101 protein-coding genes, 1 tRNA gene and 5 pseudogenes (2 of these 107 cut by a window edge) are annotated in these 114232 nt (G+C 69.3%); 62 read left to right on the plus strand and 45 right to left on the minus strand.

Going from position 1 to position 114232, the window contains the following annotated elements:
- The 3 genes from ACIP89_RS20020 to ACIP89_RS20030 form a co-directional block, all read left to right on the plus strand.
- On the plus strand, positions 1 to 235 hold the 3' portion of the coding sequence (locus ACIP89_RS20020; protein ID WP_401924520.1) for a hypothetical protein. The gene continues 437 nt to the left of window position 1, outside the view; only the last 235 of its 672 coding nucleotides appear in the window; its start codon lies off the left edge, out of view; its stop codon occupies positions 233 to 235.
- Positions 236 to 341: 106 nt separating this feature from the next.
- A complete protein-coding gene (locus ACIP89_RS20025; protein WP_401924517.1) occupies positions 342 to 1058 on the plus strand; it encodes a DUF998 domain-containing protein in 717 nt (238 codons plus the stop codon).
- An 11-nt stretch (positions 1059 to 1069) separates the two neighbouring features.
- Positions 1070 to 1297 (plus strand): hypothetical protein, encoded by a 228-nt coding sequence (locus tag ACIP89_RS20030; RefSeq protein ID WP_401924514.1) that lies wholly within the window; start codon positions 1070 to 1072, stop codon positions 1295 to 1297.
- A 103-nt stretch (positions 1298 to 1400) separates the two neighbouring features.
- Here ACIP89_RS20030 and ACIP89_RS20035 read toward each other — a convergent pair whose 3' ends face one another.
- Positions 1401 to 1904 carry a DinB family protein gene (locus ACIP89_RS20035; protein WP_401924512.1) on the minus strand — a complete coding sequence of 168 codons (504 nt, stop codon included), beginning with the start codon at positions 1902 to 1904 and terminating at the stop codon, positions 1401 to 1403.
- A gap of 237 nt (positions 1905 to 2141) precedes the next feature.
- On the opposite strand from ACIP89_RS20035, the gene ACIP89_RS20040 reads away from it, so the two are divergent.
- Entirely contained in the window at positions 2142 to 2912 is a 771-nt protein-coding gene (locus tag ACIP89_RS20040) for a polysaccharide deacetylase family protein (protein ID WP_401926379.1), read from the plus strand.
- A 121-nt stretch (positions 2913 to 3033) separates the two neighbouring features.
- Here the strand turns inward: ACIP89_RS20040 and ACIP89_RS20045 are convergent, their stop codons facing one another.
- Together ACIP89_RS20045 and ACIP89_RS20050 are read right to left on the minus strand one after the other, a co-directional pair.
- Complete coding sequence (locus tag ACIP89_RS20045; RefSeq protein ID WP_402115951.1) at positions 3034 to 3708, minus strand: hypothetical protein; 675 nt, start codon at positions 3706 to 3708, stop codon at positions 3034 to 3036.
- Positions 3705 to 4307, minus strand: coding sequence for an RNA polymerase sigma factor (locus ACIP89_RS20050; RefSeq protein ID WP_402115953.1), 603 nt, complete (start codon positions 4305 to 4307; stop codon positions 3705 to 3707). The genes ACIP89_RS20045 and ACIP89_RS20050 overlap by 4 nt, the downstream gene beginning before the upstream one ends.
- A 225-nt stretch (positions 4308 to 4532) precedes the next feature.
- On the opposite strand from ACIP89_RS20050, the gene ACIP89_RS20055 reads away from it, so the two are divergent.
- Positions 4533 to 5729, plus strand: coding sequence for a serine/threonine-protein kinase (locus tag ACIP89_RS20055; protein WP_401924503.1), 1197 nt, complete (start codon positions 4533 to 4535; stop codon positions 5727 to 5729).
- Positions 5730 to 5828: 99 nt separating this feature from the next.
- On the opposite strand, the gene ACIP89_RS20060 is transcribed toward ACIP89_RS20055, so the two are convergent.
- On the minus strand, positions 5829 to 6449 hold the full coding sequence (locus tag ACIP89_RS20060; protein ID WP_402115955.1) for an antibiotic biosynthesis monooxygenase: 621 nt from the start codon (positions 6447 to 6449) through the stop codon (positions 5829 to 5831).
- A gap of 406 nt (positions 6450 to 6855) precedes the next feature.
- A complete protein-coding gene (locus tag ACIP89_RS20065; protein WP_402115957.1) occupies positions 6856 to 7083 on the minus strand; it encodes a DUF6243 family protein in 228 nt (75 codons plus the stop codon).
- 464 nt (positions 7084 to 7547) lie between these two features.
- Between ACIP89_RS20065 and ACIP89_RS20070 the strand changes: the two genes are divergently transcribed.
- Positions 7548 to 9935: an ATP-binding protein gene (locus tag ACIP89_RS20070; RefSeq protein WP_402115958.1), complete on the plus strand. Its 2388-nt coding sequence runs from the start codon at positions 7548 to 7550 to the stop codon at positions 9933 to 9935.
- Here ACIP89_RS20070 and ACIP89_RS20075 read toward each other — a convergent pair.
- The 3 genes from ACIP89_RS20075 to ACIP89_RS20085 all read right to left on the minus strand — a co-directional run bounded on the left by ACIP89_RS20075 (position 9920) and on the right by ACIP89_RS20085 (position 12724).
- Positions 9920 to 10384 carry a response regulator gene (locus ACIP89_RS20075; protein ID WP_401924494.1) on the minus strand — a complete coding sequence of 155 codons (465 nt, stop codon included), beginning with the start codon at positions 10382 to 10384 and terminating at the stop codon, positions 9920 to 9922. The genes ACIP89_RS20070 and ACIP89_RS20075 overlap by 16 nt on opposite strands.
- A complete protein-coding gene (locus ACIP89_RS20080; RefSeq protein ID WP_402115960.1) occupies positions 10381 to 12075 on the minus strand; it encodes a PP2C family protein-serine/threonine phosphatase in 1695 nt (564 codons plus the stop codon). Before ACIP89_RS20080 ends, ACIP89_RS20075 begins: the two co-directional genes overlap by 4 nt.
- A 253-nt stretch (positions 12076 to 12328) precedes the next feature.
- Entirely contained in the window at positions 12329 to 12724 is a 396-nt protein-coding gene (locus ACIP89_RS20085; RefSeq protein WP_401924485.1) for a winged helix-turn-helix transcriptional regulator, read from the minus strand.
- Between the two features lie 159 nt (positions 12725 to 12883).
- On the opposite strand from ACIP89_RS20085, the gene ACIP89_RS20090 reads away from it, so the two are divergent.
- The gene (locus ACIP89_RS20090) at positions 12884 to 13615 is read left to right on the plus strand and encodes an alpha/beta fold hydrolase (protein WP_402115962.1); all 732 of its coding nucleotides are present in this window, start codon (positions 12884 to 12886) and stop codon (positions 13613 to 13615) included.
- A gap of 97 nt (positions 13616 to 13712) precedes the next feature.
- Here ACIP89_RS20090 and ACIP89_RS20095 read toward each other — a convergent pair whose 3' ends face one another.
- Positions 13713 to 14024 carry an NIPSNAP family protein gene (locus tag ACIP89_RS20095; RefSeq protein WP_401924481.1) on the minus strand — a complete coding sequence of 104 codons (312 nt, stop codon included), beginning with the start codon at positions 14022 to 14024 and terminating at the stop codon, positions 13713 to 13715.
- Positions 14025 to 14238: 214 nt separating this feature from the next.
- On the opposite strand from ACIP89_RS20095, the gene ACIP89_RS20100 reads away from it, so the two are divergent.
- Positions 14239 to 16185, plus strand: a complete 1947-nt coding sequence (locus ACIP89_RS20100) for a YncE family protein (RefSeq protein WP_401924479.1) — start codon at positions 14239 to 14241, stop codon at positions 16183 to 16185.
- Positions 16186 to 16432: 247 nt separating this feature from the next.
- On the opposite strand, the gene ACIP89_RS20105 is transcribed toward ACIP89_RS20100, so the two are convergent.
- Together ACIP89_RS20105 and ACIP89_RS20110 are read right to left on the minus strand one after the other, a co-directional pair.
- Complete coding sequence (locus tag ACIP89_RS20105) at positions 16433 to 16771, minus strand: thioredoxin family protein (protein WP_401924477.1); 339 nt, start codon at positions 16769 to 16771, stop codon at positions 16433 to 16435.
- Positions 16772 to 17048: 277 nt separating this feature from the next.
- A complete protein-coding gene (locus ACIP89_RS20110) occupies positions 17049 to 18188 on the minus strand; it encodes a PucR family transcriptional regulator (RefSeq protein WP_401924474.1) in 1140 nt (379 codons plus the stop codon).
- Between the two features lie 130 nt (positions 18189 to 18318).
- Between ACIP89_RS20110 and ACIP89_RS20115 the strand changes: the two genes are divergently transcribed.
- The 4 genes and pseudogenes from ACIP89_RS20115 to ACIP89_RS20130 form a co-directional block, all read left to right on the plus strand.
- Positions 18319 to 19329, plus strand: a complete 1011-nt coding sequence (locus ACIP89_RS20115; RefSeq protein ID WP_402115963.1) for a ferredoxin reductase — start codon at positions 18319 to 18321, stop codon at positions 19327 to 19329.
- Positions 19330 to 19336: 7 nt separating this feature from the next.
- Positions 19337 to 20455, plus strand: coding sequence for a fatty acid desaturase family protein (locus ACIP89_RS20120; RefSeq protein WP_402115965.1), 1119 nt, complete (start codon positions 19337 to 19339; stop codon positions 20453 to 20455).
- A 394-nt stretch (positions 20456 to 20849) separates the two neighbouring features.
- Positions 20850 to 23249: a PA14 domain-containing protein gene (locus ACIP89_RS20125; RefSeq protein WP_402115967.1), complete on the plus strand. Its 2400-nt coding sequence runs from the start codon at positions 20850 to 20852 to the stop codon at positions 23247 to 23249.
- Positions 23250 to 24069: 820 nt separating this feature from the next.
- Positions 24070 to 24278, plus strand: a pseudogene (locus ACIP89_RS20130) (IS481 family transposase); the annotation flags it as partial.
- Between the two features lie 135 nt (positions 24279 to 24413).
- On the opposite strand, the gene ACIP89_RS20135 reads toward ACIP89_RS20130, so the two are convergent.
- From ACIP89_RS20135 to ACIP89_RS20150, 4 genes are read right to left on the minus strand one after another with little or no spacing between them, the layout of a single operon-like run.
- Positions 24414 to 24635 (minus strand): hypothetical protein, encoded by a 222-nt coding sequence (locus ACIP89_RS20135; RefSeq protein ID WP_401926407.1) that lies wholly within the window; start codon positions 24633 to 24635, stop codon positions 24414 to 24416.
- 47 nt (positions 24636 to 24682) lie between these two features.
- Entirely contained in the window at positions 24683 to 29383 is a 4701-nt protein-coding gene (locus ACIP89_RS20140; RefSeq protein ID WP_402115969.1) for a putative T7SS-secreted protein, read from the minus strand.
- Between the two features lie 3 nt (positions 29384 to 29386).
- On the minus strand, positions 29387 to 30034 hold the full coding sequence (locus ACIP89_RS20145; RefSeq protein WP_401926411.1) for a hypothetical protein: 648 nt from the start codon (positions 30032 to 30034) through the stop codon (positions 29387 to 29389).
- Positions 30031 to 30489: a hypothetical protein gene (locus ACIP89_RS20150; RefSeq protein WP_402115970.1), complete on the minus strand. Its 459-nt coding sequence runs from the start codon at positions 30487 to 30489 to the stop codon at positions 30031 to 30033. Before ACIP89_RS20150 ends, ACIP89_RS20145 begins: the two co-directional genes overlap by 4 nt.
- A gap of 1007 nt (positions 30490 to 31496) precedes the next feature.
- On the opposite strand from ACIP89_RS20150, the gene ACIP89_RS20155 reads away from it, so the two are divergent.
- Positions 31497 to 33020, plus strand: coding sequence for an ATP-binding protein (locus ACIP89_RS20155; RefSeq protein WP_402115972.1), 1524 nt, complete (start codon positions 31497 to 31499; stop codon positions 33018 to 33020).
- Positions 33021 to 33307: 287 nt separating this feature from the next.
- Here ACIP89_RS20155 and ACIP89_RS20160 read toward each other — a convergent pair whose 3' ends face one another.
- The 4 genes and pseudogenes from ACIP89_RS20160 to ACIP89_RS20175 all read right to left on the minus strand — a co-directional run bounded on the left by ACIP89_RS20160 (position 33308) and on the right by ACIP89_RS20175 (position 36927).
- Positions 33308 to 33940: a hypothetical protein gene (locus ACIP89_RS20160; RefSeq protein WP_401926419.1), complete on the minus strand. Its 633-nt coding sequence runs from the start codon at positions 33938 to 33940 to the stop codon at positions 33308 to 33310.
- Positions 33937 to 34374: a hypothetical protein gene (locus ACIP89_RS20165; protein WP_402115974.1), complete on the minus strand. Its 438-nt coding sequence runs from the start codon at positions 34372 to 34374 to the stop codon at positions 33937 to 33939. The genes ACIP89_RS20160 and ACIP89_RS20165 overlap by 4 nt, the downstream gene beginning before the upstream one ends.
- A gap of 691 nt (positions 34375 to 35065) precedes the next feature.
- A pseudogene (locus ACIP89_RS20170) lies at positions 35066 to 35236 on the minus strand (DNA-binding protein); the annotation flags it as partial.
- Positions 35237 to 35847: 611 nt separating this feature from the next.
- Positions 35848 to 36927: a hypothetical protein gene (locus ACIP89_RS20175; RefSeq protein WP_402115976.1), complete on the minus strand. Its 1080-nt coding sequence runs from the start codon at positions 36925 to 36927 to the stop codon at positions 35848 to 35850.
- 766 nt (positions 36928 to 37693) lie between these two features.
- Between ACIP89_RS20175 and ACIP89_RS20180 the strand changes: the two are divergent.
- A pseudogene (locus ACIP89_RS20180) lies at positions 37694 to 37965 on the plus strand (hypothetical protein); the annotation flags it as partial.
- 1084 nt (positions 37966 to 39049) lie between these two features.
- Here ACIP89_RS20180 and ACIP89_RS20185 read toward each other — a convergent pair.
- Positions 39050 to 39857 (minus strand): annotated as a pseudogene (locus tag ACIP89_RS20185) (IS5 family transposase).
- A gap of 188 nt (positions 39858 to 40045) precedes the next feature.
- Between ACIP89_RS20185 and ACIP89_RS20190 the strand changes: the two are divergent.
- Positions 40046 to 42661, plus strand: a complete 2616-nt coding sequence (locus ACIP89_RS20190) for an NB-ARC domain-containing protein (RefSeq protein ID WP_402115978.1) — start codon at positions 40046 to 40048, stop codon at positions 42659 to 42661.
- Positions 42662 to 42930: 269 nt separating this feature from the next.
- Here the strand turns inward: ACIP89_RS20190 and ACIP89_RS20195 are convergent, their stop codons facing one another.
- The 5 genes from ACIP89_RS20195 to ACIP89_RS20215 form a co-directional block, all read right to left on the minus strand.
- Complete coding sequence (locus tag ACIP89_RS20195; RefSeq protein WP_402115979.1) at positions 42931 to 43266, minus strand: MazG-like family protein; 336 nt, start codon at positions 43264 to 43266, stop codon at positions 42931 to 42933.
- Positions 43267 to 43292: 26 nt separating this feature from the next.
- Positions 43293 to 44615, minus strand: coding sequence for a UDP-glucose dehydrogenase family protein (locus ACIP89_RS20200; RefSeq protein ID WP_402115981.1), 1323 nt, complete (start codon positions 44613 to 44615; stop codon positions 43293 to 43295).
- 107 nt (positions 44616 to 44722) lie between these two features.
- Positions 44723 to 45955, minus strand: a complete 1233-nt coding sequence (locus tag ACIP89_RS20205; protein WP_402115982.1) for a hypothetical protein — start codon at positions 45953 to 45955, stop codon at positions 44723 to 44725.
- A gap of 391 nt (positions 45956 to 46346) precedes the next feature.
- Positions 46347 to 46793 (minus strand): hypothetical protein, encoded by a 447-nt coding sequence (locus ACIP89_RS20210; protein ID WP_402115983.1) that lies wholly within the window; start codon positions 46791 to 46793, stop codon positions 46347 to 46349.
- 55 nt (positions 46794 to 46848) lie between these two features.
- Complete coding sequence (locus ACIP89_RS20215) at positions 46849 to 48078, minus strand: helix-turn-helix domain-containing protein (RefSeq protein WP_402115985.1); 1230 nt, start codon at positions 48076 to 48078, stop codon at positions 46849 to 46851.
- Between the two features lie 297 nt (positions 48079 to 48375).
- Here ACIP89_RS20215 and ACIP89_RS20220 point away from each other — a divergent pair, with 297 nt between their 5' ends.
- Positions 48376 to 49233, plus strand: coding sequence for a DUF1932 domain-containing protein (locus tag ACIP89_RS20220; protein ID WP_402115987.1), 858 nt, complete (start codon positions 48376 to 48378; stop codon positions 49231 to 49233).
- Between the two features lie 24 nt (positions 49234 to 49257).
- Here ACIP89_RS20220 and ACIP89_RS20225 read toward each other — a convergent pair whose 3' ends face one another.
- From ACIP89_RS20225 to ACIP89_RS20235, 3 genes are read right to left on the minus strand one after another with little or no spacing between them, the layout of a single operon-like run.
- The gene (locus tag ACIP89_RS20225) at positions 49258 to 50004 is read right to left on the minus strand and encodes an NADP-dependent oxidoreductase (RefSeq protein ID WP_402115988.1); all 747 of its coding nucleotides are present in this window, start codon (positions 50002 to 50004) and stop codon (positions 49258 to 49260) included.
- Positions 50001 to 50462 carry a cupin domain-containing protein gene (locus ACIP89_RS20230; protein WP_024494953.1) on the minus strand — a complete coding sequence of 154 codons (462 nt, stop codon included), beginning with the start codon at positions 50460 to 50462 and terminating at the stop codon, positions 50001 to 50003. The genes ACIP89_RS20225 and ACIP89_RS20230 overlap by 4 nt, the downstream gene beginning before the upstream one ends.
- Before the next feature lie 14 nt (positions 50463 to 50476).
- Positions 50477 to 51430, minus strand: a complete 954-nt coding sequence (locus ACIP89_RS20235) for a helix-turn-helix domain-containing protein (RefSeq protein WP_402115990.1) — start codon at positions 51428 to 51430, stop codon at positions 50477 to 50479.
- Positions 51431 to 52096: 666 nt separating this feature from the next.
- On the opposite strand from ACIP89_RS20235, the gene ACIP89_RS20240 reads away from it, so the two are divergent.
- The 3 genes and pseudogenes from ACIP89_RS20240 (at position 52097) to ACIP89_RS20250 (ending at position 53927) form a co-directional block, all read left to right on the plus strand.
- Positions 52097 to 52741: a hypothetical protein gene (locus ACIP89_RS20240; RefSeq protein ID WP_402115991.1), complete on the plus strand. Its 645-nt coding sequence runs from the start codon at positions 52097 to 52099 to the stop codon at positions 52739 to 52741.
- Positions 52742 to 52772: 31 nt separating this feature from the next.
- A pseudogene (locus tag ACIP89_RS20245) lies at positions 52773 to 52937 on the plus strand (helix-turn-helix domain-containing protein); the annotation flags it as partial.
- A gap of 324 nt (positions 52938 to 53261) precedes the next feature.
- A complete protein-coding gene (locus tag ACIP89_RS20250; protein ID WP_402116158.1) occupies positions 53262 to 53927 on the plus strand; it encodes an ImmA/IrrE family metallo-endopeptidase in 666 nt (221 codons plus the stop codon).
- Positions 53928 to 54668: 741 nt separating this feature from the next.
- On the opposite strand, the gene ACIP89_RS20255 is transcribed toward ACIP89_RS20250, so the two are convergent.
- From ACIP89_RS20255 to ACIP89_RS20265, 3 genes are all read right to left on the minus strand, one after another.
- A complete protein-coding gene (locus ACIP89_RS20255; RefSeq protein ID WP_402115992.1) occupies positions 54669 to 56150 on the minus strand; it encodes a restriction endonuclease in 1482 nt (493 codons plus the stop codon).
- Between the two features lie 551 nt (positions 56151 to 56701).
- Positions 56702 to 57367: a YdcF family protein gene (locus ACIP89_RS20260; protein ID WP_381051234.1), complete on the minus strand. Its 666-nt coding sequence runs from the start codon at positions 57365 to 57367 to the stop codon at positions 56702 to 56704.
- Positions 57364 to 58158, minus strand: coding sequence for a GntR family transcriptional regulator (locus ACIP89_RS20265; protein WP_381051236.1), 795 nt, complete (start codon positions 58156 to 58158; stop codon positions 57364 to 57366). The genes ACIP89_RS20260 and ACIP89_RS20265 overlap by 4 nt, the downstream gene beginning before the upstream one ends.
- A gap of 158 nt (positions 58159 to 58316) precedes the next feature.
- On the opposite strand from ACIP89_RS20265, the gene ACIP89_RS20270 reads away from it, so the two are divergent.
- The 12 genes from ACIP89_RS20270 (at position 58317) to ACIP89_RS20325 (ending at position 65633) form a co-directional block, all read left to right on the plus strand.
- Positions 58317 to 58649, plus strand: coding sequence for a hypothetical protein (locus ACIP89_RS20270; protein ID WP_030701162.1), 333 nt, complete (start codon positions 58317 to 58319; stop codon positions 58647 to 58649).
- A gap of 2 nt (positions 58650 to 58651) precedes the next feature.
- On the plus strand, positions 58652 to 60001 hold the full coding sequence (locus ACIP89_RS20275; RefSeq protein WP_402115993.1) for an FtsK/SpoIIIE domain-containing protein: 1350 nt from the start codon (positions 58652 to 58654) through the stop codon (positions 59999 to 60001).
- Positions 60002 to 60088: 87 nt separating this feature from the next.
- Positions 60089 to 60277 carry a hypothetical protein gene (locus ACIP89_RS20280; RefSeq protein ID WP_402115995.1) on the plus strand — a complete coding sequence of 63 codons (189 nt, stop codon included), beginning with the start codon at positions 60089 to 60091 and terminating at the stop codon, positions 60275 to 60277.
- An 81-nt stretch (positions 60278 to 60358) separates the two neighbouring features.
- Positions 60359 to 61024, plus strand: coding sequence for a DUF2637 domain-containing protein (locus ACIP89_RS20285; protein WP_402115997.1), 666 nt, complete (start codon positions 60359 to 60361; stop codon positions 61022 to 61024).
- Positions 61025 to 61044: 20 nt separating this feature from the next.
- Complete coding sequence (locus ACIP89_RS20290) at positions 61045 to 61233, plus strand: mobile element transfer protein (RefSeq protein WP_030075804.1); 189 nt, start codon at positions 61045 to 61047, stop codon at positions 61231 to 61233.
- Positions 61234 to 61245: 12 nt separating this feature from the next.
- Positions 61246 to 61572, plus strand: coding sequence for a SpdD protein (locus ACIP89_RS20295; RefSeq protein WP_402115998.1), 327 nt, complete (start codon positions 61246 to 61248; stop codon positions 61570 to 61572).
- Between the two features lie 91 nt (positions 61573 to 61663).
- On the plus strand, positions 61664 to 61852 hold the full coding sequence (locus ACIP89_RS20300; protein WP_402116000.1) for a hypothetical protein: 189 nt from the start codon (positions 61664 to 61666) through the stop codon (positions 61850 to 61852).
- 5 nt (positions 61853 to 61857) lie between these two features.
- On the plus strand, positions 61858 to 62058 hold the full coding sequence (locus ACIP89_RS20305; RefSeq protein WP_402116002.1) for a hypothetical protein: 201 nt from the start codon (positions 61858 to 61860) through the stop codon (positions 62056 to 62058).
- Positions 62055 to 62873 (plus strand): phosphoadenosine phosphosulfate reductase, encoded by an 819-nt coding sequence (locus ACIP89_RS20310; protein WP_402116004.1) that lies wholly within the window; start codon positions 62055 to 62057, stop codon positions 62871 to 62873. Before ACIP89_RS20305 ends, ACIP89_RS20310 begins: the two co-directional genes overlap by 4 nt.
- On the plus strand, positions 62870 to 64267 hold the full coding sequence (gene repSA / locus ACIP89_RS20315; protein ID WP_402116006.1) for a replication initiator protein RepSA: 1398 nt from the start codon (positions 62870 to 62872) through the stop codon (positions 64265 to 64267). Before ACIP89_RS20310 ends, repSA begins: the two co-directional genes overlap by 4 nt.
- Before the next feature lie 2 nt (positions 64268 to 64269).
- On the plus strand, positions 64270 to 64470 hold the full coding sequence (locus tag ACIP89_RS20320) for an excisionase family DNA-binding protein (RefSeq protein ID WP_402116008.1): 201 nt from the start codon (positions 64270 to 64272) through the stop codon (positions 64468 to 64470).
- Positions 64470 to 65633, plus strand: a complete 1164-nt coding sequence (locus ACIP89_RS20325) for a tyrosine-type recombinase/integrase (RefSeq protein WP_030701139.1) — start codon at positions 64470 to 64472, stop codon at positions 65631 to 65633. The genes ACIP89_RS20320 and ACIP89_RS20325 overlap by 1 nt, the downstream gene beginning before the upstream one ends.
- Before the next feature lie 51 nt (positions 65634 to 65684).
- On the opposite strand, the gene ACIP89_RS20330 is transcribed toward ACIP89_RS20325, so the two are convergent.
- Positions 65685 to 65758, minus strand: a tRNA-Gly gene (locus tag ACIP89_RS20330).
- A 489-nt stretch (positions 65759 to 66247) separates the two neighbouring features.
- Between ACIP89_RS20330 and dcd the strand changes: the two genes are divergently transcribed.
- Together dcd and ACIP89_RS20340 are read left to right on the plus strand one after the other, a co-directional pair.
- On the plus strand, positions 66248 to 66823 hold the full coding sequence (gene dcd, locus ACIP89_RS20335; protein ID WP_401924455.1) for a dCTP deaminase: 576 nt from the start codon (positions 66248 to 66250) through the stop codon (positions 66821 to 66823).
- A gap of 6 nt (positions 66824 to 66829) precedes the next feature.
- Complete coding sequence (locus ACIP89_RS20340; protein WP_401924452.1) at positions 66830 to 67330, plus strand: phosphoribosyltransferase; 501 nt, start codon at positions 66830 to 66832, stop codon at positions 67328 to 67330.
- Positions 67331 to 67406: 76 nt separating this feature from the next.
- On the opposite strand, the gene ACIP89_RS20345 is transcribed toward ACIP89_RS20340, so the two are convergent.
- The 4 genes from ACIP89_RS20345 to ACIP89_RS20360 all read right to left on the minus strand — a co-directional run bounded on the left by ACIP89_RS20345 (position 67407) and on the right by ACIP89_RS20360 (position 73015).
- On the minus strand, positions 67407 to 68387 hold the full coding sequence (locus tag ACIP89_RS20345) for a Yip1 family protein (protein WP_402116009.1): 981 nt from the start codon (positions 68385 to 68387) through the stop codon (positions 67407 to 67409).
- Between the two features lie 161 nt (positions 68388 to 68548).
- Positions 68549 to 69727: an FG-GAP repeat domain-containing protein gene (locus ACIP89_RS20350; RefSeq protein ID WP_402116011.1), complete on the minus strand. Its 1179-nt coding sequence runs from the start codon at positions 69725 to 69727 to the stop codon at positions 68549 to 68551.
- Between the two features lie 150 nt (positions 69728 to 69877).
- Positions 69878 to 72160, minus strand: a complete 2283-nt coding sequence (locus ACIP89_RS20355) for a (Fe-S)-binding protein (RefSeq protein ID WP_402116012.1) — start codon at positions 72158 to 72160, stop codon at positions 69878 to 69880.
- 114 nt (positions 72161 to 72274) lie between these two features.
- On the minus strand, positions 72275 to 73015 hold the full coding sequence (locus ACIP89_RS20360) for a sugar transferase (RefSeq protein ID WP_402116014.1): 741 nt from the start codon (positions 73013 to 73015) through the stop codon (positions 72275 to 72277).
- A gap of 357 nt (positions 73016 to 73372) precedes the next feature.
- On the opposite strand from ACIP89_RS20360, the gene dnaK reads away from it, so the two are divergent.
- The 4 genes from dnaK to ACIP89_RS20380 all read left to right on the plus strand — a co-directional run bounded on the left by dnaK (position 73373) and on the right by ACIP89_RS20380 (position 77653).
- Positions 73373 to 75232 carry a molecular chaperone DnaK gene (gene dnaK / locus ACIP89_RS20365; protein WP_401924440.1) on the plus strand — a complete coding sequence of 620 codons (1860 nt, stop codon included), beginning with the start codon at positions 73373 to 73375 and terminating at the stop codon, positions 75230 to 75232.
- Complete coding sequence (gene grpE / locus ACIP89_RS20370; RefSeq protein WP_311304660.1) at positions 75229 to 75888, plus strand: nucleotide exchange factor GrpE; 660 nt, start codon at positions 75229 to 75231, stop codon at positions 75886 to 75888. The genes dnaK and grpE overlap by 4 nt, the downstream gene beginning before the upstream one ends.
- A 123-nt stretch (positions 75889 to 76011) precedes the next feature.
- Complete coding sequence (gene dnaJ / locus ACIP89_RS20375) at positions 76012 to 77205, plus strand: molecular chaperone DnaJ (protein ID WP_401924437.1); 1194 nt, start codon at positions 76012 to 76014, stop codon at positions 77203 to 77205.
- Between the two features lies 1 nt (position 77206).
- Positions 77207 to 77653 carry a heat shock protein transcriptional repressor HspR gene (locus ACIP89_RS20380; RefSeq protein ID WP_401924434.1) on the plus strand — a complete coding sequence of 149 codons (447 nt, stop codon included), beginning with the start codon at positions 77207 to 77209 and terminating at the stop codon, positions 77651 to 77653.
- A gap of 47 nt (positions 77654 to 77700) precedes the next feature.
- Here the strand turns inward: ACIP89_RS20380 and ACIP89_RS20385 are convergent, their stop codons facing one another.
- Positions 77701 to 78705: a LuxR C-terminal-related transcriptional regulator gene (locus ACIP89_RS20385; protein WP_401924432.1), complete on the minus strand. Its 1005-nt coding sequence runs from the start codon at positions 78703 to 78705 to the stop codon at positions 77701 to 77703.
- A 92-nt stretch (positions 78706 to 78797) separates the two neighbouring features.
- Positions 78798 to 79772: a helix-turn-helix transcriptional regulator gene (locus tag ACIP89_RS20390; protein ID WP_401924429.1), complete on the minus strand. Its 975-nt coding sequence runs from the start codon at positions 79770 to 79772 to the stop codon at positions 78798 to 78800.
- 163 nt (positions 79773 to 79935) lie between these two features.
- Here ACIP89_RS20390 and ACIP89_RS20395 point away from each other — a divergent pair, with 163 nt between their 5' ends.
- Both ACIP89_RS20395 and ACIP89_RS20400 read left to right on the plus strand, forming a co-directional pair.
- Positions 79936 to 80202 (plus strand): hypothetical protein, encoded by a 267-nt coding sequence (locus tag ACIP89_RS20395; protein WP_401924427.1) that lies wholly within the window; start codon positions 79936 to 79938, stop codon positions 80200 to 80202.
- A complete protein-coding gene (locus tag ACIP89_RS20400; protein WP_018522262.1) occupies positions 80199 to 80519 on the plus strand; it encodes a hypothetical protein in 321 nt (106 codons plus the stop codon). The genes ACIP89_RS20395 and ACIP89_RS20400 overlap by 4 nt, the downstream gene beginning before the upstream one ends.
- Before the next feature lie 128 nt (positions 80520 to 80647).
- On the opposite strand, the gene ACIP89_RS20405 is transcribed toward ACIP89_RS20400, so the two are convergent.
- Positions 80648 to 81052, minus strand: coding sequence for a pyridoxamine 5'-phosphate oxidase family protein (locus ACIP89_RS20405; protein ID WP_401926479.1), 405 nt, complete (start codon positions 81050 to 81052; stop codon positions 80648 to 80650).
- A gap of 204 nt (positions 81053 to 81256) precedes the next feature.
- Between ACIP89_RS20405 and clpB the strand changes: the two genes are divergently transcribed.
- Both clpB and ACIP89_RS20415 read left to right on the plus strand, forming a co-directional pair.
- The gene (gene clpB / locus ACIP89_RS20410; RefSeq protein WP_401924423.1) at positions 81257 to 83851 is read left to right on the plus strand and encodes an ATP-dependent chaperone ClpB; all 2595 of its coding nucleotides are present in this window, start codon (positions 81257 to 81259) and stop codon (positions 83849 to 83851) included.
- Between the two features lie 141 nt (positions 83852 to 83992).
- On the plus strand, positions 83993 to 84553 hold the full coding sequence (locus tag ACIP89_RS20415; protein WP_401924421.1) for a YbjN domain-containing protein: 561 nt from the start codon (positions 83993 to 83995) through the stop codon (positions 84551 to 84553).
- A gap of 273 nt (positions 84554 to 84826) precedes the next feature.
- Here ACIP89_RS20415 and ACIP89_RS20420 read toward each other — a convergent pair whose 3' ends face one another.
- The gene (locus ACIP89_RS20420) at positions 84827 to 86011 is read right to left on the minus strand and encodes a pyridoxal phosphate-dependent aminotransferase (protein WP_402116017.1); all 1185 of its coding nucleotides are present in this window, start codon (positions 86009 to 86011) and stop codon (positions 84827 to 84829) included.
- 136 nt (positions 86012 to 86147) lie between these two features.
- Between ACIP89_RS20420 and ACIP89_RS20425 the strand changes: the two genes are divergently transcribed.
- From ACIP89_RS20425 to ACIP89_RS20500, 16 genes are all read left to right on the plus strand, one after another.
- A complete protein-coding gene (locus ACIP89_RS20425; protein ID WP_401924417.1) occupies positions 86148 to 86468 on the plus strand; it encodes a hypothetical protein in 321 nt (106 codons plus the stop codon).
- A 380-nt stretch (positions 86469 to 86848) separates the two neighbouring features.
- Positions 86849 to 87370 carry a DUF2617 family protein gene (locus ACIP89_RS20430; protein ID WP_401924414.1) on the plus strand — a complete coding sequence of 174 codons (522 nt, stop codon included), beginning with the start codon at positions 86849 to 86851 and terminating at the stop codon, positions 87368 to 87370.
- 84 nt (positions 87371 to 87454) lie between these two features.
- On the plus strand, positions 87455 to 89053 hold the full coding sequence (locus ACIP89_RS20435; protein ID WP_401924412.1) for a polyamine aminopropyltransferase: 1599 nt from the start codon (positions 87455 to 87457) through the stop codon (positions 89051 to 89053).
- Between the two features lie 118 nt (positions 89054 to 89171).
- On the plus strand, positions 89172 to 90329 hold the full coding sequence (locus tag ACIP89_RS20440; RefSeq protein WP_402116160.1) for an SRPBCC domain-containing protein: 1158 nt from the start codon (positions 89172 to 89174) through the stop codon (positions 90327 to 90329).
- A gap of 21 nt (positions 90330 to 90350) precedes the next feature.
- Positions 90351 to 91148, plus strand: coding sequence for an aldose 1-epimerase (locus tag ACIP89_RS20445; protein WP_402116019.1), 798 nt, complete (start codon positions 90351 to 90353; stop codon positions 91146 to 91148).
- A 133-nt stretch (positions 91149 to 91281) separates the two neighbouring features.
- The gene (pyrE, locus tag ACIP89_RS20450; RefSeq protein ID WP_073733510.1) at positions 91282 to 91821 is read left to right on the plus strand and encodes an orotate phosphoribosyltransferase; all 540 of its coding nucleotides are present in this window, start codon (positions 91282 to 91284) and stop codon (positions 91819 to 91821) included.
- Positions 91822 to 92022: 201 nt separating this feature from the next.
- Positions 92023 to 93054: a class II fructose-bisphosphate aldolase gene (fbaA, locus tag ACIP89_RS20455; protein ID WP_024494502.1), complete on the plus strand. Its 1032-nt coding sequence runs from the start codon at positions 92023 to 92025 to the stop codon at positions 93052 to 93054.
- 96 nt (positions 93055 to 93150) lie between these two features.
- On the plus strand, positions 93151 to 94317 hold the full coding sequence (locus ACIP89_RS20460) for a MalY/PatB family protein (protein WP_402116020.1): 1167 nt from the start codon (positions 93151 to 93153) through the stop codon (positions 94315 to 94317).
- Positions 94318 to 94561: 244 nt separating this feature from the next.
- Entirely contained in the window at positions 94562 to 96085 is a 1524-nt protein-coding gene (locus ACIP89_RS20465; RefSeq protein WP_401924404.1) for an MFS transporter, read from the plus strand.
- Positions 96086 to 96161: 76 nt separating this feature from the next.
- Complete coding sequence (locus ACIP89_RS20470; RefSeq protein ID WP_024493879.1) at positions 96162 to 96575, plus strand: DUF3151 domain-containing protein; 414 nt, start codon at positions 96162 to 96164, stop codon at positions 96573 to 96575.
- A 166-nt stretch (positions 96576 to 96741) separates the two neighbouring features.
- Complete coding sequence (locus ACIP89_RS20475) at positions 96742 to 97590, plus strand: tryptophan 2,3-dioxygenase family protein (RefSeq protein WP_401924401.1); 849 nt, start codon at positions 96742 to 96744, stop codon at positions 97588 to 97590.
- Positions 97583 to 98770 (plus strand): kynureninase, encoded by a 1188-nt coding sequence (gene kynU, locus ACIP89_RS20480; RefSeq protein ID WP_401926563.1) that lies wholly within the window; start codon positions 97583 to 97585, stop codon positions 98768 to 98770. Before ACIP89_RS20475 ends, kynU begins: the two co-directional genes overlap by 8 nt.
- Positions 98771 to 99091: 321 nt before the next feature.
- A complete protein-coding gene (locus ACIP89_RS20485) occupies positions 99092 to 99967 on the plus strand; it encodes an alpha/beta hydrolase family protein (protein ID WP_401924396.1) in 876 nt (291 codons plus the stop codon).
- A gap of 256 nt (positions 99968 to 100223) precedes the next feature.
- Positions 100224 to 101474 (plus strand): sensor histidine kinase, encoded by a 1251-nt coding sequence (locus tag ACIP89_RS20490; protein WP_401926773.1) that lies wholly within the window; start codon positions 100224 to 100226, stop codon positions 101472 to 101474.
- Entirely contained in the window at positions 101471 to 102148 is a 678-nt protein-coding gene (locus tag ACIP89_RS20495; protein ID WP_401924393.1) for a response regulator, read from the plus strand. The genes ACIP89_RS20490 and ACIP89_RS20495 overlap by 4 nt, the downstream gene beginning before the upstream one ends.
- A gap of 177 nt (positions 102149 to 102325) precedes the next feature.
- A complete protein-coding gene (locus ACIP89_RS20500) occupies positions 102326 to 103561 on the plus strand; it encodes a cytochrome P450 (RefSeq protein ID WP_402116022.1) in 1236 nt (411 codons plus the stop codon).
- Positions 103562 to 103631: 70 nt separating this feature from the next.
- Here ACIP89_RS20500 and ACIP89_RS20505 read toward each other — a convergent pair whose 3' ends face one another.
- Both ACIP89_RS20505 and ACIP89_RS20510 read right to left on the minus strand, forming a co-directional pair.
- Entirely contained in the window at positions 103632 to 105263 is a 1632-nt protein-coding gene (locus ACIP89_RS20505; protein ID WP_402116023.1) for an ABC transporter permease, read from the minus strand.
- The gene (locus ACIP89_RS20510; RefSeq protein WP_402116025.1) at positions 105260 to 106216 is read right to left on the minus strand and encodes an ATP-binding cassette domain-containing protein; all 957 of its coding nucleotides are present in this window, start codon (positions 106214 to 106216) and stop codon (positions 105260 to 105262) included. The genes ACIP89_RS20505 and ACIP89_RS20510 overlap by 4 nt, the downstream gene beginning before the upstream one ends.
- A 122-nt stretch (positions 106217 to 106338) precedes the next feature.
- On the opposite strand from ACIP89_RS20510, the gene ACIP89_RS20515 reads away from it, so the two are divergent.
- Positions 106339 to 106899, plus strand: a complete 561-nt coding sequence (locus ACIP89_RS20515) for a GbsR/MarR family transcriptional regulator (protein ID WP_402116027.1) — start codon at positions 106339 to 106341, stop codon at positions 106897 to 106899.
- 143 nt (positions 106900 to 107042) lie between these two features.
- Here ACIP89_RS20515 and ACIP89_RS20520 read toward each other — a convergent pair whose 3' ends face one another.
- Entirely contained in the window at positions 107043 to 107900 is an 858-nt protein-coding gene (locus ACIP89_RS20520; protein WP_401924381.1) for a diacylglycerol kinase, read from the minus strand.
- A gap of 186 nt (positions 107901 to 108086) precedes the next feature.
- Between ACIP89_RS20520 and ACIP89_RS20525 the strand changes: the two genes are divergently transcribed.
- Both ACIP89_RS20525 and ACIP89_RS20530 read left to right on the plus strand, forming a co-directional pair.
- The gene (locus ACIP89_RS20525; RefSeq protein WP_402116029.1) at positions 108087 to 109370 is read left to right on the plus strand and encodes an adenylosuccinate synthase; all 1284 of its coding nucleotides are present in this window, start codon (positions 108087 to 108089) and stop codon (positions 109368 to 109370) included.
- 177 nt (positions 109371 to 109547) lie between these two features.
- Complete coding sequence (locus ACIP89_RS20530) at positions 109548 to 109721, plus strand: hypothetical protein (protein ID WP_402116030.1); 174 nt, start codon at positions 109548 to 109550, stop codon at positions 109719 to 109721.
- Between the two features lie 67 nt (positions 109722 to 109788).
- On the opposite strand, the gene ACIP89_RS20535 is transcribed toward ACIP89_RS20530, so the two are convergent.
- On the minus strand, positions 109789 to 111384 hold the full coding sequence (locus tag ACIP89_RS20535) for a substrate-binding domain-containing protein (RefSeq protein ID WP_402116032.1): 1596 nt from the start codon (positions 111382 to 111384) through the stop codon (positions 109789 to 109791).
- Between the two features lie 328 nt (positions 111385 to 111712).
- Between ACIP89_RS20535 and ACIP89_RS20540 the strand changes: the two genes are divergently transcribed.
- Both ACIP89_RS20540 and ACIP89_RS20545 read left to right on the plus strand, forming a co-directional pair.
- Positions 111713 to 112540: a glycoside hydrolase family 19 protein gene (locus tag ACIP89_RS20540; protein WP_402116033.1), complete on the plus strand. Its 828-nt coding sequence runs from the start codon at positions 111713 to 111715 to the stop codon at positions 112538 to 112540.
- Between the two features lie 316 nt (positions 112541 to 112856).
- Positions 112857 to 113747, plus strand: a complete 891-nt coding sequence (locus ACIP89_RS20545) for a glycoside hydrolase family 19 protein (RefSeq protein WP_401926583.1) — start codon at positions 112857 to 112859, stop codon at positions 113745 to 113747.
- Positions 113748 to 113783: 36 nt separating this feature from the next.
- Here ACIP89_RS20545 and ACIP89_RS20550 read toward each other — a convergent pair whose 3' ends face one another.
- Positions 113784 to 114232, minus strand: the 3' end of a protein-coding gene (locus ACIP89_RS20550) for a helix-turn-helix domain-containing protein (protein WP_402116161.1). It continues 1048 nt past the right edge of the window; 449 of the gene's 1497 nt are visible here — the last part of the coding sequence; its start codon lies off the right edge, out of view; it ends in the stop codon at positions 113784 to 113786.

The following is a 114232-nucleotide window of genomic DNA, read 5'->3' on the forward strand; positions in this document are numbered from 1 at the left end:
CTGGTACCGCTCCACGCTCTACAAGGACCGGGCGACGGCCACGGCGGAGATGGACACGGTCATCGAGTTCACGGCCGCAGCCCCCGCCTACCTGAAGAAAGGGGGCTTCGCGCTGAACACCCCGTACACCCAGCACCGCACCGTGAGCCTCGCCAAGCGGGACGGCGGGTGGAAGATCACGGCGATCCGGAAGAGTCCCATGACGAAGGCGGCCCCGCGCCCGGAACCGTCCTGAGCGCGGGCCGCCCTGCGATGTGACTCAGGTCACTCGCGCCGGGTCGATGACTTCGCCGGGTGCCGGCGGTCGTTATAGCGACCACACTCGACGAGGAAGGCCCGTCATGACGCAGACGCTCAACTCTCCGACCATCGCCGCAGGTTCGCGGGAAGCCGCCCGGCCGGTTTCCCGGTGGCCGCTGGCCGGCGCGGTCGCCGCGGGCCCGCTCTTCCTCGGCGCGGGTGTCGCCCAGGGCCTCGCGCGGGAGGGCTTCGGATTCACCCGCAACGCGATCAGCCAGCTCGCCCTCGGCGACCTGGGCTGGATCCAGACCGTGAGCTTCCTGCTCACCGGCGCCCTGCTGCTCACCGGGGCGGTCGGCCTGCGCCGGGTCCTGAGACCCGGGCCGGGCGGCACCTGGGGGCCGGTCCTGATCGCGGTGTTCGGCGCCTCGTTCCTGGCCGCCGCGGCCTTCCGGGCCGACCCGGGGGGCGGCTTCCCCGTCGGCGCGCCCGAGACCGGCACGATGAGCGCGCACGGCGCCGGTCACATGGCCGCCGGGGGAATCGGATACCTTGCGCTGTCGGCCGCGTTCGTCGTCCTGGCCCGTCCGCTCGCGGTCCGTGGCCACCGCGGCTGGGCGCTCGCCTCCCGGATCGCCCCGGTCGTCGTCCTCACCGGCTTCATGGCCTCGGCGGCCTCGGTCCTGGTCTTCACGCTCGGCGCCGGGTTCGGGCTCTGCTGGCTGGCGGCCGTCGCGATCCGGCTGCTCACCGGGGCATCGACGGACGGGCGCGGGGATGTGCCGGGGCGTTCGAGGGGTGAGCGCGCCGGCCGGTAGGCTCGTCCGCCATGCCCCTGCCGATACCCGCTCGGATCACCCCGCGCGGCGCGAGAGCCGCCCTCGTCGTCGCCGCCGTGTTCGCGTCCGGCTGGTACCTGGGGCAACCCGTCCTGCCGGCACGGTGCGAGGCGGCGCCGAGGACCGTGCGGTACAGCGACCACCTGGCGGCCGACACGCTCCCGGACTGCGAGGAGAAGCCGCGCCTGCTGGCCTGGTTCGGTGGAACCCTCCGCTGAGCCGGTAAGGGACACGGGCGGGCTCGGGCCACGGCCAGGCCCCGGCCCCGGCGGGCGGAGAGGCTGTCCGACGGCCCTGTCCGACAGCCGGTCCGCAGCCCCGTCAGTAGATGCCGGTACGTCCGTCGAGCGTCTCGCGGATGATGTCGGCGTGGCCCGCGTGCCGGGCCGTCTCCTCGATCATGTGGTGCAGGACCCAGCGCAGATTGCCGTCGCGGAGATCGCGGCGGGCGCACGGAGCGTCCAGCGGCAGACCCGCGGTGATCTCCCTCGAAACGGCCGCCTGTTCCTCGAAGTACCCCGTCCAGTACGTGACCGTGTCCCGCTCGTCCACACGGAAGTCCTCGTCGAGCCCGCCCTCTTGGGCCGTCTCGGGCCACTCACCTGGCAGCACCCGCCCCGCGACGATGACCTGGAACCACCGGCGCTCCCAGAGCGCCGAGTGCTTGAGCAGACCCATCAGGGACAGCGGACTGACCGTCGGCGTCAGGCGGGCGTCCGCGTCGGACACCCCCTCGATCTTCCGGAGCAGACCGGCGCGCTGCTTGTCGAGGAAGCCGCAGAGGGCGTCCCGCTCGGTGGATATGGAGAACTGATCGGCTGTCATGGCGCCCGAAGCTACCGGACCGGAAGACCGGGCCGGCGGCGGCGGGGCCCGCCGGGTCCGGGCTCGCGGACGGCTTCCGGGGTTCGCGGGCCCCGCGAAGCTGTCGCGGATCGCCTGCGTTTGTCGCCGCCCCCCTGCAGCTTTGTCCGCGGTCCGTAACGGGAGGATCTTGCTGGAGCGTTCGTGTGTCTACTTGGGAGCAGGGCATCGGCGAAGACAACAAAGGGGTGGGCGGACATGGCGAAGCACAAGGGAAGGGGATGGCACGGCAGGCTTCTCGCGGCGGCGCTCGGAGTGACGGCGGTGGCCGCGGCCACCTCGGTGTGGACCGCGCAGGCCGACACCACCGGGGGACGGCAGCCGCAGGCGCGGGTCAGCGCCCCGGCCAACGGGCCCGCCGGCAAGGTCGCGGAGGGCATCGTGCACGCCTCCGACCGCGGTGCCCGGGGCGTCAACATCACCATCGACGACGGACCCGACCCGACCTGGACCCCGCAGGTGCTGCAACTCCTGAAGGAGAGCGGCGTCAAGGCCACGTTCTGCATGGTGGGCACCCAGGCCCAGGCCCACCCCGACCTCGTCAAGGCGGTCGTGGCGGGCGGGCACCGGCTGTGCGACCACACCATCTCGCACGACACCGCCATGGACCACAAGTCCGAGGCCTACCAGTCCCAGCAGATCCTGGACGCCGAGCGCATGATCACCAAGGCGTCCGGCGGTGTCCGGCCGCAGTACTACCGGGCCCCGGGCGGCGCCTTCACCCCGTACAGCCGGCACCTCGCCGCGTCGCGGGGGATGCGGCCGCTGGGCTGGAACGTCGACACCAAGGACTTCGAGCACCCCGGGGTGGCCGCGATCGTCGCCACTGTGAAGAGCGAGATCTCCAACGGGCCGACCATCCTCTTCCACGACGCGGGCGGTGACCGCGCCGAGACCCTCGCCGCGCTGCGCGAGGTGCTGCCCTGGCTCAAGGAGCAGGGGTACACCTTCGGCTTCCCCGTGCGGTAACGGGCGGAACCCGCCCGCGCTCGGCCCCCGGGTCCCGCACCCCGCCGCTTCCCTGAGCCCCGCACGAGTCCGCCCCCGTGCGGGGCTTTCGCCGTCCACGGCGGCACGTCACGCTATTTCCCTAAGCGGCGGGCAGGCATGGGGGCACCTGCCGGGACAGGGTGACCTCCACCATCTGCAGGTCGGGTCCGCTGGACGTGACGACGAAGACCAGATGATTCCCCTCGGGGATCGCGGCGGGGTCGATCACGTGGTAGATCCCGCGGGAGTTCCGCTTCACCTCGTCCTGCGGGAGGATCTTGTCGAGCGCCTTGAGATTGGCGCGGTCGCTGTGGAACGTGGCGTGGCACGAGGCCGAGGGCGTCATGACGGCGGCGGGTACGCCGGCCTTGCGCAGGGTGGACTGGAGCCCGGGGGCGCCCTTGCGGCGGAACAACTGCACGGAGACCGTGCCGCCCGGTCCGGACTTCACGGCGTAGTCGGCGTTGGCGATGTCCAGACGGGCGACCGCGCCGGTGTGCGGCGTCGGAGAAGCGGTGGCAGAGCCTGACCCCTGGGTGGTGGCGGTGGCCTGCGGGGCCGGAGCGGCCTGTGTGGTGTCGTGCGGACCGGACAGCAACGGCAGGGCGGCCACCACCCCGGCAGCGACGGCGGCGAGGCCCGCGGTGAACGCCACCCGGCGGAGCGGAGACGGGGCCCGGACCGGGGCGGGCCGGCCGGTGGGGGCGGGCAGCGTGGCGGCGTGGCCGGCCAGCTCGCGGGCGAGCTCTTCCTTGAAGTGCAGGGGGGCGTTCACTGTGCGGCCTCCATAAGGGCTTCGCGGTGGGCTTCGCGGTGGGCTTCGAGCTGGGCGGGACGGCTGGTGGCGGTGGCGCGCAGCGCCTTGCGGGCGCGGTGCAGCCGCACCCGGGCGGCGGTCACGGTGATGCCGAGCGCCTGGGCCGCCTCGCGGACGGTCAGCCCGTCCAGGGCGACCAGGTCCAGCACCTTGCGCAGCGGTTCCGACAGCGCGGCGTGGGCGGACGCCATGTGCCGGGCGGCGCGGTCGGCGTCGATCCGTGCCTCGATGGCGCCGAGGTCCTGCTCGTCCAGCAGCCGGTGCCCGCGGATCCGGGCCACCGCCCGCTGCTCCCGGAAGCTGCCCTGGAAGTGGGCGTGCAGGACGTTGCGGGATATGCCGTAGAGCCAGGCGACCGGTACGCCGCGCCGCGCGTCGTAGGTGTGCGCGCTCTCCAGGGCGGCCACGAAGATGTCCGCCGTCAGATCGGCGGCGAGGTGGGGGTTGTCGACGCGTCTGGTGACGAAGCCGAGCACAGCGTCGAACTGCTGCTCGTAGAAAGCGGCGAACCCCGCTGGGTCACGTGCGGGTGGTGCTGCCGTACGGTCCGGTGGCACGGAGGGCTCCTCAGGACGGATCGGAATGGCGATCGCTTACACCTCTTCTTGGGAGCGGGGCCGGAAAGCGTTACATCCGTCCTCGGGAGCGGGCCCGGAAAACGCCGCCTCCGCCTTCCGCGGTCACCCCTCCTCGGCGGTTCACGCCACCGCTGCCGGACGCCGTGAGGGACGGGTTGCCCTGAGTCATACTGGGGCGCCGGATTCGGGAGGGGCGTACAGCGTATGAGGTATGGGGCGGACGGTGCGGGCCTGCCGGAACATATCGGCGGGTACGCCGTGGAGCGGGAGTTGGGCGCCGGCGGGATGGGCACCGTCTATCTGGCCCGCTCGCGGGGCGGCCGTGCGGTGGCGGTGAAGGTGGCGCGCCCGGAGCTCGCGTCCGACCCGCACTTCCGGGAGCGGTTCCGCGCCGAGGTCGCGGCCGCGCGCAGCGTGGGCGGCTTCCACACGGCCCCCGTGGTGGACGCGGACCCGGCGGCGGAAGCGCCCTGGCTGGCCACCGCCTACGTACCGGGTCCGACGCTCGCCGGACTGCTCGACGCCGAGGGGCCGATGGACGAGGCGCGGCTGCGGCAGCTGGGCGCGGCTCTCGCCGAGGCGCTGGAGGCGATCCACCGCTGCGGCCTGGTGCACCGCGACCTGAAGCCCGGGAACATCATCATGGCTTCGGACGGTCCGCGGGTCCTGGACTTCGGCATCGCGAGGGCCCTGGAGGCACCGCGCCTGACGGCCACCGGGATGGCCTTCGGCACCCCGGGGTTCCTGGCGCCGGAGCAGGCGCAGGGCCAGGAGGTGGGCCCCGCCGCCGATGTGTTCGCCCTGGGCGCCGTGCTCGTGGCGGCGGCGGGCGGCAGCGCGTTCGGGGCGGGTACGCCGATGGGCATGATGTACCGCTCGGTGCACGAGCAGCCGGACCTGAGCGCCGTGCCGGACGGCCTGCGCCCGGTCGTGGCCTCGTGCCTGGCGAAGATCCCGGGCCAACGGCCTACGCTGGGGCACCTGCTGGACCTGATCGCACCGGCCACCGCACGGTACTCCCCCACGGTGGCCATTCCCCCTCCGCCGTCCCATGCGCCGAGCACCCCGGTCCCGATGTACCAGGCCCCGGCGGGATACGGGTACGGATACGGGGGCGGGGCGCCGCCGGCCGACGACCTCGCGTTCCTGGCGGTCGCGCCGGACAGCGCGCTCATGATCGACGAAATGGGGGTGACGATCGACTTCCGGTTCAGGTCGCTCCAGTTCGGCTGGGACGAGATCAGAACGGTCCAGTACGCGCCCGAGGGCCCCAAGCACCTCAGAGTGGTCGTCCACCTCCACGACGGCACGGCCCACCCGTGCCTGCTCGCCGCCCGCAGGCGGAGCCGTCTCAGGCAGTGGCTCCAGGACCTGCCGATGATCCTGGCGTGCTTCACCTAGGGCCTGTCGGTTCCGAACGAAGGACCCCGGGCCGACGGCCCGTCCGGGTTTCGACGACAGGCCCTCGGGCCTGTCCGGCGGATCAGGGTCGGGCAGGCCCTAGCCCTCCGAGCCGGGAATCCCCTTCAGGTCTCCGGGCTCACGGCGGTCATCCTCGAACGCGTCGTGGAGCGTGTACCTCCGGTGGCCGACGCCACCGGGGGCGGCGGCTTCGTGGGAGGCGGCGTCGGTCCATTCCGCGACGACCACGGCCCGTTCACCGTCCGGTGTCAGGTGGACGTGCGCGGCGAGCAGGCCCGGCGCCGGGGCGAGGGTGGCTTCCAGGCCGTCGCCGTCCACCGCCACCGTGCTGACGACGTACAGGCCGACCGGCTGATCCGCGTCGTGAACCACGCTGCGGGTGAGCCGGGTGCGGGTCAGTCCGGGGCGTTCGATGCCGGGCACGAGCGTGTCGACGCGGCTGACGGTCCCGGCACGGTGGGCGCGGGCCCAGGCGAGGTGGTCCTCGTCGCTGGTCCACTGTGCGTAGAAGAGGAGACCGGTGCCGTCGGTGGAGAGGAAGACGTGCTGTGCCAGGCGCCCCGGGGGTGTCCGGGCTGCCGCCCACTCGGCCGTCATCGTGTCGGCGGCCAGGCGGGAGCGTTCGGCGGTGCCGGTGAGCCACTCGCTGATCAGGGCGGTTCCGGCGGCAGGGCGGACGAGGTCAAGGAAGCGTGTCATGGACGTCGATCCTCAAGGATCAAGTGCACTTGAGGTCAAGGCGCGTACCGGGACGAGCCGTGCGGTCAGGCACGTCCGCCGGGAGGAGTCCGGTCGGCACCCGCCCGACTGCGGGCATCAGTGAGCGGCCTCGTTCCACGACCTCACGAAGGGCCGGGCCGGCCGGGGAGCTGATGGGCGGAGCCGAGCCGCGTGACGGAGACGGCGACCCCGGCCGGCCCCCGCACCGGGAGGCCGACCGGGACGTGGGTGGCTGGACCGGACGCGGGAGGCCGGAGCGGAGCGGGGCCCGGCCACCCGCGTCCGGTAAGGCGGCAGGGCCCGGACCCCGTATGCCGCGGTGCGGGCCCTGCTCCGTGCGGTGTGGGCCCCGCTCCGTGCGCTGCGTCCTCGCTGCGGCGGCGCGTCAGCTCTGTGCGGTGTCGTCGCCCGGCTGCCCGGCGTCCTCGGCCGCGCTCTCGGCTCCGCCGGTCTTCTCGCGCATCTTGCGCACCAGCTCCGCCTTCTGGTCGGCGGCACCCTTGCGGTCGAGGTTGCGGTGCGGGCCGTTGTTCTGCCGTTCGGCGCGGGAGAGCCGCTTGCGCTGGCCGCCGCCCATGCCCACGGGATTGTTGATGTTCTTGCTCACGGTCATGGGTTCTCCCGGAATGGTCTGAAGTGATCTACGGATTCATCGGTGGGGGACGGGCGCGGCGACGCCGGGGGACGTCAGCGGGAGCCCGTCACGCGCTCACTCGTAAATCGGTGTCTGGAAGAAGCTGGCCGTCTGGAAGAACATGCCAAAGACGTTACCCGGTTCCGTCGGCCCCGCACACCAGCTGTTGCCGCCCCGGTCCCGGCCGGGCTTCCGGTGGGCACCCGAGGCAGGTCCAGATGGACGTTACGGGGCTGCGGCGGGCGCGGCGCCGGTGACCGGACCCGCCGTGCGGGCGGTGCCGGCCGAGACCGGGGGCTGATCGCCCGCGGCGGGCTGCTGCCGCCGGGAACGACGACACACGACCGCGGCAGCTCCTCCGGCGCAGGGTGCCGTGGAAGGATCGCGACAAACCGGACACCACCCGAGCAGACCGGTTCGAGAACTCGGCACGGGGAGAAGCGATGTCCTTACCGGAACCGGAGCGCGAGGCCGAAGCGGCGGCCGCCATCGGCTTCGACCTCAGCGAATGCGTCAGCGAGCCCATTCACCGGCTGGGCATGATCCAGTCCCACGGGACCCTGCTCGCGGTGGAGGCCGGTACCGGCACCGTGGACACCGCGGCACTGAACACGCGTCGCCTGCTGGGGATCGCCGCCGAGGAGCTGGTCGGAGGGCCCGTCACGCGGGTGCTGTCCCCCGAGCACTGGGCCGAGGCGCTCCAGATCTGCGCCGAGCACGATGCGGCAAGCCTGGTCCTCCCCGTCTCCATCGATGTGGCGGGCGTCCCCCGGATGTTCGACGTGACCGCGCACCGGCACGGGGATCTGGTCGTTCTGGAGTGTGAGTGGCGGGCCGTCGCGGCGCCGCGCTTCTCGCACTTCTACCAGGGGGTCCGGCGAGCTCTGACGCGTCTGAGGTCCTCGACGACAGCAGTCGAGTGCTGCCGGGCGGCCACCCGTGAGATCCGGGCACTGACCGGCTTCGACCGCGTGGTGGCCTACCGCTTCGACGGGGAGAACGGGCCGGGAGAGGTGGTCGCCGAGGACACCGCCGAGGGCTGCGAGCCCTGGCTCGGACTCTGGTTCCCCGCAAGCGACATCCCGCCCCAGGCGAGGCGGCTCTACCGGGACAACTGGATCCGGTTGATCGCCGACGTGGACGACACCAGCGTGGGCCTGCACCCTCCCCTCCGCGCCGGTTCGGGCCTGCCGCTGGACCTGTCGAACTCCGTGCTGCGCACGGTGTCCGGCTTCCACCTGGAGTACCTGCGGAACATCGGTGTGAAGTCGTCGATGTCGGTGAGCGTCCTCCGGGAAGGCGAACTCTGGGGACTGATCGCCTGCCACGGCTACGCCGCCGTCACCGTGCCCCCGGAGATGCGGGCGGCGTGCGAGTTCTTCGGCGTGGCCTTCTCCCTCCAACTCGCGGTCATCGAGGAACGGGAGCGGGCCGAGGCGCACACCGCCTCGCGCGGGCGCCTCGACCGGATCGTCTCCCGGGTCACCTCGGACCTGGAGGACTCACTCCTGGCGGGTGACGACGTCTTCAGAGATCTGCTGGACGCCGACGGCGCGGTGCTCTGTCGCGGTGGCCGCACCACGATCAGCGGGATGAGCGTTCCCTCCGCCCTGCTGGAGACCCTTCGGGCACGCGCGGAAGGGCCGGCCCCCGGCACGGTCTGGAGCACGGACCGCCTCTCGGAGGAGCCGGACCATCCCGGCGGTCTGCCGGAAGACGGCCCGGCAGGGGCCCTGATGGTGACGCTGAGCCGCTCGGGCGACTTCCTCGCCTGGTTCCGCAAGGCCCGTCCGACCGCCCGTCAATGGGCCACCGACCCCTCCAGGCCCGTCCGGGTCGGGCCGCGCGGCGAACGGCTCACCCCGCGCGGCTCGGGTGCCGTATTCCGCGCGGTGGTACGCGGACAGTGCCTGCCCTGGACGCCCACCGACCGCGCCACCGCACACGAACTCTGGCGCACGCTGACCGGACTCGTACTCCGGCACGAGGCGGAGCTGGCGGCGTTGAACGAACAGCTGCGCATCACCAACTCCGACCTCGACTCATTCGCCCACGTGGCGGCGCACGACCTCAAGGAACCGCTACGAGGCATCTCCAACGCCGCGGCCTTCGTCATCGAGGACGCCGGGGCGGAGCTCGACGCGACCACCGTCCGCCGACTGCACACCATGCGGCGGCTGGCCGGCCGGATGGACGACCTGCTCGACTCGCTGCTGCACTTCGCCCGACTGGGCCGAGGGGGTCTCCACCGCACCCGTGTCCCACTGGACCGGGTCCTGGACTCCGCGCTCGACGTGGCCGGCGAACGCCTGGCCGAAGCCCACGTGCGGGTCATCAGACATGACCTGCCCGAGGTGTACGCCGACGAGAACCGGCTCTACGAAGTGCTCGTCAACCTCCTGGTGAACGCGGCCAAGTACGCCGCCGACCAGGGGGATCGCACGGTCGAGGTCCTGGTCGACACGCTCGTCCCACCGACCGGCGGTCCGCCGCGGCGGACCGTCATGGTCCGGGACAACGGCATCGGCATCCCGTCCGACCGGCATGAGGAGGTCTTCGAGCTCTTCCACAGACTGCACGGGCAGGGCGAGCGCGGGGGCGGCACCGGTGTGGGACTCGCGATCGTCAGACGGATCGTCGAGCGCCACGGCGGCGAGCTGTGGCTCGACAGCGAACCGGGCCGCGGGACCACCGTCTTCTTCACTCTGGGCGAGGAGGCAGAGGGACAGGAACGAGAAGGCGAGGACGGAAGAGGTCGGGCGGGAAGAGGTCAGGACGGAAGGGGCCAGGACGGAAGGGATCGGGACGGAAGGGATCAGGCGGGAGGCTGAGCGGCGGGGCCCTCGTCCCCGCCCTTCGCCTTTCTCTGCCAGTAGTCGACGGCCCCCTTCAGCACCGCGCGGAAGAGTTCGAAGTTGACCGGCTTGTAGATGTAGCTGTCGGCACCCGCCGCATAGGTCGTGTCCACCTCGTCCGGCCCGGTGGACGAGGTGAAGGCGACCACGGCCACGCCGTCCAGTTCGGGCCGGGAGCGGATCGACCGCAGCACCTCGGCTCCGCTGGGGCCGGGCAGCTTCAGGTCCAGCAGGACGAGCCCCGGCCGGCGGTCGGCTTCCAGCAACCGTTCGACGAAACCCGTCCCCCGGTCGGTGAAGTCCAGTGCCAGACCCGGATGGGTACGGCGGAGCGCCCGCGCGATGGCCTCGGCGTCCTCCGGCGAATCCTCGACCACCCAGACGAGGTCGTGATCGATCCTCCGTTCCCCGGCGGCGCCGCTCATCCGGTGGCCTCCGCCCGTGCGACGAGCACAGCGATGTCGTCGGCGCCCGTCGCCCGGAACTCCACGACGGCCTCAGCCAGCCGTCCGGCGAACCCCCGGGCCTCACCGGCACCCTGGGCACCCTGCCGCGCCACCTCGTTCCGCAGGCGCGATTCGAAGAACGTCCCGTCGGCCGCTCTCGCCTCGGTCACTCCGTCGGTGAACATCACCAGCGCGTCGCCCGGCTTCAGGTGGACAGACCCGGACCCGTACTCGATGTCCGGCAGCACGCCCAGCAGGTCCCCGTGGGCGACGAGCTCCGCCACGGTGCCGTCCGCACGCCGCAGCAGAGGCGCCGGATGCCCGGCACTCCAGTAGCGCACACGAAACCCCTCTCCGTCCGGTACCAGTACCGCTACGAGCGCCGTCACGAAGCGGGACGTGCTCTCCCTGACCAGGGCCTGGTTCAGCCGTTCCAGCGCGTGCTCGGGCGTGCTGCCGTCCTCGAAGAGGGCGCGCAGGGTGTGGCGGGCCAGCCCCGTCAGCGCCGCCGCCTCTGCCCCGCGACCGCAGACGTCGCCGATGAGGAGGGTCACCCCACCCCGCGCCCCCGGGACGGCGTCGTAGAAGTCACCGCCCACATCGAGCGAGACGTCACCCACTTCGTACGCGGAACTCAGCGTGAGTCCCGGAATCCGCGGCAGTTCGCTCGGGAGCAGATGCCGCTGGAGGGAGACCACGTGGCGGCGCCGCTGTTCGTACAGGGTGCTGCTGTCGATGGCCAACGCGGCCCGGTCGGCCAGATCCGCGAGGAACCGCGACGCCCCCTCGGCCACGATCACCCGGTGGTAGAGAAACGTCAGGGTGCCCAGAACCCGGCCCCGGGCGCTGAGCGGGTTCACACTGATCGCCCGCACGGCCCGCCCCGCCCCGGACGAGGCGGGCCCGAAGGGTCCCCCGCGCAGCTCCTCACCCCTGAGCGCCAGTGCCTGCCCGCTGCCGAGCACCCGCTGCAGCGCCTCCGTCAGCCAGGGGTCCTCGGCCGCGACCTTGCCGAGCCACTGCTGCTCACCGGCGTCCATGTGCGCGAAGGACACGGGCTTCAGTCCCTCGGGAAGACACAGGTGCAGGACGCACCCCTCGGCGATGGCGGGAACGGCCGTGCGGGCCACCCGCCGCACGGTGCTCTTCACGTCGAGGCTCGAATCCATCTGCAACGACGCCTCCGCCAGGAAGGCGTCACTCACCTGGCGCACCTCGTCGGCCCGCCGCGCCAGGATGCGCCTGTCCGAGACCATGGCGACCTCGGCCACCTGCTTCAACCGGGTCCGCAGCGTCGCATCGATGGTGTCCCTGCCCGCGGTGCCGACCATGAACGAGGCCCAGCCGCCCTGCCCCAGCGGTACCGCACACGCGGCGAAGCTCCGCGCGCCGGCCGCCGCCAGCACCCGGGCATGCGGCATGGCGGCGTCCAGCTCCGACACTTCGTGAACCGTGACCGCCGGATCACCGTCCGGAGCCGCGGTGGCGCCGGATTCGCCGTAGGCGCATTCGATAGGCCGTTCGATTTCTACGAGTGATGCGGTCGGCTCCGCCAGGGTGACGCTGCGCAGATAGTGCAGCACCCCGCCGCTCCAGTGGGTACCCACGACGGCCAGTACGCCGGGCATACGGAGCAGCATGTCGTAGAGGGCATCGGCCAGAGCCGTCACGTCCTGCGCCGTTTCGGCGACGCGCCAGAGCTCGTGCAGACGGCCTGACCACCATCCGTCATCCGCCTGACGTGCAGCTCTGCCCTCGTGCTGCTCCACCGCTGATCCGCCGTCCCGTATCACCACTGTCGGCCCCGGCCCGTCTTGGGAAACGCTATGCCACCCCACGGCCGAGCGCCTCCAGACGGGGTCTCGACGGGCTTCGCGAGAGACGGGAGGGGCGCAGGGCCGTGGAGCAGGGGAGGGGACGGGGTCAGGCGGGCGGGGTGTCGGGGCGGGTGTCGTACGCGGTGCGGGCGGCGTCGATGTGCGTCAGGTGCGCGATGCTCCACTCCAGCAGGGGCGCGGTGGCTTCGCGGAGGGTCCGGCCCATCGGAGTGAGTTCGTAACTGACGTGCGGTGGCATGACGTTGCGGACGGTCCGTGTGAGGATCCCGTCGCGTTCCAGGCCGCGCAGGGTGACGGTGAGCATGCGCTGGCTGATCCCGTCGACGGCCCGCTTGAGTTCGGTGAAACGGCGTGGCCCCTGGCTGAGATTGCGCACGATCAGCAGCGACCACTTGTCGCCGACGATGCCGAGCACTTCACGGGCCTTGCACGGGTCCTCCGCCTGGGCCGCCCGCGACTCACCGCCCTCTGTGCCGCTCATGGTTACCTCCAGAGAACCGGGGCACCTCAATGTGCCTTATTGATCGGGATGCGGCAGATGCAGCACGATGATTACGGTTCCTAAAGAGTACCGAGGCGCAAACAGGAACCGTAACGCTCCCGTGCCTCCACGCTCCGAAGAGTAAGAAGATCTCCCCTCATGGCAACTTTTCTGCTGGTACACGGTGCCTGGCACAACGGTCGGTGCTGGGAGCGGGTGGTCCCGCTGCTGGAGTCGGCCGGGCACCGCGTGTTCGCGCCCTCGCTGACCGGCTACGGCGACAAGGCACACCTGCTCGGCCCCGAGGTGGGGCTCGACACGCACGTCGAAGACGTCCTGAAGCTGATCCACGAGGAGGACCTGACCGAGGTGGTGCTCGTGGGTCACAGCTACGCGGGGCTGGTCATCTCGTCCGTCGCCAACGAGGCGCCGGAACGGATCGCGCACCTGGTGTACCTGGACGCGATGGTCCCGGAACACGGCGAGACCGCCGTCGACGTACAGCCCATGAGCCAGAACCTGATCGACCTGGCCGCCGAGTCCGACAACGGCTGGCGCATCCCGCCGCTGCCCGAGATGGCTCCGCCCCTCGGACTGTTCGGGGTCACCGACCCGGCGGACGTCGCATGGCTGCGTGCGATGCTCTCCGACCAGCCGGTGGACTGCCTGCGGCAACCGGCCCGGCTGGACAACCCCGCCCTGGTCGCGGTTCCGCGTACGCACATCCACTGCGTCGGCGCGGAGCCGGAAGGCATCGTGCGGCGGCCCGTCCCCGCGACACAGCCCAACGGCTCCCCGGCACGAATACGGGAACTGCGGACCGGACACGACTGCATGATCACCATGCCGTCGGCCCTGAGCGAACTGCTGCTGGAATCCACTCGTCGTTAGCGTCCGGACCGTGACCCGGATCGGCACCCGCGAACCCGCAGCAATAGCTGTCATCGCAGCACTGGGCCCAGCTGCTCGGGGCACCGCACGCCTCTCCCTAGGACAGGCCGTCCAGCGGCCTGAGGAACCGGCGCTCGTAGCGCTTGATGCAGCGGGTCTCGCGAGCGAGGTCGAACGCTTGCTGACACTCCGAGTCGGTCATGCTGTCCGAGCGGTACCGCTCGTACGCGGCCAGACTGGGAAAGGAGAACAGGGCGTAGGCGATGTCGCTGTCGCCCTCGCTCGGCAGGAAGTAGCCATGGTGCGTTCCGCCGAACCGGTTGACGAGCCGGACCCAGCGGCGGCCGTACTCCTCGAAGTCCTCAAGCTTGTCGGCGTCGATCTCGTACTTCAGGTGAATGGTGATCATGCTTGCATGATGCCGTGTCATGGAAGGGCGCCCGTGCGGCCGGAGCCGGTCGCACGGAGATCCAACTCCCCCCTCAATTGTCACTTTCATGTCATACGCTGCCCGATAGCAGCCGCGCACCCCGCGTCACCGTGCTCCGCGGACACATCCGGGTGCTGCGCGGTGCTGTCAACTCCCGGTCATCCACCGGGTTTCTCGTGGGGGTAAAACTACTGTGCGCACGCGCAGCATCTCGACCGCGACAGCGCTCGCGGTCTTCTTCAGCTCAGTGGTACTGGGTGTCGCCGCGGCCGGTCCCGCGTCGGCGGTCACCGCGACCATCGGCTCGCCGGCGGGCATCGTCGTCGACGGCGTCGGACAACGGGTCTTCGTCGGTGACGACTCGAACGGCAGGATCATCGCCGCCGACTACAACGGCAGGCTTCTCGACTCGGTGAAGGGCATCGACGGGGTCTTCGACCTGGCTCTCTCCGACGACGGCACCACCCTGTACGCGGCAGCGCGGGTCAGCCACGAGATCGTGGCCCTCGACGCGGCCACCCTCGACGTCAAGGCCCGGTACCCCGTGGCCGCCAGTGTCGGCCCGCTGCACGTCGAATTCACGGGGGGCAAGGCCTGGTTCACCTACGAAGGCCAGTTGGACGGTCACGGCAACCTGGGCTCGGTCGACCCGGCGGTGGACCCGGCCGGCGGGACGGATCCGGTGACGCTCGGACAGCTCCCCCGGGATTCCGGAGTCGGGAGTGGGCCGTTCATCGACTCCGACCCGTCCGCACCCGGACTGCTGGCCGTAGGCGCGACCGACTTCTCCGACATGACCAAGGACCTGATGGCGGTCGTGGACGTCTCCGGCGCCACGCCCCAGGTGACCGCCTGGCACAACGGCGACTACTCGCTGAACTACGTCAGCGACATCGACCTCGTGCCCGGTTCCTCACAGGTGTTGATCGACGGCACGGACCGGCATGCCTACGCAGACGGGAAGTTCACCGCTGCCGGCGCCTACCCGGCCGGGCAGCGCGCGGACATCGCTCCGAACGGTCTGGTCGCCCAGATCAGCGACGCGAACGTGTCGGTCTACCGGCCCGGCGCGACCAAGCCGATCCGCACGTACGCCGCCGATGCCAACACCCTCGCCTGGGCCCCGGACGCCTCCCGGATCTTCGCGCTCGTGAGCTCGCCCGGGGGCGACACCCTCAAGGCGCTCACCGACCCGACGCTCAACGTCCCGAGCCTGACGGTGAACGCACCGTCGACCGCCGCACGCGGCAGCAAGCTCACCGTGACCGGGAAGCTGTCGGCGACGGTGCCGCTGCCGAGTGGCGCCAGACTGCAGTTCACCCGCACCGACCTGGAGAGCCCCAAGGGCAAGTCGCTGCCCGCTGTCACGCTGAAGGCAGACGGCTCGTACACCGTCACGGACACGCCGCCGGCCGGCGGCACGGTCACGTACAAGGTCGCCTACGCGGGCGACGCCACGCACACGGCGGTCAGCGCGTCCGACAAGGTCACGGTTCCCCTCACGAAGCCGACGCTGACCCTGAACAAGAACGGCAACGTCTACAACCACGGCACCGATGTCTCCTTTACCGCGCACCTCGGCTCGACGTACAAGAACCGCACGGTCGAGATCTGGGCGAACCCTTTCGGCGGCGACAAGCCCAACAAGCTGCTGAAGACCGGGAAGGTCAACTCCAGCGGCAACATCTCCGCGACGGTGGACATGACGCGGGACACGGAAGTGACCGCGGTCTTCAAGGGGGACACCCGCATCGCGCCCAGGACGGTCAAGTCCACGGCATACGCCCGGGTCAAGGTCTCCACCGCCGTTTCCAGGCACTACAAGACGGCCAAGATCGGCTCGACGTCGTACTACTGGTTCCACAAGAACACCGAGCCACTGCTCACTACGACCATGTCCTACTACAAGGGGCGTAAGCAACGTTTCGACTTTCAGGTCAACTCGGGCGGAAAGTGGTATTCCGGCGACTCGGAGTACTTCGCGCTCGGCACGAACGGAAAGTCGGCCGTACGCCTCAGCGCGCCGGGGAGGTCCGGAATCAAGGCGCGGATGCGGTCGGTGTACGTCAACGGGTCGTCCGGCGACACCGTGAACTCCACGACGTATGGCTCCTGGAAGTACCTGTACTTCTCCAACTAGGCCGCTCCGTCCGGACCGCTTCACGAATCCGATGTCTTGTGAAGGGCCCTACCGCTCGCGGTAGGGCCCTTCGAGGTGCGCCGCACGGCGCGCCACGAGCCGCCGAGTCAGCAGGCCCCGCCGAGACGGGCCGCAATCGGGAACCGGCAGGTTGCGCTGCTCGAAGGTTCGGTTGAAGAGGCTGCCAACCGCCCGCGTCCGCTTCGAACGCGACGAGAAGCGGCGGTCCGGGCGCCGCGGCGGCCGCTCAGAGGTGACCGTCCAGGAACTCCCGTACCTCGTCGATGGTCATGGGCCCCGTGCTGTGCGCCACCGCCGCTCCCTCCTTCAGCAGGAGGCAGGACGGAGCTCCGGTGATCCCGTACCGCTCGGTTGCCGCCGGGCAACGCGTGATGTCGGTGCGGACGACCGTCAGGCGGCCCGTGCAGGCGGCGGCGACGTCGCCCAGGACGACATCCATCACCCGACAGGGCTCGATTGCCTTGGGCCATGCCCCGGTGAAGTACGCGAGGACCGGAACCTCGCTTCTCCCGAGGATGAAATCGAACTCCGCGTCCTCACGAGGCCGGTGAACCAGCTTTGTCATGGGAGCTCCTGACCTCACGTCTCGTACTCCATCCCATCATCCCTCGCGCGGTGTGCCAGTCCGGCCCCGGCCGGTCGTCCGGTCGGCTGCCGGGCGGGGGATACGGGCCGTCGCAGGACGGCGGTGGCCCTGGAGTGAGCGGCCCGGCCCCTTGTCGCGACGGCCGGAAGCCGTTTTCCGGGGTCATAGCGGCTTGGCACCGGGAACGAGCACGATTTCTGGACGGTCGCGGACGCGGCGGTAGACGGGTGACGCGTGACGCGTGACGCGTGACGCGTCAGCGGACCCGGAGACCGACCGCCAGCGTCAGTTCAAGGACCCGGTGTGGTGATGCGAGATCGGGAAACAGCTCCCGCAGTTGCGACATCCGGTATCGAACCGTCTGGGGATGGACGAACAAGGCCGCCGCGACCTCGTCCCGCCTGCCCTGGTGCAGCAGCCACGCTCGCAACGTCTCCTCCAGCCGTCGCGCGGTTGCGGCAGGCAGGGTCCGCAACGGTGCGAGGGCTCGGGCGCGCAGGTCCGCGAACGCGTCCTCGTCGGCGCTGAGCACCAGGTCGGGCAGGTGGTCCTCGGTGTCGCGAATGTCAGAGGAAAGGGAGCGCGCGCGTAGGGCCCGTGCGTACGAGGCGGACGCGTGGGTCCACGGCCGGGCCGGGCCGACCACGGCGGCGCGGCCGGTCAGCTGCCGTAGGAGACGTGATCGGTCGGCATCGGGGACGAGGAGCACACCGGTGGCATCCGGCAAATCGTCGAGGACGAGGGTGCTCGGGTCGAGTGTCCGGTAGGCAGGCCGGGCCTGGGCGGCGGGCAGCAGGACGGCGGTCAGCGAAACCGGGGGCTGCCACCTGGCCCGTTGGCCGGAGGCCAGCAGCACGTCCGGGCTCGCGCCGGCGAGGAGGTCGCGGGCCAGGTGTTCCAGGTGGCGCTCGTGGGCTCTGCCCCGGGCGGCCAGTTCGTCGGCGTGGCCCGCCGCGCTCGCGGCGGAGAGCTCGTCGATGTAGGCGAAGGTCAGCTCGGCGAACTTGGCGACCTCGGCGGCGGGCAGACCTGCGGGGACGGCACCCGCTGCCAGACATCGCCAGGCGACCCGGGCACCGACGCGGTAGGCACTGAGCAGGGCATCCATCGAACGGCCGTCGCGCACCTCGCCGCGGCCCAGCTCGTAGGCGGCGTCCCCGGCGTCGCCGCCCGTGGCTTTCCCGCTCGCAAGGTCCAGGTAGTGCGCCAGGGCGGTGCGGACGGCTCTGCGGATGGTGGCGCCCATGCGGCCCGACAAGGCATGGGCGTAGGGAGGAACCTCGTCGATGATCGCCTGGACGACTTCGTCGGCGGTGGTCTTCAGCGCGGCCCGGAGGGCGGTGACCGTCGTCTCACCCAGGCTCAGTTCGCTGGCCCGCCGGATCGCATAGCTCATTTTTGTTCCCTGCGAACAATTCAGTCGACCAGATTTACGTCCTGTGGTCAGGACTTTACGCCTGGAGGCGCAGCAAGCTGGAGTCATGACGAGTGGAGCCCTCCGCAGTAGGGCGTGGAAACTGTTGGAGATGGTCACGACGCCGCTGCTGCCGTCGGACTACCTCGACCTGGTCAGCCCGCTGCGTGCGGGCGCTGACCTGTGTGGGCGCATCGAGGCCGTGCACTCCGAGACCGATAACGCCGCGACTGTCGTGATCAGGCCGGGGCGGGGCTGGCGCGGCCACACAGCCGGCCAGTACGTGAGGATCGGAGTCGACGTCGACGGAGTGCGCCTGTGGCGTGCCTACTCCATCACCTCGCCGGCAAACCGCCGGGACGGCCGTGTCACGATCACCGTGAAGGCGATCCCGGACGGAAAGGTCAGCAACCACCTGGTCCGCAGGGCGAAACCGGGCACGCTGATCCAGCTCGACCAGCCGGCCGGTGACTTCGTCCTGCCGCAGACCAAGCCCGCCAAGGTGCTCTACCTGACGGCCGGCAGCGGCATCACCCCCGTGATGGGCATGCTGCGCGACATCGAACTCGACGACGTCGTCATGGTCCACTGCGCGCCACAGCCCCAGGACGTGATCTTCCGCAAGGAACTGCACGGTCTGGTCGCGGACAAGAAGCTTCGGCTCACCGAGGTGCACACCGACACGGACGGCAAGCTCGACATCGCCCGTCTCCAGGAACTCGTGCCCGACTGGGCCCAGCGCGAGACCTGGGCCTGCGGGCCCGCAGGTCTGCTCGACGCCGCGGAAGAGCACTGGACCGAAGCGGGCGTCCAGGAACGCCTGCACACCGAACGGTTCCGCCCCGGCATCGTCGTCGCCGGCGAGGGCGGCGAGATCACGTTCAGCGCCACCGGCAAGACCATCGAGGCGGACGGCGCCACGCCGTTGCTCGACATCGGCGAGGAGGTCGGCGTGCTCATGCCCTCCGGGTGCCGTATGGGCATCTGCTTCGGCTGCGTCACGCCGCTCAAGGCCGGCGCCGTCCGCGACCTGCGCACCGGCGAGATCACCGAGGCCGAGCCGGGCGTCCTCATCCAGACCTGCGTGTCCGCCGCGGCGGGCCCCTGCGACATCGAACGGTAGGAACACCTTGACCGCCATCGACCCCACCGCCCACCTGACCGCGGAGCAGATCGAGGAACTGGGCCGCGAGCTGGACGCGATCCGCGACGAGGTGATCGCCGGCCGCGGTGAGAAGGACGCCGCCTACATCCGTAAGGTCATCTCGGTACAGCGCAGGCTCGAACTGGTCAGCAGGGGTGTGCTGCTGTTCTCGATCTTCCCGCCCGCGTGGGTGCTCGGCACCGCCGGGCTGTCCGTGGCGAAGATCATGGACAACATGGAGATCGGCCACAACGTCCTGCACGGTCAGTGGGACTGGATGCGAGACCCGAAGATCCACTCCACCACCTGGGAGTGGGACCACGTCTCGCCGTCCGATCAGTGGAAGCACTCGCACAACGAGCTGCACCACACGTACACCAACGTGATCGGCAAGGACAACGACCTCGGCTACGGCATCATGCGCGTCGACGAGGACCAGAAGTGGCACCCCTTCCACCTCGGCCAGCCGCTGTGGAACTTCCTCAACGCCTGTTTCTTCGAGTACGGCATCGCGGCGTACGACCTGGAGCTCGGCAAGAACCTCACCGAGCGCCGCCGCAAGAACCCGGAGTTCCGCGCGCGGGCCAAGGCCGTGGGCCGTAAGATCCGCAAGCAGGTGCTCAAGGACTACGTGATCCACCCGTTGCTGTCGGGCCCCTCGTTCCTCACCACACTCACCGCCACGTTCACCGCGAACCTGGTCCGCAACATCTGGACCCATTCAGTGATCATGTGCGGGCACTTCCCCGAGGGCGTACAGGTCTTCGAACGCCAGTCGATCACGGGCGAGACACGCGGCCAGTGGTACCTGCGCCAGATGATGGGCTCGGCGAACATCAGCGGCAGCAAGGCCATGCACTTCATGACCGGCAACCTGTCGCACCAGATCGAGCACCACCTGTTCCCGGACCTGCCGAGCAACCGGTACGCCGAGGTCGCGGTGAAGGTGCGCGCGCTGTTCGAGAAGTACGAGCTGGAGTACATCACCGGCCCGCTGCCCAAGCAGGTGTTCTCCGCGTGGCACAAGGTCTTCCGGCTCGCGCTGCCGAACAAGCAGCCCAAGGCCGGAACGCCGGACCGTGAGCAGGACCTCATCGCCGCCTGACTCCCCGGCCGCACCCCAAGCCCTTGACGACGTCACTGCTGCGACACGACGGCCTGCTCGGCCAGCGGAGTTTCTCCGCTGTCCGGGTCCTAGGTCCTACAGCTTGGTGAGCGCACGCCGGACAGCAACTGAGTGGGGGGGACGGCGCGGCAGGGCCGATTCTGAGCTGATGTACCCCGTCAGGCGGGGTGTATGGCGACGGTCTCTGGGAACCGCACCTGACCGCTGTTGTCCGCTCCGCCGGGCACGGTGGGGGCACGGGAGTCGCTACGGAGACCGTGCCCCGGCGTCTGAGCTGCTACGGCTGGGGCTCGTACAACCAACCGGCCCTCTGATCCGTCTTGTTCGGCGACGTCTGACCGACATCGGCCGCCGAACGGGACTGAAGGACTTGATGAACCCAGCCAGACGCACGACCGCCACCGCCTTGGTTCTGGCCGCGGCAGGCGGAGTGCTCTACGCCACCGCCGTACCCGCCTCCGCGGCGGTGAACTGCGCTTCCCCCGTCTTCAAACGGCAGTTCTTCGCGAACACCACGTTCTCGGGCACGCCGAAGAAGACGGACTGCGATTCCGCGATCGACCAGAACTGGGGCAAGGGAGCACCCGTCTCCGGCGTGCCGTCCGACAACTTCGGCGTGCGCTGGTCGGTGACGCGCGACTTCGGCTCCGGTGGCCCCTTCGCGTTCACGGCCTCCGCCCAGGACGGAATGCGCGTCTACCTCGATGGCGTCCGGAAGATCAGCGTGTGGAAGAACGTCTCCGCCACCGCCAAGAAGACGGTCAACGTGACGATCCCCGCGGGCAAGCACACGATCCGCTTCGACTTCGTCAACTGGACGGGTTCCGCGAACGTCGGGTTCGCCTATACGCCGCGCACCTCCGCCGCCTACGACAAGGCCAAGCCCCTCACCCCGACGGGCACGGCCGTCTCGTACAACCCCGCCACCGGCGCGGCCAAGCTCACCTGGGCCAGGAGCAAGGAGATGGACCTGGCGAATTACCGGGTCTACCGGCGGCTGAAGGGCGCGCCGTACGGCAAGCAGCTCGCGACGACCACCGCCACGTCGTACACCGACAGCGCGCTGCCCAGGACCGGCGCGGCCTACTACTACGAGGTGCGGGCCGTAGACAAGGCGGGCAACGTATCCGGCGGCAGCTCCGACAAGCTCGTCACCACCGTCGACAGGACGCCGCCCGCCGCGCCCTTCGTCGAATGGGATGCCTGCCCGGCCGACCAGCCCTACGCGGCACCGGAGCTGGTCACCACCGCGAAGAACGCCGCCGACATCGCCCGGTACGAGATGCAGCGGCTCGACGCGACCACGAAGCGCTGGAGCACCGTCTACTCCGGCACCAAGGGCGCGATCTGCGACACCGGCTACCGGGCCGACGGCAGCAAGGTCACCTACCGGGGGCGGGCCCGGGACGCCGCCGGGAACTGGTCGGCGTACTCGGCTGCCACGACGTTCACCACCCCCGACCTGACCCCGCCCGCCGCCGTCACGGGGCTCCGCGCCGAGTACCGGTCGGGCGTTCCGCATCTGGTGTGGTCGCCCGTCACCGGGGCCGCCTCGTACCAGGTCCTCCAGTACGACCCGGCGACCGGCGGCTACGCCGACGCTCTTCCCGGGGGGAGCCCCAGCACCCGGACCGACGTGGTGCCGCGCCAGTCGGCCGCCGTCGCCGACAGCTACCGGTACGCGGTGCGCTCGCTGGACGCCAAGGGCAACCCTGCCGCGCCGGTGGAGATCACTCTGAAGTTGGCCGACCGTCCGGAGGCGATCCCCGCGTTCAAGACCACGGCCGACAGGTTCGACGAGGGTGTGATGGTCGAGTGGAGCAGCGTCGATCCGTGGACCGTCGACGAGCGGCCTCTTCCCACGTACAAGATCATCCGGACCGACACCGCGACCGGCGAGACCGACATCGTGGACCGGTGCAAGCCGAACAGCTCGGTGGACCAGCCGCTGGATGACCCGGACACGTACTGGACCTGGGCGGACGACGACGCTCCTCTGTCCGCCCGCAAACAGGTCAACGGCGTCTGCTGGGACGTCCAGGGCAAGTCGGAGACGACGTACGAGTACCGAGTCGTGACGACCGACCGGTACGGACATGTGTCGCAGGCCGGCCCGCCCGCCACGGAGACCACCCCGGACACCCAGCGTCCCGCCGAGGTCCAGGACCTGACCGCGGAACGAGTCCCGCTCGGCGTCCGGCTGACCTGGACGCCGCCCGCCGACACCGATGTCTCCGGCTACCGCGCGTGGCAGGGCGTCACCGACCCGGACAGCGGTGAGACGGTCTGGAAGGACAACTGCTGGACCGGTAGCTCCCTGACCAGGACCGAAATCCTCTGCCCGACAGTGCCGGACGGCGCCACCCACGTCTACAAGGTGGCCGCGGTGGACGACTACCGCGACGATCCACTTGGCGCCCTCCACCCCGCCGAGGTCTCGGCCACCCTGCCCGACACCCGGCCGCCGGGCTGGACGGAGACCGAGGTCCGTGAGGGCCAGTACCCGGATCTGTACGTCGGCTGCTCCGAAAGCTCCGGACTCGGGGACTGTTCCCGGTTCGCGAGCTACCGCGTGGAGCGCTGGGACCCCGTCACTGCCGCCTACGTCGCCCTGTCGGAGGGCACGATGGGAGACACCGCGTTCTTCATGGACACCACGGTGCACGAGGACCGGCTCGGCCTGTACTACTACCGCGTCATACGGCTCGACGCCTCGGGCGCCGAGGCCGTGACCCGATCGACGGCGTACGGCATCTGGAACTCCTGGCTCTGACCGGACGTGGGAGGGGGCCGAAGGGTTCCTCGGCCCCCTCCCTGTGCTGGGCGACGAGCGGTTCGACCGGCCGCAGGCTCGGACCCGGGCGCGTGCTGGGTCCCCTGCATCGATGACTTCCGGGCCGCTGCTGTATCGGCACCGCCACCGTCCGCCTTTCTCCCCGGGAATGCCGGCGCTTGCTCGGCAGCGTTGCCCTTGCGGTGGTGAGGGCCTTCGGCTCCACCGCGACCGCCGGCGGTGACGACGGATGGGCCGAGGCGGTCATCCCGGTTGAGGGCACCGAGCACGCCTGCTGCGAGTCGCTGAGGCTCGGGGGGCGTTGCACGGGCCGAACTCCGCCAGGCCGTGGCCGCCACCGCGGCGATACCTGCCCGAGCCCACGAGCCCAAGGGGGCAGGTGGTGCGCGATGCCGAGGAAAGCCTTGGCAACGACGAACCCCGAGGTCCATGACCTCGGGGTTCGTGAGAGCGCGGGTGACGGGGATCGAACTCGCGCTCTGAGCTTGGGAATCCCCCGGCGCGCGGGCCTCAATGGCATCTGAACTGCGGGAACAGGATGACGCTTCCCGGACCCGAGCCTCGTATCGTCACCAGTGATGACCGCTTTTACCATTCCTGCTGGCACGTTGTGACACGATCACCGCCTGTGCGGCCCTTGGGACCACTGGCCTGGCGGGTGACGTCGGAATCAGGCCCGGTATCGGCTACGTAGATCGCCGGTGATCCGCGACATGAGCGCGGCCGGGTGCCGGTCCGCGACCGGAAGCTTCATCTGGGCTCGCCAGCGGTCAGTCCGGTCTCCATCTCCACGATCTCCGGCGGCCTCGCCCATGTCGACGTCAAAAAACTGGGCCGGATACCCGACGGCGGCGGCCACAAGATGCACGGCCGCGAAGCCGGCCGGCCGATCCGCGATATGGGTTTCGACTACCTCCACTCCGCGGTCGACGAGCACCCCGCCTGGCCTACACCGAGATCCACGCCGACGAAAAGGTCGCGGCCTGCGCAGCACTCCTGACCCGGGCCTGTCGAAGAGGGCGGACTGGCTCGGTCCGCCCTCTTCGCATTCAGCACGGAGGGAGGCGGCCACTTTGGAGTCAGCGGAGATGTGGGTCTGTAGTACTACTTGTGTCCAGCTGGGCGCTCATGGTCGATGCTGTCTCAGGATTCATTCCAGACGACTTCCCAATGCGCTTCGGTGAAGAACTCTCCCAGGTCTTCGCGGTTCTCCACCCAGTAATCCCCGCACCCATGGAGAAATTCCGGGTCCTCGGCAAGGAGGATCAAATAGCTGGGTGGATCGTCAGGAAGTTCGTCGATCCTGACAAACTTTTCGAGTTCATCGCCTGCTGTAATCCTGCCGACCTTGCCAATCCTGATCATTTTGCGCTCTCCGGGGATTCTTTCTTGTGTGGCGGTGAAGTCGAACTTTACTCGATCAGGGGAACGTGGTTGTTGACCGCTGCCTTTTTGGCGCCGGACTCAGGGAAAATCTCAAAGTGCACATGTGGAACGTCAGGCCAGTGTTTACCCTGTATGGAATCAGGATCCATGCGGAACTGTCGTAGTCCGTCCTCGCTGCGGAACACGCCGCGGTTCACACCCTTTTCCACGTAGCCATCACCCAAAAACCTGTGAGCGGCGTCCAGGGCCTCGTCGGCCGTCATCGGGTGCTCGCTCACGATGCTTCCGTCGCCCATACGACTACGTGTCTCGTCGACCGCGGGATGTTCGGGCGGACAGCCCCCTGTCGGGGCCAGCCCCAGGGGGTCGGACCAGGTATGTGGGTTGTGAACGTACGTCGACGGGTTGGGTGCCGGCGCCAGGCCCAGCGGGTCCGGTGTCAGGTAGCGGGCGGTCTCGGGGTCGTAATGGCGGTGGTGGTTGTGATGGAGGCCGGTTTCGGGGTCGTAGTACTGGCCGGGGAAACGGAGCGGTGTGTACGCGGTGCTGTTTCTGGCCCAAGTGGTGGTGCCCCAGAGAGTGGTGCGGGTGTGCCAGACCAGGGAGCCGGATTCGTCGACGAGTTCGGTGGGTGCACCGATCAGGTTGGTGACGATGGCGAAGAAGCGTTCATCCACTGTGCGTTGGGAGGAATCGGGGGAGAGGGTCCGTTCGGTCTGCGCGAGAGGGCGGAGCCCTTGGTGGTCCCAGGTGAGGACGATGGGCCGGGGCAGCTGGGTCGCGGTGGTGGTCTGTTCGCAGAGAGTGGTGCCGTCCCACGTGAAGCGCGTCTCCTCGACCACGGTTCGGTGGTCGTCGCCGAGGCGCTCCTTGGAGATCCGGCGGCCGAGCGGGTCGTAGCGGTACCGCCACCGGGTGCCGTCCGGGGTGATGACGGCGGTCATGCGGTCTTCCGCGTCCCACGCGTAGCGCCAGGTGTCGGGCTTACGGGAGAGCCTGGTCTTCTGACGCAGGGTGATGCGGCCGGCGTCGTCGTGCTCGTACCGCGTGGTCCCCGCACGGGTGATGGTGGTTCCGGTGTACGAACGGGAGCCGGTGGCGTCGTGTCCCGGGTGGAAGGAAGGCCATGTGGCGGTGGTCTGGTTGCCGACAGCGTCGTAGGCGTATGACTCGTTCCAGTTGGTTGCTGTGACGCGGGTGACGCGGCCGGCGTCGTCCAGGTCGAAGCGGTGGGTCCCGCTCAGGCTGTCGTCCAGACCGGTCAGATACCCGTCGACGCGGTAAGTATAGGCGCGGGTGTTCAGCATGTTGCGGTTGCCGCCGACGAGTTGCTGGGTGCTGAGGCGGCCCGCCGCGTCCCAGGTGGAGGCCAGGGTGAGGGCGTCACCGAAGGAACGCTCTCGTTCCCGACCTGCAGAGTCGTGGGCGAAGGTGATGCGCCTCTCACCGGCGGTCAGTTCAGTGGGCCGGCCCGCCGCGTCGTACCTGTAGGTGGAGCGCCGGCCGGTGGGGGTGACGCGGCGAGTACGTCGGCCCAGTGCGTCGTACGCGTACGTGGTGGCTCGGCCGTCCGCGAGTTCTGTCTTTACGCGCCCGGCCTGGTCGTACTGGTAGATCAGCTCGGTGTCCGGGCCGTTCGCCTGCACCAGTCGTCCTGCGGGGTCGTACGCGAATGTGGTCACCCGGCCGACGGTGTCCTTGCGGACCAGGCGGCCGAGGGCGTCGTGTGTGTAGGAGACGGTCTCGCCGAGTGGGTTGGCGGAGGCGGTCATCCTCCCTGCCGCATCGACGGTGTACCCCGCGGTGCGCCCGTCGAAGTCGGTCTCGGACACAAGTCGGCCAGCCTGATCGTAAGCGTAGGACCAAGTGAGACCCTGCGGGTCGGTGACCCGAGTGAGGCGCAAGTTCGCGTCGTGCGTGAACTCGTAGCGGGTTCCGTCGGGATCGGTTCGGGCAGCCAGAAGGTCGAAGTGGGTGTATTCGAAACGACTCGTTCCGCCGATGGGATCGGTATGGGTGAGTCGGTTGCCCTCGCCGTCGTAGGTCCATGACTCCGTGCCGTCGTCCGGACCGGTGCGCTCCGAGAGTTCGCCGTCCAGGGACCAGCGGAGGAGGGTGACCGCTCCCAATGGGTCGGTAGCGCGTATGGGACGGCCCAGCGGGTCCCGGTCGTATCGGGTGGTGCCACCGAGCGGGTCGGTGATCTCCACAGGCAACCCGGCGGGGTCACAGCGGACCTCGGTCACGTTCCCCAGCGCGTCGGTGACCGAGGTGACCCGGCCTATCGCGTCGTAGCTGTAGCGGGTGGTGCTGCCGCCGGGATCGGTGACCGCCGTGCGATTGCCTCGGTCGTCGAACTCCTGCAGGCGCCGGACGCCGTCAGGCTCCACGAGCTCGGTCACGAGACCCAGTCGGTTCCGCGAGACGCGGAGGCGGGTGCCGTCCGCCTGTGTGATCCCGGATACTCTGCTCTCCTCGTCGTAGGAGAACGTCGTGGTGTGTCCCAGTGCGTCGGTGTGGGTCAGACGGTTCCCGTAGGCGTCGAAGGTGTCGCGGGTGGTGTTGTCCAATGGGTCGGTGATGGCCAGGACCCGGCATCTGCCGTCGACGAGATGACGGATGGAGCGGCCGTCGGCGGTGGTGAGGATAGTGGTCCTGTTGCCCGTGGACGGGTCGGGTTCGGTGTATGCCAGGGTGAGCTGGAAGTGGCCCGCCTCGCCGCCCTCCGCGACGACGCGGTCCCGGTCGTCGTAGGCGTAGCTGTATCGGCTGTCGTTGGAATCGATCCACGCTGTCACCCTGCGGCGCTCGTCGTAGACGAAGGTGAGGGTGGCGCCGGATGGTTTGGTGACGGTGGTGAGGTTGCCGTCGGTGTAGCCGAAGGTGCGCAGGGGAAGAGTCGCACTCGGGCCGGAGGGTGTGAGCCCGTTCTCGCCGGTCGTGGGGGCGAGCAGCGCCATGCTCGTAATGAGTCCGTCTGCCAGCGACAGCTCCAGGTGGTAGCCGGCGGAGTGGACCAGTGCCTGGGGTGTGCCGTCGTCGGTGCGGTCGACGGTGATGGTGTTGTTGTTGCGGTCGCTGATCTCGCCGAGCCAGGCGTTACCGTCTTCGCCGGGTTCTGTTCCGGGCGGGGCGTCGAAGTGGCGGGTGAGGCCGGTGTCGGGGTCGGTGAGCGTGTAGTCGCCGTATGCGTCGCGTTCCAGGGTGCTGCGTGAGGTGCCGGTGTCGGGGCGGGTCGGAAGGCCGGGGACGGGGTGGGGGTAGGTGATGAGGCGGCCGTCGTCGGTGATGTGGATGACGCCGTTGGCGTCGATTTCCAGGTGTTCGTCGACGGTGGAGGACCAGGAGGGACCGAAGAAGCGGCCTGCGGTGTAGCCGGATTCGACGCGGCGGGTGAAGGCGAGCGGGAGGACGCCGGGCAGGACGATATCGGTCTGGGGTAGGAACATGCGGCCGGAGGCGAGGTCGACCGGGTCGGTGCCGCCTGTGGGGCGTTCCGCATCGGGACGGTTGTGGGTGCCTTCCGGGGCGTCGTCCACCAGGCGGCGGGTCTTGCCCGCGTCCTTGGCAAGGTCTGCGAGTTCCTTCGCGGTCCGGGCTCCCTTGACCGCGGCTCCGCCACCTCCGGTAGCGGCGGTGAGGACCAGGTCGGGGACGAGGCGGCCGAGTCCTTCGGCCGGGTCCTTCATGAACTCGGTGACCATCTGCTTGCCGGCGCCCCAGGGGTCGTTGGCGACCTGGACGAGACCGGCGGCGGTGTTGTTCAGCGAGAGGGCGTACTCGGCCGGGTGGGTGAGGTTGTACGGGTCCATCGGGTTGACGCTGCGCACGAAGTTGAGCATCCCGGCTGTGCCCTTGGCGACCCCGCCGACGAAGTGGGTGCCCGCCAGGTTGAACTCGGAGACTCCGTCCACGGCCTGCTCGGCGTAGGTGGGTTTCTTCGGCGCGGCGTCCCGGGCGGCAGCCACCAGAGTGCGCGCAGTCTCGCCAGCGGTGTTGCGCTGTTTGCGGGCCTCGGTGAGGAGTTGCTGCGCCTCTTCCATCCGGGCTTTGCCGGGGTCCTTGAATTCGCCGGGCCGAGGAGGCAACGTGGCTGGGTCGCGTTTGTCGGAGGGAAGGCCGTTGTACGTGTCGACGGCCTTGTTGTAAGCGTCGCACCGGTCCTTGTGGGCGTCCATGGCCTCCTCGGACGCCTTGGTGCCCGACTTCCACTGCTCGATCGCCAGCTGGGCCTGGCCCTGTGCCCATTGGACCGTCCCGGCGAACGACTCCAGGGCGCCTGCGGCCTTCTCGAATGCGTCGGCGGCTTTGAACCACTTCGGCGGCTCGATGGATACGGAGTCCCGGAAGGCGTCCGCCGTCCTGCCCTTGAGCGAGGAGGCGTCCAGCCCTTTGAGCCCGCCGCCGACCTGGTCGAACGCGCCCTGCATTGCCTTGAGGTGGGTCGCGGAGGAGCGGAGTCCGGAGGGACTTCCGTAGATCAGCTTCGTCTTGTCCTCGGTCTGCCCGAGGTCCATCTCGTCGACCTCGGCGCCCATCCGGTTCGCCACTGAACGCGACTGTTCGCGCACCCAGTCCGCGCCGGAGTCCCAGCCCACGTCCTCCAGCCGGTCGGCCGTCCAGTCGCCGGCGTCCTCGACCCGGTCACCGACCCACTTGGTCCCGTCCTCGACCGCGTCCTCGATGACGTCCGGAGTGAGGTCGCTGACGATATCCCCGATGCCCATGGATCAGTTCCCCCCGTTGCCTTGCTGCTGTTGGCCGGCGCGTTCCTCGGGCGAGGGGCCGAACGCCTCGTCCACGCCCCGGTCGAAGGTTTCCTGGTCGACCCCGAGGAAGCGGTTCATCAGCTCGCTCTGCCGGCCTCCGTTCCCCTCGGTCAGCAGTGCCCTACCGGTGTCCTTCCAGGTCTGGTCTGCTTCGCTCCTAGCCCGCTCGTACGACTCCAGGCTGTAGTCGGGGCTGAGGTAGTCCGGAGTGAACACATCGCCCCAGCCCTGCTTGATCACCTCGTCCTCGGACGCGTTCGGATTGCCGACACCGGCGTTGACCACGACCTTCAGCGTGCCCTTGATGTACTGGTCCTCCTCCCACAGCACCCCGGCGGACAGCCCCAACTCCGCCGCGATCGTGTTGGCGTCCTGGACCAGCGCCCGCACCCCCCACTCCCACCGCTCGCAGAAGTCCTCGAAATCCACCGACAACCCGTAGTAGCCGACCGCCATACCGGTCATCGACAGGCCCGACAGCCCCTTGCCCAGGACCGCTCCGGTACCGGTGCCGACCTCCTTCAGCTCGGCCACCGCCGCCCGCAGACCGCTGGTGATCTTCTCGACGCTCCCCGGATCTACGTTGAGATCCCCCGTGCCGCCACTCATCGCTCCCGCCCCCCGCCGTGTTCCGAAACGACCTCCGGGCCTTCGGCGGCTTCCCTGCCGACGGCGACCGTGTCCGGCACGATGCCCACCACCGGCGGAAAGAACATCGACCCGTCCGCATCGGCGATATTCATGGCGACCCCGGCCGGCACCTCCATCGCCGGAATGATCTCGTCCAGCAGCCGTGCGCCCCGCAGCTCAGCGAACTCCCACGACCGCCCGGCCGCCCCGGCATCGCGGAGAGAGCCCCGCGTCTGTGCGAACCGGGCCAGCGCCGCCTCGTCGGTAAACCCGCAGACCCAGCGGACCCCGCCGAACTTCGCCGTCCACAGCCCACCACCCTCCAACGGCACCAGCACCAATGCCCGCCGAAATTCACCCAGCATCGCCCGCGGATCACCGCCACCGACCCGCTGCTCCGCTATCCGCTCCGACAGCGCTGTCACCTCAGCCACGGATCCCCCGTTCCTAGCCGCCGATCCTCCCGGGCAGCGTAGGACGGCACCCACGGCACGAACCGGCAGCTCCGTCTGCTGTGACCGATTCCGGTCGGTAGAGGACGTGGAATGGCTTGGAGCGCGGGGCACACCCGGTGGGTGGCGGGCGGCTCTCGCACGGGCAGCACCCGTTGGGTGGCACTCAGAAGCTGGTGAGACACCGGGGAGACCTCGTGCGGTCCGGACAACAAACAAGGCCCTGGTCTTCGACCAGGGCCTTCATCATGGAGCGGGTGACGAGAATCGAACTCGCGCTCTGAGCTTGGGAATCAGCGGTCCTTGAACGGCTGTAGCGGCTCCGGCCTGCATGTTTGGCTGGAGCGGTCGAGGGTGGTGTGGTCTCTCGGCGCCATGCTTGACCGCTGTTGTCCGCTCCGAAGGGCGCGGATGGGGCACGAGGGTGATCGATGCCGCCGTGCCGTGGGTGGGAGAGTGTCACCACGCTGGATCAGGCGCTTGCCGTCGTGCGATTTCATCCCTGGTGATCTGTCGCAGGGCAATTCGGTTGGCCGTCATCGATTTGGATCCGCAGTACTGGCGGTCGGCGGACTGCGTCTCATCGCGGGCTTCGAAGCCGCCCCGGCAGTCGCCGCTCAAGGTGGAACCGGCTACGGACAAGTTGATCAGCCAGGGCGCGCATTTCCTGGGCCTGACGAAGAAGGACCTGGTCGCGGAGGCGGTACGGGTATACCTGGACCAGAAGCGTGAGGATTTGCGCGAGGGCATGGCGGAAGCGCGACGGCTCTGGCTTGCGTTAATCAGCCTGTGTGCTGCCAACGGTGCCGTCGTCGTGTTCACGGCTCACCGGGAGTTGGGGGAGGGGCGGAGGCTTCACTGGCGGCCGGGGGTGCGGCATTCGTCGGCATCGGGACCCTTGGCTTGGCTGCGCGAGTGTTCCTCTCAAGTTGAGCGCGCTCTCTTAGGAGTACACTCCTTAGGAGTTCATTCCTAAGGAGTCTCTGCCCGTGTCCGGTTCCGCGCGCTCGGCTAAACCCGCCCACGTCTTCGATCGGAGCCCCGAGTGGGACCGCCTTGCGGCCTTCGCCAGCCATTCGCTGCCGCATGCCATGCTCGGGATCGTCAGCGGCAGGCGGCGGATGGGCAAGACCTACTTGCTGCGCGCGTTGGTGGAGCGGCAGGGGGGCTTCTACTTCGGAGCCACTGCGGCGACGGAGGCAGAATCCCTGCGACAGTTCGCCGCGGCCCTCGCCGATCACGTGGGGTCGCCGGTTCCGTTCGCCTTTGCCACCTGGGATGACGCGATTTCCTACCTGTTCGGGTTGGCCTCGCCGCGAGATTCTCAGGCACCTCTGCTTGCCGTTATCGATGAATTTCCATACCTGGCGAAAACTGCTCCGGAGCTTCCGTCCCTGATCCAGAGGGAGGTCGACCGGTTTCAGATTGAGGAGAGCCGGATGAGGCTTCTTCTGTGCGGGTCGGCGATGTCCGTCATGGGCGGACTGCTGGCGAGTACCGCACCCCTGCGGGGGCGGGCTCAACTGGAGCTCGTGGTTCGGCCCTTCGGGTACCGGGCGGCCGCTGAATTTTGGGGGGTCGCCGACGATCCCGCGCTCGCGGCCCGTCTTCATGCGGTGGTCGGCGGAACACCTGCGTACCGCCGGCAGTTCCTCGCGGACGACGTCCCGGCCGGGCTGGAAGAGTTTGACGACTGGATCTGCCGTACGGTCCTCTCGCCCTTCAGCCCCCTCTTCCGGGAAGCCCGGTATCTGCTTGCTGAGGAAGCGGACATCAGGGACACGGCCTTGTACCACTCGGTCCTTGCCGCAGTGGCCCAGGGGAATGCCACACGGGGCGGGATCGCGGGATACATCGGCCGTAAGTCTGTGGACATCTCGCACCCCCTCCACGTCCTGGAGGACAGTCACCTTCTGGTAAGGGAAGCGGACATCTTCCGAGCCGGGAAGTCCGAGTACAGAATCACTGAGCCGCTGATCAATTTTTACGAGGCGGTGATGCGACCCGCCTGGGCGCGACTGGAAAGCGGGCAGGCTCGAGAGGTGTGGGCGCAGTCTGCGGGACGTTTCGCGGCGCAGGTGGCCGGGCCGCACTTCGAGACGGTGTGTCGTGAGTACGTACTCGGTCCAGGCAGGGCTCTGCTTCGCTCGTCGTTGGGGGAGGTGGGCAGCGGCGTGGTGACAGACCCCGCGGCGCGGCGGCAGACGCAGATCGACGTGGCCGTGGTGGAACCTGGGTCCGGGGGCAGGAAGCAAGCGGTCCACCTGCTCGGCGAGGCGAAATGGGGCACCGTCATGGGGCTGAGTCACCTGGAGCGGCTGGCTCGGGCGAGAGAAGTCCTTACCGCGCGAGGCATGGACACCAGCCGATGTCAGCTCGCCTGCTTCAGCGCAGCCGGCTTCAGCGACTCGTTGCGAAGTGAGGCGTCGCGTGGCGCACGAGGTGAAGATGGCGTGCTGCTCATCGGTCTCGACGAACTCTATGGTGGGGCGTTCCGGGCATCGCTCCACTGACCGGGCATTGGGCACGGATCGGGCACGCGGTGCCTGATCCGTGCCCAAGTTGATCAGCCAGGGCGCGCATTTCCTGGGCCTGACGAAGAAGGACCTGGTCGCGGAGGCGGTCCGGGTCTACCTGGACACGTTGTGGCACGGCCTCCTGTACGGGTGACCGCTCGGACGACGCTGCCCGGTCCGGGCTGCGTGGCCGATGATGATTGCCAAGTGAGCACCATCAGAATGCGGCTGCTCGGATGCAGTAGGCCGGCTCTCGGGGCGCCCTGGTGCGGTGTGTCCAGTCGTTACCACGTGGTCAGGTCGACTACGTGGACGCAGTGGGGGTCGGATGCGTCTGTCACCCAGCGTTCCTCTTCGCCGATGAGCGAGGGCAGGGCGGCCAGCAGGGCGGTCAACGCGCCGGTGAGCTGTACGTCGGCCGCGATCAGGCCGTCGGCCTTCTCGACTGCGAGGTAGAGACGCATGGTGTCCTGGCCGGTGAAGAGGAACCCGCAGAGTGCTGGGCTGGGCGGGGTCTCGACGAACGGCCAGGCCAGTGTGCGCAGCACGCGCAGCGCTTGATCCGTACTGGTCGCGTCGGCGTGTTCGAGGACGGTGGTGTCCACCGGGACCAGGGGTATGCCCATCACGGTCGCGTCCGTGTGGGGGAGAGGGCCGGATGTGAGCGTGCGTGTCCAGCCAAGTACCAGTGGGGCGGTCACCGGCTCCTCGTCCTCGTCCGACAACGGGACTTCATAGGCGACCAGTTCGTGTGGCGCCACAGTGTCGGCGGCTCCGGTCACGACCCGAACCGCATCCTGCGCCGGCAGCACACCGCGCAGGAAGATCCCCCCGGCAAGGGGCACCGCTGTGTAGTCGAGGAGGAAGCGCGTGATGTATGCGTGTTGCTCGACCGTTTCCCCGGCGGGGTCGTTCACTCGTTGATCCAGTCCGGGCACCTGTTCATGCCCTTGCAGTAGGCCGTGATGACACCGATCTTCTTGCCCCTACCCGCGTCGTACTCACCATCGGACGTGCGGCGGGCGTGTTGCACGATGACCACGATCGTGACCGGCTTGGTCTGGTTGCGGGCGACCCCGTAGTACTCGAGTCTGCCTCCGTTCTTCTTGTCGACCCTCCCGGCCAGAGCTGCGTCGACCACCCGGCACCTCTTGATGTTGTGTTTGCCGGAGAAGTGGTTCCAGCCGAGATCGGCGTTGCCGTAACGCGTAGGGATCACCCGTCCCTCGGGGTCGGTCTCCTCGCACTTCACGCTCTTGTTCCAGCGCGGCGCCGCTGACACCTCGCCCACGGGGGCGCCTGCGATGCAGGCGCTCGCGACAACTGCGGTGAGAATCTTGATCATCTTCATGACCGGACCGTGCCACCCCCACCGCACGGCATAGTCCTTCCCCACGGACAGAAGCGTTTCTCTTCCCCTGGAAATGAGGTTTGATGGACAGCCGAGTGAACATGTCCGGGTCCGTCACCGTGTCATCAGCTGCCTGGCGATGCTGACGGACAGGTCATCAAGGGCGGCAGTGGTTGGTACCCCTCGGACACCGAGACCCGGACGCGGGACCGCGCCAGAAGTGTCCCGACTGTCGGGTTCCGGCACGGCGCGGCGCGGCATAGCGAGGAGAGTGACGTGCGTGAGAGGCGTCTGTCCGTCCCGGAAGTGGCTGAGCTCCTGGGTATGGCCGAGCGCTTCCCCCGGCGGCTTGTGGAGGCCTTTGAGCCGCCGAAAGAGGGGCAAGGTGGTGCGTGGGTGGTGCGCGATGCTTTGACCGGTCTAGACAACAAGAAAGGCCCCGGTCATTGACCAGGGCCTTCATCGTGGAGCGGGTGACGAGAATCGAACTCGCGCTCTGAGCTTGGGAATCAGCGGTGCTTGAGCCTTCGGACCGGCTATGACCTGCGCATTCCTGCGGGGAAGCTGGCGTCGCCATGGTCTCTGGAGGCTGTACCTGACCGCTGTTGTCCGCTCTGCTGGGCACGGATGGGGCACGGCAGGGCGATACAGCGGACCCTGCCAGGGCGCGTGCTCGGGGTGGGCCGGTGTGTCAGAGAGCGATGATGCGGACCTGGTTGCCGCAGAGTTTGGTCATGTCGTCGCTGTCGGAGGTCAGGAGGGCGGCGGGTTTCGGCTGGCGGAGGGCGACCTCGGCGACTGTGGCGTCGATGGCGTACTTGTGCCCGTGCAGTCCGGCACCTTTGAGGAGTTCCGCTGCTGCGGTTGTCATGCGAAAAACGCGCTTCTGGGGCGGTGCCGATCTCCCTGGCTGCCCCGCCTGCGGGGACGAGAGACTACTGGTGTCGAGCTCGACTGGGCACGGCTGGCGCCGACGTCGGGCAGCGAAGTCAGGAGAGGGTGGGCCTCCGGCAGAGTGGTGATCTGAGCTTCGAGGGCTGTAGGACGCCAGTATCCGGCCCAGGGGCACTCAGGTCTGCTCCGACCATGAGACCCTGACCTGCTGCTAACCGCCGCGAAACACCCGCTCGAGCAGGACCGAGCGAACACTGGCAGCGCGAGCTTCCGGGGCCTTGGCGCCCGCGCAGGTCGCCCGCCCGAGGAGCTCCGCAAGGGGCCAGCCGCGTACAGGACCCCCCGACCGGCAACACATGCCGCGACTGCGGGTTGGACACTTAAGGGAGGCTCCCACTGCTTCGCGTCGAGCCGAGCGCCGGGGAATGTTGATGGTCGGCACGGCTATCAATCCGGCAGGCACCCCAGTCGCGGTCCTCGTGTGTCGTCACTACGGCGTCCGGAGACAGCCCGGGCGACAGCAGAAGCCTCGGGCCGCCGACCTGAGGCTTCTGCGTGAATTACCTTACGTGCGTCGGTCTAGGGCAACATGTCTGCTTCTCCCGAATCTTTCATGGGGAAGCGAAAGAGGTGGTTCGGGCCTGGCTTCTTGAGGGTCGGTACACCGTAGTTGCCAAAGGCTTTCGCAATAACACGCTGCTGGCCGGTGCATGTGTTGTTCCATGCCGTCGCGAAAAGGTGCATGACCTGGATAGCCGATTGAATACCCCTCACCGGCGACCGATTCCCCTTATCGGTCATTTCTCCGCCGAGAAAGTAGTTGCGCAGTACCAGTCCCGGGTCGCGTCGTTGGAAATTCTCCCCGGTGCCCAGCTGCGCGTACCACTGGTCCGGGACCTCGGAAGATCCGCACGCCTGAGTCGCCAGATAGTGAACGAGAGTGGTCGCACGTGCCGACGCGCGCGGGATCGGCTTTCCCCGCTTCACCGAGTGTCGGATATTCGGGTGACGGTCCAGCACCGCCTTGAGCTGGTCATCTGACACCGGATGCCGGTTCTTCCACTTCTCGATCGGGTGGTTTTCCCACATCCAGAGCAGGCGCAGAGCAGCGGACAGGTTGAATGCGTCCTTCTCGCCGGCGGCTGCGAACGTATACGAGCTGCTGCGCATTTTCCCACGGTCGACCACATTGAAGGTGTCGCCCTCGATGCCGCGCGCCACGCTGTAGCGCAGCGTGATCCCCACAATCACCTGAGCGGCCAGCCTGTGCTGTCCGTCGTACAGCATCCCCTGCTGGTCGCTCGCCAGCCCCTGATGGGTGGTTCGCCACTCCTTGCGGCGCATGGCACCTGCCCATTCCTCGACCTTGCGGTCCTCCATGGTGCGCTGGTACCACGGGATTCGGAGCAGCAGCTCGCACGCATCCATGGGAGAGACGTCCTCGAATGACAAGGAGGGGGCGCCGGACCAGAGACGGGGTGTGGGGTGCCAATTCATTTTGTTGAGCTTGTGCGTGAATTCCAAATACTGAGTGCCGGTCACGACCTCGGGCACGAAAAAGGATTTCGTTGAGCTTTCCGCTCGGATTTCCCACTGGTCGCCATGTCGGCTCATTGAGAATCCCGGACATGAGCAGACGGTTTCCACGAATCTGGCCATGCTGTACAGGGGTGCGACGGGTTCTTCGTTAGAACTACTTTGTGGAGTGGTCATTGCGCCCTTCCCTAGGAGTTTCGCAAGATAGATGGTCACTCTCCTCGGCGCGGTGGGTCAAGCAATTTGATGAGCCCGTGGCTGGGGAAATAGGGAATGGGCGATTTGGTGTAAAATTATTATCGAAAATCGATTGAACTTTCGATCTCCGGGCCGGTTTCGCCGAGCCACTTCGTTGGTGGCTGATGTCATCGCGGATAGAGGCCTGGATCCGGTGCTGCCGGATCTGAGCGGCGTGCTGCCGTGCCGGACTTGACCGCGGATCGACACCAGCGCCTCGGACGCCGGACCTTGCTGGGGGAGAACTGGCGCGACGGCGCGCGGAGGAGGGCACGGGTGGTGCGCTAGAGGCCGACCTGAGCGTTCGTCGGAGGGGCGATGGTGGGGCGCCATGAGCGTGCTTCGGGCTTGGAGACGTGGATCCCGCACCGGTACGCCTTGCCTTGCAGAAGCACGGTGTGTGGTGTGGTCTGTCTCTGCGAGCCTGAACCTAAGGATCCGTCTACGGTCGCTCAGCGGCAGGCGGTCGAGCCGCTGCATCCGCGCTGAGATCCGCGACGAGTGGACCAGCCGCTGCGGTTCTTGTGCCGCGCTTGTCTTCGATCCGGTGGTGTACGCATATGGGCGGCGGCGCGCCTGGCGGTATGTGCCGCATGATCGGGTATCACCTGCGGGCGCGAAGGAATGGGAGGTCTCGCGTTTCTTCACGCTCGATCGCTCAGACCTCTGGGCCAAATTTCGCCCGACGAAAGTCAGTCTGCACGGGGTGAGCGCTGCGGTGGCCTTCGGTGACGCCGGGCTTGCCCTGGAGGCCGCGCGCCCCTCATGTGACGGCACATTCGCCCCCTCCCCGAACGACGGGCTGCTCTCTGGGGCGAGACGGCACGCGCTTACAGCCAGCAGGGTCGGCTCGACCAGAGGTACGGGGCGCTCCGCATTGCCGAGAGTTGCGCGGCGCGGGACGTTCACCGCCCGGCCAGCAGGTCATGAAGCCTTTCTCTACGTCGTCTTGTGCGGGTCGGGCATTTGCCGGTGATGTCGGCTGATCCGTGCAGCCCCGGACGCAGGTTGGGGTGTGGGTGTCGTCGCGACACCCCGCAGTGACTGAGTTTCATCGACGTGGAGCCGTCGAGGCGCTGACCAGCTACCCGATCCGTTCCCGTGGCGCTCTCCCAGTGCTCCGCAGCCCCTTCCGGCCCCGGGCGCTATTGCCCAGGCGACGTTCAACACGACCAACAAGTGGGGCGGCCGGCATCTCCGACATTCTCGCGCTCGGGCTCTTCTGTGAGTCCTACGGTCCCGGCGCCCCGACTGCTGCTCTGCCCTACGCGAACTCCGCCCAGGCCGCCAACCTTGCCTACGCCGAGAGTCTGCGGAAACTGCGCACGATGGGCATCTTGATCGGCTCCTACGAACCCCACTGCCCGAAGGCGGGAGGCGGGGTAAGCCGATTTCACTGGGAGGAAGCACCTGACCTGCTCACCCCCCAAGGTGGCAGCGCAGGCCGTGATTCGTGTCGTTGACAACAAGGAAGCCCCGAGCCGTTGGCTGGGGGCTTTTCGTGGAGCGGGTGACGAGAATCGAACTCGCGCTCTGAGCTTGGGAATCAACGGTTCCTAGGCATCCGAAGAGACCCTGACCTGCGAGTTTTCGTAGCGCAGCTTGAATGGCCGCGGTCCATAGAAGCTGTGTCTGACCGTTGCTGTCCGCTCTGCTGGGCACGGATGGGGCACGAGGCTGGCAACAAACGGACTTGCAAGGGTGCGTGCCGGGCCTCGGCCTGGTGGGCTCAGGGCGAGACACCGATGCTGCTGCAGTCCACACCCGAGTGTGTAGCCGAGGGTGCAGCCTGGGGGAGTGCTTGCAGTGCAGCACTCCCCCAGGCTGAGCCCTGGAAGACCCGCATAAAGTCGCCGGCCCCTCGCCAGTTGGGGATCTCACCCACGACGGTGGGCGCTCACGATGCAGCACCGCTTGCGATCACCTCAACGGCTCTCGGCGAACCTGAGCTCCTCGTCCGGACCGATCGGCACAATCAGCTGTCTACTACTTAGAGCTCGTAACACGATCATGGTCGGGTTTTCTTGAGTCGTCGGTAGCAGATGAGGCCGCAGGCGAGGGAGATGAAGGCGTCGTGGAGTTCGGTGCGGCGTTCCCAGCGGACGGCGAGGCGTTTGAAGTGGTGGAGCAGGGCGAACGTCTGCTCGACGACGTATCGCAGCTTGCCGATGCCTTTGATGTTCGGCGATCCCTTGCGGGAGATGACGGGCAGGATTCGTCGGCGGCGGAGCTCGTCGCGGTGGGCGTTGGAGTCGTAGCCCTTGTCGCCGAGCAGGGCCTCTGGTCGTCGGCGGGGCTGGCCAGGGCGGCCTGCGATGGGTGGGATGCCGTCGACTAGGGCGAGGGTCTGGGTGACGTCGTTGACGCTGGCCGCGGTCGTGATGACCTTGAGCGGGGTGCCGCGTCCGTCGCAGATCAGGTGGTGTTTGCTGCCCGTCTTCCGCCGGTCGACCGGCGACGGGCCGGTGTCGGCGCCCCCCTTTTCGCGCGGATGTGGGAACCGTCCACACACGCACGCGACCAGTCGAGTTCGCCAGCCGCATTCAGCTCGGCGAGCATGACCCGATGCAACTGGTCGAAGACTCCCGCCTCCTGCCACCGGCCAGCCGGCGCCAGCAGGTCTGTCCCGAGCCGAACCCGAGCTCCAGGGGCAGGAGTTGCCAGGCCATGTTGTTGTCGAGGACGAACAGGATGCCCTGGAGGCAGAGCCGGTCCGACACCGGCCTCGGCCCCGGAGACCGCTCCGGCCACGGCGGCAGCAACGGCTCGACCAGAGCCCACAACTCATCGTCCACGATCCACGGTCGAGTACCCACACCGTCACGAACAGCCGAATCGTCATACCGGTTACGCCCCACCAGCCAACGTCAACAAGATCGTGTTACGAGCTCTTAGCACAGAGACTCCCTGCCCATAGAATGAGGACCCATCAGGCGTCCGGGGGGCCACGGTCGGTGGGCTTAGTCCCATGTCAGGTCAAGGACGCGGCGAAGCAGGGGGATCAATGAGCAAAACGGCGTTTCTTCCCGTCAACCGCATGCTCGAGCGAGCAAACCTAGCGCGGCAAGAGTCGGACACCGCATACTTCTTCGATCTCCTCTACCTGGGCGAAATGCTCGTGAAGGTGCTCGCTGTGGAGCTGCTTGCCGCGCTTCAGACGGATCGTGAGCGTCACCGCTATGCAGCCGTCTCAGAGCTAGTCAGGGCAGACAGCATAGGGAAATGGGCCGAGCTACTAGACCAACTGGCCTCCGGCCCGGCCAGCCAGCACTTGGTGCCTGCCGGTCGAGATTCGCAGCGTGCGATCACTATCGCCTTCGGTCCGGAAAGCGAGAGTTGGCAGCGTAGAGCAGTCGACGCCCTTAACGCTGTCTGCGTCTGTTTGGACGCAAGCTACGAGGACATGTCTGGGAAGAAGGTGAGCTTCCGCAGATGGGCCCACGACTTCAGCTGGCTACGTAACCGAACTCGCGGGCATGGAGCGCCCCGCGGGGCGGCTCTTTCTACCATCTGTCCTCAACTGGCGGAATCACTTAATGCGGTCATTGAAAATGCGCCAGCTTTTAGTCGCTCGTGGGTTCACCTCCGGCGAAATCTGTCTGGCAGGTATCGGATAAGCCCATTTGGCGATGGCCAGGATGGCTTCGCTTATCTTGCGCGTGAAAGTGAGCACAGTCTTCCCGACGGAACGTACGTTGACCTTGATGGCCCACGAGCCAGTGAGCTGCTCTTCACAGACCCTGATCTTACAGATTTTTTCTTGCCTAACGGAAACTTCCGGAATGGCAAGTACGAGACTCTCTCCTACATCAGTGACGAGAGGCGCCCCGGAGATGGGGTACCGTACCTCCTCCCCGTTGAAGCTCAGCCGCGTAGCGAGACTGCAGCGCAGCCAGACATGGCATATGTGGGAAACCTATTTAGCAATATGCCGCCTCTTCCCGAGCACTATGTGCAACGCGCCGAACTTGAGCAGCAACTCACTGAACGGCTTTGCGACGACCGCTACCCAGTAATCACCCTGCAAGGCCGGGGAGGCGTAGGAAAGACCTCGCTCGCCCTGGAAGTGCTGCATAAAGTATCTCGAATGAATGAATTCTTTGGAATTGTTTGGTTCAGTGCCAGGGATATTGACCTGCTACCTGAGGGGCCCAAAATAGTGCGCCCTGATGTCCTTTCCACAGAAGACATCGCCATGGACTTCTCCCAACTGATGGCTAACCCATTGGCGCGTAAGTCGAAGGAGGCGCGGACTTATTTTGCTGATTGCCTCTCTGGTAGTGCTGACGAGGGGCCGTTTGTATTTGTCTTTGATAACTTCGAGACCGTGCGAGAGCAAGCTGAGCTATACCAGTTCGTTAGTAATTCAGTAAGGTTGCCAAATAAGGTACTCATCACCACCCGTACGCGCGAGTTTAAGGCCGATTATCCCATCGAGGTCGGCGGTATGCGCCGCCCGGAATACTCCGAACTAGTCGCAGCTATTGCGGTCAGGCTTGGCATCTCTCATCTAATCGATGCAAATTATGAGGAGGCGCTTTTTCTAGAGTCGGACGGGCATCCTTACATCACGAAGGTGCTGCTGGGTGAGGTGGCCGAAGAGGGGCGCAGGATTGCCGTAAAGAGGGTTATAGCAGCCAAGGACGCTATGCTCGATGCACTCTTCGAGCGCTCCTTCGCCTCACTTTCTTCCGCAGCCCAGAGGGTCTTTCTCACGCTCTGTGGTTGGCGCTCGCTGGTTCCCCGTCTCGGACTTGAGGCCGTGCTGCTGCGGCCGGAAAATGATCGCTTTGATGTGGAAGGCGCCATAAGTGATCTGGAAAAACGATCGCTGGTTGAAGTGGTGTCATCGCAGGGGACGGGAGGTGAGGAGTTTCTCTCAGTGCCGCTTGCCGCTTCGATCTTCGGAAAGAAGAAGCTTGTGACGAGTCCAGCCAGGATTGCTGTCAACTCCGATCTCAAGCTAATCCAAGGATTCGGCCCAACGACTGACGCTGCTCATGGACTGGCCTCACGCATCGATCGACTAGCCAGGTCGGCAGCGAAGCAGATGGAACTCGGGAAGGATATCAGTCAAGAGCTCGCGGTAATCGAGTACATGGCGACGGGCTACCCCAAAGCATGGCTAACTTTGGCCGAATTCCAACGCAATCAGATGTCTGATAATTCTAAGGCAATTCTTTCGGTCAACCGTTTTCTGGAGAATTTCCCAGATGATCAATACGGTTGGGGCCTGCTTATAACGCTTTACCGTGCCACTGATGACCCGTTGGCCGAGATGAACGCTCGGCTGCGGCTTGCAGAACTTGCCGAACCGCCATTCCATGATCTTAGTTCCGCTGCTTCCCGACTCAACGGACTGCTGAGTCGAAGAGAGCTCGTGGTAGAGGCCGACGAGCGGCGGCACATAGTACGGAGATTGCGTGAGCTTCTCGAAGATAGGCACACCGAAGGCGACGCCACCGACCTATCCCGCCTTGCTTGGCTGTGCATGCACGATGAGAAGGATACCGATGCTGCTGACCGGTGGGTGACTGAAGGGCTAAGGCGAGAGCCCGCTAACGAGCACTGCTTGCGTTTGAAGCGCCGCCTCGCGAGTAACGGTTCTGAGATGGCATAACAGGCTGCTCGGTACGAGTCTTGGTTTCCCCTGCAGGCCTGATGCGGCCTTTCCGCTGTTGCCTTCCACTTAGCTGCGGAAGGCCGGATCCCCACTTCTGATTCTGGTGCGGATGTCTTGTCTAGGATTTCAGTGCGAGGCACCCGAATAGCCGGAGGTGCCATCTCTACCAGCTCGATCACTTGTCCCCGGGGCTGTGGTGGCACGTGATCCCACGGTCCTTCAGCCGCACGCAACAGGTGCGGCTGAAGGACCGTGGCCGGAAGTTGTCAGGCAGACGCAGGTGTGGCGGTCTCGCGGCCCCTACGCGTCCGGCGGTGGAAGATCTCGTCGAAGGTGGCGCGGGCGTCGGTGGGGTTGATGTAGTGCATGGCCAGGAGGGCGGCGATGACGGCGCCGACCAGGTCGTTCTGGACCTCGGACCAGGTGTGGTCGTCGCCGCAGGTGGTGAGGCCCTTCAGGCCGTGGAGGGCGTGCATGGCCTCGCCGGCCTCCTCGGCGACCTTGCCGACCTGGAGGCTCTTGAGCTCCTCGTCGGGCAGGTGAGCGCCGGCCGCTCGGCAGACGGCGGAGAGCTTCTCGATGTTGTCCCACAGGGTGTCCACGTCGGACCTCCGATCGATGGGTTCGGCTATTCCTGTGCGGGGCGACCGAGCTGGCGTACGGTCCATCCGGCCATGCGCCAGGCATCGGCGTCGATGAGGTTGCGGAGGTCGACGAGGACCTGGTCCGCGACCAGTGGGGAGAGGGCCTTGGGGTCGGCCTCGCGGAAGTGGGGCCATTCGGTGGCCAGGACGATCAACTCTGCTGCCGCGAGTGAGCCTTCGAGGTCTTCGCAGTAGTCGAGTTCGGGGTGGCGGCGCAGTGCTGTGGGCACGGCGTGCGGGTCGTGGACGGTGACGGTCGCGCCGCGCTGGTGCATGAGCGCGGCGATCGCCAGGGCCGGGGATTCGCGGACGTCGTCGGTTCCGGCCTTGAAGGAGGCGCCCCAGACGGTGATGCGTACGCCGTCGACGGGTCGGCCGAGCGTCTGCTCGATGAGCCTCAGCGCGGCGGCGGGTCGGGACTCGTTGACCCCCTCCGCCGCCCGCAGCATGGTCGCTGCCTCGTTGGCACCCAAGGTACGGGCTGAGGCGGTGAAGGCGCGGACGTCCTTCGGGAGGCAGCCGCCGCCGTAGCCGGGGCCGGCGTTCAGGCCGCCGCGGCCGATGCGGGGGTCCAGGCCGATGGCTTCGGTGAGTTGCTGGACGTCGGCTCCGGCGGCGGTGCACATGTCGGCGACGCCGTTGATGAAGGAGATCTTCATGCCGAGGTAGGCGTTGGCAGCGCCCTTGATGAGTTCGGCGGTGGCGGGGTCGGTCACGAACAGCGGGATGCCGTTCGCCAAGAGGGGCGCGTAGACCTCGCGTACCGCGTCCTCGGCGCGGGCAGAGGGGACGCCCACGACGATGCGGTCTGGGCGCAGGGTGTCGTCGATGGCGTGGCCCTCACGCAGGAACTCGGGGTTCCAGACGACCTCCACGTCCTCACCGGCCGGAGAGAGGCGGGCGAGGAGAGCGCCGAGGTCGCGGGAGGTGCCGACGGTGACCGTGGACTTGCCGATGACGACCGTGGGGCGGGTCAGGTGCGGGGCGAGGGCGCGGGCGGCGCCGAAGACCTGTCCGGTGTCGTAGCTCCGTCCGTCCGCGTCGATCGGCGTGCCCACGGCGAGGAAGTGGATGTCGGCGAACTCGGCTGCCTCGGCGAGGCTGGTGGTGAACCGCAGCCGTCCAGTGTCGGTGTGGGTGCTGAGGAGTTCGGGCAGGCCGTCCTCGTAGATGGGGCACTCGCCGGCGTTGAGGCGGTCGATCTTCGCCTGGTCCAGGTCCACGCCGATGACCTCGTGGCCGATCTCGGCCATGGCAGCCGCGTGGGGGATGCCCAGGTGACCACAGCCGATGACGGATACGCGCATGGGTCGACGCTCCTTTCCTTGTCCCTCGCCCGCCCAGGGGAGTCCGGGCCGGCCGGGTGCGTCACGCTAGCGCCAACACCCGGCGCGGCCCTCTTCGTGCAGGTGGATCAACCAGCTTGCTGTTTGAGTAGGTTGACGAGGGCGGGCAGCGCCTCGGCGGCAGTTGCCCGGCACACCAGGTCGCCGTCCTGGGGGCCTTCCAGCGGATACGGCATGAACTGACCGTCACGCCAGAAGCCCTCCGGGTCCAGGTAGACGACCTGCATGCCGCGAGCGCGGGCGCGTGCCTGGACCTTGCGTCGGTCGGCGTGCAGGCCGACGACGAGGAGGGCCTTGGCGCCGTCCACCCACTCGACGTCGGGTACGGCCTGGTCGTAGCGGCGCATGAAGCACTCGTCGAGCCCGGCCCGCGCGGCGAGCACGTCGAAGTTGTTGGTGATGACCGGACCGACGAGGTGCCCGGCGTCCTTCAGTTCCTTCAGTGCCCACATGGCTGGGGTCGGCTCGGCCAGGAAGCAGGCACGGAACATCTCCACGAATTCTGCCGTCTTCTCCTCCGGCTCCGTCAGCACCTCATGGAGGAGTGTGTCCGCTGTCGGGGAGAGGGTGAAGCGGTGCTCCCGCGGCTCGTGGCCTTGGCGGTCGGTGACCCGGTAGATCTCGTGGAGCCGGTGCAGGGGCGGGATGCCCGCCTCGACCGACGTACCGCATCCGATCTCCACCTGGAACGGTCGCAGGTTCGTGAGGATGGACAGGTCCGGCACGCGTGTCGGCGTGCCGTGACGGTCCTTGAACCGGATTCCGGTGGAGAGCACGTTCCACGGCAGTTGCCGGACAGCGGGCGGCGGCGCGTAGGACACGGAGGAGATCTGCACGTCCAGGCTCCGGTAGCCGGTAGGGAGGGTGCGGCCCGCAGCGGCGTCCTGGGGGTGGATGTCGTGCTCGGTGATCCGGCACTTCAGATCCCGTCGGGTCCATAAGAATCCCCCGGGTACCTCCTTCCAGCCGCCAGTGGCGAGCGAATCCCACAGGGCGTCGTGGTGTGCGTCGATCTCGTCGGCCGGGGCGGATGCGGAGTGATAGAGGTACAGGTCGGTCAAGCCGATGGCCGGCGCAGCCGTGGTGGGCACCAGGCCGTACCGGTAGCGGTAGTGGATGATCCGCCGCCGTGCGTCGTCGGAGGCCGCCCAGCCGGACTGGCCGGCGGTGGCCTTCTCCTGGGTGCGGCGCCAGATGCCTTCCTCGATGTAGCGGGGGCGGTCGGCGTCGCCGAAGTACGTCTTCCAGACCTGCTGCTGGTCGGGGACGAGCTGGTCGATGACGATGTACGGGATGTCCATGATCCCTCCCTGGGGAATCACGCGTGGATGTTCCAGATGGCTGACGAGGTGCAGGCCGTCCCGCCCCGGGCAGCCGAAGCCGCGCTGAGCGGGGCGGTTCTTCAGCCCCGCTCGACAAGAGAGCAGCGTGGGACGCTCCGGCGGTCGAGCGCGGGCAGACGGCGTCGGTATCGGGAGCGGCCTCAGTGGTCGGAGGGCAGGCTCGCGTCCGGTGGGACGGCGATGGGCCGATGGCCAGCTCCTTCAAGGAGCGGGCCGGCGTGCTCACGCAGTGCCCAGGCCGGGCCGACCAGGCCGACGACGGCCAGGAACGTGAACGCGATTCGGCCTCCGTGGTCGGACCGTGCGGTTCTGGACGCGGCGTTTCGGGCATGGCGGCGCCGAGCCCCGGTCACGAGGTGCCGCCGAGGGTGTGTTCGTGGGCGACGAGGAGGCGGCTGGTCTGCGCGTACAACCGCTCCAGCTCAGCAGAGGTGAGGATGAGCGCGCCGTCGAGGGTCGAGCCGTCATCGAAGTGGAACTCGACGGGGACCGACCCTTGCCGGGCCCTCGGGTCGTAGACCGCGTCCCGGCCGGCCAGCAGCGTGGCGTGGGTGGCCTTCACCGGCACGGGCCCGAGCGTCGTCCCGTCGGCGGGCGCGGACCACTGGGTCCCGCCCCCGGGCGGGCGCAGGTGGTAGGTCGTGGCGGAGCCCTCACCGGGGAGAGCGACCACGACCCCCACACGGTCCTCGCGGGCGCTGTCGGTGGCGAGGTCGCCAAGCCGGGGAACGAAGGGAGCTGCGGTACTTAACCCGGATTCCTGCGAGGGAAGGTGGGGAGAACGTCGTCGCGTCATGCCCTGAAGCTAGGGACAGGACAACCCTCGAATATGAGCCGGAGGAATACGACCCTTATCCGTCCAGGTGGAAGCGGTCGGACATGCGCCGCAGCTTCTCCCGTGTGGCTGCTCGTTCCGCGTAGACGATGCTGCGGAGCGTCGAACGGGCGATGGGGTGATTCCGTACGAGCTGGGGCGCGATCCGCTCGGCTGTCTCCAACTCGGCCAGGGCCTTGCCCCGGTTCCCGTCCCACAGCCAGGCGCGCGCGACGTCCATGTGGTGGTGTCCCTGACGGGAGTTGGGCAGCGAACCCACCAGTCCCGGGCTGGTACGGCGGTTTATCTCCAGCGCCTTGCCCTGTTTGCCCATCTCCAGGGCCACGCTGATCGCGTGGATCTGCACGTTCCCGGCGGAGAACGTCAGCGAATGCCGGTCGTAGACCGGGGCCCCGACATACGCGTCCATGCGCTCGGCAGCAGCCTTCGCGTGTCCGATCCGGTCCTCGGCCTCCGAGGCGCGGCCGGCTCGGGCGGCGGAGACCGCAGCCCGTAGCTGCAGCGTGCCCCAGGCTCGCACGGCCAGCGGCTCGCCACGGTCGTACTCCTGCTCCACCGAGGTGATCGCCTTGTCCGAGAGCGTCAGAGCGTCGGCCCAGTCAGCCGTTGCCCACATGTCCCAGACCCTCATCCAGTCGGCGACGGCAGGCAGCACCGGATCTCCCGACAACCTGGCGGACCACGCGGCGCGCTCGCAGGCCATGGCGACCAGTTCGGGGTGCCCGAGGGAGTGGGCGGCGGTGTGCGCGAACTTGCAGCACACGCCGTAGATGGCGTACGCCTCCTCCCGCTCGTGCCCCTCCGACTCCTCCGCCAGGGCGCGCGCCTCGCGGAACAGGTCCGGGAGAACGCGGAGAATCGCCACGTTCGAAGCGGTGTCCCGCAAGCGGTGCAGCCGGGTCACCTCACGCCACAGCTGTGAGGCGGGCCGCGGCGCCCCGTCGAAGACGGGGACGAGGTCGTAGCGGCGCAGCTCGCGCAAGATCGACGAGGCGGCAACCTGCCACTGGTTGTCGGCTGGGGAGCTGCTGTACGGGCGCCCGATCAGGTCGTTCGGATGGACGTGCAGCTCCGCGGCCACCTGGTTGAGCAGCCCGACCCGGTCCAGCTCGATCAGGCCACGTTCCATCTTCGACACCCAGCCCTGCGACTTCCCCAGGGCTGTCGCCAGGTCGGCCTGCGGCATGCCCAACCGCAGCCTCGCCCTGCGGACGCGCTTGCCAATCTCCTCGGCTTCCTCCAGCATCAGGACACCTCCCGGCCGCCGGACGATCCAGCGCGATCGCCGGTCTGTCCGTACAGAGTTCGTCTCCAGCACGGTACCCACGACGCGGCTTGCGCGTGAGTCCCCCTGTCGGGACAGGGGTGCCACAGCCGCGTTGCCTGCTTCGCCATGAAGTGCCGACACGAGGCAAGGGGACTTGTGCCCTATCGGCCGCCGGCCCGTCCGAGCCAGGTGCCCGGTCCTCCGCCGTTGCTGCTCCACGACAGCGGATCATGTTGATGAGGAACACACCACGTCGCATTTCGCCGGAGGCAGCCAGTGACCGTCGTGACCGTCTTGCACCCGGGATCCATGGGCGCGGCGGTCACCGCCGAGCTTGTCACCGGCGGCCACGACGTGGTGTGGGTTTCCAAGGGCCGCAGCGAGAACACGTGGCGACGCGCGAGGGAGGCCGGAGCCATGGCCTGCGACTCCCTTGCGGAAGCGCTGTCCCGTAGCGCGGTCGTTCTCTCGGTCTGCCCACCGCAGGCGGCGGAGGACGTGGCAGCGGCCGTGGCTGCGCACGCCTTCGCGGGGGCGTACGTCGATGTCAATGCCATCAGTCCCCAGCGCGTACAGCGCATCGCGGAGGAGATCCGCCCCGGCTCCGAGGTCGTCGACGGCGCAGTCTTCGGTCCGCCGCCAGGTGAAGGGCGTACGGCACGGCTCTACCTCGCAGGGGCCGGCTCCGCAGTCGACCTGGTGGAGCCGCTGTTCACGGACTCTTCGTTGGATGTGCGCCGGGCAGGCGAGGCCATCGGTTCCGCTTCCGCCCTGAAGATGGCCTTCGCCAGTTACCAGAAGGCCGCTCGTACTCTCGCGGGGGTCTCCCACGCGCTCGCACACGCCCATGGAGTCGGCGACCAGCTCACGGCTGAAGCCGAGATCATGGTCTCTGCGATCCTCTCCGATCCGGGGTACCTGCCGAGTGTGGCTGCCAGGGCCTGGCGCTGGGCGCCCGAGATGGAAGAGGTCGCCGATACTCTCCGGGCGGCCGACCTGCCCGCGGACATGGCCGAGGCCACGGCTCGGGCCCTTTCGTTCTGGGAGCAGGACAAGGACCAGTACGACTTGCCGGTCGCGCAGGTCCTCTCTCAGCTCCGGTCGGGAAGAACTGCTTGCCCCCGCTCCCGCTGAGAGTGTCCGCCCCGGGCTGATCACCTACGCCGAGACTGAGAGGCAGCGGCGGGTGATCATTTTGGCCGGGGTTGGGACGATGTCGACGATGGTTCCGCCGGGCTTCAGCAGCGTTCGGGCCGCGGCGAAGGGAAGCATGCCGGGCGTGTCGAGGACGAGATCGAACCGTTCCGCGAGGGCGGCCGGGTCGAAGCCGAAACCCACGACCGGCTCGACGCCGAGCTCGTGGGCCTCGTCAGCCGCAGGGTTGCGGCAACTGCCGGCGACCGAGGCTCCCCGCGCCCGGGCAAACTGGACGGCGGCCCGGCCCACCCCGCCCAGGCACCCGTTGACGAAGACCGCCTGCCCGGGACGGACCTCCGCCGTGGCCTGGTAGGCGGTCACGCCCACGGTCGGCAGCGCGGCGGCCTGCTCGTACGAAAGGTCCACCGGTTTGAGCAGGACCGCCTTCTCCGGGACCGTCACCATCTCGGCGAACGCCCCCGCCTGCCGGAAACGAGCCCCGCCGAGTACCGCGTCGCCGGCCTTCAAGCGGGTGACGCCGGCGCCGACCGCCTCGACGACTCCGGCGAAGTCGTGCCCCATCGCCCGGGGAAAGGAGCGACCGGTCATCAACTTCATCTCGCCGTTGCGCATTTTCCAGTCCAGCGCGTTGGAAGCCGCCGCTCGGACGCGGACGAGAACCTCATCCGGACCCGGGCGTGGTGGCTCGAACTCAGCGAGCCGCATCACCTCCGGGCCGCCGTAGCGGTCGTATTGAAGGCGCTTCACGAGGCGTATTCGTTCGAGATCTCGGTGGCGTAGTTCTTCCAGAGCGGTTGCATGGTCTCGGCGTTGACCGGCTGCCCGGAATCGATCATGGCCTTGAAGTCGCGGAAGTACTGCACATACAGGTCCGGCGTGAAGGTGTTCAGCATGACCGCGTTCTCGTCGCCGACGTTGGCGAACGTGTGCGGCGCCCCGGTCGGCACGATGACCCAGGTGCCCGGCCCGGCGTCGTATTGGTCCTCGCCGACGGTGAACCGGAAAGTTCCCGCCAGCACGTAGAAGCCCTCGTCATGCTGGGCGTGACGATGCTGCAACGGGCTCGGGGTGCCCGGCGGAATGGTGACCTCGGCGAACCCCAGCCGGTGGTCGGTGTGCTCGCCGTTCTCCAGGATGCGGATCTGCTGCGCCCCGCTGCCGAGGATCTCGCCCTCACCGGGGCGGACGATGTTTACCTTCGCCACGACTTCTCCTCTTGCTATTGCCTGCCTTGGTCACCACCATCCTTGTCCGGGCCGGCTGTGCGCGTCTTGGTCGTCTGTGCACGGTTGCTGGTTACCAGTGCACGGGCGTTGTAGCCGTACGTCGCCTTGAAGAGCTTGCTGAAATGGGTGGGATCGGAGAATCCCCACCGGGCGGCCACGGCGGTGACCGTACGTCCGCTTCCGGTCAGCTCGGCCCGGCAGCGCTCCAGGCGGCGACGGCGGACCAGGGCCGCGACGGTGAGCGGCTGGTCCTCGAAGAGCTTGTGCAGCCGGCGTACGGATATGTTGTGGGTGGCGGCGATGCCGCGCGGGGACAGATCGGGATCGGCCAGCCGGGTCTCGATGTAGCCGGCGATCCGGCTCCGCAGCCACTCGTCGGGGGCCGGTTGTTCGTCGCCGAGCCGGGCCTCCAGGGCGACCGCGATCAGCTCGACGATGGCCGCCGCCGACCGCAGCGCCTCCGCCTCGCGGAACTCGGTCACCGACCACGCCGACTCCCGGGCCAGCACGGAGACGAGCGCGCCCGGGCCGTGGCTGCCGTCGATGCGTACGCCGATGAGCCGGTCGATCTGCGCGGGCCGGATCCGAAGCTCCCGGCGCGGAACCAGGATGGTGACGTGCGCCGCGGCGGTGCTCTCGAACCGGAGCGTACGCGTGGGATCGAGCAGTACCAGGTCGGTCGGCCCGAGTTCGGCGTCGCCGCGCCCTTGCTCGATCCGCGTCCGGCCCCGGGCCATCACCTTGACCGCCAGGTTCTCGCCGTCGGTGGCGTCGCGCTCCCGCCCGATGCAGGCGCTCTCGGGCGTGTCGAGGGAGACCAGCCGCAGCGGCCCGAGGTCACGGGTGGCGATCCCGCCCCGGAAGCCGGCCCCGGCCAGCTTGTTGATCAGCGGCGGAAACCCGCTGGCGGCCAGCTCGTCCTGGAACGACTCAAGGTTGCCGATCACCGGTCAATGATAACGGCGACACTTCTGCTCAGGCACCTGTTCGGCGGGGGGTTACAGCGGCGCCGGTCCGCATCTGCTCTACCAGGCTCTGGTGCACGCGGTGGACGGCTCAGTCGCGCCGGCGACCGACGGCCGAACGGTGAGCGCAGCACCGATATCGGAATCGGTGGTAACCGCCGCGATGGACTTCGAGATGTGTTCATGCTCGTTGGCGATCAACTGGAGTCCGCTGGTGGACGGGGCTGTGACGGCCAGCCTGCCGACACCCATAACCGCCGACCGGGTACCGGGTTGCGAAGCCCCGTCGTCTTGAGCGCCGGCCGGTAACGTCTGGTGAGGACCACCGCAGTCACCGCCGCAAAGAACGCGGCAGCGAGGATCGCGCGTGGTTTTCGTGATCGCATGAATGAGTACTGACGCGTTCAGCTGCGCTCTGCACTGCCCGCCGTGTTCGCGCTAGTCGCCCTGGCCTTCGTGCCCGTGCTCGGTTGGTCGTGCAAGTCTCGAGGGTTGCCGGAGGTGGCCCACTGAGCCTCCTCTGCTGCCGACCCATGAACCGCAGGGGGCGCGCATCGGCGCAAGCGATTGACCAGCTCGGCTTCTTGATTTTCTACCTCATTTGAGGGAGGATTTCCGGAAATCACTCTCTGTTGTCAGGGGCTGGGCATGGCAGTCGTGCACGTTGAGGATTCTCGTGGTCGGGACCGGCTCGCCGAGCTGGGACTCTCAGTCGAAACGATCGAACAGGTTCTGCGGCGTGCCGAGGCGGAGCGCAACTTCTGTACTCCGCTTGACCCCGTCTCCTTGCCCGGCAACATCTTCTGGGGACGGACGGTTCGTTTTCTGCGTGAGGCGTACATCCCTCATGGATGGCGCAGCGTGAGCCCCAGCAATGTGTCGCTCCTGCTCTCCCCGGCGGGAGACTTCGCTGTCACGGCGTCCAGCGGTAGTAAGGGCGCGGGCTACGCCGGACTCATGCCGTCCACGCGCTACTCGAAGGGCTCTGCTGTCATTCGCAGAGTGGAGACCAACCGGCAGCTCATGCTCCCCGACTACGAGGTCGAGCCGGCCCCGCAGGAGGTGGGCGACGGCATCCCCACGTGGTTTCTGCTGTACCAGCACGTGAACACCCTGACTGGGACAAGGCTGTACTACGAGCTGTCGCTGCCGAATGACACGGGCAGTCGTGGCAAGATCGACAGCTGGCACGAGCGGATCGTCTTCCCCTACCTGGACTTCGAGGGCTTCAAGCCGTTCCCGAACGATGAAGACGAGGGTGGCATCGACATCCCCATCGAACGCTTGGGCTGACAGGTCCCGTCCCCAACCCATTGGCACTTCCATGACCACCGCTTCTCGGCTCGTCCTGGCGCGTAAACGCCGCGGGCTTACCGTCACCCGCCTCGCTCAGCTGACCGGACTCACAGCCCGACGGTTGTCGGACTTTGAGAACGGCCGGGCGCACCCCAGTGCGCCTTCCCTCTCAGCCGTGGCCGAGGCGCTGGAGTTCCCGGAAACGTTCTTCAGCGCCGAGGAGGTCGCCGACCTGCCTGTTGAGTCGGTGAGCTTCAGGGCGCTGAGTAAAATGACCGCTTCACAGAGGGACATTGCTCTCAGTAGTGGCCGGCTGGCCCGGGTTTTGCACGATTGGATTGCTACCCGGTTTCGGCTCCCGACACCGGCTCTACCGTCCCTCACGTCTTTCAGTCGTCTAGGGGATGGGCGGCAGGGTCCTTTTCCCGGGGAGGCTGACTCTTCGGACTGTCCGGCCGAGCGTGCTGCTGAACTCGTACGTGCGCGTTGGGGGTTGGGCGTCGCCCCTATCCCGAACATGGTCCATCTGCTGGAGGCGCATGGGGTTCGTGTCTTCTCGTTGTCCCGTGACTGCCCGGAGGTCGACGCCTTCTCCTTCTGGGACCGGGGTGTTCCCTTCGTGCTGCTCGGCACAGAGAAGACCGCCGAACGAGGGCGATTCGATGCTGCCCACGAACTGGGCCACCTGGTCCTGCACGGCGAGGAGCAGGTTCCCCATGGCCCGGAAGCCGAAGGTGAGGCCCATCGCTTCGCAGCCGCCCTACTCATGCCGGCCGCAGACGTACTCGCCCACACGCCCCGTAACCCCAGCACAAATTGGATCCTTCAGGCGAAGCGGCGCTGGAAAGTCGCGGCCATGGCGCTGGCCCACCGCCTGCACGAACTGGGCCTCACCACTGAGTGGCAGTACCGCACCCACTGCGTGGATCTTGGACGATTGGGGTATCGCAAGGCGGAACCCCAGAGTGGACTCGCCCGTGAGACCTCGCAGGTGCTGGGGAAGGTCTTCGCGGCGCTGCGGGCCGAGGGCACGCCACAGGCCGATGTGGCACGGGACCTTCAGCTGCGGGCTGCAGATCTCAGCGACCTCATCTTCGGTCTCGTTGTAACCGCACAAAATGGCGGGCGCAGTCCCCTTGGTCCGGGGACCGCCGGGCGCCCGCAGTTGTCCGTGGTGCGATGACGCGCACTCGGCGGTCGTGATGAAACCCAGTCATCGCTATAGGTGATGCAGGCCACGCGAACTGGATCCCGCCATGCGAGACGCGTTGCTGCCGCATCCTCTGAGGTGGTGCGGCAGCAGGTGCCCACCAGCGAGTTTCGAGGAGTTGGGGCACGCGGAGGGCACGACACTCGACAAGAGGTCTAGACAACAAGAAAGGCCCCGGTCATTGACCAGGGCCTTCATCATGGAGCGGGTGACGAGAATCGAACTCGCGCTCTGAGCTTGGGAATCAACGCCTCCTCGGTCCGCCCTGCTCCGCTGACCTGCGGAGATGGGCGTCAAGGTGATCTCACGGGCTCATCCTGGCACCTGTGGTTGACCGTGGTTCACCGCCTCGCCGGGCACGGATCGGGCACGGCTGCCTTCTGATCCGTAGCTCGATCCAGATCAGCGGTGACGGTCATACCAGTCGCTAGGGCGTCTCGGAGAGACGGTGACGGGCGGAGGCAACTGTTGGGGTTGCGTCACGCCACCGCTGTATCTAAAGGGCCTGTTCCAACGCATACCCAGGTGTGGATACCGCGTGCCTTGTACCTGTCAGCCACAATGCCTTCACGGGCAGTGGTTCCGCTATGGCAAGCGCTGAGCGCTCCCAACATGTCCACCGTCGACACTCGTGAATCGACCAAACGAGGGCATTGGCGTGTGGGCCCGACGATGTTCTGGAGGGAGTCGAGAGAATTAATTAGCTGATCCAGTTCAGGAGGGAGAATCGACAGGAACAACTACATCCGTGTACCTCAATGCAATATCAGGGTTTTTGCGAAGGCGATCTTCAATTTCGGCCCGCCCCCACCAATCAGTGAAATAACCCATTCTCTTACGCAGATTGAGCAGGTGATCGGCTGCGGTTACTCCGACCTCTCCCGATGCGACTAGGAGGTAGCCGTCTGCCTCGTTATCTTCGAGGATATCCCGTAGATCTGGAATCTTCGACTTCCCGACCGACGCTTTGAGGGCCTTGCATTGCACCACTACTCGCCGACGCTTAGTCAGCTTCCTGGCGAGCTCCTCGGTTACGCCATACTCCTGGATTGGAGTCACCCAATCCGCAATATGATCTCGCCCTCCGTCCCCTTCGTTTGGGCCACCTATAGACCGAACCGTCGATACTCCGGGTTCGCGTTGGAGTATTTCCTGAACAAGGTTTTGAAACCGGCCGCCGTTGATTGCGTCTGACCAGGTAAATCTCTGGACGGGAAATAGGAAGGCGGATTCATTCTGGTGTCGCATAAACACGCGCTCTCTTTCCGCGTCAAATTCGCGACGCCCCGCTCCCGTGCCTACAGCTACAACCAGCGCCCCTCGTACGAAAATTAGCACATTCTCCAAAGCTATGAATGTTCCTTCTTCCGATGTTGTCGCTTCCGTCAATTTGCTCGCGATTCCGACCAGGCGGGCCGACCGCTCACTTGAAGCATAGTTGGAAAGGGGGCCACGGAGGATGAGGTCTCCAGTAACCCCTGGCAGGCGCTGCTTTTTCTCAGGTGACATTTTCGCCAAATAAAGAAAAGCGTCAGCAAGCTGCGCACACTCAAAGACGGATATCTCTTCGTGGGCGCACCTGTAATAGAGCCACTGAGGAGTGGACCGCGCGGAATATGTGTCTTCTGCCTCGTTTGCGGACTCCCCTAGGGCGCGAGCAACTCGAACTGCCCATTCTTGCAGCTCCGCCATTTCTTCTGTGAAGGGATCTTGCGAGTCATCATCGTGAGGGGGATGCATAGGAAGCAAGAGATGTATAAAGCGCTCGGTCAGCCACAAAGCCTCAATAAGCTTCTCAATCTCAACTAGATCGCCCGAATCCGTTGAATAATACCCACCGCTGGGCTGCGCTATAGCTATAAAGCGCGCAAAAATTTCCGCCTCGCGGGTTTCAATGGCTGGATGGGGGACATCCAACAAGGCGCAGGAATTGATGCCTGTCTCTGCAAGAAAAGACGCAGCAATCAAGGAAAATGCGTCGTGGAGATCGGAGCGTTCTCCAGGCCAATCCCAGGATGAAGTTCGCAAATAGAGGGCGGCGTAAAGCTTGTGGTCTTCTACCTGTTCAAGATGCAGTTGTATCGGCGAGCCTGGAAGATTGATTGAAATTTGCTGGCTCTCTTGAGAGACCGAAAAGCCAAATTTCCGCGCCTTGTTGAGCATTTGTTCGAGCATCGGCCCCCCTGTGCTGCCCATGGCATCGCTGCCTCTTCGCCTTACTGTTTTGCTGAGCTATAGGGCACGATACCGAAATACGGCCTTCGTTGGGAGGCGCACGAGACAGCTGCACTTCTATCTGCCTACCCCTAGCCCGGCTCCCATCCCGTCCGCCTTCGACCCACACGTCGTGGAGCGGTCGTGGTTCAGGGCGTCAAGGTGGAGCGCGCCACTGTACGAACGACCTTGACGCCCTGGGCCGCGACTGCTCGGCTCTGCCTGGGTCGAAGGTGGACGGGATGGGAGCCCCCGCGACGCTCGCCCCGCTCCGGCCGGCACCCGCGAACGGTGCCCCGTCCATCCCGGAGTCTGAGCGCCCCCGCCGGAGGCATCCTCTTGAAGTCGCGGGCTTGGTTCTCGACTCATGCCCCACGGGCCTACACAGCGGGCGCGCGTCGGCGCAGCGCGGGCGGAGCGGGCCGAAGGCAGGAGCGGCGCCCGGAGCGGAGCCGGGAAGCGCGCCCGGCGGAGCGGAGCGCAGCCGGGTGCCTTGATGAGGTAGAGAAACCTGTAACAGCTCTCAGGCTCGGTCAAGCAGAGGGTGAATCCGTCGCGAGGAGTCGGCTGGTGAACCCGGCTTGGCGGAGGCGCTGGTACGCCTCGGATACGTCGGCAGGTACGGGCTGGCGGATCATGAATCCCTGATCCGGGTAGATCATCAATCGTTGCAGTGCGCCGACGAGCATGTCGATCACCAGACGTGCGTCACCGATCGAGTTCACGTACTCGTCCAGCGTCATTGGTGTCGAAGCGCTGACGATCTCCACTTGGGGCCATAGTTTGCGGGCTGTGGCGTATGCCCGTCGCTCCTCGTACGGCTTACTGATCAGGAGTACGGAGGCCACCTCAACGCCCTCCTTCTCCAACACATCCCGCGCGAAGCGAATGTTCTCACCCGTGTTGCGCGCCCTGGGCTCCACAAGAACAGCAGAACCAGGCACCCCCAATTCGAGTGCCCGCTCCCGGTAGTGGACAGCTTCGCCCCGGGGCATCCGTTCCTTGGTCGTCGGGCTCGTGGCCCCGGTGAAGAGGAGAAGCGGTGCCAGCCCGCGCTTGTAGAGGTCTACCGACGTGTCGGCTACTCCGAGGTCATGGCTGCCGAGCCCGATGGCAACGGAGCAGGGCTGAAGGGCGTGGCCCATCTGGTGATAGCTCCAGATGCGCCGGGCGTCTTCCCAATCCTGCGTGGTGATCACTGAGGGGTTTCCTTCTCCGTCGCCGAGTCGGGCACCTGAAACTTGTACTCCCAGGCGAAGCGCGATGCCGCGTGTACCCCGATGGCGAACTCCACCACCGTGCCATCGGCCGTGTACGTCGTCCGGTGCAACTCGACGACGGGTTCCCCTGGGGGAAGTTGGAGGAGCTTCGATTCGTCGGCCGTGGCCGTCCGAGCGAAGATCTGCTCCTTCATGTGGTCGATCTCGTAACCGGCGTCATAGAGCACCCGGAACCCTCCACCTCGGCCGGCCGGTCCAGGAGTCGGGTCAACGAGGCGGGTTCCTTCGACATGCTCGGGCCGGTAATAGCTGGTCAAGCAGTGGGTGGGCTGCTGGCCCTCCTTCACAAGTCGGGCCCGCGCATACACCTCGGCCCCTGCGGGCAGCCCATGTGCTTCGGATGCGGCGAGGGGAGCCTCAACGAGGCTGACCGTCTGCGTCTGCTCGTTCCGGCGGTAGGCGCGACCACTCGCTACGCGGTCCGCAATGAACGCCACTTCGTCGCCATCGCGCCATTTGGCCTTGTCGTATCGGTCGATACCGAGCCGCTTGAGCGGAACCCGCTGGCGTACGACCGTGCCATGCCCTCGGGATGATGTGACCAGGCCTTCGGCTTCCAGGGCCTTGTAGGCGGCGTGGACCGTGGACTTGGAGCCCTTGCCGGCGTCGACCAGCTCCCGAATATGCGGGAGCTGCTCGCCCGGACGGTATTCACCTGCCTTGATCTGGTCGGCCAGCTTGTCTGCCAGCTCGCGCCACTTAGGCGTCATCCCGAACTCCTCTCGTCGGAGCCAAGTCAAACACAGTCCCAGGACTGTTGACAGTCCCGAGACTGCGGTCCATAGTCTTGCTTAGCGGTTCGCAGTCCTAGGACAGTGAACGTCGAGGGTCCTCTTTGGGCTGCTCCACACGATTCAGGGAGTATCAGATGCCGTCCTTCAAGATCGACACTTCGACCGCTGTCGTGTTCGTGGCGACGCCTCCGACGCCGAAGCTCGTGAGCAAGCAGACCGGTGAGATCGCGATCGACCGGGAGACCGGTGCCCCGCTCGCGACGGTGGGCCTGCTGGTCGCGGACGAGGGTGAGGGCAACCTCTACCAGGTGACCGTGCCCAACACGGGCGTCCCGGAGAACCTGGCCCCCGGCACCCCGGTCACGGTCGTCGGCCTCAAGGCCCGGGACTGGGAGAACACGTTCAACGGCCAGACCCGGCACGGGATCAGCTTCCGCGCGGTCGCCGTGACCCCGCTGGGGGCCTGATCATGTCGGACCTGTCCACGGTGATCGAGGTGGCGGGGGCCTTATCGGCCGCCGGCGGCCTCGGCTACGCGAAGGCCCGCTCTCCTCGGGTGTTCTGGTCGCTGGTCGGTGCCCCGGTCGCACGGGTCCGGTTCTCGGTGACGTACCGGGCGACGATGGATGTGTGCGGGCTGACGGTCCAGCCGTCCCGCCTGCGGGCGTTCATGGTCCGCAACGTGGCCCGCCAGGAAGTCCAGCCCGTGCCCCCGCAGGTCCGCCGGGTCCGCTACTCCTCGACCGGGATGCGGGCGACGCTTCGCCTCCCGGCCGGTCTGGAGCCTGCCGACGTGTCTGCCGCCTCCGAGCGGCTCCGCCACGCTTGGGGCGTCCACTCCGTCCACGTGGTGGAGGTGAAGCCGGGGTTCGTGGAACTGCGGATGACCGGCTACGACGTGCTGCGCCGCGTGAAGATGCCCCGCCGGCTCCCGCGCAACACGACCGCCGGTCCGCTGGTCGTGCCGGTCGCCTTGCGGGAGGACGGTACGGCGTTCGTCCGGGACTACCAGAAGGTCCCGCACGCCCTGACGGTCGGTGCGAACCAGTCGGGCAAGTCGATGTATCAGCGCAACCTTATCTCCGGCCTGGCCAAGCTCCCGGTCGGCCTGGTCGGGATCGACTGCAAGCGGGGTGTGGAACAGCGCGGCTACGCGCCCCGCCTCTCCGCCTTGGCGATCACCCCGGACGAGGCTGACGGCCTGCTGGAAGCCCTCGTGGGGGAGATGGAGGAGCGCTTCGACCTCCTCAGCTCTCATGGCGTCTCGGACCTGTGGGGCCTGCCCGCGAAGGTCCGCCCGGTGCCGCTGGTCGTTCTGGTGGACGAGGTCGCGGAGCTGTTCCTCGTCGCTGTGAAGAAGGACGAGGAGCGGCGGGACCGGATGGTGATGCGGATGATCCGGCTCGCGCAGATGGCCCGTGCGGTCGGGATCTTCCTGGAGGTGTGCGGGCAGCGTTTCGGCTCCGACCTCGGCAAGGGCGCGACCGCACTGCGTGCTCAGCTCACCGGGCGTGTGGTGCACCGGGTCAACGACAAGCAGACCGCCGAGATGGCGCTCGGGGACATCGCCCCCGAAGCGGTCTTCGCCGCGACCACCATCCCGCCGGACCGTCCCGGTGTCGCGGTGGCCGGTGACTCCTCCGGCGGCTGGTCCCGCATCCGCACCCCCGCCATGACCCCCGCCCAAGCCGTGGCCGTCTGCCACGAGTTCGCGCACCTCACCCCGCATCTCGCCGCTCTGGCACCCTTCCGGCCGGCCGTCTCCGCCGCCCCGGCCCCGGGCTCACCGGTCCTCAAGCCTCACCCGGCAACCGGCTAACTCCCTTGCCTGCAAGTCCAGTTGGCGTGACTGCTTCGCGCCAGGTCCTTACCCCGCCCATGCCCGGAACCGGAAGGAACCACCGCCATGGCCACCCGTCGGACCACCACCAAGCCCCCGAAGAACATCTCGCCCGCCCCGGCCGTGTGCTCGCCGTGCAACGGGTCCGGGATGGTCGCCGCCACGGTCCGCGTCGGACGCAAGCGCCGCCCGGTCGGCCAGCAGGACGGCCTCTGCCTCAACTGCCTCGGCTCCGGCCTCGCCCCGGACGCCTGACAGTCCCTCCCCGCTCCGGTGCCCGGCGGCGGCCCGTTCCCCGCCCGGCACCGGCCCACCCCTTGAAAGGAGGTGAATCCCGTGCCTCGCATCCGCATTGACGCCGTACTCGTTCAGGCCGTGATCGCCGGTGCCCTGTCCTTCGCGCACCTGCATGACCTGGCCGAAGCGGCCGGGCAGGACGGCTGGAAAGCCTGGGCCTACCCCATCAGCGTCGATCTCCTGCTGGTCGTGGCCTGGCGTCGCATGCGCACCACCGCCGACAACCGCGCCGCCTGGGCCTGGTTCATCATCGCTCTGGCCGCGTCGCTCGGCGCGAACGTCGCCACCGCAGGACTCCTCGACCTGGGCGACGTTCCGGCCTGGCTGCGCATCCTCGTTGCTGGCTGGCCCGCCCTCGCCTTCCTCGGCGGCACCCTCCTCGTCCACGCCCCCACCAACGCGCCCAGCGAAGCGGACCCCGCGCCGGCTGCCGCACCGCCGGCTGCTCCGGCCGCCGAACCGGTCCCGGACGTGACCGTGGAGCGGGCCCCCGAACTTCCTCCCGCGCCTGCCCCTGAGGAAGCCGCCGCGTCTCCGGTGTCCGCTCCGGCCGCGGCGGTTCCTCCGGCCCTTCTGGATCACGCCCGGAAGCTCGCCGACTCCCACCAGGCCACCACCGGCAGCCGGATTGACTCCGCCACCCTGCGCGCCCGCCTCGGCGTCCCCGCACCCCTCGCAGACGCCATCACCAATCAACTCGCCTAATCCATACGGAGGTTCATGTCATGGCGCGTCCGAACCGCTTCACGAACGTGCTCCGCGTCGGACCCGTTCAGGTCGGCACCCACCACGACGGCCGCGGCCGGACCAAGCACACCGCCGCCTGCACCGCCCCCGGCTGCAACTTCTCCGCCGACTACCTCAACCGCTCCGCCGCCGAACTCGCGGCCCGCACCCACCGCTGCAACCCCTGAGAAGGAGGAACCGTGTTCACCCCGAAGATCCCGCCTTCGGACACCGCCCCTACCCCGGGCACGTCCCTCGTCCAGCCGCTGACAGGCATCACCCACACCCTGGCCTGCACCTGCCACACCACCGCCCCGACGCCCATCCCGGCTGCTCCGGTCTCCCGGCCGGCCGTCCAGCTCACCCCGGGATCGCTCCTCGTCGCCGCCGCGGGCGGGACCGCCATGGTCCTCGTCGTCGGCACGGTCCTGGTCTCGATGCTCCTCGCGACCGCGATCACCGCCGCGTCCGTCGCGATCTGCGCCGTGGTGCTGCGCTCGCTGCTCAACCGCCCGAACAACCGCTGACAGCCCCCGGGGCGGCCTCAACCGCCAAGTTTCCGCCGCCCCGGGCGCCCACCACTTCCAGATCCAACGGACCCGAAAGGGAGATCCCATCATGCCCCAGCACACCCTGCCCCGGCCGATCTGCGGCCACTGCGACGGCTTCCCCACCGTCACCATCACCACCGGCCAGACCACCCCCGACGGGCAGCGCCAGACCATCACCGCCCACTGCCCCGCCTGCCACGGCACCGGCCACACCACCCCCGCCCGCGCCCGCGCCCACACCCGGATCGGGGCCTGAGCGCCATGGCCAACCTGACCCCCACCCCGGACCGCCCCGGCCTCCACGTCAGCAAGCCCTCCCCGAATGCCCCCGCCACCGGCTCGGCTGTCTGCCACTGCGGAGCCAAGGCCACCGCCACGGGCGACAGCCAGGTCAAGGCCCTGGTCGAGGGCTACACCGCGAACCACGGCCCCGCCCACAACCGGACGGAGGCCCGGCGATGACCAGCACGCAGAGCTCGTTGCGGGCCTTCAGCTTCGGTGGTGGCTGGCAATCGATGGCCGCCCTCGTCCTCGCCGCACAGGGCCGCCTCGACTTCGACACCTTCCTGTTCGCCAACGTCGGCAGCGACAGCGAGAACCCCGACACCATCGCCTACGTCCGCGACTACGCCCAGCCCTTCGCCGCCGCCCACAACCTGAAGCTCATCGAGCTGGAACGCCACCTTCGCGGCGGTGAGACCGAGACGATCCGCCAGCGCATCATCAACAGCAACGGCAGCCGCCAGACGATCCCCGTCTTCCTCTCCAACGGCAAACCCGGCACCCGCTCCTGCACCTACGACTTCAAGATCCTCGTCACCGGAAAGTGGCTCAAGGCCAACGGGGCAACACCCCAGAACCCCGCGACCGTCGCTATGGGCATCAGCCTGGATGAGATCGGCCGCGCCAACGCAGGCAAGGCCATGCCGTACGAGCGGCTGACCTACCCGCTGCTGGACTTGAAGATCCGGCGGGCGGACTGCCCGCGCATCATCCGCACGGCCGGACTGCCCGTGCCCCCGAAGTCCTCCTGCGACTTCTGCCCCATGCGCAAGATCCCCGAATGGCAGGCCATGCGGGAGAAGAACCCCGCCCGGTTCGAGCGGGCCTGCCAGGTCGAAGAGACCATCAACCACCACCTCGCCACCAAGGGCAAGCGCCCCGTCTACCTCACCCGCACCGGACGGCCCCTGCGCCAGCTCTTCAAGGGCGGCGACCAGCTCCCCCTGTTCGACACCGACAACGAGGGCTGCGACAACGGGTGGTGCACCACATGACCCACACCGCCACCACGGCGGGCCTGGACCCGACCACCCTGGGCGACCTGCTCCGGGTGGTCGGGTCTCCCGGCTTCGACCGCCTCACCGAACAACTCCGCCGCACCGGCGGCTGCTCCCAGCCCATCCACCTCACGGGCGCCACCAAGACCGTCGACCGCACCACGGGCACGGTCCTGCACCACTACTCGACCGACACCGAGCCCGGCGGCCGGTTACGGATCGCCTGCGGCAACCGCCGCGCCTCCCGCTGCCCCGCCTGCGCCTGGACCTACGCAGGCGACACCTACCACCTCATCCGCGCCGGACTCACCGGCGACCCCGACAAAGGCACCCCCACCACGATCCGGGACCACCCACGGGTCTTCGCCACCCTCACGGCCCCCTCGTTCGGCCCGGTCCACAACCGGCCCGGCAACCGCACCTGCCGCTGCGGGGTTCGGCACCCGGAGGACGCGCCGGAGCTGGGCACGCCGCTGAACCCGGACACGTACGACTATGCGGGGGCGGTGCTGTGGAACAACCACGCCTCCGACCTCTGGCGCTACTTCACGATCTACCTCCGCCGCGAAATCGCCCGCCGCGCCGGACTCACCCAGAAAGCCGCCCGCGAACAGTCCAAGGTCTCCTTCGGCAAGGTCGCGGAGTACCAGAAGCGCGGGGCCGTCCACTTCCACGCGGTCATCCGCTTCGACGGACCTGACGGCCCGGACACCCCGCCCCCGGCCTGGGCCACCCACGACCTTCTCGAAGACGCGATCCGCGCCGCTGCCGCCCGGGTTGAGGTCCTCGTGCCGGCCGTTCCGGAAGCTGGGATCACCCAGGGGTGGACGTTGCGGTGGGGCACACAGCTCGACGTGCAGCCCATCGGCGCGTTCGGCAACGGCGAAGACCTCACCGAACAGGCCGTCGCCTCCTACGTCGCCAAGTACGCCACCAAGGCAGCTGAGACGACCGGCACCGTGGACCACCGTGTCGGCAACAAGGAAGCGCTCGTCCTCCTCGACGTGCCCGAGCACCCCCGGCGGCTGATCGAGGCGTGCTTGGACCTGCACCACGCCTACCCGGAACGCAAGCTCCGCGACTGGGCCCACATGCTCGGCTTCCGCGGCCACTTCTCCACCAAATCCCGCGCCTACTCCACCACCCTCGGGGCCCTCCGACAGGTTCGCGCCGACTACCGCGCCGCCGAACAACGAGCCGCCCTCGGCCTCCCCGACCCCGACGACCACCCAGAAGCCACCACGCTCACCCTCGCGCACTGGGCCTACGCCGGAAACGGCCACACCCCCGGCGAATCCTGGCTCGCCGCCAACATCCACCGCGACATCCAACACAACCGCGAAACCGCCCGCGAACACCGCGCAGAACTCGAAGAGACAGGGGAATGCTGATCATGACGAACAAGCTGCTGACTGTTGAGCAGGTTGCCGAACTGCTCGGTACGACCGCTCGGTTCCCGCGCCGTTTGATCGCGGAAAGGCGCATTGAGTACGTGAAGGTGGGCCGACACGTCCGGATCGCGGAGCACGTGGTGGAGGCGTTCGTGGCCGCCCACACGGTCACGTCCGCGCGTCGTCTGCGGGGTGTCGCCTGATGGCGGGCAAGAAGCGGCAGTTCGGCCGTGTGCGCAAGCTCCCCTCGGGGCGGTATCAGGCTCGCTATCTGGGGCCGGACGGCATCGACCGCCCGGCGCCCGAGACGTTTCGGACCAAGAGGGATGCTGACGACTGGCTTGCCGACCGGCAGAGCGAGGTTCGGTCAGGAGACTGGCGCGACCCTGACGCCGGCAAGGTGAACTTTGGTGAGTACGCCCTTCGGTGGGTGGAGGAGCGTGGCCTCGCAGCGACGACGGACGAGCTGTATCGCCGCCTGCTCCGGCTGCACCTCCTGCCGACCTTCGAGGCAGTCGACCTCGACAAGATCACGCCGCCCGGCGTCCGGACCTGGCGCACCGAGAGGCTGAAGGTGACTGAGGCGCCGACAACGGTGGCCAAGTCGTACCGGCTCCTCAAGGCGATCATGGAGACCGCCGTGGACGACGAGCTGATCCGTCGCAATCCGTGCCGGATCAAGGGTGCGGGCAAGGAATCCGCGGAGGAGCGCCCGACGGCCACCGTCCCGCAGGTCGATGCCCTGGCCGACGCGATGGGTCCCCGGTGGCGGCTGATGGTCTATATCGCCGCGTACGGACCGGCCCGGCCCGAGGAACAGGCGGCGATGCGTCGGCCGGACGTGGACCTGGAGAACGTCGGGGTCTGGGTCCGTACGGCTGAACCTGAGCTGACCACGGGCCGTCGCGCTCCGGGGGACACGAAGTCGGCGGCCGGTCGGCGCTTCCTCGTGCTGCCGGCGTTCATGGCGACCGATCTGGAGCGCCATCTCGACTGGTACGCCGAGAAGACGCCGGACGGGTTGCTGTTCGTGGGGGAGAGGGGCAAGCCGTTCCGCCGCTCCACCTTCGGCCGGAAGTGGCGTAAGGCGCGGGCCACGGTCGGCTTGCCGGAGAACTTCCGCTTCTACGACCTCCGGCACACGGGGCACACCCTTTCGACCCGGTCCGGGGCGACCCTCAAGGACACGATGGTGCGGGCTGGCCAGTCCACCGAGCGGGCCGCGTTGATCTATCAGCACTCCGACACCGAGCGGCAGAAGGAGGTGGCCGACGGCATCGACGCTCACGTGCGCGCCGCACGGCTCCGGGCACAGGAGGAGCAGGCCAAGCAGCGATCGGGCACGGAACGGGCACGCGACACCTAGACAGGTCCAGACAACAAACAAGGCCCGGGTCGATGACCTGGGCCTTAGTCGTGGAGCGGGTGACGAGAATCGAACTCGCGCTCTGAGCTTGGGAAGCTCATGTTCTACCATTAAACTACACCCGCGTAACGCACTGGCTGACCAGCGACGCATCGTCCCACACTGTACCCCATGGCGGGCCCCTCGATGTGCGTGCCCCGGTGGTGGGTGGGGTGGGAGTGGATCGTGGTGCGGGGTGGATGCGGGTGGGTGGGGCGGGAGTTGGGGGCGTAGCGTGGGTTGCCGGAGTGCCGCGTGGAGTGGCGTCCCGTTCATCCCCTAATGTGGCTTTCTCGTCCACGGCTTGATGGGGAAGGGACTTGATGGAGTCCATGGAGCGCACCGTCGTCCGCTGTGCCGAAGGGCACGTTTTCGCTACCGCCTCGTTCCCGATGCAGCAGCTCGGGTCCGGGCGGATCGGTCCCGGGCGGCTTATCCGCTGTCCTCGTTGCGCCCGGTTGCGGCATGCCGTGCCGGTGGGGTTCGAGGAGCGGTAGGGCTTCCGGGAACGTGGTGACAGGCGCGCGGGGCGGCCCGATGTGGGTGGGTCCGCGCGTTCTGCGTATCCTCGGTGGGTGCTTCTCTCAGACAAGGACATCCGGGCCGAGATCGACGCCGGACGCGTACGTATTGATCCGTTCGATACGTCGATGGTGCAGCCGTCGAGCATCGATGTGCGGCTCGACCGCTACTTCCGGGTGTTCGAGAACCACCGCTATCCGCATATCGATCCCGCGATCGAGCAGGTCGATCTGACCCGTACCGTCGAGCCGGACGGGGACGAGGCGTTCATCCTGCACCCCGGTGAGTTCGTGCTCGCCTCGACGTACGAGGTCATCTCGCTGCCCGACGATCTCGCGTCGCGGCTGGAGGGCAAGAGTTCGCTCGGCCGGCTCGGGCTGGTGACGCATTCGACGGCCGGGTTCATCGATCCGGGGTTCTCCGGGCACGTGACGCTGGAGCTGTCGAATCTGGCGACGCTGCCGATCAAGCTCTGGCCGGGGATGAAGATCGGCCAGCTGTGCATGTTCCGGCTGACCTCTCCTTCGGAGTTCCCGTACGGCTCCGAGCGGTACGGGTCGCGGTATCAGGGGCAGCGCGGTCCCACCGCGTCGCGGTCCTTTATGAACTTCCACCGGACGCAGGTGTGACGCCGGGTGAGTGATGACGCGCGGGAGAATCTGACGTACGACGGTTTCGGGCATGCCGTGCGGGAGCTGGCGCAGGCCGTCGCCGATGACGGGTACGAGCCGGATGTGGTGCTGAGCATCGCGCGGGGCGGGGTCTTCGTCGCCGGCGGGCTGGCGTACGCGCTGGACTGCAAGAACATCCACCTGGTGAACGTGGAGTTCTATACCGGGGTGGGCACCACACTCGACATGCCCGTCATGCTGGCGCCCGTGCCCAACGCCATCGACTTCTCGGACAAGAAGGTCCTGATCGCCGACGACGTCGCCGATACCGGGAAGACGCTGAAGCTGGTGCGTGACTTCTGCATCGATCATGTCGCCGAGGTGCGGTCCGCCGTGATCTACGAGAAGTCGCACTCGCTCGTGAAGTGCGAGTACGTGTGGAAGAAGACCGATCGCTGGATCAACTTCCCCTGGAGCGTGGAGAAGCCCGTCGTGCGGCGCGGCGGGCAGGTGCTCGACGCCTGAGCGGCGCGGGACGCGGGAAGCGGGACACGTGGAAAGACCCCCGGGGCCTCAGGCTCCGGGGGTCTTCTCGGCTCGGTCAGATCGTGCCCAGCTTGAGGATCGACACCAGCGCGATCAGCTGGATCGCGCCGGCGCCCAGCGCCTTCGGCCACGGCAGGTCGTGGGACTTGCTCACCATCGAGGTGAGCAGGGCCGCCGCCGCCAGCCAGGTCAGCCAGCCGAGGATCTGGACCAGGGAGTTCTCGCCGCCCAGGAACAGCGCGAAGATCAGGCGCGGGGCGTCCGTGATCGACATGATCAGCATGGAGAGGCCCACCGTCGGCTGCCAGGCGCCGTCGCCGCCCAGCTGGCGGGCGAGCGAGTGGGTGACCGCGCCGAGCACCAGGCCGCCGATCACGAAGCCGACACCCGTGATGATGACGTAGGGGATGGCGTTGCCGACCGGGGCGTTGATCGTGTCGTCGCGGGCCTGGTCGAAGCCGAAGAGCGCCAGCAGGCCGTAGAGGAACGTGACGATGAGCGCCGGGCCCCAGACGGGGTAGTCGCGCATCTGCCAGAACGTCGCGGCGGGGCGTGTCACGATGCCGGTCAGCAGCTGCTTCCAGTGCAGGCGCGGGCCCGCAGGCTGGACGGGGGCCTGGCCGGCGCGGTAGGTGTTCCCGTCGCCGTAGGGGTCCTCGTCGATGCTGAAGGCCTGCGTGTGGCCCGGGTTGTTCGCGTACGGGTCGCCGCCCTGGTGCGGGTGCTGGGGGTGCTGCGGCTGGGGGTACGGGTCGGCGAAGTACTCCGGCTCGTCCGGTCCGCCGCCGCCCTGGTACCCGCCGCCGGCCTGGTACCCGCCACCGGGGTGGTGGCCGCCGTTGTTCCGGCCGCCTCCGTCGTAGCCGCCCTGGTAGCCGCCGCCGTTGGGCGGGGCGCCGTTTCCTCCCGTCGGCGGCCATTGCTGCTGTCCGTACGGCGGCGGTGCCTGATTGCCGTACGGCTGCTGCCGCGGTTGCTGCTGCGCTTGCTGCGGGGTGCGGTTGTCCCGGCCGCGTCCGATCCTGAATCCAGCCACGTAATCGAACGTACCTGGTCCGTCCGGGGTGGGTGGGAGGGGCGGGGGAACTGGGCCGCCTTTGACGCTCAGCTGTGACATCCCCTAAGGGAACCCTGGGGGGTTGTCCGCAGTGGACGGGCAGTGGACGGGCAGTGGCGGGGGAGGGCGCGCGGTGGTGGTCAGCCCGCGTTGAACAGCGCGCTGGTGAACGTGATCAGCGGGCGGTCCGGGGTGGCCGCCGGGTACAGGGCGATCAGGTCGGCCGTCTCGCCGCGGTGGGTGCGCACCACCGTGTCCGGCTTCCGGTCGCCGTCGAAGTCCGCGTAGCGCGTCAGCAGGGTCGTTTCCGCTCGGGACGGGGCGCCGGCCCCCGGGTTCCCGCGCAGGGGCGCGGCCGGGAGCTCTCCGGCCGGGGCCCCGAAGCGGTACGGGCCGCCAGGCCGGCCCGGTCCGTCCGGGCTGCCGAGCAGCAGGGTGCCCTTGGCCGCCGTACCGGGCTCGTGGGTGCGGGCGGCGTACACCAGGTCGTCGTAGCCGTCCCCGTTCACGTCCGCCCGGGGCTCGGGCGCGGACAGCGCTGGGCCGGCCCCCGGGATGGTGGCCCCGGCCTCGTGCGGGCGGTCGTCACGGGTGAAGGGGCCGCGCAGGAAGCTGAGCCGGTCCGCGCTCGCCGTCACGGCCAGGTCGGGCTTCCCGTCCCCGTCGAAGTCGCCGCAGACCGGGTGGCCGGGCCACTCGTCGCCGGAGCGGGCCCGGTCCGGGATGCGGAGCGCGACCGCCCTGCCGGTGAGGCCCGCGGGGGAGCCGAAGAGGATCTGCAGCGGTACGGGCGGGCGTCCGATGCCGTCGTACGGAGGGTCGGTGGACACGACCAGATCGGTGAAGCCGTCCCGGTCCAGGTCGCAGGAGGCCTCCGCGTCGAACGCCGAGGGGAGGGTGTCGCCGATCTTGGCGGCGTTGGTGTGCGCGCTCAGCGACTGGCGTACCGAAGGGTCCAGGCCCCGGGAGGCGGAGCCGTACACGATGCCGATGCCCGCGTCGTCGCCGTGGGCATCGGCCGCGGGCTTCACCAGGTGGTCGAGGACGAGGTCGCGGTGGCCGTCGCCGTTGAAGTCGTCGGGGGTGCGGCTGCCGCCGCCGCGCGGGACCGGGTGGCGCTGTGCGCCGGCGAGCCCGGACAGCGCGGCGGGCGGGGCGTCGCCGTTCTTGCCCGGTCCGGAGGGGGCCGGGGAGCCGGAGGGGGCGGAGGGGGCCGGGGAGCCGGAGGGGGCCGGGGAGCCCGCGCAGGCCGCCAGCAGGAGGGCGCAGGCGCAGCCGGCCGCGGCCGTGGCCGTCGCCCTCGCGACTCGTATCCGCACTGGAGTGGTCTCCGCCCTCGTTCGTTCCGGGTACCTCGATGCCCGGTGGCCGCACCACACGACGCGCCACCGGGCCGGGAAGGCGGAAGCGGCCGGTCCTGCCCCCGAGGCAGGTCCGGCCGCTTCCGCGACGCCGTGGGGCGTCGCCGGCTACTTCACCGGCTCCGGCTCCGGCGCGTCCGCCGTTTCCGGCTCGCCCGCCGGGTCGGCGGGGGTCTTGACGGAGTCGAGCAGCAGCTGCGAGACGTCGACCACCTGGACCGACTCCTTCGCCGTGCCGTCGTTCTTCTTGCCGTTGACCGAGTCGGTCAGCATGACCAGGCAGAACGGGCAGGCGGTGGAGACGATGTCCGGATTGAGGGAGAGGGCCTCGTCGACGCGCTCGTTGTTGACGCGCTTGCCGATCCGCTCCTCCATCCACATCCGGGCACCGCCGGCGCCGCAGCAGAAGCCGCGCTCCTTGTGGCGGTGCATCTCCTCGTTCCGCAGGCCCGGGACCTTCGCGATGATCTCGCGCGGGGGCGTGTAGATCTTGTTGTGACGGCCCAGGTAGCAGGGGTCGTGGTACGTGATCAGGCCCTCGACCGGCGTCACCGGGATCAGCTTGCCCTCGTCCACCAGGTGCTGGAGCAGCTGCGTGTGGTGGATGACCTCGTACTCGCCGCCGAGCTGCGGGTACTCGTTCGCGATGGTGTTGAAGCAGTGCGGGCAGGTCGCGACGATCTTCTTGGAGGCCTTGGCCTTCCTGGTCGAGTCGTCCACGCCTCCGTCCTCGTCGAGGGACTCGCCGAAGGCCATGTTCAGCATCGCCACGTTCTCCTGGCCGAGCTGCTGGAACAGCGGCTCGTTGCCCAGGCGGCGGGCCGAGTCACCCGTGCACTTCTCGTCGCCGCCCATGATCGCGAACTTGACGCCCGCGATGTGCAGCAGCTCCGCGAAGGCCTTCGTGGTCTTCTTGGCGCGGTCCTCCAGGGCGCCGGCGCAGCCGACCCAGTAGAGGTAGTCGACCTCGGTGAGGTCCTCGACGTCCTTGCCGACGATCGGGACCTCGAAGTCGACCTCCTTGGTCCACTCGACGCGCTGCTTCTTGGCGAGCCCCCAGGGGTTGCCCTTCTTCTCCAGGTTCTTGAGCATCGTGCCCGCCTCGGACGGGAACGCGGACTCGATCATCACCTGGTAGCGGCGCATGTCGACGATGTGGTCGATGTGCTCGATGTCGACCGGGCACTGTTCCACGCAGGCACCGCAGGTGGTGCAGGACCACAGGACGTCCGGGTCGATGACGCCGTTCTCCTCGACGGTGCCGATCAGCGGGCGCTCGGCCTCCGCGAGGGCGGCGGCGGGGACGTCCTTGAGCTGTTCCTCCGTCGCCTTCTCGTTGCCCTCCATGTCCTTGCCGCCTCCGGCCAGCAGGTACGGGGCCTTGGCGTGCGCGTGGTCGCGCAGGGACATGACCAGGAGCTTGGGGGAGAGCGGCTTGCCGGTGTTCCAGGCGGGGCACTGCGACTGGCAGCGGCCGCACTCCGTGCACGTGGAGAAGTCGAGGATGCCCTTCCAGGAGAACTGCTCGACCTGGGAGACACCGAAGGTGTCGTCCTCGCCCGGGTCCTCCCAGTCGATCGGCTTGCCGCCCGACGTCATCGGCTGCAGCGCGCCGAGCGCGACCTCGCCGTCGGCCTCGCGCTTGAACCAGATGTTCGGGAAGGCGAGGAAGCGGTGCCAGGCGACACCCATGTTGGTGTTGAGCGACACCGTGATCATCCAGATCAGCGAGACGCCGATCTTGATCATCGCGGTGAGGTAGATGAGGTTCTGCAGCGTGCCGAGCGCGAGTCCCTTGAAGGCGAGGACCAGCGGGTACGAGACGAAGTACGCCGCCTCGTAGCCGCCGACGTGGTGGATCGCGCCTTCGAGACCGCGCAGGGTCAGGATCGCCAGGCCGATGACGAGGATGACGTACTCGACGAAGTACGCCTGCCAGGCCTTCGAGCCCGCGAACCGCGACTTGCGGCCGGCCCGGGAGGGCAGGTTCAGCAGCCGGATGGCGATCAGCACGAGAATGCCGACCGTCGTCATCAGGCCGATGAACTCGATGTACAGCTCGAACGGCAGCCAATCACCGATGACCGGCAGGACCCAGTCCGCCTTGAAGAGCTGTCCGTACGCCTGGAGCAGCGTCGGCGGCAGGGTCAGGAAGCCGATGGCGACGAACCAGTGCGCGAAGCCGACGATCCCCCACCGGTTCATCCGGGTGTGGCCGAGGAACTCCTTGACCAGGGTGATCGTGCGCTGTTTCGGGTTGTCCGTGCGACTGCCGGCCGGGACCGGCTGTCCGAGCGTGACGAACCGGTAGATCTGCGCGACGGCTCGGGCGATGAGCGCAACGCCGACCACGGTCAGCACCAGCGACACGATGATCGCGGCGAGTTGCATTGGGGGCTCCTCGGGCCTGCGAGGGTGGGATTCAGCGGTGATCGCTGATTACTCAGATGTTACTCAGATGCTTACTAAGCAGTAACTTAATCAGTCTGTGCTGACACTATCCACTTATTCCGCCGCGCTGTAGTTGGGCAGGCGGTGATCTGTGTCGCTCAGGCATACCTGGCCGCGCCGGGTGAGTCCGCGGACCGCCCGGCGCAGCGGACCGTGTACGGCCTCGGCCAGGATCGCCAGGTCCAGGGCGGTCCCCCGGTGCTCGGCGTAGTGCCGGTCGAGGAGGTCCGCCTCGTCCCACGGCATCGTGGAGTGGCGGCGTACCTGCGCCAGGCCGGTCAGTCCGGGCTTCAGTTCCCGCCGCCAGTCTCTCGCACCGGCGGCCGTGCCCCGTCCGTCGCCCGGCGCGAGTGGCTCGGGGCCGACCAGGGAGAGCTCGCCCCGTACGACGTGCGGCAGCCGCGAGAGCACGTCGAGCCCCAGCCGCCGGGTGCGCAGTGACCGCAGCACGAAGGGCCTGCCCGCCGGTCCGGTGCGGGGGGAGCGGTCCAGTACGCCGCCGGGGTGCCGCCGTGCGGCGAGGGCGAGGGCGGCCGCCGCGAGGGCGGGGGCGGCCAGCAGCAGGAGGGCCGAGCCGAGGAGCAGGTCCAGGGTGCGTTTGGTGGTGGGGCGCGGCGGGGCAAGGGCTCTCAGGGCGGCGAGGGCCGTGCGGGCGCGCGTCGCGCGGGACGGTCGCGGTGGCTGCCAGGGGCGCCGGGCGGGCCCCTGGCGGCGGTTCCATCCCTGCCGCTGCCCCCGCGCCCGCCGTCGGCTCCGCGGCGGCGTCCGCCGCCGTCCCGGCCTCTGCGCCTGCATCGTTCGCACCTGCCTGGTGTCGCTGTCCGGTGTCGGATTCCTGGGGTAGCCGGTTGCCGGTTTTGTGCGGATCACGGCATTTTGTGACAGAACGATCCCATGGCGCGATGATGGTGGGGGGTGTGTGGCTCGCGAGCCGGGCAGGTGTCGCCGGGGAGTGGCTCGGATTCGTCCCGTGTGGCGCGTATGCGGCGTCCGCCCGATGTGTGTCCGCCGTCACAAAGGTGGATAATTCGCTGGTGGCGCGAGGTGCGTGCACGATAGTTGAGTCGAGTCGACTCAGGTCTGTTGACTCCGAGGGTGATGTCATGCATCCTTGAGCCAGATCCACTCAAGTAGTCAGTTGGAGGAATTGAAATGGCACGTGCGGTCGGCATCGACCTGGGCACGACTAACTCCGTCGTCAGCGTTCTCGAAGGCGGCGAGCCCACCGTCATCACCAACGCCGAAGGCGCCAGGACCACGCCGTCCGTCGTCGCCTTCGCGAAGAACGGCGAGGTTCTGGTCGGCGAGGTCGCCAAGCGCCAGGCAGTGACGAACGTCGACAGGACCATCCGCTCCGTCAAGCGCCACATGGGCACTGACTGGAAGATCGACCTGGACGGCAAGAGCTTCAACCCGCAGCAGATGAGCGCCTTCATCCTGCAGAAGCTGAAGCGTGACGCCGAGTCGTACCTGGGCGAGAAGGTCGCCGACGCGGTGATCACCGTCCCGGCGTACTTCAACGACTCCGAGCGTCAGGCGACGAAGGAGGCCGGCGAGATCGCGGGCCTGAACGTCCTGCGCATCGTCAACGAGCCGACGGCCGCCGCGCTGGCGTACGGGCTCGACAAGGACGACCAGACGATCCTCGTCTTCGACCTCGGTGGCGGCACCTTCGACGTGTCCCTCCTGGAGATCGGTGACGGCGTCGTCGAGGTGAAGGCCACCAACGGTGACAACAACCTCGGTGGTGACGACTGGGACCAGCGCGTCGTCGACTACCTGGTGAAGCAGTTCGCCAACGGGCACGGCGTGGACCTGTCCAAGGACAAGATGGCTCTCCAGCGTCTCCGCGAGGCCGCGGAGAAGGCGAAGATCGAGCTGTCGTCCTCGACGGAGACCACGATCAACCTGCCGTACATCACGGCGTCGGCCGAGGGCCCGCTGCACCTGGACGAGAAGCTCACGCGCTCGCAGTTCCAGCAGCTCACCGCGGACCTCCTGGACCGCTGCAAGAACCCGTTCCACAACGTCATCAAGGACGCGGGCATCCAGCTCTCCGAGATCGACCACGTCGTTCTCGTCGGCGGCTCGACCCGTATGCCGGCCGTCGCCGAGCTCGTCAAGGAGCTCACGGGCGGCCAGGACGCCAACAAGGGTGTGAACCCGGACGAGGTCGTCGCCATCGGCGCCTCGCTCCAGGCCGGTGTCCTCAAGGGCGAGGTCAAGGACGTCCTGCTCCTCGACGTGACCCCGCTGTCCCTCGGTATCGAGACCAAGGGAGGGATCATGACGAAGCTCATCGAGCGCAACACCACGATCCCGACCAAGCGTTCCGAGATCTTCACGACGGCCGAGGACAACCAGCCGTCCGTGCAGATCCAGGTCTACCAGGGCGAGCGCGAGATCGCGGCGTACAACAAGAAGCTCGGAATGTTCGAGCTGACCGGTCTGCCGCCGGCCCCGCGCGGCGTGCCGCAGATCGAGGTCGCCTTCGACATCGACGCCAACGGCATCATGCACGTCGCTGCCAAGGACCTCGGCACCGGCAAGGAGCAGAAGATGACCGTCACCGGTGGCTCCTCGCTGCCGAAGGACGAGGTCAACCGGATGCGTGAAGAGGCCGAGCAGTACGCGGACGAGGACCACCGCCGCCGCGAGGCCGCCGAGTCGCGCAACCAGGGCGAGCAGCTCGTCTACCAGACGGAGAAGTTCCTCAAGGACAACGAGGACAAGGTCCCCGGCGACGTGAAGACGGAGGTGGAGACCGCGCTCACCGAGCTGAAGGAGAAGCTCAAGGGCGAGGACACCGCCGAGATCCGTACCGCCACCGAGAAGGTCGCGGCCGTCTCCCAGAAGCTGGGCCAGGCGATGTACGCCAACGCCCAGGCCGAGGGCGGCCCGCAGGCCGATGGCCAGCCGGGTGCCGAGCAGGCCCAGGCCGACGGCCAGGACGATGTCGTCGACGCCGAGATCGTCGACGACGAGAAGGACACCAAGGGCGGTGCGGCGTGACCGAGGAGACTCCGGGCTTCGAGGAGAAGCCCGACGTCCCCTCCGGCGCCACCCCTGAAGACGCCGGGACGGAGGCCGCCACCCCCTCTTCCGAGGAGGCGGCGGCCCCCGCCGGGGACGCGAACGAGACAGCCGGTCTGACGGCACAGCTGGACCAGGTCCGCACGGCGCTCTCCGAGCGCACCGCAGACCTCCAGCGGCTCCAGGCCGAGTACCAGAACTACCGTCGCCGCGTGGAGCGGGACCGGGTCACGGTCAAGGAGATCGCGGTCGCGGGTCTCCTGTCCGAGCTGCTGCCCGTGCTCGACGACGTCGGCCGGGCCCGGGAGCACGGCGAGCTGCTGGGCGGGTTCAAGTCGGTGGCCGAATCGCTGGAGACGGTCGTCGCCAAGCTCGGCCTGCAGCAGTTCGGCAAGGAGGGCGAGCCCTTCGACCCGACGATCCACGAGGCCCTGATGCACTCGTACGCGCCGGACGTCACCGAGACGACCTGCGTGGCGATCCTGCAGCCCGGCTACCGGATCGGCGAGCGCACCATCCGTCCCGCACGGGTGGCGGTGGCCGAACCCCAGCCGGGGGCGACGCCCGCGGCCGCGAAGGACGCGAAAGAAGAGCAGGCAGCCGACGAGGAGAGCGGTGGCGGCGAGGAGGTCTGACATTCCGTCCGACCACCTGGCAGCACACCGCCCGGCCACCGGGCCTCGCGTACGGATCACGCCGCACACCGGCCCGATCCGTACGCGAGGCCCCGGGCCGGTCGTCCGGAAGGAGGGACGTCGATGAGTACGAAGGACTTCGTCGAGAAGGACTACTACAAGGTTCTCGGCGTCCCGAAGGACGCCACGGACGCCGAGATCAAGAAGGCGTACCGGAAGCTCGCCCGCGAGTTCCACCCGGACGCCAACAAGGGTGACAACAAGGCGGAGGAGCGCTTCAAGGAGATCTCCGAGGCCAACGACATCCTCGGTGACACCAAGAAGCGCAAGGAGTACGACGAGGCCCGCGCCCTCTTCGGCAACGGCGGCTTCCGCCCCGGACCCGGCAGCGGTGGCGGCAACTTCAACTTCGACCTGGGCGACCTCTTCGGAGGCACCCCGGGCGGCGGCCAGGGCGGCGGAGCCGGCGGCTTCGGCGGCGGTGGCGGCGGCCTGGGCGACGTGTTCGGCGGCCTCTTCAACCGGGGCGGCGGCGCCGGCACCCGGGTGCAGCCGCGCCGCGGCCAGGACATCGAGTCCGAGGTGACGCTCAGTTTCACCGAGGCGGTCGACGGGGCCACGGTCCCGCTCCGGATGTCCAGCCAGGCGCCCTGCAAGGCGTGCTCCGGCACCGGCGACAAGAACGGCACCCCCAGGGTCTGCCCCACCTGCGTCGGCACCGGACAGGTCTCGCGCGGCACCGGCGGCGGGTTCTCGCTCACCGATCCCTGCGTGGACTGCAAGGGCCGGGGCCTCATCGCCCAGGACCCCTGCGACGTCTGCAAGGGCAGCGGCCGGGCGAAGTCGTCCCGCACCATGCAGGTGCGGATCCCGGCGGGCGTCTCCGACGGCCAGCGGATCCGGCTGCGCGGCAAGGGCAGTCCGGGCGAGCGCGGCGGACCGGCCGGTGACCTCTACGTCATCGTCCACGTCGACGCCCACCCGGTCTTCGGCCGCAAGGGCGACAACCTCACGGTCACCGTGCCCGTCACCTTCACGGAGGCGGCGCTCGGCGGCGAGGTGAAGGTGCCCACCCTCGGCGGCCCCCCGGTCACCCTGAAGCTGCCGGCCGGCACGCCCAACGGGCGTACCATGCGCGCCCGGGGCAAGGGCGCGGTGCGCAAGGACGGCAGCCGCGGCGACCTGCTGGTCACCGTGGAGGTGGTGGTCCCCCAGGACCTGGGCACGGACGCCCGGGACGCCCTGGAGGCCTATCGCAAGGCCACCGCGGACCAGGACCCGCGGGCGGAGCTGTTCCAGGCAGCGAAGGGAGCTTGAGGTGGACGGCCGTCGGCGTAATCCGTACCAGCTGACCGATGAGTCCCCGGTGTACGTGATCTCGATCGCGGCCCAGCTCTCGGGGCTGCATCCCCAGACGCTGCGCCAGTACGACCGCCTCGGCCTGGTCTCGCCCGACCGCACGGCCGGGCGCGGCAGGCGCTACTCGGCCCGCGACATCGAGCTGCTGCGCACCGTGCAGCAGCTGTCGCAGGACGAGGGCATCAACCTGGCCGGCATCAAACGCATCATCGAGCTGGAGAACCAGGTCGCCGCGCTCCAGCAGCGGATCGCCGAGCTGTCGGCGGCCGTGGACGGCGCGGATGCGGCGCTCCAGCAGCGCGAGGCCCAGGTGCACGCCTCCTACCGGCGCGATCTGGTGCCGTACCAGGACGTGCAGCACACCAGCGCACTGGTGGTCTGGCGTCCCAAGCGGCCCAAGGGCTGAGCGGCCCGAGGACTGAGCGGGCCGGACCCCCCGCGGCGCGGAGCCCGTCACCCCGGATCGGCCGGGGTGGCGGGCTCCTGTGCCGTCCCGGCGATACCCGAGCGGACGAGCAGGGCGCCGAGCTGGGTCCGGCTGGTGGCGTTGAGCGTGTGCATGAGCTTGGAGACGTGGGCGCGGCAGGTGCGGACGCTGATGCCGAGCTTTCCGGCCACGACCTGGTCGGCGTGGCCCTCGACCAGGAGGCGGGCGACGCTGAGCTGGACAGCGGTGACCGAGGCGCCGGCCGGAGCGGGCGGCAGCGGCTCCGTGAGCGGGATGGCCTGCGCCCACAGGACCTCGTACATCTGGATCAGATAGCGGACCAGCGCGGGGTGACGGATCTCCAGCGCGACATCGCGGGCGGCGTTGGCGGGGATGAAGGCCACGGTGTGGTCGAAGACGAGCAGCCGCTCGACCGTCTGCTCCAGGGTGCGGATCTGGAGGAGGCCCGGCGGCATCTGCTTCAGATAGGCCTTGAAGGTCTGGTTGTAGCGGACGGGGTGCTGGTAGATGTGCCGGAGCGGGGTGCCCCGCTCCAGGGTGAGCCGGGCCCGCGACAGGGCCCTCTGGAGCTGGTCGGGCGGCCGGGTGCTGCCCGGCTGAAGCGTCCGGATCTCCTCCGTGGCGCTCTCCGTCGCGTTCTGGACGGCGGCGTCGATCAGGGGCAGGCCTTCGAGGACGGTGATGGCGAGGTTGGGGTCCGTACTGGCCACGGTTGTCAGTGGTGCCAGCGAGTCGGCCAGCGCGGCCGAGAGGCTGATGCGTTCGTGGATCTCCCGGACGACGGGCTGCAGCAGGTGAGCCAGGGCGGCGGACGGCGGCACGGGACGTACCCAGGCCTCGTCCTGCGGGTCGGGGTGGACCAGTGCCAGCTCGGTGAGACAGGGCGCCGGCTCGATGGCGGTCCGGGGTATCCGTCCCGCGCTCAGGGCCTCGGTGTAGATCCCGACCGCCGTGTCGCACAGCGCACGGTCCTTGTGGGCGTGCGCCGGTGTGTCCTCATCCCTGCCCATTCGTGTCCCCCCATTTTCGGCAGTGCAGCAAGATGACGGTGGTGGCAGCGTAGTTCGCGGGCCACTGTGGGTTTTGCGGGGGAGCCGGCCGGTCAGGAGTCCTGATCGAGGATTCCTGACTGGGCGATCAGGTAACCGAGCTGGGCACGGCTCGTGCTTCCCAGCACGGCGGACAGCTTGGCGACATGGGCGCGGCAGGTGCGGACGTTCATGCCGAGCCGGCGGGCTATCGCCTCGTCGACGTGCCCCTCGATCAGCAGCGTGGCGATGGCGCGCTGGACGCCCGTGATGCCGTCGCGGGCCGGGTCGTACGGAGCCGCCTCGTCCAACGGGACGGCTCGGCGCCAGAGTTGTTCGAAGACCTTCGTCAGATAGGCGACCAGTGCGGGGTGACGGAGTTCCAGGGCGACGGGCAGGTCGTCCTGGACCGGGATGAAGGCTACGGTCTCGTCGCAGATGATGAGGCGCTCGATGAGCTCTTCGAGCGTGCGGATCTCCATCCGGGCGCCCGCCATGAGGTCGACGTAGGCGAACGTGCGCTGGCTGTGCCGGACCGTGTGCTGGTAGAGGGTGCGGACGCTGATGCCGGAATCTATGAGAGGTTTGCTGCGGGTCAGGGCCTCGCTGAGAACCTCCTCGCTGCGTCTGCCCCCGGGCTGGACGGTCAGCACTTCCGTCCGGCTCTCGGCGATGGCCAGGTCGAGCGCTCCGTTGATCCGGTCGATGCCCTCCAGCACCGTGATCGCATGCGTGGGCGCGGGGCTCTGGGCGCTGATGGCCAGGAACGGTTCGAAGGCTTCGGTCAGCTCGACGGAGGTCCGCCTGCGATCCTGGATCTCGCGTTCCAGCGGGTAGAGGCGCTGGGCCAGAGCGGCCGAAGGCGGAACCGGGCGAAGCCACGAGGCGTCGTCCGGATCGGGCAGCAGGAGACCGAGTTCGACGAGGCAGGGTGCGGGCCTGACCTCGGCGCGGGCCAGACGGCCCACACTGAGCGCGGCCGCATACAGCCTGGCGCCTTCGGTGCACAGGTTCGTGACCGCGTGAGTATGTGTCGGTTTGGTGTCCATTATAGGCAAAACTCCACCCCCCAGGGTCCTGAACATTCAGGAACATGATGCATCGCTCCTGTGGCATTGACGCGTCCGAATGAGCCATCGTCTCTGAAGAGCGGGGGAGAGGATCCAACAGGTGAGGACGAAGCCGACTATGTACAAGAGAATGCTTCGGTCAGTGCTTGGCACTGCGTTCGCGGCTGCCGCACTGCTGCTCGTGGCGCATGGCTCTACTTCGGACGTTGGCTGGGGCAATGCGCAGGCAGGCGCTGTCGTCGACCATTACCAGGGCGATGTCGGCTGGGGCTATGTGGCGCCCGCTGCCTCCGGTGACCTTCACCAGTCCGACGTGGGCTGGGGCAATGTGGCGCCCGCTGCCTCCGGCGACTTTCACCAGTCCGACGTTGGCTGGGGGAATTCCGTGGAGAACAGGGCAGACTTGTGACCACCCCACCGGACGACCGGACCTTCAGGCGCGAAATGGCAACGGCCTACCGGTCAGGGTGGCATTTCATCGACCTCGTCACGGCACTCCCCCACCGTGGTGATTCGTTGATGGTCACTCTGTTCGGTGACCCGGTCGTCGTCGCTCGTGAGGACGACGGGGAGGTCCGCGCCTACCGCTGTCTCCGCAAGCCGCGCGGGGCGCCGCAGCCGGTGCGCTGCGCCATTCGGTACGACATGATTTTTGTGAACCTCGCACAGCGTGACCACCAGCTGTTCGAGCCTGAAGCCATCTCCGCCACCCCCCGCAGTGCCTGAGCGATCCCCCGTCGTTCCACGTCGCTCAGACACTCCCCCACACAACGGCGTCACCGTGACCTGAACACGGTGACGCCGTTGTGCTGTGCCCGTCCGGCGGAACGTCCGGTGGGAGGGGAGCGCCCCGGTCAGCCGCGGCCGAGCGCCCGGTCCAGGGTGATCTCGATGGCGACGCGGTCCGGGTTGGGCTTCGGTGCGCGCCCGTAGCGGGCCGTCTTGCGGCGTACCGCGTCCTCGACCCTGTCCTGCTCCGTGCGCACCCTGGCGACGCCCTCCAGGGTCGCCCAGCGGCGCCCTTCCGCCTGGCAGACCGCGACCCGTGCGCCGTCCGGTCCCGCGGCCAGGATGTTGGCGACCTTGCGGCTGTGCCTGCCGGTGATGATGCGGGCGAGACCGGCCTCGGGGTCGTACGTCACGCACACCGGGACCACGTGCGGGGTGCCGTCGGGGCGGAGCGTCGTCAGGGTGCAGACGTGCGGCTCGCGCCAGAAGGCGAGGTACTCGGGGCCGGGGTTGCGTAGGTCGACTGCCATGGGGCCAGCGTAGGCAGCCCGGCGGCGCTCCGCGGTGGCGGGCGGGCCGGCCGGCCGGTTCACTCGGAGATGAGGCGCGCGGCAGTACGTAGCGGTGCGGTAGTGGACCGCTTTCCGCCTTGAGTGGAATAGACTCAACTTTGTACACGTTGTTCGTGTCAGAATTGAGTACGGGCCAGTCGTCGCAAGGAGGAGAGAGGGCACGTGGACGCCGAGCTGACCAACAGGAGCCGGGACGCCATCAACGCGGCCACCAACAGGGCCGTGAAGGACGGGCACCCCGATCTGACCCCGGGGCATCTGCTGCTCGCGCTGCTCGCGGGGGAGGACAACGAGAACCTCGTCGATCTGCTGGCCGCCGTCGAGGCGGACCAGATCGCCGTTCGCACCGAGACGGAGCGGTTGCTGGCCGCACTGCCCAGCGTGACCGGGTCGACCGTCGCACCCCCGCAGCCCAACCGCGAGCTGCTCGCGGTGATCTCCGACGCGGCGCAGCGGGCCAAGGAGCTGGGCGACGACTTCATCTCCACCGAGCACCTGCTGATCGGCATCGCGGCCAAGGGCGGGCGCGCCGGTGAGATCCTCGACGGGCAGGGGGCCAGTGCGAAGAAGCTGCTGGACGCGTTCGAGAAGAGCAGGGGAGGGCGCAGGGTGACCACAGCCGACCCGGAGGGCCAGTACAAGGCCCTGGAGAAATTCGGTACGGACTTCACCGCGGCCGCCCGCGAGGGCAAGCTCGACCCGGTCATCGGCCGGGACCAGGAGATCCGCCGTGTCGTCCAGGTGCTCTCGCGCCGCACCAAGAACAACCCCGTGCTCATCGGTGAGCCCGGCGTCGGCAAGACCGCCGTCGTCGAGGGGCTCGCCCAGCGCATCGTCAAGGGCGACGTCCCGGAGTCCCTCAAGAACAAGCGGCTCGTCTCGCTGGACCTCGGCGCGATGGTCGCGGGCGCGAAGTACCGCGGCGAGTTCGAGGAGCGGCTGAAGACCGTCCTCTCCGAGATCAAGGAGAGCGACGGCCAGATCATCACGTTCATCGACGAGCTGCACACCGTCGTCGGTGCCGGTGCGGGCGGCGACTCCGCCATGGACGCGGGCAACATGCTCAAGCCCATGCTGGCCCGCGGCGAGCTGCGGATGGTCGGCGCCACCACGCTCGACGAGTACCGCGAGCGGATCGAGAAGGACCCGGCGCTGGAGCGCCGCTTCCAGCAGGTGCTGGTGGCGGAGCCGTCCGTCGAGGACACCATCGCGATCCTGCGCGGGCTCAAGGGCCGCTACGAGGCCCACCACAAGGTGCAGATCGCGGACTCCTCGCTGGTCGCGGCCGCGACCCTGTCCGACCGCTACATCACCTCGCGCTTCCTTCCCGACAAGGCCATCGACCTCGTCGACGAGGCGGCCTCCCGGCTGCGCATGGAGATCGACTCCTCGCCGGTCGAGATCGACGAACTCCAGCGCGCCGTCGACCGGTTGCACATGGAGGAGCTGGCCCTCAAGAACGAGGCCGACGCCGCTTCCAAGCAGCGCCTGGAGAAGCTCCGCCGCGACCTCGCCGACAAGGAGGAGGAGCTGCGCGGCCTCAACGCCCGCTGGGAGAAGGAGAAGCAGGGCCTCAACCGGGTCGGTGAGCTGAAGGAACGCCTCGACGATCTGCGCGGACAGGCCGAACGCGCCCAGCGCGACGGCGACTTCGACAGCGCGTCCAAGCTGCTGTACGGCGAGATCCCGGGTCTTGAAAGAGAGTTGGCCGAGGCCGCGGAGGCCGAGCAGGAGGCCGCGAAGGAGCCCAAGGAGACGCTGGTCAAGGAGGAGGTCGGCCCGGACGACATCGCTGATGTCGTCGGCGCCTGGACCGGCATCCCGGCCGGCCGGCTGCTGGAGGGCGAGACCCAGAAGCTGCTGCGCATGGAGGAGGAGCTGGGCAGGCGCCTCATCGGGCAGACGGAGGCCGTGCAGGCCGTCTCGGACGCGGTACGCCGCACCCGGGCCGGAATCGCGGACCCCGACCGGCCCACCGGCTCCTTCCTCTTCCTCGGTCCGACCGGCGTCGGCAAGACGGAGCTGGCCAAGGCCCTCGCGGACTTCCTCTTCGACGACGAGCGGGCCATGGTCCGCATCGACATGAGCGAGTACAGCGAGAAGCACAGCGTGGCGCGGCTGGTCGGCGCCCCGCCCGGCTACGTCGGCTACGAGGAGGGCGGCCAGCTCACCGAGGCGGTCCGCCGCCGCCCGTACAGCGTCGTCCTGCTGGACGAGGTGGAGAAGGCCCACCCCGAGGTCTTCGACATCCTGCTCCAGGTCCTGGACGACGGGCGGCTCACCGACGGACAGGGCCGGACGGTGGATTTCCGCAACACCATCCTGATCCTGACCTCCAACCTCGGCAGCCAGTACCTGGTCGACCCGCTGACCAAGCCCGAGGAGAAGAAGGAGCAGGTCATGAACGTCGTACGGGCGTCGTTCAAGCCGGAATTCCTCAACCGGCTCGACGACCTCGTGGTCTTCTCCGCACTGTCCGGCGACGAGCTGGCCCATATCGCGGGGCTCCAGATCGACCGCCTCGCCAAGCGGCTGGCGGACCGCCGGCTCACCCTCGACGTGACCCCGGCCGCCCTGGCCTGGCTGGCGCAGGAGGGCAACGACCCGGCCTACGGTGCCCGGCCGCTGCGCCGGCTCATCCAGACGGCGATCGGCGACCGGCTCGCGAAGGAGATCCTCTCGGGCGAGGTCACGGACGGCGACACGGTCCTGGTGGACCGGGACGGTGACGGTCTGGCCGTCGGCGCGGCGACCTGACCGGAGCGTCTGCGAGGCGACCGGCGGCCCCGGTCCGCACCGGCTGGATATCAGCTCGTGGCGGATCGGGGCCGATCTGGCTTGCCATGCCCCGCCCGGCATGGGAGAGGATGGCAGCCAACCGCACGAAGGGAAATTACGGTGAGCATCGATCCGTCCTCGATTCCTAACTTCGGGGGCCAGCCCGAACCGCAGGCGGCAGGACCGGAGGGCCCCGTCGTCCCTGACCAGGACCTCGTCAAGCAGCTCCTGGAGCAGATGGAGCTGAAGTTCGTCGTCGACGACGAGGGCGACCTCGCGGCGCCGTGGGAGGACTTCCGCACGTACTTCATGTTCCGTGGTGAAGGCGAGCAGCAGGTCTTCTCGGTCCGTACGTTCTACGACCGCCCGCACGACACGGACCAGCGCCCGGTCCTGCTCGACGCGATCGACGACTGGAACCGCCGCACCCTGTGGCCCAAGGTCTACACGCACACGCACGAGCCCGAGGAGGGCGCCGAGGACACCACCACCTCGGTCCGCCTGATCGGTGAGGCGCAGATGCTCATCGGCACCGGCGTCAGCCTGGAGCACTTCGTCTCCTCGACGGTCAGCTGGGTGCGGGCCTCGATCGAGTTCGACAAGTGGCTCCTTGAGCGCCTCGGCCTGGCCCCGGCCGAGGAGAAGGCGGAAGGCGCGGAGCAGGACGCTCCCGAGGCCTGAGCCTCACCCCGTCGCACGAGAGCCCGGTGCGGGCACGGTCCGACCGGACCGTCTCCGCACCGGGCTCGAAGAGGTTCGGGCTTTCGCTGCCGGGCTTCTTGGAGCGCTGCCGGACGCCGCGGAACCGGGGGCGGGAGGGGCTGTGCACCGCGCGATGCACGCCTCCCCGCGGCATCCCGAGGACACCGAGTGAACCGTGGTCGCTCCGGGAGCGGGGCTTGAGCAGGTCCCGCACCCCGAAGGGAACCGGCGGCGCTCTTTTCGCGCCCCCTGTCAGACCGCCAATCGCTTGAGGCGGGTGACCGCCTCTTCCAACACATCCTTCCGCTTGCAGAACGCGAAGCGGACGAACGGCGCGCCCTGTTCCCGGTGGTCGTAGAAGACCGCGTTCGGCACGGCCACCACCCCGCACCGCTCCGGCAGTGACCGGCAGAACGCGAAGCCGTCCCCGGTGCCGTCCAGCGGGCGGATGTCGGTGGTGACGAAGTACGTGCCGGCCGGGCGGTAGACCCGGAAACCGGCCTCGGCGAGTCCGCCGCTCAGCAGGTCCCGCTTGGCCCGCAGGTCCGCGCGCAGCGTGTCGAAGTAGCTGTCGGGCAGCCGCAGCGCCTCGGCCACCGCGTACTGGAACGGGCCTGCGGAGACGTACGTCAGGAACTGCTTCGCGGAGCGGACCGCCGTCACCAGCTCGGGGCTCGCCGTGATCCAGCCGACCTTCCAGCCGGTGAACGAGAACGTCTTGCCCGCCGAGCTGATGGTGACCGTCCGCTCGCGCATGCCGGGGAACGAGGCGAGCGGCAGGTGCTCACCCTCGAACACGAGGTGCTCGTAGACCTCGTCGGTGACGACGAGGAGGTCGCGCTCGCACGCCAGGGCGGCGATCGCGGACAGCTCCTCGCGGGTCAGGACGGTGCCGGTGGGGTTGTGCGGGGTGTTGAGCAGCAGCAGCCGGGTGCGGGGGGTGACGGCGGCGCGCAGCTCGTCGAGGTCGAGCCGGTAGCTGCCGGTCGAGGGCTCCGGGTGCAGGGTGACGGGGACGCGGGTGGCGCCGGCCATGGCGATGCAGGCGGCGTAGGAGTCGTAGTACGGCTCCAGTGCGATGACCTCGTCGCCGGGCTCCAGGAGGGCCAGCATCGAGGCCGCGATGGCCTCGGTGGCGCCCGCGGTGACCAGCACCTCGGTGTCGGGGTCGTACGCCAGGGCGTAGCGGCGCAGCTGGTGCTCGGTGATCGCGGCGCGCAGTTCGGGGACCCCGGGCCCCGGCGGGTACTGGTTGCCGTGGCCGGCGCGCAGGGCGCGGACGGCGGCCTCGCGGACCTCCTCCGGTCCGTCGGTGTCCGGGAACCCCTGGCCGAGGTTGATGGCGCCGGTGCGTACGGCCAGCGCGGACATCTCCGCGAAGATCGTCGTGCCGAACTCGGCGAGGCGGCGGTTGAGCAGCGGTCGTCCCTGTGTCATGACCGCCATCCTGCGCGGAAGCTCTGGAGTTGCTCAAGTCTGCTTTGGCCGAACGGGGGCGAGGGCATCCCCCCTGCACGCAGGAACCGGTGAGAAGCGGGGGACTCGCTTCGGGGGACGGAAGGACGTGAGGTCGGTGAAGCTGGCAATCGGTGCGGTGCTCGTGCTCGTGGTCATGGCGGTGGCGATTCTCGTCGCGTCGATGGCGGACGCGGCGAAGCGCAACAAGCCACTGGCCGGGTCCAAGCGCCGCGGTGGTGCGGCCGGTGGGGCTTCGGCGGGCGGCAGTTGGTGGGCGGGCGGCGGCGGTGGCTCGTCGTGCGGCAGCGGCAGCGGTCACTCGGGGGGCCACTCGGGCGGCGGTCACTCCGGTGGGCACTCCTGCGGCGGCGGCCACTCGTGCGGTGGTGGTTCGTCGTGCGGTGGTGGCGGGGGCGGATGCGGCGGAGGCAGCTGACACGGGGCGGTCGGTACGCGACCGGGCGGAGCGGACGAGAGCCCGGTAGCGGTGGAGGTGTCCGGCGGGAGCGCAGGGGCGGTGCGGGCTTCTCAGGAGGCCGCGCGAGCCCCTGAGTCCCGCCGGACACCTTTTTGCTGGGCCGTGCGGCGAGTCGCCGTTGAACACGTGAACCGGAAGGCCCCCGAGGGGATGGAAACCACGTCAAGTTGGGTAAAAACACTGCGAGTGCGGCTTAGTTCGTGATTCCCTCAGTGGAGAGAACTTTCAGCCCTCGGACCCCAGTTGGACCTGATCGGGCGCTTCCCACCTCCCACGTGCATCCCGCTCGGGGGCGCCCCCCTGTCCATGTGTCCATGTGTGTTTTGCGGAGCCGACCCATGCTCACGACCCTCCATACGGCCTATTCCGACACCCGTGCCGCCGATCTGGCCTGGGCGCTGGGGCGTGAACCGCTCCCGGCGCTCGCCGTGCTCGATCTCCATCTCGCCGGTGCCCAACTCCAGTTGCGCCTGCTCGGCGCCTCTCATCAGGTCCTCCTGGAGGAGGACAGCGGCACCTGTTCAGAAACCGTCGCCTGTATGCCGGGGAGCAGCACCCCGCTGCCCCTCGGCGTCTCCAAGCGGCTCGGGGACTGGGAGTACGAGTTCGCGGCCCGGGTGGAGACGCTCGGCGCGGGTTCGTTCGCGGGGCGCGCGCAGGAGCTCCTGGCGCTCGTCTCCGACCATCCCCACGGACTGGCCGGGACGTTCCCCGGCAGCCCGCACGCCTTCACCGCCATGCTCGCCCAGCGGACCGAGGGGCAGGTGCGGTGGCGGACCTGGCACGCGTACCCGCAGGAGGGGCAGTTGGTGGTGACGCGTACCCGGGTGGGTGTGCGGATGCCGGCGGCTGTGCTGTGACGGGGGCCAACTCCGGTGCGGCGAAGCCACTTACACCCTTGTGGGTGACAAGCGGCGACGTTCCAGTGACGTAGCGTTCGCGGCATGATCGACCAGCAGGTGTCGCTGCGAGGGGGCGCGGCGCGGCTTCCCGTACGGCCGAGGACCGGCCGGTACCTCGTGCTGGCCGCGGTCTTCGTCTGCGCCGCGTGCGGTCTGGTGTACGAGCTCGAACTGGTCGCGCTCGCTTCCTATCTGATCGGTGACTCCGTCACCCAGGCGTCCGTCGTGCTCTCCGTGATGGTGTTCGCCATGGGCATCGGTTCGTTGCTCGCGAAACGTTTATGCAGCCGGGCCGCGGTCGGCTTCGGGCTGATCGAGGCGGCGCTCGCCCTGGTCGGCGGCTCCTCCGCGCTGGTGCTCTACGCGACGTTCGCCTGGATCGGGGAGTCGAGGTTCGCCCTGGTCGGCTTCTCGCTGGCGATCGGGGTGCTGATCGGTGCGGAGATCCCGCTGCTGATGACGCTGATCCAGCGCGTCGACCGGCAGGACGCGGGCGGGGCCGTCGCCGATCTGTTCGCCGCGGACTACGTGGGGGCGCTGGTCGGCGGGCTGGCGTTCCCGTTCCTGCTGCTGCCGATGCTCGGACAGCTCACCGGGGCGCTGCTCACCGGCGCGGTCAACGCGGCGGCGGGCGGGGCGCTGGTGATGTGGGTGTTCCGGCGGGATCTCAGCTGCCGGTCCCGGTGGCTGCTCATCGTCGCCAACGTGATGGTGATCGCCCTGCTGGCCACGGTCGCGGTGCTGGCCGACGACTTCGAGCGGGCGGCGAGGCGGGCGGTGTACGGGGACCGGGTGCGGGTCGCGATGCAGACCGACGTCCAGGAGGTGGTGCTGACCGGTGCGGGCCGCAGCTCCCTGGACCTCTACCTGGACGGGCGGCTGCGGGTCAGCTCGCGCGACGAGTACCGGTACCACGAGGCGCTGGTGCACCCGGCGATGAACGGGCCGCACGCGCGGGTGCTGATCCTGGGCGGCGGCGACGGTCTGGCGGCCCGCGAGGTGCTGCGTTACCCGGGGGTGCGGAGCGTCACGCTGGTGGAGCTGGACCCGGCCGTCACCCGGTTGGCCCGTACGGACCGGGCGCTCTCCGCGCTGAACGCGCACGCCTACCGGGACCCCCGGCTGAGGACGGTGGCCGGGGACGCGTTCAGCTGGCTGCGGGCGGCGCACGGCCGCTATGACGCGGTGATCTCCGACCTGCCGGACCCGGGGATCTCGGCCAGTACGAAGCTCTACTCGGCGGAGTTCTACGGACTGGTCTCCGAGGCCCTCGCGCCGGGCGGCCGGCTGGTGGTGCACGGCGGTCCGCCGGTCGGCCGGCCGCACACGTACTGGACGGTCGAGGCGTCGATGAGGGCGGCGGGGCTGCGTACCCGCCCCTACCGGATCGGCTGCCGGGCCGCCGGTTTCGCCTCGGGCCCCGACCGCGCGGCGGGCGGCGGCACCGAGGTGCACGGCTGGGGGTTCGTGCTGGCCGGGCTGGGTCGGGCCCCGGCGCTCGGCCTGGACCCGGAGGCGCCTCGGCTGAGGTCCCTGACGGAACCGGCGCTCCAGGAGGCGGGGCGGCAGGCGGAGTCCGGCCGGCTGCCGGGGATGGCGCCCTCGACCCTGGTGCACCCGAGGTACTGGGACGAACCGTGAGCGGGGGCCTGGGCGCAGGTTGCTCCTTACCGGGACGGGTCCGGGCGGGGTTCCGGCGGGGGTGAAGCGCTGACGGGACGGCCGGGGCTGAGTAGGCTCGGTTTCCATGGAGCATGAGGTGTTCGTTCCGGTGCCGGTCCCCGTTCTGCGGCGGACCCTGGGCGATCCTGCCCGGGTCGCGCGCTGTGTGCCGGGCCTTCAGCAGGACGCCGACGCGCCCGCGGGCCCGCTGGCCGGCCGGCTCAAGGTGCGGGTCGGCGGCCACACCATCACCTACCGGGGCACGCTGCGGATCAGCGCGCCGGCGGACGGCCCGGCGGGGGACGCCGCGTACGGCGTCTCCGTGACGGGCGAGGGCGTGGAGGCGCGCGGTACCGGCTCGGTGAAGCTGGTCCTGGCCGTCCGGCTGGCCGAACGGGGCGGCGGCACGGCGATCACGTTCGAGGGCACGGTGAGCGGCGACGGCCGCCTGGTGGAGCTGGACGCGGCAGCAGCGCTCGCCGCCGCCCACCGCCTGCTGGACCGGTTCGCGCAGCAGCTGGTGACCGAGGCGCTCGCCGCGCACGGGGCCGGCGAGGAAGGCTCTGGGGGCTCTGGGGGCTCGGGAGGCTCGGGGGCCGAGCCCGGTGGCGTCTCCGTGGCTGCCGGTGAGCGGTCGGGTTCGGACGGCTTTGAGGGTGGCCGTGAGGACGGTTCCGAGGGTGGCCGCGAGGACGGTTCTGAGGGTGGCCGTGAGGACGGTTCCGAGGACGGTTCCGAGGGCGACGCCGTGGCCGGTGTCGGTGAGCGGTCCGGTTCGGACGGCTCCGGGGACGGTTCCGAGGGCGATGCCGTGGCCGGTGCCGATGAGCGGTCTGTCGGGGACGCGGTGGAGAAGGCCATCGAGGAGGCTGCCGAGGAGGCGGACGACACCGGTGTCGGGGAGGCCCCGACCCGGCATGACGCCGCCGCCGACGAGGCGCCCGCCGGTGATCCGTCGCTGGACGGGGCCTCGGTCTTCGACGCTCCGGTGCCGCCGTCCTCGATGGACCCGGTGGCCGGTATCGAGTTCACCGTTCCGGACGGGCCCCCGGCCGAGGCCGCCCATGCCCGGCGCACCATGATCGGGCGCAGCGCCGAGGAGGTCGACCACGCCCCGCCGCGCGGCCGGTACGCACCTGTTCCGGCGCCCGGCTCCGCCGGTGCGGGCGCCACGCTGCGCTGGGTGGCCCCGGCCGCCGCGCTCGCCCTGGCCTCGGCCGTGGTGGTGGGCCGGGCGCTGCGGCGCCGGAGGTAGCCGCGCCAGTAGTGTCGTCGTGTGAGCAGCAGCGAGAAGGACGTCCGGCTGTCCGCCGGCGACGCAGAGTTGACCGTGAGCCCCGCCAACGGCTGCCGTATCAGCAGCCTGCGGATCGGTGGCACCGAACTGTTGCGGCAGGGGGAGCGGTACGGCTGCTTCCCGATGGTGCCGTGGTGCGGGCGCATGGAGAACGGCCGGTTCCGCAACGGCGGTGTGCTGCACCGGATGCCGCTGACCGCCCCGCCGCACGCCATTCACGGCACGGGCCGTGACACGGCCTGGCAGACGGACCGGGAGACCGGGACGGAGGCCTCGTTCCACTACGACCTGGCGGAGCCGTGGCCGTACCCGGGCCGGGTGACGCAGACCTTCGAACTGTCCGAGGACTCCGTCACGCTGGCGTTCGGCATCGAGACCTACGGGGACTCCTTCCCGGCGCAGGCCGGCTGGCACCCCTGGTTCCGGCGAAGCCTCGGCGGCGGAGAGGACGTCCGGATCGCCTTCGACGCGGCCTGGCAGGAGGAGCGGGGCGAGAACCATCTGCCGACCGGCCGCCGCATCCCGCCGCTGGAGGGCCCGTGGGACGACGCCTTCGGGATGCCCGACGGCGTCGATGTGACCCTTACCTGGCCGCAGCAGCTGGAGCTGACGGTGAAGAGCCGGGCCGAGTGGGTGGTGGTCTACGACGAGCAGGCCGAGGCGGTCTGCGTGGAGCCGCAGTCCGGCCCGCCGAACGGGCTGAACACCGCGCCCCGCTACGTCACCCCGATCGATCCGCTGGAGATCGCGACGACATGGAGCTGGCGCAGGCTCTGAGTCCGGGCCGATGATCCGTGCCGACGATCCGGGCCGACGACGGCCCGGTGCGGGTACGGCGGCCGGTGCCGGTGCCGAGCCGGTGCGGGCGCCGGGCACGGGCCGCTGGGCCGGGCGCCTTATCCTCGTAGCCATGACAGACGTACGCGCTGAGCTGCTGCAGCAGATCAAGGACAAGGCCGTCGTTCACGGCAAGGTGACGCTCTCCTCCGGCCTGGAGGCCGACTGGTACATCGACCTGCGCCGCATCACCCTGGACGGCAAGGCTGCTCCGATGGTCGGCCAGGTCATGCTCGACGCGACCGCGGAGCTGGACTACGACTGCGTGGGCGGGCTGACGTTGGGCGCCGATCCGGTCGCCACCTCGATGCTGCACGCCTCCGCCGCCCGCGGCCAGGAGCTGGACGCGTTCGTCGTCCGCAAGGCGCAGAAGGCCCACGGGATGCAGCGCCGCATCGAGGGTGCCGAGGTCAAGGGCCGGCGCTGCCTGGTCGTCGAGGACACCTCGACGACGGGCGGCTCGCCGCTGACCGCTGTCGAGGCGGTGCGCGAGGCGGGCGGCGAGGTCGTCGCCGTCGCCGTGATCGTGGAGCGGGGCGCTGCTCCGGCCGTCGCCGAGGCGGGTCTCCCGTATGTCCACGTGTACTCGGTCGCGGACCTGGACCTCTCCTGACCTGCGGTTTCTTATGAGGGTGGGCCGTTTCACGTGAAACAGCCCGCCCTTGTCGTATGTCCGCGGAGGGCGGCTCCGAATGCTGGGGGAGTGCGCCGGGTGGAGCCGGACCAAGAGTCTGGGAAGATGGGGGCGACGATGACGTCGCCCCCAGGTCAGGGAACCAGCAACGCACACCCGCACATCCCAAGGAGCGGACAGATGCCCATCGCAACCCCCGAGGTCTACGCCGAGATGCTCGACCGGGCGAAGGCAGGCAAGTTCGCCTACCCGGCCATCAACGTGACCTCGACCCAGACCCTGCACGCTGCGCTGCGCGGTTTCGCGGAGGCCGAGAGCGACGGCATCATCCAGATGTCCACCGGTGGGGCGGAGTTCCTGGGCGGCCAGTACAACAAGGACATGGTCACGGGCGCCGTCGCCCTGGCCGAGTTCGCGCACATCGTCGCCGCCAAGTACGACATCACCGTCGCGCTGCACACCGACCACTGCCCCAAGGACAAGCTGGACACGTACGTCCGTCCGCTGATCGAGGTCTCCGCGGAGCGCGTCGCCAAGGGTCTGAACCCGCTGTTCCAGTCGCACATGTGGGACGGTTCGGCCGAGACGCTGGCCGACAACCTCGCCATCGGCCAGGAGCTGCTTGCCAAGGCCGCCGCCGCCAAGATCATCCTTGAGGTCGAGATCACCCCGACCGGCGGTGAGGAGGACGGCGTCACGCACGAGATCAACGACGAGCTGTACACGACCGTCGACGACGCGCTGCGCACCGCTGAGGCCCTCGGCCTGGGCGAGAAGGGCCGCTACCTGCTGGCCGCGTCCTTCGGCAACGTCCACGGCGTCTACAAGCCGGGCAACGTCGTGCTCCGCCCCGAGCTCCTGAAGGACCTCCAGGTCGGCGTCTCCGCCAAGTACGGCAAGCCGGCCGGCAGCCAGCCGTTCGACTTTGTCTTCCACGGCGGCTCCGGCTCCACCGCCGAGGAGATCGCCACCGCGCTGGAGAACGGCGTCGTGAAGATGAACCTCGACACCGACACCCAGTACGCCTTCACCCGCCCGGTCGCGGACCACATGTTCCGCAACTACGACGGCGTGCTGAAGGTCGACGGCGAGGTCGGCAACAAGAAGACCTACGACCCGCGCACCTGGGGCAAGGCCGCCGAGGCGGGCATGGCCAAGCGCGTCACGGAGGCCTGCGCCAACCTCCGGTCCACCGGTACCAAGCTGAAGTAGTCCCGGAAAGCTGTGTGCGTGGGCCCGGCATCCCTTGGGGTGCCGGGCCCACGGCATGTCCGCACCCGGCAGGAAAGACGATCCGAGGGAACCGCTGTGAGCACGTCCTACGACTTCGACACCGTCATCGACCGCCGCGGCACCTGGTGTGTCCAGTGGGACGGGGTGGCGGACCGGTTCGGGGTGGACGGGCTGCTGCCGTTCACCATCTCGGACATGGACTTCGCGACGGCCCCCGAGGTACTGGCCGCCCTGCGGAACCGCCTCGACCACGGCGTGTTCGGATACACCGACTGGGACCACGAGGACTTCAGGTCCGCGATCGCCCACTGGTACGAGACCCGGTACGGCACCACGATCGACACCGGCCGGTTGGTGTACGGGCCGTCCGTGCTCAGCCAGCTGTCGCAGCTGCTCCAGATGTGGACGGCGGAGGGAGAGGGCGTCGTCGTCCACACCCCCACGTACGACGGTTTCCGCAAGGCCATCACCGGGCTCGGGCGGGAGCTGCGCGGGGTGCCGCTGGGGGACCCGGAAGCGCTGGAGCGGGAGCTGGCCCGCGCGGACAGCAAGGTCCTGCTGGTCTGCTCGCCGCACAACCCCAGCGGGCGGGTGTGGACGGAGGCCGAGCTCGCGGAGATGGGCTCGCTCGCCGCCCGGCACGGGGTCGCGGTGATCAGCGACGAGATCCACGCGGACTTCGTGCACGGCGGGCGGCGGCACGTGCCGTGGACACGGGTGGCGGGCGACGGGCGCTGGGCCCTCATCACCTCGGCGTCGAAGTCGTTCAACTTTCCCGCGCTGACGGGCTCCTACGGGCTTATCGGCCGGCCGGACGACCGGACGGAGTTCCTGCGCCGGATGGAGACCGCGGAGGGGCTCGCCTCCCCGGCGGTGCTCTCGCTGACCGCGCACATCGCCGCGTACCGGGAGGGCGGGGACTGGCTGGACGCCGTCCGCGCGTACGTCACCGGGAACCTGGAGTTCGTCGCGGAACGCCTGAACGCGGCCTTCCCCGAGCTGGAGTGGGAGCCGCCGCAGGCCGGCTACCTGGCCTGGATCGACTTGCGGAAGGCGGGTGTCGAGGACGAGGCGGCGCTCCAGCGGGTGCTGATCGACCGGGAGCGGGTCGCCGTGATGCCGGGGAGTGTGTACGGGGCGGAGGGCTTCGTGCGGCTCAACGTGGGGTGCGCGCGGAGCAAGGTGGAGGCGGGGGTGGCTGCGCTGATCCGGGGCGTGGAGGCCGTGCGGGGCGCCGCGTAGCGGCTGGCGCGGCTTGCGCGGGGGCGTTCCGGGGGTGCGGCTTGCGCGGTGGCGTCCCGGGGTGCGGCTTGCGCGGGGCGTTCCGGGGGTGCTGCCACCGGACCGGACCCCGCTCCTCGATCGCCGGAGGAGCTTGATTCTGCCCGGCCGCCGCCCGCAGCTGCCGGCATCGGCAGGGCATCGACAGGGCATCGGCAGGGTCTTCCGGGTGGCCCTTCGGCTCCGTGGCGTCGATGCTGGGGCCATGGTCGAGAGAGCTGCTGATACCGGTGGCATCCGTGTCACTTCGTCCGCCGGGCGCTGGGTTGTTCTCACGACCGTGCTCGGGTCGAGCATGGCCATGCTCGACTCCACCGTCATCAATGTCGCCCTGCCCCGGATCGGTGAGGACCTCGGCACCGACCTGGCCGCACTCCAGTGGACCGTCAACGCGTACATGCTGACGCTCGCCGGGCTGATCCTGCTCGGCGGGGCGCTCGGGGACCGGTACGGGCGGCGGCGGGTCTTCGTCGTCGGGGTCGTGTGGTTCGCCCTCGCCTCGCTGCTCTGCGGCATCGCGCCCAACGCCTTCGTGCTCATCGCCGCCCGCGCCCTCCAGGGGGTCGGCGGGGCGCTCCTCACCCCCGGCTCGCTGGCCCTGATCCAGGCGAGCTTCCACCCGGACGACCGGGCCCGCGCGGTCGGGCTGTGGTCCGGGTTCGGCGGGGTCGGGGCCGCTGTCGGGCCGTTCGTGGGCGGCTGGCTCGTCGACGGGCCCGGCTGGCGGTGGGTGTTCCTGCTCAACCTGCCGCTCGCCGCCGTCTGCGTGCCCATCGCGCTGCGCCACGTACCGGAGTCCAGCGACCCGTACGCCCGTGGGCGCTTCGACGTCCTCGGGGCGGCGCTCGGCGCGCTCTCCCTCGCGCTGGTGACGTACGCGCTGATCGAGGCGCCGGGGGCGGGCGCCTCCCCGGCGGTGATCGGGTCCGCGGTGGGCGGGGTGCTGCTCGGCGTCGTGTTCGTCCAGGTCGAGCGGCGGCGCGCGCACCCCATGCTGCCGCCGTCGGTGTTCGCGTCCCGGCAGTTCACCACCGTCAACATCGTCACCCTCTGCGTGTACGCGGCGCTCGGCGGCTACTTCTTCCTCTCCGCGATCCAGCTCCAGGTCGTGGCCGGGTACTCGGCGCTCGGCGCGGGCACCGCGCTGCTGCCGACGACCGTCCTGATGCTGCTGTTCTCCGCCAGGTCGGGCGAGCTGGGCCAGCGCATCGGCCCCCGCATCCCGCTCACCGCCGGCCCGCTGATCGCCGCCACCGGCATGCTGCTGATGCTGCGCGTGGGGCCGGGCTCCAACACCGTCTCCGGTTACTTCACCGACGTCCTCCCGGCCGTCGCCGTGCTCGGCCTCGGGCTGGTCACCGTGGTGGCCCCGCTCACCGCGACCGTCCTGGCCTCCGTGGACACCGGCCGGGCCGGTCTCGCCAGCGGGATCAACAACGCGGCGGCCCGTGCCGCCGGGCTGATCGCGGTGGCCGCGCTGCCACTGCTCGCCGGGATGGGGCCGGAGGCCTACCGGGACGCCGGGGAGTTCGCCACGACCTTCCGGCGCGCCATGCCGATGTGCGCCGGGCTGCTGGTGGTGGGCGCCGCGATCGCCTGGTCGACCGTCCGCACGCCCCACGCGGCCGTACAGGACACCGCACGCCCCGAGTGCACCATGAGCTGCGGCGTCGCCGCGCCGCCGCTGGAACCGGCCCCCGAGACGGCCCGCCGGGTGGACGACGTCTGAGCGGCTGCCGGGTGCCGTGCGCCCCGGTGCCCGCTGTTCGCGCACCGGCGGCGCCGGTGCCAGGCACACTTGGACCATGTCGATCCACGAGAACCTGCTCGGGGGCCCCGCCCCGACCCACCTGCCCGACGAACCGGGACCGCGCGAACTGCTCGCCGCGGACGTCGCTCCCGCCGAGGTCGCCGCGAAGTACCCGACCTCCTCCCTGGCCTGGGCTCAGCTCGCCGACGAGGCGTTCGAGGGCGGCCGGGTCATCGAGTCGTACGCGTACGCCCGTACCGGCTACCACCGCGGCCTGGACGCACTGCGCCGGGCCGGCTGGAAGGGCCACGGCCCCGTCCCGTTCGAGCACGAGCCGAACCGAGGGTTCCTGCGCGCCCTGCACGCTCTGGCGCGCGCCGCGCAGGCGATCGGTGAGAAGGAGGAGTACGAGCGCTGCTCGACGTTCCTCCGGGACTCCTCCCCGACCGCCGCCGAGACCCTCGGCTAGACAGCACCCGCCCCACCTGCCGCGCAGGCCCCGCAGACGCACCTCCGTCCGCGGGGCCTGCGCGCTCTCCGGGGCCGCCGTTTAGGATGCGAACAGGGGACCGGAGCTCCACTTCCTGATGGGAGGGGCGGACCGCTACCCGGAAGCTCGTGTCGAGGAGACAGCGATGTCGACGATTCCCCCCGACCCCGAAGCCACCGGTGCGGCGAACCCGCACCTCGACTTCGCGGGCACGACTCCGTACGAGGACTATGTCCAGGCGGATGTCCTGACCCACCTCCAGCATCTTCGCTCCGACGACCCGGGCGAGATGGTCTTCCTGGTCACCACCCAGGTCATGGAGCTGTGGTTCACCGTCATCGTCCATGAGTGGGAGACGGCCGTGCACGCCCTGCGCGAGGACCGGATTCCCGTCGCGCGCGACGCGCTGAAGCGGTCCGTGCGCGAGCTGGAGGCGCTGAACGCCTCCTGGACGCCGCTCGCCCAGCTCACCCCCGCCCAGTTCAACTCCTACCGGTCCGCCCTCGGTGAGGGCTCCGGCTTCCAGTCCGCGATGTACCGGCGGATGGAGTTCCTGCTCGGCGACAAGTCCGCGTCCATGCTCGTGCCGCACCGGGGCGCGCCCCGGGTGCACGCCGAGCTGGAGAAGGCACTCGGGGAGCCGGGGCTGTACGACGAGGCCCTCGCGCTGCTCGCCCGGCGCGGCCACGCCGTCCCGGAGACCGTGCTCGGCCGCGACCTCAGCCAGAAGTACGAGCCCTCGCCCGAGGTCGAGGCCGTCTGGGCGGAGATCTACGCCAACCCCGACCAGCACGACGAGCTGGTCCGCCTCGGCGAGGCGCTCACCGACGTGGGCGAACTGGTCTGGCGCTGGCGCAACGACCACCTCGTCGCCACCCGGCGGGCCATGGGGTCCAAGACCGGGACCGGCGGCTCGGCCGGCGTCGCCTGGCTGGAGAAGCGCGCCACCAAGAACGTCTTCCCCGAGCTCTGGACGGCCCGCAGCCATGTCTGACCTCCAGGAGCGCGCACGGGCGCTCGACGCCGCCGACGAACTGGCGCCGCTGCGCGAGCTGTTCACGCTCGACGACACCGTCTACCTGGACGGCAACTCGCTGGGCGCGCTGCCCCGCCACGTCCCCGCCCGCCTTCAGGAGGTCCTCACCCGCGAGTGGGGCGAGCTGCGCATCCGGTCCTGGGGCGAGAGCGGCTGGTGGACCGCGCCGGAGCGGATCGGTGACCGGATCGCGCCCATCGTCGGGGCCGCCGCCGGGCAGATCGTCGTCGGGGACTCCACCAGCGTCAACGTCTTCAAGGCCGTCGTCGCCGCTACCCGGCTGGCGCCGGAGGGCCGCGACGAGATCCTGGTCGACGCGGACACCTTCCCCACCGACGGGTACATCGCGGGTTCCGCCGCCCGGATGACCGGCCACCGGATCGTCCCCGTGGCCCCCGCGGAGGTGCCGGGCGCCCTCGGCCCGCGTACCGCCGCCGTCCTGCTCAACCACGTCGACTACCGCTCCGGCAGGCTCCACGACCTGCCCGCGCTCACCGCCGCCGTGCAGGCGGCGGGCGCCGTCTCGGTCTGGGACCTGTGCCACAGCGCGGGCGCCCTGCCCGTGGACCTGGACCGGCACGGGGTGGACCTGGCGGTCGGCTGCACGTACAAGTACCTCAACGGCGGGCCCGGTTCGCCCGCGTACCTGTACGTCGCCGCCCGCCACCAGCCGGTGTTCGACTCGCCCCTGCCGGGGTGGACGTCGCACGCCGACCCGTTCGCGATGACCCCCGGCTACGAGGCGGCCGACGGCGCCGTACGGGGCCGGGTCGGAACCCCCGACATCCTGTCGATGCTGGCCCTGGAGTCGTCCCTCGACGTGTGGGACGGGGTCGGGATCGAGGCGGTACGGGCCAAGTCCCTGGCGCTGACGGACTTCTTCCTGGAGTGCGTCGCGGAGTACGTCCCCGAAGGACGCGTCAGTTCGGCCACCCCGGCCGCCCACGCCGAACGCGGCAGCCAGGTCGCGCTGCGGTGCGAGGACGCCGAACCGGTGATGGGCGCGCTCATCGCACGCGGAGTCGTCGGGGATCTGCGCCGCCCGGACGTGCTGCGGTTCGGATTCACCCCGCTGTACGTGGGATTCGCGGACGCGGAACGCGCGGCGCGGCTCCTCGCGGACGTGTTGGCCGGTTAGGGGCGGCCCGGTGGCGTAGGCTCCCGGGTCAGTCCGGCGACCGGCTCGCCCCGGTCGCCGGGCGGGCTCCGGGGATGTCGCGGGGTGGGCTCCGGGGCGTCGCGGGCGGGCTCCGGGGATGTCGCGGGGTGGGCTCCGGGATGTCGCCGGACGGGCTCCGGGGCGTCGCGGGGTGGGAGCGTGAGCGCATCGGCACCGTCATCCGGACCCCGGCCTGGTGGGCGGTCGCGGTGGCCGCCGCCGGGGCAGGGGACGCCTTCAAACTGATACCGTCCCCGCAGGTCAGCCCAGTTGGGCATTGTCAGGGACGGTTGGAGCAGCATGTCGGATTCTGCCGCGCGTGATCAGGACGCCGCCGAGACCGAGTCCGCGTTCTCGCATCCGGTGGTCGCCCCCGACGCCTCCGCGGCCTACGGCAGCCACCCCGACCAGACGATCGACTTCTTCGCCCCGCACGACGGCCGCACCGGCGCGCCCGTCGTGGTCGTCCTGCACGGCGGGGCGTGGCGGGCACCCTACGACCGGCTCCACATGTCCCCGTTCGCGGGTTTCCTGGCCCGGCGCGGATTCGCCGTCGCCAGCCTCGGATACCGGCGGGGCAGCGAACTCCCGCAGCAGCGCGGCTCCGGCCCGGTCGCCGGCCGCTGGCCGGAGACCTTCGACGACGTCGCGGCGGCGATGGACGCGCTGCCCGAGCTGCTGGCGCGGGAGCTGCCCGCGGCGGACGCCCGGCGGATCGTGGTCACCGGTCACTCGGCGGGCGGGCAGCTCGCCCTGTGGGCCGCCGCCCGGCACGTACTGCCGGAGGGCTCGCCGTGGCGGCTGCCCCGCCCGCCCGCGCTGCGCGGTGTGGTGGCGCTCGCACCGATCGCGGACTTCGCCTCCGCTATCGGGCTCGATGTGTGCTCCGGCGCGATCGGGCAGTTCCTGGGCACAGAAGAGGACTTCGCCGTCCGGAGCGCACAGGCCGACCCGGCGCAGCTGCTGCCCACCGGCATCGCGACCGCCGTCGTGCAGGGCACCACGGACCTCACGGTTCCGCAGGAGGTCGTGGAGGCGTTCGTCGACGCGGCGGCCAAGGAGGGCGAGACCGTGATGCTGACCCTGCTGCCCGGCGTCGGGCACTTCCCGCTGATCGATCCGGCGGCCGACGCGTGCGCGGTGGTGGCCGAGGAGATCGCCCAGCTCGCCTGGTGAGACCCGCGGTGGGGCCGGAGGCGGAGCCTGCGGTGGGCCGGGGAGCGGAACCTGCGGTGGGGCCGGAGGGCGGAACCCGCGGTGGGCCGGGGAGCGGAGCCCGCGGTACGTGGCGTGGGCGGACCCGTGTAGTACTTGCGACGGACGGCGCAGGATCCGTATCTGTGCTGACGACCCCGCCCGCCGCGCCGCCTACCTTGGAAACGTGACCGAGACCAAGACCACGAACCCTGAGCTCCAGGCTGCCGCGGGAGCGATGGCCGGCCTGCGGCAGGACCTGATAGACGACGCGTTCGCCTACCGCCCGCTGCCGCCGATGCCGACCGACGGGCCGCTGACCCGGCGGCTGCCGGCGCGACTCAGGGCTCGCGCCCGTTGGACCCCGCACGCGGTGGTGCTGGGCGCCGCGCTGATCGCGTTCATGGAGGGCTTCACCAGCACGGGCAACACCGGTGTCCTGCTGGCCGGTCTGCTGCCCGCCGTCTGTGTCGCGATGACGCTGATCAGGCCGGTCGGGGCGTTCTGGCTGTCGATGGCGCTGATCCCGGTGACCTCGCTGCTCGGCGGCGGGGGCGGGCCGTGGGGGCCGAGCTCCTTCTTCGCCTGCCTGGTCGTGCTGAACGTCGTCGCGGCCCGGACCCGGCCGCGCACCGCCGTCTGGATGTGGGCGCTGACCCTGCTGCTCGGCACGCTCGTGGACAACGTCGCAGGCGGGGACTCCTCGCTGGACACCGCCGCCATGGCCGTGGCCTCCGCGTTCACCCTGCTCGTCGTGAGCCTGGTGCACGTCCGCCGGGAGGCCGAGCGCGAGGTCACCGTGCAGCGCACCGTCACCGCCGTCGAGCGCGACCGCCGCACCCAGCTGGAGGAGCGCACCACCATCGCCCGCGAACTGCACGACGTGGTCGCCCACCACATGTCCGTCGTGGCGATCCAGGCCGAGGCCGCCCCGTACCGGGTGGAGAATCCGCCGCCCGAGCTGGAGCAGGCGTTCATCACGATCCGGGAGAACGCCGTCGCGGCGCTCACCGAACTGCGCCGGGTGCTCGGCGTCGTGCGGGCCGAGGGCTATGAGGCGCCGGACGCACCCCAGCCCACCCTGGCCGAGCTGGACGGGCTCCTCGCCAATGTCCGGGAGGCGGGCCTGACGACGAGCAAGACGGTGACCGGTGCGGTGCGCGAACTGCCGCAGGGCGTCGAGCTGTCGGCGTACCGGATCATCCAGGAGGCCCTGAGCAACACCCTGCGGCACGCGCCGGGCGCCACCGCCGGGGTCGAGATCGGCTATGTGCTGGGCGGGCTCGGACTGCGCGTGGTCAACGGCCCGCCGACCGGCCCGGTGAAACCCTCGCCGGGGGCCGGGCACGGCATCACCGGGATGCGGGAGCGGGTCGGGATGCTGAACGGTGAGATGACCGCGGAGCCGACCGGGGACGGAGGTTACGAGGTCACCGCCTTCATCCCCGTCCAGCACACCCCCTCCGACGCCCCCGTGGAGCAGTCATGACGACCGCCCCGGATCCGGTGATCCGGGTCCTGATCGTCGACGACCAGATGATGGTCCGCGAGGGGTTCTCCGTACTGCTCAACGCGATGCCGGGCATCGAGGTCGTGGGCGAGGCGGTCAACGGCCGCGAGGCGGTCTCGCAGGTCGCCGCGCTCCGCCCCGACGTGGTGCTGATGGACATCCGGATGCCCGAGCTGAACGGGATCGAGGCGACCCGCGAGATCGTCGCCGCCGACCGGGACGCCAAAGTGCTGGTGCTGACCACCTTCGACCTCGACGAGTACGTCTACCAGGCGCTCCGCGCCGGCGCCTCCGGCTTCCTCCTCAAGGACGCCTCGGCCCGGCAGCTCGCGGAGGGCGTACGGGTGGTGGCCTCGGGCGAGGCGCTGCTCGCCCCCACCGTCACCAAGCGGCTGATCCACGAGTTCTCCAAGCTCGCGGCGGCCCCGCGGCCGCCCGCGCTCGCCCGGATCGGCGACCTCACCGAGCGCGAGACGGAGGTGCTGGTCCTCATCGCCCAGGGCCTGTCGAACGGGGAGATCGCCTCGCACCTGGTGGTCGCGGAGTCCACCATCAAGACCCATGTGAGCCGCATCCTGGTCAAGCTGGGCCTGCGCGACCGCACCCAGGCGGCCGTCTTCGCCTACGAGGCCCGGCTGGTCACGCCGTCCTGAACGGTGGGGGCTGTCCCCCGGGAGACCCGTGGGGAGGCGGTGGGGAGCGCTGGGGATGTGGCGGGGAGTGCTGGGGAGGCGGCGGGGAGCGCTGGAGAGGCGTGAGGAGGTGGCGGGGACGCAGCGGTCAGGCATGTGGGGCTGGTCCGGTGGCGGGTGGCCGGTTAGCGTCGGTTCATGAACCAGCCCCCGCGTGCCGCCGCCGGCTCCGCCGCCCCCTTCGACCCGTGGTCGGCGGCGTTCGTCGCCGACCCGTATCCCGCCTATGCCGAGCTGCGCGCCACCGGCCGGGCGCACTACTTCGAGCCCACCGACCAGTGGCTCGTCCCGCACCACGCCGATGTGTCCGCGCTGCTGCGCGACCGTCGGCTGGGGCGGACGTACCTGCACCGGTTCACCCACGAGGAGTTCGGCCGGACCGCCCCGCCCGCCGAGCACGAGCCGTTCGAGACGCTCAACGGGCAGGGGCTGCTGGACCTGGAGCCCCCGGACCACACCCGGATCCGTGGGCTGGTCTCCAAGGCGTTCACCCCGCGTACCGTCGAGCAGCTCGCGCCGACCGTGCGGCGGCTGGCCGCCGGGCTCGTCGACGACTTCGTCGCGCAGGGCGGGGGCGACCTGCTCACGGCCGTGGCCGAGCCGCTGCCCGTCGCCGTGATCGCCGAGATGCTCGGCATCCCGGAGTCCGACCGCGCACCGCTGCGGCCCTGGTCCGCGGCGATCTGCGGGATGTACGAGCTGAACCCGTCCGAGGAGACCGCCCGCGCCGCCGTGCGCGCCTCGGTCGACTTCTCCGCGTACCTGCGCGAACTGATCGCCCAGCGGCGCGGCAACCCGGGTACGGATCTGATCTCGGCGCTCATCGCCGCCCACGACGAGGGCGAGCGGCTGACCGAGCAGGAGATGGTCTCCACCTGCGTGCTGCTGCTGAACGCGGGACACGAGGCGACCGTCAACACCACCGTGAACGGCTGGTGGACGCTGCTGCGCCACCCCCGGCAGCTGGCCGCGCTGCGGGCCGACCACGGGCTGCTGCCGTCCGCGATCGAAGAGCTGATGCGGTACGACACCCCGCTCCAGATGTTCGAGCGCTGGGTGCTGGACGACATCGAGATCGGCGGCACGGTCATCCCGCGCGGTTCCGAGGTGGCCCTGCTCTTCGGCTCGGCCAACCGCGACCCGGCCCGCTTCCCCGAGCCGGACACCCTGGACCTCTCCCGGCAGGAGAACCCGCACATCACGTTCGGCGCCGGCATCCACTTCTGTCTGGGCGCCCCACTGGCCCGGGTGGAACTGGCCGCCTCCTTCGGGGAGTTGCTGCGCAAGGCACCGGACATGCGGCTGGCCGAGGAGCCGGAGTGGAATCCGGGGTACGTCATCCGGGGCGTGAAGGAGCTGCGCGTCGAGCTGTGAAGCGGCGGGGTGCGCGCGTTGTCCGTGGGCCGGCGAGGCATCCGCGAGCCCGTACGTTGCGGGCCGCCGCTCAGCTCAGCATGTCGCGCCGCCGCAGCGCCGCCAGCCCTCCCGCGGTCAGGGCCGCCGCGAGCACGGTGAGCAACGCCGCCGGACCCCACACCAGCTCCGCACCCGGCAGCTTCGGCAGGTGCGTGAACGGCGACAGGTCCATCACCGGCTGCGGCAGATCCAGGGCCGGGCCGATCCAGCCCAGTGCCAGACAGATCCCCACCAGTCCCCAGGCGGCCGGGGCGGCCTTCGGCAGCGTCCCGTACAGCAGGGCCGTCACCCCGCCCAGCAGCCAGACGGCGGGCAGTTGTATCAGCGCGGCGCCGAGCAGGGCAGGCAGTTCGTGTCCGTATCCGGCGGCGAGGCCGAGGCCGCCGGCCACCATGATCAGGCCGGCGCCGCCGAAGGCGATGAGCAGATGGCCGGCCGCCCAGCCGATCCGGCCGACCCCGCCCGCCAGCACCGGCTCTGCCCGCCCGGCGGTCTCCTCGCTGTGCGGGCGCAGCACGGAGGAGACGATGTACAGCGCCGCGACCGTGCCGAGCACGGAGACCATCGAGGCGAGAAACGCGTCGGTCAGCCCGGCCTGGCCGCCCATCCGCTCGAAGATCTCCCTGGTCTTCTCGTTGTCCCCCACGAGATCGGCCGCTCCGCCGGTCAGCCCGCCGAAGACGGCACCGACCGCGGCGAACGACACCGTCCAGCCCAGCAGCGCACCGCGCTGGAGCCGCACGGCGAGTCCGAAGGCGGTGGAGATCCGGCCCCTGGCGGGCCCCGGCCGCGTCGCCAGGAAGCTCATGCCGACATCGCGCCGCCCGGCCAGCGCGTACGCCGCGGCGCACTGCACCGCCACGGCCCCGGCGATCACCAGGAGCACCCACCACCGCTCGTCCGCGTACGGCCGGGCATTCTCCGCCCAGCCGATCGGGGAGAGCCAGGTGAACACGGACGAGCCGTCGTCCGTCGCGGAGTCGCCCGCCGCCTTCAGGACGAAGGCGGCGCCGATCACGGCGGCCGTGAGCCCCTTCGCGAGCCGGGCGCTCTCGGTGAACTGCGCGGCGATCGCGGCGGTGCAGGCGAACAGCACACCGACCCCGGCAACGGCTGACGCGATCGCCACCGCCCCCGCGCCGCCCGCCCCGGAGCCCGCCATCCCGGCCATGATCACCAGGGCCAGCGCGGCGTTGGCGACGACGGCCGCGAGCAGCGCGGCGGTCAGCGGGGCACGGCGGCCCACTACGGCCGAGGAGAGCATCTCCTGACGGCCGGTCTCCTCCTCCTCGCGGGTGTGCCGTACGACGACCACCAGGCTCATCACCGCGGCCAGCGCGGCGCCGAAGGCGATCATGCGCCAGCTGACGAGCCCGCCGACGGAGTCGCTGAACACCGGCCCGTACATCGCCCGCAGGGAGCTGTTGCCGTTCATCGAGGCGGCGAGCTCGGCGCGCTGGGCCTCGGTGCCGTAGAGCGAGGAGATGGACTTGCCCACGGAGGAGAACGAGCCGCCGAGCACGATCACCCAGAGCGGCATGATGACCCGGTCGCGGCGCAGGGCGAGCCTCAGCAGGGACCAGGTCCCGGCGAGCTGTCCGGTGCCGGCCCCGGTCCGGCGCCCGGTGCCGGCCGGTGCGGTCATGGTCACGGCAGTCATCGCGCCGCCACCCCCGCGTCCGCGCCTGCGGCGTCCGTGCCCGCGGTGTCCGTGTCCGCGTCCGTGTCCGCGTCCGCCGTGTAGTGCCGCAGGAACAGCTCCTCCAGCGTGGGCCGGGTGCTGGTCAGCGACCGGACCCCGGAGGCGGTGAGCGATCTCAGGACGCCGTCGAGCTTGTCCGTATCGACCTGGAGCGAGACCTCGCGCCCCCGCACGTCCAGGGCGTGCACGCCGGGCAGCCCGGACAGCCCGGCGGGCTCACCGGCCAGCTCGGCCTTGATGTTCGTACGCGTCAGATGGCGCATCCCGGCCAGCGAGCCCGTCTCCACCGTCCGCCCCTGGCGGATGATGCTCACCCGGTCGCAGAGCGACTCGACCTCGCTGAGGATGTGGCTGGAGAGCAGCACCGTGCGCCCGCGCTCGCGCTCCTCCGCGACGCAGCTCTGGAAGACCCCTTCCATCAACGGATCGAGCCCGCTGGTCGGCTCGTCCAGGATCAGCAGGTCCACATCGGAGGCGAACGCGGCGACAAGGGCGACCTTCTGCCGGTTGCCCTTGGAGTACGTACGCCCCTTCTTGGTCGGGTCGAGCTCGAACCGCTCCACGAGCTCCGCACGGCGGGCGTCGTCCAGTCCGCCCCGCAGCCGCCCGTACAGATCGATCACCTCGCCGCCGGAGAGGTTGCGCCACAGCGTGACGTCACCGGGGACATACGCCACCCGCCGGTGCAGTTCCACCGCGTCGCGCCAGGGGTCGCGGCCGAGCAGCTGAGCGGCGCCGGAGTCGGCCCGCAGCAGGCCCAGCAGGACCCGGATGGTGGTGGACTTCCCCGATCCGTTGGGCCCGAGGAAGCCGTGGACCTCACCGGACTCGACGGTCAGGTCGAGCCCGTCCAGCGCATGCGTCCGGCCGAACGACTTGTGCAGTCCGGCCACGGTGATTGCCTTCGTCATGATTTTGAACGTACGCTACTTTCACAAATTTGTGAAGTTAAGGAAACGTATAAACTCGGACGAGTGACGGGACCGGGATGAGGCCGGGACGAGGACGGGTACACAGGGAGACGATGGGGCTGATGAGCAGCGAATCCGCGGAGAAGGCAGAGGACCGGCAGGACGCGGGAGGGGCGCCCGCGCAGCGGGACGCGGAGGCAGTCTCGCGCTTCGTCGAGCGGTTCGCGTCCGAGATGACCGAGGCGGGGATGCAGCGGATGGCGTCCCGGGTCTTCGCCGCCCTCCTCGCGGACGACGACGCCTCGATGACCTCGGCCGAGCTCGCCCTCGCGCTGCAGATCAGCCCGGCCGCGGTGTCCGGCGCGGTGAATTACCTCACCCAGGTCAGCATGGTCGGCCGCGAACGCGAACCGGGCTCGCGCCGCGACCGCTACCGCCTGCACAACGAGATCTGGTACACCACCTTCGCCAGCCGCGACCAGGTGCTGATCCGCTGGGAGCGCACCCTCAGGGAGGGGGCCCGCACGCTCGGCGAGCACACGCCCGCCGGTGCCCGGATCGCGGAGACGGCGGCGTTCTTCGAGTTCCTTCAGTCGGAGCTGGAGGGGCTGATGGCCCGCTGGCACGACCACCGCAAGACGCTCGACCTCCCGGCCGCCGACGGGCAGCGGATGAACGGCTGACGCCCAACGGACAAGCGGGTGCCGCCGCGGATCGCGGTCGGCACCGGCGGCAGTGGAGCTAGGCCGTCGGCACAGGCACAGGCACAGGCACAGCCACCGGCCCCGGCAGCCGCGCTGCGCCGTCGGCACCGGCAGCAGTGGAGCTACGCCGGCAGCATCAGCCCCCACGCCCCCGCCCGCACCGTCCAGGTGCGCGTCCGTACCGGCCCGCCGACCTGTATGTCCGCGCGGTAGCGGAAGTCGGGCCCCGAGACGGTGACGGCCTTGGCCCCCGTGCTGACCGGCTCACCGTCCGGCGGGTGGATCGTGACCTCCGCGAGGCCGCCGACGCCACCGGCGCCGCTCCCCGAGGTCACCGTCACCGCTTCGACCGGCTGGTCCAGGTCGTTCAGCAGGACCCCGTCCGCCTCGATCCGCAGCCGGTGCGTGCGCAGCGGCGCGGGCAGGGCGGATGGCGCCGGGCGCACCAGGGTCCGGACCAGGGAGCGGCAGGTGTCCCAGACCGCGGTGACGCCTGAGTGGGAGCCCTCCGTGCCCGGCGCGCTGCTCGGGGCCGGGATGCGCAGCGCGCCCAGGACCACGCCGTCGCTGTCGTCGACCATCAGGTCCAGCCGCCGCACGACGCCGTCCAGTGCGGTGCGGGCCGCCTCCACCGCACTCGACGGCACGCCGAGGGAACAAGCCAGTTCCAGGGCCGCCGCCGCGCCGACCGGGATCAGCGAAAGGGCGCTTCCGGCCGGCTCCCGCTCCCGGTGCAGCTGGGCCACCGCCCGCCGCAGCGCCCGGTCGTCGCCGATCACCACCGGCCGCCGGCTTCCCCTGCGGGAGAGGGCGCGGGCGAACTCCTCCGGCCCGTCCGGGAGGCAGATCTTGGCGTGCGAGCCCGCGCTCAGCACGTCCTTCGCGATACGGACGGACTCGCCGTCCGTCCGGCGGGCGACCGGATCGATCACCACCAGCAGATGGGGCGCACCGTTACCGGGGGGCTGGGCAGCCGACACCTCGGTCCTTCCTCGGGTAGCATCTTGGTGCAAGAGCCCCTTGCGCTATTGCGCCAGGGGCTTGGTCTATTCCGGGGCACCCGGTTCGACGGTTCAGGCCTTGTCGTACAACGTCGTACGGCATGTACGACGTTTACGTACGCCCCCTGACCTTGGACATGCCCCGCCCGGAAGGGGTGTACGCCTGTGCCCGCACTTGTGCTGCTCGGTGCTCAGTGGGGTGACGAGGGCAAGGGGAAGGCCACCGACCTCCTCGGTGGATCCGTGGACTATGTGGTGCGATACCAGGGCGGCAACAATGCCGGCCACACGGTGGTCGTCGGCGACCAGAAGTACGCACTGCATCTCCTCCCCTCCGGAATCCTGTCGCCGGGGTGTACCCCGGTCATCGGAAACGGTGTCGTGGTCGACCCGGCCGTCCTGCTCTCCGAGCTGAGTGGGCTGAACGACCGCGGCGTGGACACGTCCAAGCTGCTGATCAGCGGTAACGCTCATTTGATCACCCCGTACAACGTCACCGTCGACAAGGTGACGGAACGGTTCCTCGGAAAGCGCAAGATCGGCACGACCGGGCGCGGTATCGGCCCGACGTACGCCGACAAGATCAACCGGGTCGGCATCCGCGTCCAAGACCTCTACGACGAGTCGATCCTGGAGCAGAAGGTCGAGGCGGCCCTGGAGCAGAAGAACCAGCTGCTGGCCAAGGTCTTCAACCGGCGCGCGATCGAGGCCGGCAAGGTCGTCGAGGACATGCTCCAGTACGCGGAGCAGATCAAGCCCTTCGTCGCCGACACCTCGCTGATCCTGAACGACGCCATCGACGCGGGCAAGGTCGTCCTCTTCGAGGGCGGTCAGGGCACGCTGCTCGACGTGGACCACGGCACGTACCCCTTCGTCACCTCGTCGAACCCGACCGCGGGCGGCGCCTGCACCGGCTCCGGTGTGGGACCGACCAAGATCAGCCGGGTCATCGGCATCCTCAAGGCCTATACGACGCGCGTCGGCGCCGGTCCGTTCCCGACGGAGCTGCTCGACGAGGACGGCGAGGCGCTGCGCAGGATCGGTGGCGAGCGCGGTGTCACCACCGGCCGTGACCGCCGCTGCGGCTGGTTCGACGCCCCGATCGCGCGGTACGCGACCCGGGTCAACGGCCTCACCGACTTCTTCCTCACCAAGCTCGACGTCCTCACCGGCTGGGAGCAGATTCCGGTCTGCGTGGCCTACGAGATCGACGGCAAGCGCGTCGAGGAGCTCCCGTACAACCAGACCGACTTCCACCACGCGAAGCCGGTCTACGAGATGCTGCCCGGCTGGTCCGAGGACATCACGAAGGCGAAGACCTTCGGTGACCTGCCGAAGAACGCCCAGGCGTACGTGAAGGCGCTGGAGGAGATGTCCGGCGCCCCGATCTCCGCGATCGGCGTCGGCCCCGGCCGGACCGAGACGATCGAGATCAACTCGTTTCTGTGATGATCGGGATCAACTCGTTTCTGTGACGATCGGGATCAAATCGATCCTGTGATGATCGGGAGCAACTCGGCCCTGTAGGGAACAACGTGAGGGCGGCCGACGGGGAGGACGCGTCGGCCGCCTTCGCGTACCCGCACGGCGGGGCGGGCGGGTTGGCCAGGGTGGCTGTGCCGGTCCGTGTCGGCGGACGCAAAGGGCCCCGGCGGTGTCCTGCCACCCCGGGATCCCGAACGCCGCCCGCGGCGCACCGTCATGCGGCTCGCGCTGGACGGTCTTGTGGTCGCGGCCGGGGGCGGGCAGGCGTCCGGCACCGGCGCTCTCGTGGTGGCGACGGCGCGGCGTACGCTCTGACGGCCCCAACCGGAATCCCGCCGGCTCTCGTTCCTCCTCCTCTTCTTCCTCCTCTTCCTCTTCCTCCTCAGCCCTCCCCGCAGATCCGCAGCCCCTGTGGCGTCGCGCACGGCAGGTGGCCGTGGGTGCGGATGATGTCCTGACCGCTGCCCCGGCTGAGGTAGGCCAGGAAGCTGGAGGCCAGCGAGTCGGCGGGCGGGCTGCCGTAGGTGTACGCGTACTCGATCTCCCGGTACGGGTAGCTGCTGGTGGCGATCGTGTCGGCGGACGGGGTGTCACCGTCGATGGCGAGTTGGTGCGCCCCGGCGGGCTTGGTGCCGGAGCGCAGTTCGCTGTAGCCGATCGCGCCGGGGAGCCGGCCGACCGTGGCCAGGACCTGTTCGGTGGAATCGAGTTCGCAGCGGATGACGGGGGCCCGCGGGTCGTCCCTCGTGGTGCAGTCGCGGGAGGACTGGGCGGGCTCGTTGCGGCCCAGGACGCGGCGCTGGAACACCTCGCGGGTACCGGAGTTGGCGTCCCGGCTGACCAGCAGTACGGGCAGGTCCGGGCCGCCCAGCTGCCGCCAGTCGTGGATGTCGCCCCGGTAGATCCGGCGGACGTCGTCGCCGGTCAGGTTCTTCAGCGGGACCCGGTCGTTGACGACCAGGCGGAAGAGCGAGACGGCGACGCGGTTCTCGCGCAGCTGCGGGAAGCCGCTCGGCTTGGGCCCGTCCGAGAAGGCCACCAGGGCGGGCGAACCGGCTGCCGCTGAGCCGGATTCCCCGGACCCCGCCGTCCCGGAGTCCGCCTCCCCGGAACCGGACTCCCCCGCCCCGGCGCCCCGATCGGCCAGTTCCCGTATCCCCGCCGTGCTGCCGTGCGCGTCCACGGTGACGGTGGCCCCCTCGCACGCCTCGCCATACTTCGCCGCCAGCTCCCGCAGGGCCGGGGCGAAGGCGGTGGAGCCGGTCAGGGTCAGCTCGCCGCGGGCGCAGCCGATGGGCGGCGGGGTGTCGTCCCGCACCAGGATGATGGCGGCCAGCGTGACGACGCAGACGGTCAGCGCGACGGTGATGAACCGGGCGGCCCTGCCGAACATCGGGGGCTTCTCGTCGGGGCGGGCCGCCTTGTTCGGCGTCACCTCGCCGTCCCGGATGCCGCCGGTGACCCGGATCGGGGAGCCCACCCGGGAACCGGTCAGCAGGACCAGCAGCTTGAAGTGCTCGCCCCGGTTGAGCGGCACGCGCGGCAGCCGGATCAGGGAACCGCTCTCGCGCAGCCCGGCGGACGGGGTGAAGTGGTCCATGAGGTGGTCGGCGCCGGGGGAGTGGGTGACGGCGATGCCGCGGACCCGGCGTTCGGTGAACTCGACGACCAGGCCGTGCAGTTGTTCATCCGGACCGGTGTAGTCGCCGCGGCTGATGGACTGCGATCCGTCGTTCTCGACGCGCAGCAGGACGAGCGTGGCGTCGGACATGTCCGGGGTCTCGTCGAAGAGCCCGAGCCGGACGTTGGCCCGGCCCTGGCCGGCGTCGCTGCCGATCGGGGTGTCCATCTGCACCCGGTAGCCGATGCGTTTGCGCCGGGGCACGCGGCGCTCGTACCAGAGCACGCCGATGGAGGCGAGGACGCCCAGTACGGCGGTGAGCACGGCCACGACGTTCTCGGCGCTGAGCCACTCCACGTTCCGGCCTCCTGTCTGTCGGACGCCTGCACGGGTTCGGGTGCGCGTCACCGTAGGAGGCCCGAGGGGCGGCCAGGTGGCCGCCGTGTGGCCAACACGCGTCCACAGAAGAGCGATTGGTTCGAACCTTGACAGGTCCAGACCAATCGGGGTTGGGTGTCGGGATGCCCGGAAGGCCCGTCCGTCGAGTTCCGCGGTGTGCCGTGCCCGTCCTGTCGAAGTCCTGTCGAAGTTCCGTCGAAGTTCTGCCGAAGTCCCGTCGAAGGAGTGAGCAGCGCTGAACCGCATCAAGAGCGTCCTGACCGTCCTGAGTGCCGTCATCGCGACGGTGGCCTTCTTCCCCGCCGCCGCCGACGCGGCGCCCGCCGCCGCCACGGAGCGGTGCGCGCCGCTCTGGAGCTCCTCGACCGCCTACACGGCCGGCGGCGCCGTCTCGCACCACGGCCGCAACTGGACGGCCAAGTGGTGGACGCAGAACGAGAATCCGGGCGCCACCACCGTCTGGGCCGACGCCGGAGCCTGTACGGGAGGGGTCTCCGACTTCGTCATCAGCGAGGCGGAGTTCGACCGGATCTTCCCGGACCGAGCCCCCTTCTATACGTACCAGGGGCTGATCGACGCCCTGCACGCCTACCCGCGCTTCGCGAACACCGGGACCGAGGCGATGCGGAGCCGGGAGGCGGCGGCGTTCCTGACCCACGCCGACTTCGAGTCGGTCGGGCTCCAGTACGTGAAGGAGATCAACGAGGCCAACTACTGGATCAAGTGCGACTACAGCCAGCCCTTCGGCTGCCCGGCCGGCCAGTCCGCGTACTACGGGCGCGGCCCGATCATGTTCAGCTGGAACTTCAACTACAAGGCCGCCGGTGACGCGCTCGGCCTCGACCTGCTGAACAATCCCTGGCTGGTCGAGCAGGACCCGTCGGTCGCCTGGCAGACGGCGCTCTGGTACTGGAACACCCAGAACGGCCCCGGCACCATGACCTCGCACGAGGCCATGGTCGGCGGCGCCGGATTCGGCGAGACGATCCGCTCGCTCAACGGCGCGCTGGAGTGCGACGGCGGCAACCCCGGCTCGGTGCGGGCGCGGGTCGCCACGTACGAACGGATCACCGGGATCATCGGCACCAACCCCGGTTCCGGGCTGACGTGCTGACGCTCCCTCGGGTGCGGCGTCGCTGACCGGTCGGACAGTAGGGCGTCCCGCATGCTGGACGGGCCCGAAGGTTTTTACCTTCGGGCCCGTCGCCGTCTCCGGGTCGGGCGCCGAGTGAATCACGCTGGAATCAGCCCTGTTGGGGATACGTATCGTGCGGATCTCCGGTGGCCGAAGGGCGTTGGGGCGGCGGAGTGGGAAGGTTTCCTTACGATGGTCTAGACCTTGACAGGTCCAGACCAGAGCGCTTGAGTGTCGGCACCCCCCATGGCGGCGCACCGATGAGCTCGGTGCGCCGCGCCGAAGGAGTGTTCACATGATCAGACGCATCATGGGCCTGCTCACCGCGCTGGGCGCGGTCGTCGCGACGCTTGTCATCCTCCCCGCCACCACCGCGTCGGCTGCCGACTGCGCGCCCGCCTGGAACTCCTCGTCCGTCTACACGGGCGGCGGCTCCGCCTCGTACAACGGGCACAACTGGTCCGCCAAGTGGTGGACGCAGAACGAGAGGCCGGGCAGCTCCGACGTCTGGGCCGACCGGGGCAGTTGCGGCGGCGGCACGGACCCGGGTGGCCCGGGTTCGTCCGCGGACTTCATCGTCAGCGAGGCCCAGTTCAACCAGATGTTCCCGGGCCGCAACCCCTTCTACACGTACAGCGGGCTGACCGCCGCGCTGGACGCCTACCCCGGCTTCGCCAAGACCGGCAGCGACACGGTGAAGAAGCAGGAGGCGGCCGCGTTCCTCGCCAACGTCAGCCACGAGACCGGCGGTCTGGTGTACGTGGTCGAGCAGAACACGGCCAACTACCCCCACTACTGCGACAGCAGCCAGCCCTACGGCTGCCCCGCCGGGCAGGCCGCGTACTACGGGCGCGGCCCGATCCAGCTCAGCTGGAACTTCAACTACAAGGCCGCCGGTGACGCCCTCGGCATCGACCTGCTGGGCAACCCCTACCTGGTCGAGCAGAACGCCGCCGTGGCCTGGAAGACCGGCCTCTGGTACTGGAACACCCAGAACGGCCCCGGCACCATGACCGCCCACAACGCCATGGTGAACGGCGCCGGTTTCGGTGAGACGATCCGCTCCATCAACGGCTCCATCGAGTGCAACGGCGGCAACCCCGCCCAGGTGCAGAGCCGGATCGACCGCTACCAGTCCTTCGTGTCGATCCTCGGCACCACGCCCGGATCCAACCTGAGCTGCTGACGCGCGGGCTCCCGTGGACGGGGGGCACCGGCGGCCTCACGGCCGCGGGTGCCCCCCGTCCGGCTGTCCGCCCCCGTCCAGGTCCAGTGCCCGGAACGCCAGCCACAGGTCGTAGCGGGCGCTCGGGGTCCGCAGGAGCGAACGCCGCAGTACGGTCTCCAGCCGGGTGAGGCGCTTGCGCACCGCCGGTACGGAGATCGACAACGCCTCCGCCGTCGCACCGAGTTGGGCTTCGCACGCCAGCCAGGTGCGCAGGGTGGTGTACGGGTCGGCGGTGCGTCCGGCCGCACCGGGGGCACCGAGCGGGCGCAGCTGCTGGGCCGCCCAGGCGCGGACCGCCGGGGTGCGCAGGATCTCGTCCAGCGAGGGGGCGGGCGCCGGGGTGTTCCCGGCCGGGCGGCCGGGCCTGGGCAGGGTGGGTGTGGCGCGGACGGCCAGGGCCAGATCGAGTGCGGACTGGTCGGCGACCCGGTCCAGATCCAGCC

The organism is Streptomyces sp. NPDC088730 (assembly GCF_044751215.1).
In the GTDB taxonomy this organism is placed as follows: Bacteria; Actinomycetota; Actinomycetes; order Streptomycetales; family Streptomycetaceae; genus Streptomyces.

What these genes read in the sequence shown, in the direction of transcription:
- ACIP89_RS20025 (WP_401924517.1), top strand. Translation starts at nt 342, where the DNA reads ATGACGCAGACGCTCAACTCTCCGACCATCGCCGCAGGTTCGCGGGAA.
- ACIP89_RS20030 (WP_401924514.1), top strand. Translation starts at nt 1,070, where the DNA reads ATGCCCCTGCCGATACCCGCTCGGATCACCCCGCGCGGCGCGAGAGCC.
- ACIP89_RS20035 (WP_401924512.1), bottom strand. Translation starts at nt 1,904, where the DNA reads ATGACAGCCGATCAGTTCTCCATATCCACCGAGCGGGACGCCCTCTGC.
- ACIP89_RS20040 (WP_401926379.1), top strand. Translation starts at nt 2,142, where the DNA reads ATGGCGAAGCACAAGGGAAGGGGATGGCACGGCAGGCTTCTCGCGGCG.
- ACIP89_RS20055 (WP_401924503.1), top strand. Translation starts at nt 4,533, where the DNA reads ATGAGGTATGGGGCGGACGGTGCGGGCCTGCCGGAACATATCGGCGGG.
- ACIP89_RS20060 (WP_402115955.1), bottom strand. Translation starts at nt 6,449, where the DNA reads ATGACACGCTTCCTTGACCTCGTCCGCCCTGCCGCCGGAACCGCCCTG.
- ACIP89_RS20065 (WP_402115957.1), bottom strand. Translation starts at nt 7,083, where the DNA reads ATGACCGTGAGCAAGAACATCAACAATCCCGTGGGCATGGGCGGCGGC.
- ACIP89_RS20070 (WP_402115958.1), top strand. Translation starts at nt 7,548, where the DNA reads ATGTCCTTACCGGAACCGGAGCGCGAGGCCGAAGCGGCGGCCGCCATC.
- ACIP89_RS20075 (WP_401924494.1), bottom strand. Translation starts at nt 10,384, where the DNA reads ATGAGCGGCGCCGCCGGGGAACGGAGGATCGATCACGACCTCGTCTGG.
- ACIP89_RS20085 (WP_401924485.1), bottom strand. Translation starts at nt 12,724, where the DNA reads ATGAGCGGCACAGAGGGCGGTGAGTCGCGGGCGGCCCAGGCGGAGGAC.
- ACIP89_RS20090 (WP_402115962.1), top strand. Translation starts at nt 12,884, where the DNA reads ATGGCAACTTTTCTGCTGGTACACGGTGCCTGGCACAACGGTCGGTGC.
- ACIP89_RS20095 (WP_401924481.1), bottom strand. Translation starts at nt 14,024, where the DNA reads ATGATCACCATTCACCTGAAGTACGAGATCGACGCCGACAAGCTTGAG.
- ACIP89_RS20105 (WP_401924477.1), bottom strand. Translation starts at nt 16,771, where the DNA reads ATGACAAAGCTGGTTCACCGGCCTCGTGAGGACGCGGAGTTCGATTTC.
- ACIP89_RS20110 (WP_401924474.1), bottom strand. Translation starts at nt 18,188, where the DNA reads ATGAGCTATGCGATCCGGCGGGCCAGCGAACTGAGCCTGGGTGAGACG.
- ACIP89_RS20115 (WP_402115963.1), top strand. Translation starts at nt 18,319, where the DNA reads ATGGTCACGACGCCGCTGCTGCCGTCGGACTACCTCGACCTGGTCAGC.
- ACIP89_RS20125 (WP_402115967.1), top strand. Translation starts at nt 20,850, where the DNA reads ATGAACCCAGCCAGACGCACGACCGCCACCGCCTTGGTTCTGGCCGCG.
- ACIP89_RS20135 (WP_401926407.1), bottom strand. Translation starts at nt 24,635, where the DNA reads ATGATCAGGATTGGCAAGGTCGGCAGGATTACAGCAGGCGATGAACTC.
- ACIP89_RS20140 (WP_402115969.1), bottom strand. Translation starts at nt 29,383, where the DNA reads ATGGGCATCGGGGATATCGTCAGCGACCTCACTCCGGACGTCATCGAG.
- ACIP89_RS20145 (WP_401926411.1), bottom strand. Translation starts at nt 30,034, where the DNA reads ATGAGTGGCGGCACGGGGGATCTCAACGTAGATCCGGGGAGCGTCGAG.
- ACIP89_RS20165 (WP_402115974.1), bottom strand. Translation starts at nt 34,374, where the DNA reads ATGAAGATGATCAAGATTCTCACCGCAGTTGTCGCGAGCGCCTGCATC.
- ACIP89_RS20175 (WP_402115976.1), bottom strand. Translation starts at nt 36,927, where the DNA reads ATGGCCAGATTCGTGGAAACCGTCTGCTCATGTCCGGGATTCTCAATG.
- ACIP89_RS20190 (WP_402115978.1), top strand. Translation starts at nt 40,046, where the DNA reads ATGAGCAAAACGGCGTTTCTTCCCGTCAACCGCATGCTCGAGCGAGCA.
- ACIP89_RS20200 (WP_402115981.1), bottom strand. Translation starts at nt 44,615, where the DNA reads ATGCGCGTATCCGTCATCGGCTGTGGTCACCTGGGCATCCCCCACGCG.
- ACIP89_RS20205 (WP_402115982.1), bottom strand. Translation starts at nt 45,955, where the DNA reads ATGGACATCCCGTACATCGTCATCGACCAGCTCGTCCCCGACCAGCAG.
- ACIP89_RS20210 (WP_402115983.1), bottom strand. Translation starts at nt 46,793, where the DNA reads ATGACGCGACGACGTTCTCCCCACCTTCCCTCGCAGGAATCCGGGTTA.
- ACIP89_RS20215 (WP_402115985.1), bottom strand. Translation starts at nt 48,078, where the DNA reads ATGCTGGAGGAAGCCGAGGAGATTGGCAAGCGCGTCCGCAGGGCGAGG.
- ACIP89_RS20240 (WP_402115991.1), top strand. Translation starts at nt 52,097, where the DNA reads ATGGCAGTCGTGCACGTTGAGGATTCTCGTGGTCGGGACCGGCTCGCC.
- ACIP89_RS20250 (WP_402116158.1), top strand. Translation starts at nt 53,262, where the DNA reads ATGGTCCATCTGCTGGAGGCGCATGGGGTTCGTGTCTTCTCGTTGTCC.
- ACIP89_RS20255 (WP_402115992.1), bottom strand. Translation starts at nt 56,150, where the DNA reads ATGGGCAGCACAGGGGGGCCGATGCTCGAACAAATGCTCAACAAGGCG.
- ACIP89_RS20265 (WP_381051236.1), bottom strand. Translation starts at nt 58,158, where the DNA reads ATGACGCCTAAGTGGCGCGAGCTGGCAGACAAGCTGGCCGACCAGATC.
- ACIP89_RS20270 (WP_030701162.1), top strand. Translation starts at nt 58,317, where the DNA reads ATGCCGTCCTTCAAGATCGACACTTCGACCGCTGTCGTGTTCGTGGCG.
- ACIP89_RS20275 (WP_402115993.1), top strand. Translation starts at nt 58,652, where the DNA reads ATGTCGGACCTGTCCACGGTGATCGAGGTGGCGGGGGCCTTATCGGCC.
- ACIP89_RS20280 (WP_402115995.1), top strand. Translation starts at nt 60,089, where the DNA reads ATGGCCACCCGTCGGACCACCACCAAGCCCCCGAAGAACATCTCGCCC.
- ACIP89_RS20290 (WP_030075804.1), top strand. Translation starts at nt 61,045, where the DNA reads ATGGCGCGTCCGAACCGCTTCACGAACGTGCTCCGCGTCGGACCCGTT.
- ACIP89_RS20300 (WP_402116000.1), top strand. Translation starts at nt 61,664, where the DNA reads ATGCCCCAGCACACCCTGCCCCGGCCGATCTGCGGCCACTGCGACGGC.
- ACIP89_RS20305 (WP_402116002.1), top strand. Translation starts at nt 61,858, where the DNA reads ATGGCCAACCTGACCCCCACCCCGGACCGCCCCGGCCTCCACGTCAGC.
- ACIP89_RS20310 (WP_402116004.1), top strand. Translation starts at nt 62,055, where the DNA reads ATGACCAGCACGCAGAGCTCGTTGCGGGCCTTCAGCTTCGGTGGTGGC.
- repSA (WP_402116006.1), top strand. Translation starts at nt 62,870, where the DNA reads ATGACCCACACCGCCACCACGGCGGGCCTGGACCCGACCACCCTGGGC.
- ACIP89_RS20320 (WP_402116008.1), top strand. Translation starts at nt 64,270, where the DNA reads ATGACGAACAAGCTGCTGACTGTTGAGCAGGTTGCCGAACTGCTCGGT.
- ACIP89_RS20325 (WP_030701139.1), top strand. Translation starts at nt 64,470, where the DNA reads ATGGCGGGCAAGAAGCGGCAGTTCGGCCGTGTGCGCAAGCTCCCCTCG.
- ACIP89_RS20355 (WP_402116012.1), bottom strand. Translation starts at nt 72,160, where the DNA reads ATGCAACTCGCCGCGATCATCGTGTCGCTGGTGCTGACCGTGGTCGGC.
- ACIP89_RS20360 (WP_402116014.1), bottom strand. Translation starts at nt 73,015, where the DNA reads ATGCAGGCGCAGAGGCCGGGACGGCGGCGGACGCCGCCGCGGAGCCGA.
- dnaK (WP_401924440.1), top strand. Translation starts at nt 73,373, where the DNA reads ATGGCACGTGCGGTCGGCATCGACCTGGGCACGACTAACTCCGTCGTC.
- dnaJ (WP_401924437.1), top strand. Translation starts at nt 76,012, where the DNA reads ATGAGTACGAAGGACTTCGTCGAGAAGGACTACTACAAGGTTCTCGGC.
- ACIP89_RS20385 (WP_401924432.1), bottom strand. Translation starts at nt 78,705, where the DNA reads ATGGGCAGGGATGAGGACACACCGGCGCACGCCCACAAGGACCGTGCG.
- ACIP89_RS20390 (WP_401924429.1), bottom strand. Translation starts at nt 79,772, where the DNA reads ATGGACACCAAACCGACACATACTCACGCGGTCACGAACCTGTGCACC.
- ACIP89_RS20405 (WP_401926479.1), bottom strand. Translation starts at nt 81,052, where the DNA reads ATGGCAGTCGACCTACGCAACCCCGGCCCCGAGTACCTCGCCTTCTGG.
- ACIP89_RS20420 (WP_402116017.1), bottom strand. Translation starts at nt 86,011, where the DNA reads ATGACACAGGGACGACCGCTGCTCAACCGCCGCCTCGCCGAGTTCGGC.
- ACIP89_RS20430 (WP_401924414.1), top strand. Translation starts at nt 86,849, where the DNA reads ATGCTCACGACCCTCCATACGGCCTATTCCGACACCCGTGCCGCCGAT.
- ACIP89_RS20435 (WP_401924412.1), top strand. Translation starts at nt 87,455, where the DNA reads ATGATCGACCAGCAGGTGTCGCTGCGAGGGGGCGCGGCGCGGCTTCCC.
- pyrE (WP_073733510.1), top strand. Translation starts at nt 91,282, where the DNA reads ATGACAGACGTACGCGCTGAGCTGCTGCAGCAGATCAAGGACAAGGCC.
- fbaA (WP_024494502.1), top strand. Translation starts at nt 92,023, where the DNA reads ATGCCCATCGCAACCCCCGAGGTCTACGCCGAGATGCTCGACCGGGCG.
- ACIP89_RS20465 (WP_401924404.1), top strand. Translation starts at nt 94,562, where the DNA reads ATGGTCGAGAGAGCTGCTGATACCGGTGGCATCCGTGTCACTTCGTCC.
- ACIP89_RS20470 (WP_024493879.1), top strand. Translation starts at nt 96,162, where the DNA reads ATGTCGATCCACGAGAACCTGCTCGGGGGCCCCGCCCCGACCCACCTG.
- ACIP89_RS20475 (WP_401924401.1), top strand. Translation starts at nt 96,742, where the DNA reads ATGTCGACGATTCCCCCCGACCCCGAAGCCACCGGTGCGGCGAACCCG.
- kynU (WP_401926563.1), top strand. Translation starts at nt 97,583, where the DNA reads ATGTCTGACCTCCAGGAGCGCGCACGGGCGCTCGACGCCGCCGACGAA.
- ACIP89_RS20485 (WP_401924396.1), top strand. Translation starts at nt 99,092, where the DNA reads ATGTCGGATTCTGCCGCGCGTGATCAGGACGCCGCCGAGACCGAGTCC.
- ACIP89_RS20490 (WP_401926773.1), top strand. Translation starts at nt 100,224, where the DNA reads ATGGCCGGCCTGCGGCAGGACCTGATAGACGACGCGTTCGCCTACCGC.
- ACIP89_RS20495 (WP_401924393.1), top strand. Translation starts at nt 101,471, where the DNA reads ATGACGACCGCCCCGGATCCGGTGATCCGGGTCCTGATCGTCGACGAC.
- ACIP89_RS20500 (WP_402116022.1), top strand. Translation starts at nt 102,326, where the DNA reads ATGAACCAGCCCCCGCGTGCCGCCGCCGGCTCCGCCGCCCCCTTCGAC.
- ACIP89_RS20505 (WP_402116023.1), bottom strand. Translation starts at nt 105,263, where the DNA reads ATGACTGCCGTGACCATGACCGCACCGGCCGGCACCGGGCGCCGGACC.
- ACIP89_RS20510 (WP_402116025.1), bottom strand. Translation starts at nt 106,216, where the DNA reads ATGACGAAGGCAATCACCGTGGCCGGACTGCACAAGTCGTTCGGCCGG.
- ACIP89_RS20515 (WP_402116027.1), top strand. Translation starts at nt 106,339, where the DNA reads ATGAGCAGCGAATCCGCGGAGAAGGCAGAGGACCGGCAGGACGCGGGA.
- ACIP89_RS20545 (WP_401926583.1), top strand. Translation starts at nt 112,857, where the DNA reads ATGATCAGACGCATCATGGGCCTGCTCACCGCGCTGGGCGCGGTCGTC.